This window comes from Flavobacterium sp. ACN2 (assembly GCF_002303885.1).
Lineage (GTDB): Bacteria > Bacteroidota > Bacteroidia > Flavobacteriales > Flavobacteriaceae > Flavobacterium.
Genome location: NZ_MRCM01000005.1, coordinates 173,015 through 288,357, shown reverse-complemented (window position 1 = coordinate 288,357; position 115,343 = coordinate 173,015). Strand labels below are relative to the sequence as shown.

96 protein-coding genes and 1 riboswitch (1 of these 97 cut by a window edge) are annotated in these 115,343 nt (G+C 34.1%); of the genes, 62 read left to right on the top strand and 34 right to left on the bottom strand.

Going from position 1 to position 115,343, the window contains the following annotated elements; all coding sequences use genetic code 11:
• The 12 genes from BSF41_RS08415 to BSF41_RS08365 all read left to right on the top strand — a co-directional run.
• A protein-coding gene (locus tag BSF41_RS08415) for a DUF2931 family protein (protein ID WP_253251783.1) crosses the window boundary here: on the top strand, positions 1-255 show its 3' end. It extends 765 nt beyond the left edge of the window; only the last 255 of its 1,020 coding nucleotides appear in the window; its start codon lies off the left edge, out of view; its stop codon occupies positions 253-255.
• A 28-nt stretch (positions 256-283) separates the two neighbouring features.
• The gene (locus BSF41_RS08410) at positions 284-1,354 is read left to right on the top strand and encodes a DUF2931 family protein (protein ID WP_095929047.1); all 1,071 of its coding nucleotides are present in this window, start codon (positions 284-286) and stop codon (positions 1,352-1,354) included.
• Positions 1,355-1,415: 61 nt separating this feature from the next.
• Complete coding sequence (locus BSF41_RS08405) at positions 1,416-2,873, top strand: phospholipase effector Tle1 domain-containing protein (protein ID WP_172426869.1); 1,458 nt, start codon at positions 1,416-1,418, stop codon at positions 2,871-2,873.
• A 64-nt stretch (positions 2,874-2,937) separates the two neighbouring features.
• The gene (locus BSF41_RS08400; RefSeq protein ID WP_253251782.1) at positions 2,938-3,750 is read left to right on the top strand and encodes a DUF2931 family protein; all 813 of its coding nucleotides are present in this window, start codon (positions 2,938-2,940) and stop codon (positions 3,748-3,750) included.
• A gap of 297 nt (positions 3,751-4,047) precedes the next feature.
• The gene (locus BSF41_RS08395) at positions 4,048-5,046 is read left to right on the top strand and encodes a DUF2931 family protein (protein ID WP_172426868.1); all 999 of its coding nucleotides are present in this window, start codon (positions 4,048-4,050) and stop codon (positions 5,044-5,046) included.
• Between the two features lie 96 nt (positions 5,047-5,142).
• Positions 5,143-5,385, top strand: coding sequence for a hypothetical protein (locus tag BSF41_RS23600; RefSeq protein ID WP_141248130.1), 243 nt, complete (start codon positions 5,143-5,145; stop codon positions 5,383-5,385).
• Positions 5,386-5,443: 58 nt separating this feature from the next.
• Positions 5,444-6,463, top strand: a complete 1,020-nt coding sequence (locus BSF41_RS08390) for a DUF2931 family protein (protein ID WP_253251781.1) — start codon at positions 5,444-5,446, stop codon at positions 6,461-6,463.
• 212 nt (positions 6,464-6,675) lie between these two features.
• On the top strand, positions 6,676-7,014 hold the full coding sequence (locus tag BSF41_RS08385; RefSeq protein ID WP_095929043.1) for a hypothetical protein: 339 nt from the start codon (positions 6,676-6,678) through the stop codon (positions 7,012-7,014).
• Positions 7,011-7,604, top strand: a complete 594-nt coding sequence (locus tag BSF41_RS08380) for a hypothetical protein (RefSeq protein ID WP_095929042.1) — start codon at positions 7,011-7,013, stop codon at positions 7,602-7,604. Before BSF41_RS08385 ends, BSF41_RS08380 begins: the two co-directional genes overlap by 4 nt.
• A gap of 22 nt (positions 7,605-7,626) precedes the next feature.
• Positions 7,627-8,070, top strand: a complete 444-nt coding sequence (locus BSF41_RS08375; protein ID WP_095929041.1) for a hypothetical protein — start codon at positions 7,627-7,629, stop codon at positions 8,068-8,070.
• A gap of 133 nt (positions 8,071-8,203) precedes the next feature.
• The gene (locus tag BSF41_RS08370) at positions 8,204-8,890 is read left to right on the top strand and encodes a hypothetical protein (RefSeq protein WP_095929040.1); all 687 of its coding nucleotides are present in this window, start codon (positions 8,204-8,206) and stop codon (positions 8,888-8,890) included.
• A 630-nt stretch (positions 8,891-9,520) separates the two neighbouring features.
• Complete coding sequence (locus BSF41_RS08365) at positions 9,521-10,084, top strand: DUF2931 family protein (RefSeq protein WP_095929039.1); 564 nt, start codon at positions 9,521-9,523, stop codon at positions 10,082-10,084.
• A gap of 105 nt (positions 10,085-10,189) precedes the next feature.
• Here BSF41_RS08365 and BSF41_RS08360 read toward each other — a convergent pair whose 3' ends face one another.
• Together BSF41_RS08360 and BSF41_RS08355 are read right to left on the bottom strand one after the other, a co-directional pair.
• Positions 10,190-10,459: a hypothetical protein gene (locus BSF41_RS08360; protein ID WP_095929038.1), complete on the bottom strand. Its 270-nt coding sequence runs from the start codon at positions 10,457-10,459 to the stop codon at positions 10,190-10,192.
• A gap of 403 nt (positions 10,460-10,862) precedes the next feature.
• Positions 10,863-11,612 carry a DeoR/GlpR family DNA-binding transcription regulator gene (locus BSF41_RS08355; RefSeq protein WP_095929037.1) on the bottom strand — a complete coding sequence of 250 codons (750 nt, stop codon included), beginning with the start codon at positions 11,610-11,612 and terminating at the stop codon, positions 10,863-10,865.
• A 100-nt stretch (positions 11,613-11,712) separates the two neighbouring features.
• On the opposite strand from BSF41_RS08355, the gene BSF41_RS08350 reads away from it, so the two are divergent.
• Complete coding sequence (locus BSF41_RS08350; RefSeq protein WP_095929036.1) at positions 11,713-12,246, top strand: 5'(3')-deoxyribonucleotidase; 534 nt, start codon at positions 11,713-11,715, stop codon at positions 12,244-12,246.
• A 72-nt stretch (positions 12,247-12,318) separates the two neighbouring features.
• Here BSF41_RS08350 and BSF41_RS08345 read toward each other — a convergent pair whose 3' ends face one another.
• Together BSF41_RS08345 and BSF41_RS08340 are read right to left on the bottom strand one after the other, a co-directional pair.
• On the bottom strand, positions 12,319-14,040 hold the full coding sequence (locus BSF41_RS08345) for a tetratricopeptide repeat-containing sensor histidine kinase (RefSeq protein ID WP_095929035.1): 1,722 nt from the start codon (positions 14,038-14,040) through the stop codon (positions 12,319-12,321).
• A 55-nt stretch (positions 14,041-14,095) separates the two neighbouring features.
• A complete protein-coding gene (locus BSF41_RS08340) occupies positions 14,096-14,284 on the bottom strand; it encodes a hypothetical protein (protein ID WP_095929034.1) in 189 nt (62 codons plus the stop codon).
• A 569-nt stretch (positions 14,285-14,853) separates the two neighbouring features.
• Here BSF41_RS08340 and BSF41_RS08335 point away from each other — a divergent pair.
• Positions 14,854-15,483 carry a hypothetical protein gene (locus tag BSF41_RS08335; RefSeq protein WP_095929099.1) on the top strand — a complete coding sequence of 210 codons (630 nt, stop codon included), beginning with the start codon at positions 14,854-14,856 and terminating at the stop codon, positions 15,481-15,483.
• Between the two features lie 364 nt (positions 15,484-15,847).
• A complete protein-coding gene (locus BSF41_RS08330; protein WP_141248129.1) occupies positions 15,848-16,210 on the top strand; it encodes a hypothetical protein in 363 nt (120 codons plus the stop codon).
• 127 nt (positions 16,211-16,337) lie between these two features.
• Here the strand turns inward: BSF41_RS08330 and BSF41_RS08325 are convergent, their stop codons facing one another.
• From BSF41_RS08325 to BSF41_RS08290, 8 genes are all read right to left on the bottom strand, one after another.
• Positions 16,338-17,690 (bottom strand): GH1 family beta-glucosidase, encoded by a 1,353-nt coding sequence (locus tag BSF41_RS08325; protein WP_095929032.1) that lies wholly within the window; start codon positions 17,688-17,690, stop codon positions 16,338-16,340.
• 211 nt (positions 17,691-17,901) lie between these two features.
• Positions 17,902-18,111 carry a hypothetical protein gene (locus BSF41_RS08320; RefSeq protein ID WP_095929031.1) on the bottom strand — a complete coding sequence of 70 codons (210 nt, stop codon included), beginning with the start codon at positions 18,109-18,111 and terminating at the stop codon, positions 17,902-17,904.
• Between the two features lie 10 nt (positions 18,112-18,121).
• Complete coding sequence (locus tag BSF41_RS08315) at positions 18,122-18,535, bottom strand: hypothetical protein (RefSeq protein WP_095929030.1); 414 nt, start codon at positions 18,533-18,535, stop codon at positions 18,122-18,124.
• A gap of 50 nt (positions 18,536-18,585) precedes the next feature.
• A complete protein-coding gene (gene yidD, locus BSF41_RS08310) occupies positions 18,586-18,906 on the bottom strand; it encodes a membrane protein insertion efficiency factor YidD (protein ID WP_095929029.1) in 321 nt (106 codons plus the stop codon).
• Positions 18,903-19,136, bottom strand: a complete 234-nt coding sequence (locus BSF41_RS08305; RefSeq protein ID WP_095929028.1) for a hypothetical protein — start codon at positions 19,134-19,136, stop codon at positions 18,903-18,905. The genes yidD and BSF41_RS08305 overlap by 4 nt, the downstream gene beginning before the upstream one ends.
• A 155-nt stretch (positions 19,137-19,291) precedes the next feature.
• The gene (locus BSF41_RS08300; RefSeq protein ID WP_095929027.1) at positions 19,292-19,960 is read right to left on the bottom strand and encodes a response regulator transcription factor; all 669 of its coding nucleotides are present in this window, start codon (positions 19,958-19,960) and stop codon (positions 19,292-19,294) included.
• A gap of 6 nt (positions 19,961-19,966) precedes the next feature.
• Positions 19,967-21,676, bottom strand: coding sequence for an ATP-binding protein (locus BSF41_RS08295; RefSeq protein WP_095929026.1), 1,710 nt, complete (start codon positions 21,674-21,676; stop codon positions 19,967-19,969).
• Positions 21,677-21,729: 53 nt separating this feature from the next.
• Positions 21,730-21,915 carry a hypothetical protein gene (locus BSF41_RS08290; RefSeq protein ID WP_095929025.1) on the bottom strand — a complete coding sequence of 62 codons (186 nt, stop codon included), beginning with the start codon at positions 21,913-21,915 and terminating at the stop codon, positions 21,730-21,732.
• 358 nt (positions 21,916-22,273) lie between these two features.
• On the opposite strand from BSF41_RS08290, the gene BSF41_RS08285 reads away from it, so the two are divergent.
• Both BSF41_RS08285 and BSF41_RS08280 read left to right on the top strand, forming a co-directional pair.
• Complete coding sequence (locus tag BSF41_RS08285) at positions 22,274-23,386, top strand: hypothetical protein (RefSeq protein ID WP_095929024.1); 1,113 nt, start codon at positions 22,274-22,276, stop codon at positions 23,384-23,386.
• A 117-nt stretch (positions 23,387-23,503) separates the two neighbouring features.
• Positions 23,504-23,920, top strand: coding sequence for a lipocalin family protein (locus BSF41_RS08280; protein ID WP_095929023.1), 417 nt, complete (start codon positions 23,504-23,506; stop codon positions 23,918-23,920).
• An 89-nt stretch (positions 23,921-24,009) separates the two neighbouring features.
• Here BSF41_RS08280 and BSF41_RS08275 read toward each other — a convergent pair whose 3' ends face one another.
• Positions 24,010-28,029 carry a PAS domain S-box protein gene (locus tag BSF41_RS08275; protein ID WP_095929022.1) on the bottom strand — a complete coding sequence of 1,340 codons (4,020 nt, stop codon included), beginning with the start codon at positions 28,027-28,029 and terminating at the stop codon, positions 24,010-24,012.
• A 12-nt stretch (positions 28,030-28,041) separates the two neighbouring features.
• Positions 28,042-28,488: a response regulator gene (locus BSF41_RS08270; protein ID WP_095929021.1), complete on the bottom strand. Its 447-nt coding sequence runs from the start codon at positions 28,486-28,488 to the stop codon at positions 28,042-28,044.
• Positions 28,489-28,991: 503 nt separating this feature from the next.
• Between BSF41_RS08270 and BSF41_RS08265 the strand changes: the two genes are divergently transcribed.
• Positions 28,992-30,437: a glycosyltransferase gene (locus tag BSF41_RS08265; protein WP_095929020.1), complete on the top strand. Its 1,446-nt coding sequence runs from the start codon at positions 28,992-28,994 to the stop codon at positions 30,435-30,437.
• A 78-nt stretch (positions 30,438-30,515) separates the two neighbouring features.
• Here BSF41_RS08265 and BSF41_RS08260 read toward each other — a convergent pair whose 3' ends face one another.
• Both BSF41_RS08260 and BSF41_RS08255 read right to left on the bottom strand, forming a co-directional pair.
• Positions 30,516-31,220, bottom strand: a complete 705-nt coding sequence (locus BSF41_RS08260) for an AAA family ATPase (protein WP_095929019.1) — start codon at positions 31,218-31,220, stop codon at positions 30,516-30,518.
• A gap of 29 nt (positions 31,221-31,249) precedes the next feature.
• A complete protein-coding gene (locus BSF41_RS08255) occupies positions 31,250-31,981 on the bottom strand; it encodes a YggS family pyridoxal phosphate-dependent enzyme (protein WP_095929018.1) in 732 nt (243 codons plus the stop codon).
• 162 nt (positions 31,982-32,143) lie between these two features.
• Here BSF41_RS08255 and BSF41_RS08250 point away from each other — a divergent pair, with 162 nt between their 5' ends.
• Positions 32,144-32,407 (top strand): DUF2024 family protein, encoded by a 264-nt coding sequence (locus BSF41_RS08250; RefSeq protein WP_095929017.1) that lies wholly within the window; start codon positions 32,144-32,146, stop codon positions 32,405-32,407.
• Between the two features lie 89 nt (positions 32,408-32,496).
• On the opposite strand, the gene BSF41_RS08245 is transcribed toward BSF41_RS08250, so the two are convergent.
• Positions 32,497-33,906: a PLP-dependent aminotransferase family protein gene (locus BSF41_RS08245; RefSeq protein WP_095929016.1), complete on the bottom strand. Its 1,410-nt coding sequence runs from the start codon at positions 33,904-33,906 to the stop codon at positions 32,497-32,499.
• Between the two features lie 202 nt (positions 33,907-34,108).
• Between BSF41_RS08245 and BSF41_RS08240 the strand changes: the two genes are divergently transcribed.
• Positions 34,109-34,702: a murein L,D-transpeptidase catalytic domain-containing protein gene (locus BSF41_RS08240; protein ID WP_095929015.1), complete on the top strand. Its 594-nt coding sequence runs from the start codon at positions 34,109-34,111 to the stop codon at positions 34,700-34,702.
• Positions 34,703-35,010: 308 nt separating this feature from the next.
• Here BSF41_RS08240 and BSF41_RS08235 read toward each other — a convergent pair whose 3' ends face one another.
• Entirely contained in the window at positions 35,011-35,505 is a 495-nt protein-coding gene (locus tag BSF41_RS08235) for a DUF1810 domain-containing protein (RefSeq protein WP_253251780.1), read from the bottom strand.
• Positions 35,506-35,863: 358 nt separating this feature from the next.
• Here BSF41_RS08235 and BSF41_RS08230 point away from each other — a divergent pair, with 358 nt between their 5' ends.
• The 12 genes from BSF41_RS08230 to BSF41_RS08175 all read left to right on the top strand — a co-directional run bounded on the left by BSF41_RS08230 (position 35,864) and on the right by BSF41_RS08175 (position 49,455).
• Entirely contained in the window at positions 35,864-36,268 is a 405-nt protein-coding gene (locus tag BSF41_RS08230; protein WP_095929014.1) for a hypothetical protein, read from the top strand.
• A 101-nt stretch (positions 36,269-36,369) separates the two neighbouring features.
• Positions 36,370-38,025 (top strand): peptidase domain-containing ABC transporter, encoded by a 1,656-nt coding sequence (locus BSF41_RS08225; RefSeq protein ID WP_095929013.1) that lies wholly within the window; start codon positions 36,370-36,372, stop codon positions 38,023-38,025.
• A gap of 2 nt (positions 38,026-38,027) precedes the next feature.
• Positions 38,028-39,380: an HlyD family secretion protein gene (locus BSF41_RS08220; protein WP_095929012.1), complete on the top strand. Its 1,353-nt coding sequence runs from the start codon at positions 38,028-38,030 to the stop codon at positions 39,378-39,380.
• A 1-nt stretch (position 39,381) separates the two neighbouring features.
• Complete coding sequence (locus BSF41_RS08215) at positions 39,382-40,779, top strand: TolC family protein (RefSeq protein WP_095929011.1); 1,398 nt, start codon at positions 39,382-39,384, stop codon at positions 40,777-40,779.
• Between the two features lie 264 nt (positions 40,780-41,043).
• Complete coding sequence (locus BSF41_RS08210) at positions 41,044-41,847, top strand: DUF2490 domain-containing protein (RefSeq protein ID WP_095929010.1); 804 nt, start codon at positions 41,044-41,046, stop codon at positions 41,845-41,847.
• An 87-nt stretch (positions 41,848-41,934) separates the two neighbouring features.
• The gene (gene nagA, locus BSF41_RS08205; RefSeq protein ID WP_095929009.1) at positions 41,935-43,056 is read left to right on the top strand and encodes an N-acetylglucosamine-6-phosphate deacetylase; all 1,122 of its coding nucleotides are present in this window, start codon (positions 41,935-41,937) and stop codon (positions 43,054-43,056) included.
• A gap of 154 nt (positions 43,057-43,210) precedes the next feature.
• Complete coding sequence (locus BSF41_RS08200) at positions 43,211-44,425, top strand: hypothetical protein (RefSeq protein WP_095929008.1); 1,215 nt, start codon at positions 43,211-43,213, stop codon at positions 44,423-44,425.
• On the top strand, positions 44,416-45,444 hold the full coding sequence (locus BSF41_RS08195; protein ID WP_095929007.1) for a hypothetical protein: 1,029 nt from the start codon (positions 44,416-44,418) through the stop codon (positions 45,442-45,444). Before BSF41_RS08200 ends, BSF41_RS08195 begins: the two co-directional genes overlap by 10 nt.
• Before the next feature lie 424 nt (positions 45,445-45,868).
• Entirely contained in the window at positions 45,869-46,900 is a 1,032-nt protein-coding gene (gene metN, locus BSF41_RS08190) for a methionine ABC transporter ATP-binding protein MetN (protein WP_095929006.1), read from the top strand.
• Complete coding sequence (locus BSF41_RS08185) at positions 46,893-47,546, top strand: methionine ABC transporter permease MetI (protein WP_095929005.1); 654 nt, start codon at positions 46,893-46,895, stop codon at positions 47,544-47,546. Before metN ends, BSF41_RS08185 begins: the two co-directional genes overlap by 8 nt.
• Before the next feature lie 45 nt (positions 47,547-47,591).
• On the top strand, positions 47,592-48,404 hold the full coding sequence (gene metQ / locus BSF41_RS08180) for a methionine ABC transporter substrate-binding lipoprotein MetQ (RefSeq protein WP_095929004.1): 813 nt from the start codon (positions 47,592-47,594) through the stop codon (positions 48,402-48,404).
• Between the two features lie 271 nt (positions 48,405-48,675).
• Positions 48,676-49,455, top strand: a complete 780-nt coding sequence (locus BSF41_RS08175) for a Ku protein (protein ID WP_095929003.1) — start codon at positions 48,676-48,678, stop codon at positions 49,453-49,455.
• Here BSF41_RS08175 and ligD read toward each other — a convergent pair.
• The 10 genes from ligD to BSF41_RS08125 all read right to left on the bottom strand — a co-directional run bounded on the left by ligD (position 49,452) and on the right by BSF41_RS08125 (position 68,694).
• A complete protein-coding gene (gene ligD, locus BSF41_RS08170) occupies positions 49,452-52,040 on the bottom strand; it encodes a DNA ligase D (protein ID WP_095929002.1) in 2,589 nt (862 codons plus the stop codon). The genes BSF41_RS08175 and ligD overlap by 4 nt on opposite strands.
• Positions 52,027-52,506 (bottom strand): hypothetical protein, encoded by a 480-nt coding sequence (locus tag BSF41_RS08165; protein WP_095929001.1) that lies wholly within the window; start codon positions 52,504-52,506, stop codon positions 52,027-52,029. The genes ligD and BSF41_RS08165 overlap by 14 nt, the downstream gene beginning before the upstream one ends.
• Before the next feature lie 476 nt (positions 52,507-52,982).
• On the bottom strand, positions 52,983-54,473 hold the full coding sequence (locus tag BSF41_RS08160) for a PLP-dependent aminotransferase family protein (protein ID WP_095929000.1): 1,491 nt from the start codon (positions 54,471-54,473) through the stop codon (positions 52,983-52,985).
• Between the two features lie 473 nt (positions 54,474-54,946).
• A complete protein-coding gene (locus tag BSF41_RS08155; protein ID WP_095928999.1) occupies positions 54,947-56,218 on the bottom strand; it encodes an acyltransferase family protein in 1,272 nt (423 codons plus the stop codon).
• Positions 56,219-56,320: 102 nt separating this feature from the next.
• Complete coding sequence (locus tag BSF41_RS08150) at positions 56,321-59,317, bottom strand: glycoside hydrolase family 3 N-terminal domain-containing protein (protein ID WP_095928998.1); 2,997 nt, start codon at positions 59,315-59,317, stop codon at positions 56,321-56,323.
• A 75-nt stretch (positions 59,318-59,392) separates the two neighbouring features.
• Positions 59,393-60,901 (bottom strand): sodium:solute symporter, encoded by a 1,509-nt coding sequence (locus tag BSF41_RS08145; protein WP_095928997.1) that lies wholly within the window; start codon positions 60,899-60,901, stop codon positions 59,393-59,395.
• A gap of 167 nt (positions 60,902-61,068) precedes the next feature.
• Positions 61,069-61,896, bottom strand: coding sequence for an N-acetylmuramic acid 6-phosphate etherase (gene murQ / locus BSF41_RS08140; RefSeq protein ID WP_095928996.1), 828 nt, complete (start codon positions 61,894-61,896; stop codon positions 61,069-61,071).
• Positions 61,897-62,189: 293 nt separating this feature from the next.
• Entirely contained in the window at positions 62,190-63,392 is a 1,203-nt protein-coding gene (locus tag BSF41_RS08135; protein ID WP_095928995.1) for an exo-beta-N-acetylmuramidase NamZ domain-containing protein, read from the bottom strand.
• A 255-nt stretch (positions 63,393-63,647) separates the two neighbouring features.
• Positions 63,648-65,381 carry a RagB/SusD family nutrient uptake outer membrane protein gene (locus BSF41_RS08130; protein WP_095928994.1) on the bottom strand — a complete coding sequence of 578 codons (1,734 nt, stop codon included), beginning with the start codon at positions 65,379-65,381 and terminating at the stop codon, positions 63,648-63,650.
• Positions 65,382-65,406: 25 nt separating this feature from the next.
• Positions 65,407-68,694, bottom strand: coding sequence for a TonB-dependent receptor (locus tag BSF41_RS08125; protein WP_095928993.1), 3,288 nt, complete (start codon positions 68,692-68,694; stop codon positions 65,407-65,409).
• Between the two features lie 250 nt (positions 68,695-68,944).
• On the opposite strand from BSF41_RS08125, the gene BSF41_RS08120 reads away from it, so the two are divergent.
• The 9 genes from BSF41_RS08120 (at position 68,945) to BSF41_RS08085 (ending at position 82,807) form a co-directional block, all read left to right on the top strand.
• Positions 68,945-69,694, top strand: coding sequence for a DeoR/GlpR family DNA-binding transcription regulator (locus BSF41_RS08120; RefSeq protein ID WP_095929098.1), 750 nt, complete (start codon positions 68,945-68,947; stop codon positions 69,692-69,694).
• Between the two features lie 329 nt (positions 69,695-70,023).
• A complete protein-coding gene (locus tag BSF41_RS08115) occupies positions 70,024-72,939 on the top strand; it encodes an FAD-binding and (Fe-S)-binding domain-containing protein (RefSeq protein ID WP_095928992.1) in 2,916 nt (971 codons plus the stop codon).
• Positions 72,940-72,994: 55 nt separating this feature from the next.
• On the top strand, positions 72,995-73,822 hold the full coding sequence (locus BSF41_RS08110) for an alpha/beta hydrolase family protein (RefSeq protein WP_095928991.1): 828 nt from the start codon (positions 72,995-72,997) through the stop codon (positions 73,820-73,822).
• A 123-nt stretch (positions 73,823-73,945) separates the two neighbouring features.
• Positions 73,946-74,089: a hypothetical protein gene (locus BSF41_RS23705; protein ID WP_172426867.1), complete on the top strand. Its 144-nt coding sequence runs from the start codon at positions 73,946-73,948 to the stop codon at positions 74,087-74,089.
• A gap of 69 nt (positions 74,090-74,158) precedes the next feature.
• Positions 74,159-75,640, top strand: coding sequence for a glycoside hydrolase family 10 protein (locus BSF41_RS08105; RefSeq protein WP_095928990.1), 1,482 nt, complete (start codon positions 74,159-74,161; stop codon positions 75,638-75,640).
• 13 nt (positions 75,641-75,653) lie between these two features.
• The gene (locus BSF41_RS08100) at positions 75,654-78,155 is read left to right on the top strand and encodes a beta-N-acetylhexosaminidase (RefSeq protein ID WP_095928989.1); all 2,502 of its coding nucleotides are present in this window, start codon (positions 75,654-75,656) and stop codon (positions 78,153-78,155) included.
• Positions 78,156-78,159: 4 nt separating this feature from the next.
• The gene (locus BSF41_RS08095) at positions 78,160-79,464 is read left to right on the top strand and encodes a serine hydrolase (protein WP_095928988.1); all 1,305 of its coding nucleotides are present in this window, start codon (positions 78,160-78,162) and stop codon (positions 79,462-79,464) included.
• Between the two features lie 210 nt (positions 79,465-79,674).
• Positions 79,675-80,814, top strand: a complete 1,140-nt coding sequence (locus BSF41_RS08090; protein ID WP_095928987.1) for an exo-beta-N-acetylmuramidase NamZ domain-containing protein — start codon at positions 79,675-79,677, stop codon at positions 80,812-80,814.
• A gap of 130 nt (positions 80,815-80,944) precedes the next feature.
• Positions 80,945-82,807: a TonB-dependent siderophore receptor gene (locus BSF41_RS08085; protein WP_095928986.1), complete on the top strand. Its 1,863-nt coding sequence runs from the start codon at positions 80,945-80,947 to the stop codon at positions 82,805-82,807.
• 71 nt (positions 82,808-82,878) lie between these two features.
• On the opposite strand, the gene BSF41_RS08080 is transcribed toward BSF41_RS08085, so the two are convergent.
• The 3 genes from BSF41_RS08080 to BSF41_RS08070 all read right to left on the bottom strand — a co-directional run bounded on the left by BSF41_RS08080 (position 82,879) and on the right by BSF41_RS08070 (position 85,436).
• Entirely contained in the window at positions 82,879-83,616 is a 738-nt protein-coding gene (locus tag BSF41_RS08080; protein ID WP_095928985.1) for an alpha/beta hydrolase, read from the bottom strand.
• Positions 83,613-84,503, bottom strand: a complete 891-nt coding sequence (ygiD, locus tag BSF41_RS08075; protein WP_172426866.1) for a 4,5-DOPA dioxygenase extradiol — start codon at positions 84,501-84,503, stop codon at positions 83,613-83,615. The genes BSF41_RS08080 and ygiD overlap by 4 nt, the downstream gene beginning before the upstream one ends.
• Before the next feature lie 102 nt (positions 84,504-84,605).
• A complete protein-coding gene (locus BSF41_RS08070; protein ID WP_095928984.1) occupies positions 84,606-85,436 on the bottom strand; it encodes an AraC family transcriptional regulator in 831 nt (276 codons plus the stop codon).
• A gap of 225 nt (positions 85,437-85,661) precedes the next feature.
• Here BSF41_RS08070 and BSF41_RS08065 point away from each other — a divergent pair, with 225 nt between their 5' ends.
• The 6 genes from BSF41_RS08065 to BSF41_RS08040 all read left to right on the top strand — a co-directional run bounded on the left by BSF41_RS08065 (position 85,662) and on the right by BSF41_RS08040 (position 92,698).
• Positions 85,662-85,922, top strand: a complete 261-nt coding sequence (locus BSF41_RS08065) for a hypothetical protein (protein WP_095928983.1) — start codon at positions 85,662-85,664, stop codon at positions 85,920-85,922.
• 176 nt (positions 85,923-86,098) lie between these two features.
• Positions 86,099-86,302 carry a hypothetical protein gene (locus tag BSF41_RS08060; protein ID WP_095928982.1) on the top strand — a complete coding sequence of 68 codons (204 nt, stop codon included), beginning with the start codon at positions 86,099-86,101 and terminating at the stop codon, positions 86,300-86,302.
• Between the two features lie 190 nt (positions 86,303-86,492).
• On the top strand, positions 86,493-89,165 hold the full coding sequence (locus BSF41_RS08055) for a PAS domain S-box protein (protein WP_095928981.1): 2,673 nt from the start codon (positions 86,493-86,495) through the stop codon (positions 89,163-89,165).
• A gap of 2 nt (positions 89,166-89,167) precedes the next feature.
• Positions 89,168-89,623 (top strand): response regulator, encoded by a 456-nt coding sequence (locus BSF41_RS08050; RefSeq protein ID WP_095928980.1) that lies wholly within the window; start codon positions 89,168-89,170, stop codon positions 89,621-89,623.
• A 187-nt stretch (positions 89,624-89,810) separates the two neighbouring features.
• Positions 89,811-89,911, top strand: a riboswitch (SAM riboswitch).
• A 237-nt stretch (positions 89,912-90,148) separates the two neighbouring features.
• Entirely contained in the window at positions 90,149-91,141 is a 993-nt protein-coding gene (locus BSF41_RS08045; protein ID WP_095928979.1) for a TlpA disulfide reductase family protein, read from the top strand.
• Between the two features lie 84 nt (positions 91,142-91,225).
• Positions 91,226-92,698: an aminotransferase class V-fold PLP-dependent enzyme gene (locus BSF41_RS08040; RefSeq protein ID WP_095928978.1), complete on the top strand. Its 1,473-nt coding sequence runs from the start codon at positions 91,226-91,228 to the stop codon at positions 92,696-92,698.
• Between the two features lie 200 nt (positions 92,699-92,898).
• Here BSF41_RS08040 and BSF41_RS08035 read toward each other — a convergent pair whose 3' ends face one another.
• The gene (locus BSF41_RS08035) at positions 92,899-93,276 is read right to left on the bottom strand and encodes a helix-turn-helix domain-containing protein (protein WP_095928977.1); all 378 of its coding nucleotides are present in this window, start codon (positions 93,274-93,276) and stop codon (positions 92,899-92,901) included.
• Positions 93,277-93,368: 92 nt separating this feature from the next.
• Here BSF41_RS08035 and BSF41_RS08030 point away from each other — a divergent pair, with 92 nt between their 5' ends.
• The 9 genes from BSF41_RS08030 to BSF41_RS07990 all read left to right on the top strand — a co-directional run bounded on the left by BSF41_RS08030 (position 93,369) and on the right by BSF41_RS07990 (position 103,943).
• The gene (locus tag BSF41_RS08030; RefSeq protein WP_095928976.1) at positions 93,369-94,367 is read left to right on the top strand and encodes an NADP-dependent oxidoreductase; all 999 of its coding nucleotides are present in this window, start codon (positions 93,369-93,371) and stop codon (positions 94,365-94,367) included.
• Complete coding sequence (locus tag BSF41_RS08025; RefSeq protein ID WP_095928975.1) at positions 94,364-94,837, top strand: cupin domain-containing protein; 474 nt, start codon at positions 94,364-94,366, stop codon at positions 94,835-94,837. Before BSF41_RS08030 ends, BSF41_RS08025 begins: the two co-directional genes overlap by 4 nt.
• 329 nt (positions 94,838-95,166) lie before the next feature.
• On the top strand, positions 95,167-96,513 hold the full coding sequence (locus BSF41_RS08020; RefSeq protein WP_095928974.1) for a TolC family protein: 1,347 nt from the start codon (positions 95,167-95,169) through the stop codon (positions 96,511-96,513).
• A gap of 11 nt (positions 96,514-96,524) precedes the next feature.
• Positions 96,525-97,589: an HlyD family secretion protein gene (locus BSF41_RS08015; RefSeq protein ID WP_095928973.1), complete on the top strand. Its 1,065-nt coding sequence runs from the start codon at positions 96,525-96,527 to the stop codon at positions 97,587-97,589.
• 3 nt (positions 97,590-97,592) lie between these two features.
• A complete protein-coding gene (locus tag BSF41_RS08010) occupies positions 97,593-99,161 on the top strand; it encodes an MFS transporter (protein WP_095928972.1) in 1,569 nt (522 codons plus the stop codon).
• Positions 99,162-99,386: 225 nt separating this feature from the next.
• The gene (locus tag BSF41_RS08005; RefSeq protein WP_095928971.1) at positions 99,387-100,091 is read left to right on the top strand and encodes an ion channel; all 705 of its coding nucleotides are present in this window, start codon (positions 99,387-99,389) and stop codon (positions 100,089-100,091) included.
• 127 nt (positions 100,092-100,218) lie between these two features.
• Positions 100,219-101,310: an AI-2E family transporter gene (locus BSF41_RS08000; RefSeq protein ID WP_095928970.1), complete on the top strand. Its 1,092-nt coding sequence runs from the start codon at positions 100,219-100,221 to the stop codon at positions 101,308-101,310.
• Positions 101,311-101,494: 184 nt separating this feature from the next.
• Positions 101,495-102,715 carry a DUF763 domain-containing protein gene (locus tag BSF41_RS07995; RefSeq protein WP_095928969.1) on the top strand — a complete coding sequence of 407 codons (1,221 nt, stop codon included), beginning with the start codon at positions 101,495-101,497 and terminating at the stop codon, positions 102,713-102,715.
• 49 nt (positions 102,716-102,764) lie between these two features.
• Positions 102,765-103,943, top strand: coding sequence for an MFS transporter (locus tag BSF41_RS07990; RefSeq protein WP_095928968.1), 1,179 nt, complete (start codon positions 102,765-102,767; stop codon positions 103,941-103,943).
• A 12-nt stretch (positions 103,944-103,955) separates the two neighbouring features.
• Here the strand turns inward: BSF41_RS07990 and BSF41_RS07985 are convergent, their stop codons facing one another.
• Positions 103,956-104,420: a hypothetical protein gene (locus tag BSF41_RS07985; RefSeq protein WP_095928967.1), complete on the bottom strand. Its 465-nt coding sequence runs from the start codon at positions 104,418-104,420 to the stop codon at positions 103,956-103,958.
• An 11-nt stretch (positions 104,421-104,431) separates the two neighbouring features.
• Positions 104,432-104,710: a hypothetical protein gene (locus BSF41_RS07980; RefSeq protein ID WP_095928966.1), complete on the bottom strand. Its 279-nt coding sequence runs from the start codon at positions 104,708-104,710 to the stop codon at positions 104,432-104,434.
• A 337-nt stretch (positions 104,711-105,047) separates the two neighbouring features.
• On the opposite strand from BSF41_RS07980, the gene BSF41_RS07975 reads away from it, so the two are divergent.
• The 6 genes from BSF41_RS07975 (at position 105,048) to BSF41_RS07950 (ending at position 115,111) form a co-directional block, all read left to right on the top strand.
• The gene (locus BSF41_RS07975; protein ID WP_095928965.1) at positions 105,048-105,617 is read left to right on the top strand and encodes an RNA polymerase sigma factor; all 570 of its coding nucleotides are present in this window, start codon (positions 105,048-105,050) and stop codon (positions 105,615-105,617) included.
• Between the two features lie 186 nt (positions 105,618-105,803).
• Positions 105,804-106,952 (top strand): FecR family protein, encoded by a 1,149-nt coding sequence (locus tag BSF41_RS07970; protein ID WP_095928964.1) that lies wholly within the window; start codon positions 105,804-105,806, stop codon positions 106,950-106,952.
• 133 nt (positions 106,953-107,085) lie between these two features.
• A complete protein-coding gene (locus BSF41_RS07965; RefSeq protein ID WP_095928963.1) occupies positions 107,086-110,724 on the top strand; it encodes a SusC/RagA family TonB-linked outer membrane protein in 3,639 nt (1,212 codons plus the stop codon).
• A 3-nt stretch (positions 110,725-110,727) separates the two neighbouring features.
• Positions 110,728-112,152 carry a RagB/SusD family nutrient uptake outer membrane protein gene (locus BSF41_RS07960; RefSeq protein ID WP_095928962.1) on the top strand — a complete coding sequence of 475 codons (1,425 nt, stop codon included), beginning with the start codon at positions 110,728-110,730 and terminating at the stop codon, positions 112,150-112,152.
• A gap of 5 nt (positions 112,153-112,157) precedes the next feature.
• Positions 112,158-114,593: a zinc-dependent metalloprotease gene (locus BSF41_RS07955; RefSeq protein ID WP_095928961.1), complete on the top strand. Its 2,436-nt coding sequence runs from the start codon at positions 112,158-112,160 to the stop codon at positions 114,591-114,593.
• Positions 114,590-115,111, top strand: a complete 522-nt coding sequence (locus BSF41_RS07950) for a DUF3347 domain-containing protein (protein WP_095928960.1) — start codon at positions 114,590-114,592, stop codon at positions 115,109-115,111. The genes BSF41_RS07955 and BSF41_RS07950 overlap by 4 nt, the downstream gene beginning before the upstream one ends.
• Positions 115,112-115,343: the final 232 nt, after the last annotated feature.

Genomic DNA, 115,343 nt, shown 5'->3' with positions numbered 1-115,343 from the left:
GTAAATATCGTTTGGCATGATATAAACGACAGACGTATGGAAAGTGATGTCTACTTTGATGAAAAAAAATCTAAAGCCATTTTTGAGAACTTAAAAGAAGGTGAGGCTATAACTTTTGTAATAGATATTGACAGAAATACTAAACCTAGGGAAACGAAAGGGATTTCGATAAAACTAAAAACGTCATCTAGAGAGATCAGTATGCAGGAAGCAATTGTTTCTCAGGAATCGTTTACAAAGCCAAATCCTTATTAATTAAAAGATAAAAACATATAAAAAAGTAATGATAAAAAAAATAGTTACATTATTGTTATTGGCAATTACGGTAAGTTCATGCGTAGAAAAAAAACAAGAATGGTCTGTTCGTATTTCTGTTCCAAAAGAATACCCTGTTGCAATACAGCGAGGATTTGTAGGCAAATCTTTTTTTGGTCCATCTTGTATAAATTCAAGTTGGGGAATTGGTGTAGAAGTTGCTAAAAAAGAATTTTATACACTTCCTGAAACTTTTGAAATAACTTGGCTTTCTTTAGTTGAACAAAAATTCTATAAAGGTAAATGGCAATTGCCAGAAAATATTATTGAAAGATATCTCAATCAAGAAGAGAAGAATAGTAATGATAAGTTTAATTGTAAAACCATTCAACTTGGTCTTGCTCCAAAAGGAGTGGTTATAGTATGGTTGATAGGAGATGATGATGCACAAATCGAAATTGGCAGATTCCAAGCTTCTGAGACACTATTAAATAAAGATGATGTGTATGACAGTGCAAAATTCATGTTTGAAAAAGGGTTCTCAAAGAAAAAACTATCTGATCCAAAATTTCTCTCAAATGAAACAAGGGAAAACATAAATAAACATGGGTATCCAGCTCCCAATGTTTATAATTTATATAGACAAAAATATATTTGGAATCAAGATATCACTGTTCATGAAGGGGGACAAATAATAAGTGTAAAAGCAAGAATGTGTAATGGTGAATGTCAGCCTCTCGTTGGCAAATCAATTTTTAATCCAAGTGAAAAAAAGGCTATTCCTTATCTTTTTATTGTAAAATGGAAAGACAACAAAAATCAGGATTTTATAACAAAAATCGCTTTTTCAGAAGGTAATGAATATTGGCAAAAAGATAATGCTTTCACAAAAGAAGGATTACCCTTAAACTTTGATAAAGGTTTTATGATAAATCAGTTTAAAAGTAAAAGTGAAATATCTACCACAATAGGAATAAAAATTGACAATGATTCAACTGCTTATATATTTTTAGAGCAAAATGGTATACAATTGAATATTCCTAAATTTAGCCAAGAGACAAAAGAAATAGTAAAAAAAGCTCCTTGCATTTGTAAATAATAACATATACTGTAAAAAACAAAATCCTGACGATTCACTATCTGATGAAAAAATTGTGCGATTGAATCTGTTTTTTGATGGAACGCAAAACAATAAAACCAATACAGAGGCAGGAAAAGAACATGAAAACTCCAATCATCTGGATGACAGCTATACCAATGATTATTCTAATGTAGCGCGTGGTTATGATGCGGTAGACCCAAATAAGGAAAACCAAATTAGGATTTATATAGAAGGGATTGGTACGGAAGATTCAGAAAGCGAAACTATTTTTTTTGGAAATATGCCGGACAACTCAGGAATTCCTCTGGGTGAAGGTGATCGCGGAGTTAAAGCCAAAGTGACCAAGGCCTGTTTTTTAGCTGGCGAAAAATTACAGAAGTATACCACAAAGAAGATGGTCCTTGAGGTAAATGTATATGGTTTTAGCAGAGGAGCAACGGCTGCCAGGCATTTTCTGCATGTGGCCACCACGCCAGCCGTAACGCATACACCAATGTTCAGTAACAAGGAAACAGCTCTGCCTCCTTACGGTCTGAAGGGGGTGACCTATACAAAAACCATCGAAACAGATTTGCTGGTAAAAAAGCATGGTTTTTTTGGAGCCTGTCTGGCAGCTCAGGGATTTAATCCTTGTGAAATTATTTTCAGATTTGTTGGCTTATACGATACTGTTGCTGCTTATGGGGTAGACCATCGAGGCAAAGACGTTTTTGGTATTAGCATTATACATAACGATACCAAACAGTTAGGATTAGATGCTGTAAAAAAAGCCTCTTTTGTATTGCAGTTTGCGGCCGATGATGAACATCGTGATAATTTTGATTTAACCAATATTGACAGTGCTGGAATAAATGGCTTAGAAATCACGCTGCCAGGAGTGCATTCTGATATTGGTGGATGTTATGTAGAGAATGATTCTGAAAGAGTAGATCTTTTTTATGAACCTTATTTTAATCGAGAATGCGAAAAATTTAAACAAATATTGATTGAGGAAGGCTGGTATAGTCCTGATCAATTGCATATTGTTCATTCGTACACTAAAGATTTTACCCAAAAAGTACCAGAAGAGTACAATGATAATCCCGTAGGATATTACGGTTTAGTAGGTATAAAAAAAGCAGTTCACAGAACGTATGATAAAGTTACTCTCAATCGAATGTTTCATTATTCCAAACAGTTTGATGTGTTTTATTTTGAAACTTTAGTTGTTAGACATAAAATACAAGAACCATTTTTAATGGATGTAGACAAACAGTTAGTGCATTATATCAATACCTGTACGTATGTAAGAAATCAATATGTGAAACGGTTTAATGCAGGTGAAAATGTTCAAAAAGAATATTTAGACGAAGTAAAAAAAATACATTATAAGGATTTTATTCACGTAAATGATTTAAAGACACTTAGAAGAGAGTACCTGCACTGGTCTGCCAGTGCTACTAAATTTGGGTTGGGTCCCAGAGTAGGAGGTATAAAAAAAGCAACAGAAAGAACCCGTAACATACAATATGGATAGACTAATTAAAATTGCCGTCAGTATAGTGTTCTTATTATTGTTTATTCAAATAATACAATGCCAGATGAAAAAAAACTTACCCGAGTTTGGTGTAGAAATATCTTCACCAGCAACAAAATATAGAATAGAGCCAATTTATGATACTATAAAGACCCTCGAAGGTGTTCCTGCAGGTCTGCCTTATGGAGGTTCGTCCGGTCAATGGGGAGATTCAGGTTCTACATGGACAGCACAACGCGGCACTCCCATTGGAGCCGATATCACTTATTATTCAGGATACGAAGATGTTTTTTATCGTTTAAATGTCGATTTTCCTATAGATACTATTAAGGATTATATGGAAAGAGCTTACGCCAGAATAGATGATGAAAACGGAGAAACAGAGGAATATAAAAGACTAGGCAGGGGACACAAATCCTCGAGCGGAAAATCTTACGACAGTTTCAGCAATCTTGTTTTTGGTTTTGCTCCAAAGGGCATGGTCGTAGTATGGCTCAATTTTGGCATTACGCGTATCGAGTTGGGAAGATATCAGGCAAAAGTAATTATGGACAATGCTATTCTTCAAAAAATTAATAAAAAACATTTGGCAAAGTATGGAATAACTCCAGAAAGGTTCGAAGAGGAAAAAATAGAACTTAAAATACCTGACGCCAACCCTGAAAAATGGGATAATTACCGCAGTCGTTACCATTGGCGCCCGTTAGTGATTTCAGAGAATCCTAAAACAGAACTCATACAAATTCAAACGTCTTTTTATAATGGCGAAATAGAATGTATGCTTCGCCCATGGGTAATTGATCCTGCTTACAAAGAAAGAGCAGTTCCGTCAGAAATTAATGTAGTCTGGATGACAGGGCAAAAAAGACGAAGATAAAAAACAGGCTTATCTCTATTTTAGTTGGGAAAAAGTAAATGAAGTTTTTAAAAAATCAGGTAGTAAAATTGATCTGCAGATTAAAATCTCGAAAGAAAACAATGTAGAATTGATGTTCAATGGCCAGCCCTTTGAAGCTGAAAGCATAAGAGTATTTGATTGGTCACCCAGCATGTTGAGCGGAATGATGTATAAAAATTTGAAATAAAAATGAAGAAGGCATTGCAAAATAGATTGCTCAAAATTGCAGTCAGTGTAGTATTCTTACTACTTTTTATGCGAATAATACAATGCCAGATGAAAAAAAACTTACCGGAATTTTATGTAGAGATATCTGCTCCAGATAATAAATACAGAATCACTCCTATTTACGATACCATAAAAACTTTAGAAGGAGTTTATGCAGGTCTGCCTTATGGGAGCTCTTCTGGAAGATGGGGTGATTCAGGTTCTACATGGACAGCACAACGCGGCACTCCTATTGGAGCGGATATAACTTATTATTCCCGTTATGAAGATGTTTTTTATCGTTTAAATGTCGATTTTCCTATTGATACGATTAAGGATTATATGGAAAGAGCTTACGCAAGAATAGATGATGAAAACGGAAAAACACAAGAATATAAAAAACTAGGCAGGGGACACGAATCTTCGAGCGGAAACTCGTACGACAGTTTTGCTCCAAAAGGTATGGTGGTGGTATGGTTCAATTTTGGCATTACGCGTATCGAGCTAGGCAGATATCAGGCAGAGATACTATCAGATACAGTAATTATTGAAAAAATAAAGAAAAAATATTTAAAGAAATATGGTTTAACTTCTGAAAGATATGATGAAGCGGCTAAAGAATATTTTCTTACAGATGCAAGCCCTCAAAAATGGGACAATTATTGTAGCCGTCATCATTGGCGCCCGATAATTATTTCAGAAAATCCTAAAACGGAACTTATACAAATTCAAACTTCGTTTTACAATGGCGAAATAGAATGCATGCTTCGACCGTGGGTAATTGATCCTGTTTATAAAGAAAGAGCAGTTCCGTCAGAAATTAATGTAGTCTGGATGACAGGAAAAAAAGACGAAGATAAAAAACAGGCTTATCTCTATTTTAATTGGGAAAAAGTAAACGAAGTTTTTAAAAAATCAGGTGGTAAAATCGATCTGCAGATCAAAATCTCGAAAGAAAACAATGTAGAATTGATGCTCAATGGCCAGCCCTTTGAAGCTGAAAGCATAAGAGTATTTGACTGGTCACCCAGCATGTTGAGCGGAATGATGTATAAAAATATAAAGTAGAGATATAAAAAAGTAATTTGGAATAAATGGGTAAAGATAATATGCACCTGAACTTAATTATGATTTATTTAAATTAAAAATTTTATTGAAGATATTATGAATAGATATATATTAATTGTGTCCATTATTTTCGGTTTTATAAGCTGTAATAATGCACAAAATAATAGATTGCCAGAAGAATATAAAGATTATAAGTCCTTAGATTCGATAAAAATCAAAGATACAATACAGTTTGGAAATCATTATTTGAAATTATTGTTTAAAAGCTTCGATCAGGCACCTGTCAAAGACGGCGCTTATGAAGGCCGATATAGAAAAAGAGAAATACACAATGGCTAAAACCTATATAAAAATAATAGTATGCTTTTTTATAGGCATACAGATAAACAGCTGTCAAATGAAAAATGAAAAAATACCCGAGTGGCATGCCGAAATGTGCCATCCTGCAAATAAGTATAGAATTGACATGGTAAAAGACGAAATTTTTACCCTCGAAGGCATTCGTGCAGGCATGCCTTATGGAGGTTCCTCAGGTACATGGGGCCGATCAGGCAAAATGTGGACGGAACAGCATGGTACACCCGTAGGGGTAGACCTAACCTATTATGCTGGTTATGATAATGTCTTTTACAGGTTAAAAATTGATCTTCCTGTAGAGCGGATGAAAGATTTGGTAAAGCGCAATTATGCTTATTGTGAAGCAAAAAATAAAACAATCGAGGAATATAAATATGAAGGTGATCCTGATTTATTGGGCGATGCTGATGAAACTTACAAATCCTATGATAGAATTTCCAGCCTTATTTTTGGTTTTGCGCCAAAAGGCATGGTAGTGGTTTGGGTAAATTATGGTTTAACGGTGATAGAAATTGGCAGATATCAGGCTAAAGTAATAACTGACACAAAAGAATTGGAATCTGCAAAGAAAAGATATTTAGATATCTGGCGTTTTTCACCTGCCCGCTTTGATGAGTTGGCAAAAGAATTTTCTGTTCCAGATGCCAATTGTAAGATTTGGGATATGTTCCGTCTACGATACAATTGGAAACCCGTATTTACCTCTGAGAATCCTAATTTCAGATTATTCACAATAAATACAGAGTATTACAATGGAGAAAAAGAACAAATGATGCGTCCATGGCTGCTAGAAAATAAAATAAGAGACAGGGCACTGCCAAATGTTTTTCAGTTTTTCTGGGAAACAGGAATAGGACAAAAATTTGAAGGAAGGATTTTCTTCAATCAAAATGAAATTTTCAGTCGTTTTAAAGGGCTTTCAGGAGATAACGAAATTCAGTTAAAAATTGCCAAAGACAACAGAAGTTTGGAAGTTTTATTAAACAATCAAAAACTGGAGGTCGATAGCATTAGAATTTATCCTAATAGCAAATGGGATTTTAATGATTCCTATAAATAACTTTTGAAATGCTTAATTACAAAATGAAATTAACCCGATAGCGCGGATTTGTAATCCGTGCCCGCAAAGATTATTTTTCTATTTTAAATAAAAAACAAAAACTACATGATTCTTTGTAGCTTCTGTTTTGATAATTTATATTATGTCTTATTGTTGCGGGTACGGATTGCAAATCCGCGCTATCGGATTTTGGTGCCTTTATTTTTGAATGGATGGCGCAAGATTTACTTGAAGAAGCGGAGCATAATTTTAATGAACAAATGTGGTTGGAATGGCAAAATACTAAGACTAAAGGTTTGGATGCAGCATTATCTTTCATAAACAATAATAGCTGGGCATCAGATAACTTTTTTAGATCTTATCCTGTGAACACTGAAATTGTGAATGACCTACTGATTGGAAAGATAAAAACACGACAACAAATTAGAGATAGGAGATCTATAACAAAAGAAAAATTAACCCATACATTAATAACATATGGAGTGGAAGATTTAGAGCTTGATACTTATTATGATATTGTTGATTGTATATTTATGAATGAAGAAATATGAAAAAGATAATACTTTTTATTAGCACAGTAAGTTTTGTATTCTGTTTCACTAACTGCAAAGAAAAAACATATTTTAAAGAAGTTATTTCTGGTAAAAATGTAAGTATTGCAATGGCTGAATTTCCTAAAAACAATGAAGATTTTGTATTGACAATACCATTAGAATTGTCCTTATATCTTAACAATTTTCAGAATATACTTCGGGTTGGTATTTATTACGAAAAAGATAATCGCTTATGTTCAGAGATTGATGACTATTTACTATATGAAAGTAAAACTGATAAAGTAATTTTTTCACTTGACAGTTATGAATACCCTAATTATCCAAGTGGAATATATTTAATCGAAAGAAAAATGAAAATATCAAAAGCAAAAGCTAAAAAATTAATCGAGAAATATAACTCAAAAGCTTCTGTCGAGGATATAAAAACCATAAACGATACAATATCACTAGTTTCATATAAAAATTTTAGAGAAGATAATCCTGAATTTGTAAGAGAATTACGCCGAATTCCTGATTCGATAACGTTTGTTATTCAAAATAAAAAGGAAAAAAAGCCTATTCAAATTAAAGCCAGAATAAATTGGTGAAATCAATAAAAATTTTTAAGTAATGATTACAGAAAGAGAACTTGACATACTGAAAAAATCTATTCTACTTATTAATAGTTTTAAAGACAATGTACATAATATAAATTCGGGAAAAGAATTTATTTCTATTCATAATCGAAATATAGAAACAATTGAAAATATAGCAAGTGATCGTAATTCAGAATATCTCGTAGCAAAACTAGCCGAATATCCAAGCATAACCATTTCACAAATAGATGAATATATTAAAATGAAAAAAAACGAAATAAGTTTATTGCATTTTTTGTTGGTTTTTCTGTTTGGCATCGTAATCGGATTGTATTACTTTTTATTCGAAAGATTTTTAAAAACAGGAAAAGTTAGTGGTAAGCAAATCAAAGTCAGAATATTAAAAATTATAGAGATTAATAAATATGTACTTGAAGTCGTAGAAAATCCATATATGGAAAATTTACGTTTAAAATAAAAGAACTTTCCCTTCGGCGCTAGCGTCACGCTCATGAACACAAAGTTTTATCTAACTAAATTAACTCTCAAACACACGAGCGAGATGCTGATATCAATAAATAGATTTATAAAGAAAACTCAAAAAAAATAATATGAAAATTACAATTACAGCACTAATCATGTCATTAATTAGTTACATATTAAATACAAATGAAATTAATCATTATCTGCCTCAAAAAATAACTAGCAATGAATTACTTGAAAATGGTTTTTATAAATACTCGTTTACTGAAGAAGTTAATAATGATGAAGATGAATATAGAAAAATTCCCAGAGTCTTTAAAAAGTATGAAGTATATTCAAACATAAAGCCTGAGATATATAAAGGGAAATTTCGTCCAATGAATGTACCAAGTTTTATTAATCAAGATACAGTCAGCACAAAAAAAAGGCAAGATTATCTTAGAAATGAATTAATGAATAGAACCTTAATGTATGTTTTTAGAAATGACACTTTGTTATATAAAAATATAACAGTTATTCGTCCGCAATCTGAAAATAATATTGCAGATTTTACAACTTCTGAAAATATTAAAAGATATTATAATGATTTAAAAATTTCAATAAAACCAATAATAGATAAAAACCAATTTAGTACAGTAGAACATCCTACAATATACTTAATAAATAATTATCGAACAGAAATTCGGTATAACTATTATGGTTATGATATGATTACTAATTATAGTAAAGAAAAAATGCCAGAATCAAATACTGTTTATCAATGGTATCGTAGAAGTGAGTTTGTTGGAAATAAAAAAAAAGGCAAGGATAATTAAATTTGTTCTTTCATTGAGGAGCTTTACGCAAGTGTAACATTCTGTAGATTGAAAAAAATATAACTAACAGTTTTATAACCCGATAGCGCGGATTTGCAATCCGTGCCCGCAAAGATTGGTTTTCAATTTTAAATAAGGACAAAAACTACATAATTCTTTGTAGCTTTTATCTTGATAATTTGTGTCGTGTCTTATTGTTGCGGGCACGGATTGCAAATCCGCGCTATCGGAATTGGTCTGCAGATAATGGTTCTATTGGGATGGAACCAACAAAAGATCGGAAGCGTAAAACGTTTTAAAATAAAATTGCTCAATCAAATCGGTTATAAATAATAATTTAAACAATAAAAATGAAATTAGTCCTAACAATCTTTTTACTAATATTAATTGCTATATCTGTACAGACCTATTTTTTAAATGGAGAACCCCATTCTGAGGAGGCAGTATGCTTTGGAGCTCTTATAACGACTGATATACTATTAATCTTTGTTTATCTTCGTGAGAGCGAGAATTTACTGTATAGAAGAGTAATAGGGACTCTATTATGTTGTTTTGTAATTATTACAGTCAATTTTTATCTGTTTTTTTTGTACATACAGGAATTGGGTAGAGCTTTTAGAAATTAAATTTATGAAGGAAGAAGTAATGTATAATCGAACGAATAAATTGCTTACATTAATTTTGATAATAACAGTAATTGCAAATGTTATTCAATGTTATAATTATAAACCAAATGAAAGATTTGACTGGACAGGAGGTGTTATAAGTAGTAAAGGAAATATTGTACAGGTTGCAGTCTGTGATTTTAAAGGAAATGATTATCATATTAATAAAGATAAGATACTGGATAATAGTTGGAATGAAATTAATGGTTGCGAAGACTATATGAAGAATGTTTTCTTTCCTGATAGTCTGTCGATAAAATGGTTTTCTTACAAAGAACAAAAAATTTATGGTGGTGATTTTGTTTTGCCAATTGAAATGATCCGAACAAAAGCGGCACAAATGGGAATGCTTCCTAGTGTCAAAAATGATTATGACTCAGATAAGATTCTTCATTTTATTGCTGAAGTTCAGCCCAATGGGAAATTTGCAGTTTGGATGCAAAAGTTTGATAAAAACGACAAGGATACAAAATTTAAAATTGGAACATATCAAGCCAAAGAAATAAAAGCAACTTGGCATACCCGATAGCGCGGATTTGCAATCCGTGCCCGCAAAGATTGGTTTTCAATTTTAAGTAAAAACAAAACCCTGCAAATCTCAATTCGCAGGGTTTTCATTTTTTATTGAAATAATTTACCTATTACTAGCACAAGCCTTATAAATCTGCTTTTCTGAAAATGGAGATAAGGCTTCGGCGAGATTTCTGCTAGTTCTTAAACAGCTCAGTATTTTTTGCCTTAAATTAATATCGTCGCCAAATTCTGTATGCATGAGGAGCTCAAAGATTTCCTGCAAATACATGGGCTGTTCTTTGTAATCTCCCTCAAACAATTCGTCTGAAAGGAAATTAATTACGGATGGCATTACATCACGATGTGTTGGTTTTTGATTTTCTTTTGACATTTTCGAAAATATTTAAACGCACGAAGCCCTCATCTTCGGTTGTGTCAAAACACTACAAGGAGTGGAATTAGGGCTATCACTAGCTCCAGCAACGTGAATGAGGGCTCGTTATGTTAACTTAAAATTTAAGTTTCGGATTTCTCCTTGTATAGTATTTTGACTTTACAAAGATATGTTTTTATTTTAAAAAGAAAGAAAAAACTTACTTTTTGTTTTTTTTCGATTTTGATGCTGAATTTAGGTTTAAAACAAAGATAGAAAATATTATTTGTGGTTGAATTGCGTCCTAATTTTGATATTAGAATCTATGTCTATAGAGACTTGGCGGCGGATGGAAATAATATTGCCAATTAATTTGTAGAGAAAAAGCCTTTTAAGATCACTCTTAAAAGGCTTTTATTATTTATAAAATAGTCAAACTAGTATTTTTATACGGCTTTAAAATTTCCTCATCTGGAGAAACATTGGTTACCAAGACATCAATATCTTTTATTGGACAGACAAAATAAGGTTCGGCGGTTTCTACTTTTTCGATAGAGCTTAAAGCAATAACAAAGTTGGAGTTCTTAATCATATTTTTTTTCAGCATAGAATCGTCGTATAAAATTCCTGTAATTCCTCTTTCATGATGAATACTGCAGATTCCTAAAATGAAGATATCTGCTCTAAAATTCCTAAAGAAGTCAATAGTTTCAATACTGGAAGTGGCAAAAGAAGTTTTACACATTTTACCGCCTGCAAAAATTAAATCAATATTAGGTAAATCTTCAACCAACGAAGCTATGGGAAAACTATTGGTAATAACCGTCAATTTTAAATCGTAAGGAAAGCTTGCTACCAAAGCTAGAGAAGTGGTTCCGCCGTCAATAAAAACAACTTGCCCGTCTTTTAAATACGAAATAGCTTTTTGAGCGATAATTTTTTTGTTTTCGATATCGTGTTTTTCTCTTTTTCTATAATGAAGCGGAATCGGAGAAGGAGCGACCGCCCCACCGCGAACTGCTTTTAAAAGTCCTTGATCTGAAAGCTCTTTCAAATCACGTCTGATCGTATCTTCAGAAACACTCAAATATTCGCTTAATTCTACCGAAGTTACACGATGTTCTTTAGATAAATATTCTAAAATGGTCTGTTGGCGTTCTTCCTTTCTCATTTTGTTTTGCGGTTTTATATTGCAAAAATAAATAAAAAATTACAACTTTTTGCTGTTTATTGCAATTTTTGCATAATTTAGCAGCAGAATAAAATTACAAATGAAAAAGAAATCAATCGCAATCGACATGGATGGCGTGCTTGCTGATGTAGAGGCACACCTAATCGCTTACTTCGAAAGAGATTTCGGAATAACAATTTTAAGAGAAGATATTCAAGGTTTAACAGAAGAGGAAGCTTTTTATGGTCGTGAGAAAGTGATGAGTGTTTTAAACTCTAAAGACTTTTTTAGAACATTGCCCGTAATAGAAGATGCTGTAGAAAGCTTAAAACTATTACAGGAGGAATTTGAGGTTTATATTGTTTCTGCGGCGACCGAATTTCCGCTTTCGTTGAACGAAAAAATAGAATGGCTTGCAGAACATTTTCCTTTTATCAATTGGCAGAACATTGTCTTATGCGGAAGCAAAAGCATTATCAATACTGATTATCTAATCGATGATCATCCAAAGAATTTAGATTTTTGCATGGGTAAGCCTATTATGTTTACAGCATTTCATAATGCCAAAAAAGAGAATTATTTGAGAGTAAATAATTGGAAAGAAGCTGTTGCTGTTTTGAAAGAAGCAGTTTAACGCAAGGTAATTTTAAAAATTACTTGTTTTTTGAAGAAAAAGCCTTTCAGAAATTTTCCGAAAGGCTTTGGTTTATTTAGGGATTGTTATTTTAGCTTTAAATCCGTTTTGGGGTTCTGTTTCAAATTCGATGGTTCCTTTAACGGTCTGAATTCGATGTTCCATGTTTTGAAGCCCATTTTTAGAAATCTTCGTTTTCTCACAGCCAATTCCGTTATCGGTATAGTTTATCAGAATTGATTTCTGATCACTGTCGAATTTTATCACGACCAGACTTGCTTTGCTATGCTTTTTCATGTTAACCATTAATTCCTGTAAAACTCTTCCAATAGTGATTTTCTTTATCTCGTCGACCTCTTCCCAATTTACACTTTCTAAATTAGTGGCAATAATGTTTCTCTCCACCGTATTGTAGGCAGAAAGCATTTCTTTTATGCTTTTGGTAAAGTCTTTGCCCGTTTCAATCTTATTGTTTTCTTTTGAAATTCCTCTCACACGACCATAAATATCATCTAATTTTTGTAGAAGATTCTCTTTGGTGTTTTCTACAGCCAATGGCTGAGATTCGGCAAAAGCAATTACTTGGAACACATCATTGGCCAATTCGTCATGGATTTTTTTAGAAATTCTGGTTTCTGTATCGTACGAACTTTTAAACTCGATAGCCTTGTTTTTGTTTTTATAATAGCGGATTAAAATTGCAATTAGAATGACTAAAAAAACAAATACAATTACGAATACAATTCGAAGATATTTGGCTTTTTGAAGAGATAATTGATTTTCTGCCTTTTCTAAACGCAGTTTTTCATTTTCGTCTTTTTCTTTCTTCGCATCGTATTTAATTTTAGCAGATTTATTTTTAAAATTATTTCTAACCTTAATAATGCTATCATTTAATGTGAAAAACTGCTGTATGTACTTGTTAGTATTAGGACTGTTGTCATTTGAAATTAAAATTTGCAGCGCTTCTAATCTTTCATCTATGCTATTTATGTCTGTTGCTACTTTATAAGCCAAAAGAGCATTCTCATCCGATTTTTTTACGTTTTTTTTAGAATAGTAATCGGCAAGGTGGAGATAGCTTTCGATACTTCCATATGTATCTTGACGATCAATTCGGATATTTAGCCCCTCAGTCATTAGATGAAAACCTTTGTCTTCCATACCATTCTTAAAGTAAGCATAGCCTAAATTATCGATCAATGTAGATTTATCATCTGGTGTCGCTCTTTTCTTCAGGCTTTCACTTGAAAGAGATTGTAAAAGAGAGTCTAATATAGGGATAGCTTTACCGTATTTTTTTTGATGAATGTAAACAGTAGCAATATTCTGTATAGGAGCTTGTTTAAATAGAGGATCTTTATATTGCTCAGCAGCTAGTTTGTAGTAATAGATGGCGTCATCATAAAGAGAAAGTTCTTTGTCAGCAATGCCCAATAAATTATACATGCTACCAGTATTGTCCCCTCCTTCTTCTTTACTAAATAATAACGCTTCTGTTGCAAGTTCCTTACTGCCATAATAATCTCCATTTCTTTGATGAATTTCTGCTATTTTAATAAGTGCATAAGAAATATTGGCACTGTCTTTTAAGATTTCATAAAGTGCCTTTGATTTATTGAATTGGTAAAAAGAGGTGTTAAAGTTTTGTTTGTCAAAGTTCTCTATAGCTTTGCTTCGTCTAAAAAGTGCCTCTTTACGTATAGCTTCTGTCTTAAGATTGACAGTCTTTTTTTCTTCGCATGAAAAAAGAAAAAGAAGTATAATAAAATAAAAAAACGGGGACCGTAACATACAAATTTACTTTCCCCGAAAATAGTAATTAATTAAATACCAAAAAATATATTTATTAAGGTCTTGGAGGGTTCGCTGAACCTCCTTTATCACCAGGTCCGTCTGGATCTTCTCCATCACCACCAATAGATAGATTAGCACTCTTTTCAACTTTCTTTTTTGGTTGAGTCTCATACTCATCTGGAGTACAAGAAAATATCGTGAACAATAGCGCAAAAGCGATAAATAGTATTAGTTTTTTCATTTTAATTTAATTTAGAAATTAGACATAGGTATGGCTGTCCGGAGTTAACCAGATCTTGGAATTGCGATACCAAAATTGTTTTTTGGGGAAGTAGATCGTGTAGACCTGTAAGACGTAATTTATACTTCCCGAATAAACTCGGTCTTACGGTTTTCCACAATGTTAATTAGAACTAGTTTTATATTTTTGTTTTAGTCTGCAGACAAAACTTGAACTAATTTCTGATGCAAAGTAAAGGCGCTTCTAGATCACTGTTGATAAGGGATTCCCGGAATTCCTGCGTTTTCCTGAGATTCCCGAGAATTCCCAATAAAACAAAATCGGAAGGCCTATTTTTTAAATTAATTGTTATTTAATTCTAAACAAATCTCTATTATTATAGATGCAATAAGTCCGTCAAAAGTTGGTTGCGAACAGTAAAAAAAAATATATAAATAATATAGAATTGGAACAAAAATTGAAAGTGTTGGATAGGGTTTAATAGTAGAAGTCGAAAATAAAGGCATAGAAGAAAGTTTTGGTTAAAAATGAAATTAAAGAGTCTAAAGAAGTTTCCTAAAAAAGGCAAGATGAATAATACATTAGAAGCGTATAAAAAGGCAATTAAAATTAAATATGAAATCGAAAAGGAGGGAGAATACTTTGATTTTCTGTACAGCCCTTCGCGCGGGAAACTCCGCGATCTGTGTTGGCTTATTTTTGAAGATAATCCGACCCAAGACGATTTAAATGTTTTTAGAAATTTATTGTGCTTAGATTTTGACCATACTCAAAAGAATAAGTTTAAAGATCAGAAAGACAAGTTTAGGCCTATTGAAACTTTCTTTAAAGGAGAAACAGATCCATCAAATATTGATGCGATAAATCTTGCCGCAGTGATAGTCGATTTTCAGCCGCGCCCTTTTAAAAAGTTCAATGAAAAATGTAGAATTGAAGAAGCGAAACAAATGAAAAGTGTCGTTAAAGAGGTAACGGTTGAAATTGAAAGTAGCGGCATAGAGAAAAAAGTTTTAGTGGAAAATGAACATGAAGATTCGAAAGAAGTTCCTAAAAAGAGAAATTCTTTATTTGATTTAGCAGATGAATTTTCTAAAAAAATAGTTCAGAAAATACAACCAGAAAAAATAATTATGGTTGCAGTTGGTGCAGTCGTACTTGTATCGTCTGCGTGTGTAAACTTGGTGAAGAAAAAAGAATAGAAATAAATTCTAACTGATTTTTGACTGCATTTTGAAAAATAAAATGCGTGAAGCGATAAAAAGAATAATTTTTTGAGGTGTGATTTGGGTAGTTAAAAAGTACGTTTTTCGGCATATATTTACTGTTATTTACACTATAAAGATAAGAAAAAAAAAACTTTAAACCTAATAAAAATCAATGAAATAGCGCTTTTTTTGCCTAAAAAATGTGTTTTTTTTCGATAATTTGAAACCCACTTATTTTCCATTTACAAGACAGAAAAAGTCGCTTTTTCGAGCAGCCGAATTGCAATAAAATTATCTATATTTATAAAATTAAAATAGATTTCGAATCTACCAGTATCAGTTACAAAAACATCATTTTATGAAAAAGCTTCTATTTCTCCTAATCGTTTTATGCACCGTCAGCTGTAAAAAATATGTTGTCTCATTTGAACAGCCAACCAATATGAAATTGGACAATATAAAACTAGAAGTGTATATAGATAAAGAAAAAGTTCAAGACATTAATTTAAAAGCTACAGAAGCATTACCAACTTACGAAACAGTTGGACTGTCAGTTTCTGGTGAAGGAAAACATTTACTTCAAGTTAAAGTAAAAGATACAACCTTTAGTTTTGATGTAAAATATCCCGAGGAGAAATTTATTAGGATTATAACTAATTTAAAACCTAATGGGAAAATCCATGTTGGAATCTTAAAACAGAATTATAAATATAAGTCTTAATACTATTTGGGTCTAGTTTTTTTAAAGCAAAGAGCATATAGATAAACGCAAAGTTCGCAAAGCTCTATCTTTAAATAGCTTTGCGAACTTTGCGTTTATTCTTTGCGTGCTTTGCGGTTAAAAAAAATCAAGATAAAAAATCCTTAAACCACAATCCAGAGTTTTTTATCGTTCTTTTTTGTGTTTTAAAATCAACGTGAATTAATCCGAATCGGGCATTGTAACCTTCGGCCCATTCAAAATTATCGGTTAGAGTCCAGACAAAATAGCCATCGACATTTAAGCCGTCTTGTTTCGCTTTTAAAATCTGTTCTAAATTGTCCTGAATAAAATGAGTTCGTTTTATATCGTGCACTTTTCCGTTTTGAACGGTGTCAGGAAAAGCAGCGCCGTTTTCAGTTACAATGATTTTTCTGATTCCGTCATATTCATTAAACTTTTTGAGAATATGATACATTGCTGGCGGATAAACTTCCCAACCCATATCGGTAGCAATTACATTTCGCTTTTCGGCACTTACTAATTCTGCACCGATATACGGAATCAACATGGACGATTTTACCACTTCACGAGTATAACATTGCAAACCAATGAAATCGAAATCGAAATCGAGATTCTTTAAATCGTCTTCTAAAATGTAATTATTGAGTTTCTTAAGAACCGGAAGATCTTTCTGCGGATAACCTAATCCTAAAATGGGCTCTATAAAAGTTCGGTTTAATAAAGTATCGACACGTTTTGCGGCTTCGACATCTTTTGAGCTTTCTGTAGCAGGTTCAATATGCGTGCACGAAAAAGTGGTTCCGATATTCGCATTCGAAATTCGTTCTCGAATTATTTTGGCTCCAGCAGCAGTTGCTAAAGTAACATGATGCATGGCTTTTAGGTAATTTGTAATTCCTTTTTTACCTGGCGCGTGAATGCCTAAAAAATAACCTGCGCCTGTAAAGACAGAAGGTTCATTGATTACCATCCAATTTTTAACACGATCGCCAAAATACTGTACGCAGACTTCAACATAATCTTTAAACCAAGAAACAGACTCTCGGTTTGTCCAACCTCCTTTTACTTCTAGATCGTGTGGTAAATCCCAGTGATAAAGTGTTATCCAAGGTTCGATTCCAGAAGCTAGCAGCGAATCTATTATTTTGTTGTAATAATCGATTCCTGCTTGATTAATTGGGTGAACGCCTGTAGGCATAATTCTCGGCCAGCTGATAGAAAATCTAAAATTAGGAATATTTAATTCTTTAATGAGACCAATATCGTCCTGATAATTGTTGTAGAAATCGCAAGCAGTTATGGCATGATGACCGTTTTTAATTTTCCCTTTTTGAGAAGTAAAAACATCCCAGATAGAAGAACCTTTTCCGTCAGAATCATGCGCACCTTCAATTTGGAAAGCGGCAGTTGATACACCCCACAAGAAATCTTTACCAAATTGGTTTTTGTTCAGAAATGAGCTTTCAATTTTATTCATTCAATCGTACTTTCCTTTATTTATAAACTATTTATTAATGTAGGAAAGAAGATTGCATAGCTCTTAAGAAAAGCCATTCTTTGAAAGAAACTAGAAAATTTAGATTGAATAATTTCATGACGATTAGTTTTATATCAAATTAAAAAAACTAATGTGAAATTATTGTAAAGGCATTATTATCAAATGATTAAATATTAAAATGGGAAGATCTTTAATCTTCCCATCCGCAAAGTGTCAAGCCTAAACCTTTAGCCTGTTTTAGAGAAGTTTTTACTGTACCGTGACTACAAGAACTTAAGCCACGACAATTTTCATTATAATGATATTTTTTAGCCCCAGTAGGCCCGCAGATAAAGACGTTGTCTTCTACAGGATGAAAAGAAGTGCAAAAAATAAAAAGCAAGAGTAAAGTATATTTCATTAGTTTGTTTTTATTTAACGACTAGATTATATTCGTTTCCTTTTTTGTCAATAGCTTTTAGTTTTCCGTGAGAAACCCATTCGGTATTAATTTCTAATTCTGGAATGCTATCTGTTATTAAAATCCCTGCGCCGTATTTTCCTTCTGTATTAATGTTTCCAAAAACCGAATCACCTAGCATGTTTATTCCCTTTACATGATAATTGTACTTATAATGTCCTGGATGCCCAGTTCTGTACTCGTATTTATATACAGGATTTACATGATATGTTTTGGCTTCTTCTGCTGTAATAGTTTTGCGGTCGTCAGCGCTAATAGCGCTTTTGTAAAATGAATTTACTTGCGGTAATGGAGGTGGAGCGCTAGCTTTTTTGCAGGAATAAAAAGCAAATATTAAAAGTAAGATGAAGTAGTTTTTTTGCATAGGCGATGGGGTTTTGGTTAGAGTTAAAAGCGTATTTGGTAGCGATAAATCTAGTTAGAATTAAGTTTTTGATAATGAGTACTTATACGGGATTTAATTAATCTATCAGCAATTTCCTCTTTGCCAATTACTAGTTGAGAAGGAAGAATCATCTGGATTTCGTTATCAATTGGATTTTGAAAAATTGAAAAATTTCCTCTGCAGTTTTTATATCGAAATTGAAATGCTTTTAAACCTTTTATAAATCCTTCTTTTTGAGTTATTTCAAAAACATAATTTGAGCAGGATTTTTTAAAAATGCATTTTCTTCTTTTAGATTGAGGAATTAAAATCCAATACAATCGAATAATTAATAGGATGAAATATTTCATTTTTTCTGAAAAACAACCATTTGGCTATTTGTCGTATAGCCTGGTTTGGCTCCAATTCCAAAACATCCACTTTCTGGATGAACGAATGTTGATACGCTCTCTAAACGCACATATTCCCAACCTTGATTTGTGAAATTTTTTATTAAGTTTTCAAGTTGTTCAGCAACATGATTTGAAGTTCCTTTTTTAGGATCGATTGAAGCAACGAATGGGACTACTTTATATTCCATAATTTTTGGGTTTAATTAATTATTAAATTGATTAATAATCCAAAAGTAAAACCAATCAAAACCAGTATTTTACGGAAATCCATAATTCATAAATTTTTAGAAGAAAGAATAAAAAAAGCTCTCGAAGGAGCTTTTAAAATGGAGTAAAAAGGAATTTAAATAATTCCCATATCTTTTGTGATTGAAACCAAATGAACGGTATTATTTGCCTTGAAAAAATCTTTTAGTTTTGATAACCTTTTTTCCATCGCACTTTTGCTATTTGGTTTAATGTCGCTGGTTTTAAAAATTTCGATAATGTCATCCTGAGATGTTCCAGCAGACAAATACTTTAAAATTTTAATATCGACATCGTCTATTTCGTAATTGCCTTTTTCCTGTAATGCAGAAGCTATTTCCGGAGAAATAAATTTTTGATCAGAAGTTGAAATGATTGAAAGAGCTTTTCTGAGATCTTCAATACTGTTTCTGCCTTTTAGCACAAAGGCATTAATGTCAGAATCTTCAAAAAGTGATTTTATACGAACATTTTTATCTTCAACCGAATAGGCTATAATTTTAATATTGGGTTGCAATTCGCGAACTTTTTGAATTAATTCGTCGCCACTTCCAATTTTTACTTCACGATGGTCTTTTTTAAACGAAAGATCACTAATCAATAAATCAAACGGTTCATTGTCCTGAATGGCTTTTCTTATTTTTAGAAAGGCATCATCACAATATTTTGCATGCTGAAAATTGGTAATGTTGAGGTCGCTCAAAGTTTGTTTTACGGCTAAATTGAATTCTTCAAAATCTTCGGCAATAATTACTTTTTTAAACATAGGCTCTTATTTAGGCATTGTTATTTTTACTTTGAAACCTTTATTCGGTTCAGTGTCAAAAGTAATAGTTCCTTTTAAGGCCAAAATACGGTTTTCCATATTTTGCAGACCATTTTTTATAATTTTTGATTTTTCGCAGCCTTTGCCAATATCGCTGTAGTCAATGAAGAGCGAATTGGAATTGGAATTAAATTTTATGGATACAACAGAAGCTTCGCTATGCTTTTTCATATTAACCATTAATTCATGCAAAACTCGCTGAATGGCAATCTTTTTTAAATCCTCAACCGAATCCCAATTTATTTTATCGACACCATTTATAATAACGTTTGTTTGAGTGCTGTTATAAGTCGAAAGCATTTCTTTTAAATTCTTCGCATAATTTATGCCTGTATCGATATCATTATTTTCCCTAGAAATTCCTCTAACTCTTGAATAGATCGTATCTAGTTTTTGAACCAAAGTTTCTTTTATGCTTTCATTTTCTAAAGGCTGTGTCTGAGTAAAAGCGATGGCATTGAAAACGTCATTTGCCAGCTCATCATGAATATCTTTCGCAATTCGGGTTTCGGTATTATAAGCCGTTTCTATTTTTTCAATTCGATTTCGGTTCTGGTAATATTTCCTCAAATAAACCAATAAAAGAAAAAGCGATGTAATACCAATTATAAACAATATCTTTTGGTATTGCGCTTTTTGCAACGCAAGTAAATTCTCTGCTTTCTCTAATCGCAGTTTCTGATTTTCGTCTTTTTCTTTTTTAGAATCGTATTTAATTTTAGCAAACTTGTTTTTATAATTATTTCGAATGGTAATGATGCTGTCATTTAAGAAAACGAATTTTTTTGCATATCCCGTGTTTTGGGTTTCAGAATCATTGGAGATCAAAAAAGATAATGCTTTTAAACGTTCATCAATACTGCGAAGTTTTGTAGCGGTTTTGTAAGCTTCAAGTGCATATTGATTCGATTTTTTTGGATTGCTCGAAGAATAGTATTCTGCCAAATGTAAATTACTGCCAATACTGCCGTAAAAATCATCAATTTGGTTTCGTAACGCTAATCCTTTTGTCATAAGCGGAAGTCCTTTTTCTGGCATTCCGTTTTTTGAATAAGCAAATCCCAAATTATCTAAAATTCGAGCTTTTTTTATGATGTATTCGTCTTTCGGGAAAATATCTTTGGCAAGTATAGGTTCTAAAATTTGAATGGCCTTGTCGTATTTTTTCTGCTCAATGTAAATAACAGCAATGTTATTTAAAGGTGATTGTTTTAAAACTTCATTTTCAGAATCTTGTAAAGCTTTATTGTAATAGTAAATGGCATCTTCGTATAAAGAAAGTTCTTTATCGGCGATTCCGAAGAAGTTGTTAATCGAAACGCTATAAATATCTTTCTTTTTAATATAAGGAAGAGCCTCGGTCAAAGTTTCTTTGCTTCCGTAAAAATCGCCGTTTATCTGCTGGATCGCAGCCATCTGAATCAGATTGTAGACAATATTGGTACTGTCTTTAGAGCTTTCTAATATTATTTTCGATTTATTGAAATTGTAAAAAGCATTATTGTAGTTTTTGTTCTGAAGATTTAAAATACCTTCATCTCGATGTTTATAAGCTTCTACCCGAGTAGGATCAGGCTTAGGCGAAACAACTGTTTTCTCTTTACAGGAAAGGAAAAATAGAACAATTAGCAAACAAAAAAAAGGGGATCGTAGCATAAAAGTTACTTTCCCCTAAAATAGTAATTTATTACAAATTACAACTTTTTAAATTATGGTTTTTTTGGTGGCGGCGGAACCGTGATCGGATCATCATCTGGACCAATATTCGCTTGTGACGGAATAGACTCTTTTTGTACTTCAGTTTTATCTTTAGTTGCTTCTAGTTCATCAGCAGAGCAAGAAAATAATGTAATACTCAATAGTGCAAACGCACCCATAACAATTAATTTTTTCATGATTTTAATTTTTAAAAAATTGGACATGGGTATTGCTGCCCGAAATCTTTTTCCAGGTTGGTTTTAAATGGCAATACCAAATTTTGTTTGGGAAGTGAAGTGCGTAGAACAGTAAGATTCTCATCTATACTTCCCGGAATAAAATCCGTCTTACGGTTTTCCGCACTTGGTACATAAACTAGTTTTGTACATTTGCTTTTTGACCTGCAGATCAAAGCGATAACTAATTTTGTTGAGGCAAAGTAACAACCGTTTTGAGCGTGTATTGATACGGATTTCCAGGATTTCCTGATTCTCCGATGATGTCCTATAAAAACTTGAAAAAACCTATAATAAATCCTGAAAATCCTAATAGCTTATGAAAAAAATTACTCAAGATGATATTCAAAGTGACTATAAAGAAGCGATTCGAGAGAAATATAGAGTTGAAAAAAATGAAGGAAAATATTCCGATTACTTAAGCAATCCTTCGCAAGCAGTTTTAAGAGATTTATGCTGGGAAATTTTCAACTCAGAACCTAAAGGCGATGACATTGCGGTATATCGAAACTTTTTTAAGGCTGACTTTATTCCGAAAGAAGTGGATACTTCTCAACAATACACAGATAAGTTTAAAAAGGTAGGTGCTTTTTTTAAAGCGGAAAGAGAAACAGCTAAGATTAGTACGGTCGAATTAGCAGCAATTTTGGTAGATTTTCAGCCTAGACCTTTTAATAAGTTTAGAAAAGAAATTGATCCAGAGAATTTGAAATTAATAGAAGAGCTAAGAAACACCAAACATTATAATCCTGAAATTAATTCTGTTGGTTTTAGTGATGAGGTCGAAATGGAAAAATTTCCTAGTTTAAAAGATGAGGAAGTAGAAAAAGATAAAAAATACGTACCTCTGCCATTTATTACCAACGACAGTTATGCCTCTAATAGAGTAGGACAAGAAAATGCAAAGACTACTAAATCTGAAGCAAATTTTAAGGAGAGTGATTATACTAAAATAGATGAATCTAAACGGAATGATCCTGATTCACAGAAATTTGAAACAAAGAGAAAAAAGTTCGTTAGGAGAATTAGACAGCTCCTATTTGAAAATTTCCTAAAACGATTAGGAAAAACAGCAATGGTTACTGTTTTAATTTTTTTCTCAATTGGAGGAGTGGTCTATTTCGCTTTCTTTAAAAAACACTGCATGCAATGGATGGGCGATCATTATGAAAAAATAGAAAGGTCTGACGATGGTTATTGCGATACTTATTATGATGCCAGATATTTTGATTTAAAGAAGATTGAAGTATGTGATACGACTGAGTTTTTTGACGATAGTGGAAGAGCAAAAGTTTGGTATATAAGAATTGGAAATTCTGTAGAATGCTATAGCCAACATGCCCCTTATCCAGAAAACACACAACGATTCTTAAAACCAATTACGCAGCATATAATTGATAAGTATTTGTCAAACAGGCCAAAATGCAATTAATTTTAAAACATCCTAAAATGCGATTTATGTAAAATATTCCTAAAATCATGGAATTATTTGTAAGTATATCCTTTTAATTTAGCATTATTGAATTAAATAATTAAAAAACAAACAAACATGAAAAAAAGAAGCATATTATTCGTATTAGCCTTAAGCGCAGGAATGTTCGTAACCTCTTGTAGTAGTGACGATAATGAAGGAGAAACAATTGTACCAATTCAAGGTAAATATAATCTAAGCCAAAGAGGAACAATTGTAGATGGAAAAGAAGTATTGGTTGACGCACCAGAAAATGCAGCAGGATGTAATAGAGATTATTTAGATTTAAGATTAAGTAATTCAGCAGTTATTGGTGACTATAATGGATCTGATTGCGCTTTAACAGAAACTACTGGAACTTATGTAAGATCTCATAACGATTTGACTATTACTGTTGGAAATTTAAGTTCAACAAGCGATATTATGAACCTTACTAACAAAGAACTAAAAATTAAAGACAAAACAACTGGTATTATTACTGTTTATACTAGATAATAAAATTGTTTTGAGATAATTTCAATTTGTTTTGAAATGGAAAACGGAAACTCCAATTAAGAAGTTTCCGTTTTTTTTATGGAATAAAATTAATTGACGGGGATATAAATATCAAAAGAAGCTCCTTCGTTGTGAATGCCAGAAGCGGTTATAATTCCGTTGTGGTTTTCTACAATTTTTTTTACAATGGCAAGTCCGATTCCTGTGCCGTTATAACGATCTCTGCCATGAAGACGCTGAAAGACTTCGAATATTTTTTTGTTGTATTGCGCTTCAAAACCAATTCCGTTATCTGAAACTTTAATGTGACAATATTTTTTGGACGCAATCAGTTTTTCTTCTCCTAAATCTTGACCAAAAGCAACTGTACTTGTAATTTTAATTAAAATCGGAATTTCGGGATTTGAGAATTTCAATGAATTACTGATTAAATTATATAGTAATTGCTTGAACTGAAATGGAATAACATCAACTTCAGAGGTTTCTCCGATTTCAATTACGGCGCTTTTCTGTTCTAATTCTTCCGTTAAATCTTCTTTAACCTCCTTAATAATTTGGCTCAGATCTGTTTTTATAAAAATGCGTTCTTGACTATTTGTTCTAGAATAAGCTAATAAATCATTAATTAAAGTCTGCATTCGCTGTGCGGCATTCTGCATTCGTTTAAATTTATCTTTTCCGTTTTCAGATAAATTTTCCGATTCTTTATCGATAATCTGCGAGGCAAAAGTCTGTATTTTTCGAAGTGGTTCCTGTAAATCATGACTGGAGATATAAGCAAAGGACTGAAGTTCTTTGTTCATTTCTTCCAATTCATTGTTTTTTTGCTCTAGCTCGAGTGCATTCATTTTTAATTTATCATCGGCTTTTTTCCTTTCATTTAGATCGTGCGTCACTTTAGAAAAGCCAATAACATCGCCTTTTTTATTATGAACAGCCGTTATCACTACGCTTGCCCAAAACAAGCTGCCGTTTTTACGTATGCGCCATCCTTCATGAATCACTTTCCCTTTTTCTCTTGCAGTTTGCAAAAGTTTTTGAGGCAGATTATTTTTTTGATCTTCTTCGGTATAAAAAATAGCTAAATATTTCCCGACAATTTCCTCTGCTTTATAGCCTTTTATTTTTTCGGCACCAGCGTTCCAATTCTCAATAATACCTTCACGGTTGAGGTATAAAATGGCATATTCCTGAATTTCTTCAACCATTAAATGATAACGTTCTTCACTTTTTCGGAGTGATTCGTTGATCTGAATGAGTTCTTTGGTACGAGCAGTAACCTGCTGTTCTAGTTCGTGTGTAAAAGCTTTTTCGGTATGAATATCGGTAAACGCACCAACCCATTTTAAAATTTTATTATCAGGACCCAAAACAGGTTCCCCAATAACAGTATGCCATCTGTACGAACCGTCTTTTCTATGCATACGTACATCACAGCGATACATTTCTCCGGTTGCAAGAGCGTGCTGCCAGATTTTTACATTTTCGTCAAAATCATCAGGATGAATCATTTTCTGCCAAGAACCTTCGGCTCCAGGTTCTATTCCGGTATATTCAAACCATTTTCCTGAGGTAAAAAGTGCATTTCCTTCTGCATCGGTTTCCCAGATTAACTGCGGAATACTTTCGGTAAGCGAACGGAATCTCTTTTCGCTTTCTTCGATTTTTTTTCTGGCTTCGACTTTTTCAGTCACATCAATCAATGTCATTCTAATTCCAGAAATCGAATTGTCACTTTCGCGCAGCGGGGCAAATTCAAAATCAACATAAAATTGACTGCCGCCATTTTCATTAGCAATAAAAAGTAACGATTCAGATTCTGAATACACTTCTCCAGATTTGTAAACTTTACTTAATAACTTGGCATATTTTTGTTTGTTGAGTTCGGGAAATAATTCTAGTATTTTTTTTCCTTCAACTTCAGATGCTTCTCTTTTCCAAATATTATGCAGTAATACAAAATTGGCCATTTCGATTACAAAATCATCTCCACGTAAAATAGCTTTCGGCACAGGCGACTGCATAATAAGATTGCGCAGTTTCTTTTCGCTTTCTTCTATTTTCTGCTGGTATTTTTTTTCTTCGGTAATGTCGCGAATAGTTCCAATTAATTTTTGAGGCTGATGGTTTTCATCATAAAAAACTTTTCCTTTTCCTTCAATCCAATGTATAGATTGATCCTTCCAGATAACGCGAACCTCATAATTTAAAAATCCAGAACTTAGAGCTTCTTTAAAACCTTTGTTTCTAATATGTAAATCATCAGGATGAAGATGCTCCAATAATTCTTCGTGAGAAAGCATTACATCTTCGGTATAGCCGCCAAGAATTTCAAGATATCTTTTAGAGTAAGTCGGAATTCGTGTTTTAACATTCAATTCCCAAGTTCCCAATTCGCTGGCTTCTACAACAATTTTAAGACGATCTTCGTTAAGTTCGATTTTTTTTCGGGCTTCCACTTTTTCGCTTACTTCGGTAACCGTAACCAAGATTCCCGAGATTGTTCCATTTTCTTCTTTTAACGGATGATAAAGAAAATCAAAATAAGCAGTTTCGATTTTTCCGTATCGGTTTAAAGGAACAGGAACTTCAATGCCATGAAACGGAATTCCAGTTTTTAATACATTGTCTAATAAATCGCTAACGGTTTCTTTTACTTCTGGGAGAGAATCATACAATAGTCTTCCAACAAAAGATTCCTCTTCTCGAGCTACAAGTTTAAGATAAGCTTCATTGGCCATTTCCACAATATATTCTGGACCTCGAAGAATTGTGATGCCAACAGGAGCTTGTTTTACGGTATTACGGAAACGTTTGTCGCTTTCTTCAATTTTTTGCTTGGCCAAGTACAAATCTGTAATTTCTACAGCGGTATTCATTACACCGTAAATTTTACCAGTCAGATCATACAAAGGCGTAAAGCTATAATTGAAATAAAACGATTGTAATTTATTATCGATCACAAGATCAATACGAGAATTTCTCGAATGAAAAGATTGTCCGGTTTCAAACACCGATTCAACTTGTTCAAATACCGACTGATTTTGTAGTTCGGGGAGAATTTCTCTGTAGGTTTTTCCAATTACATCTGGGCCTTTTCCCCAGATTTTTATAATAGATTCATTTGCGAGTTCAATACGCATTTCTTTTCCAACATAAACACCAATCGGGAAAGGGGCGTTTTCAACTAGCTGTCTTATTTTTTGTTCGCTTTCTTCCACTTTAGCACGAGCCAAAACTTGAGCGGTAACTTCTGTAGCAATTGCTGCAACGCCAGAAATAGTTCCGTCTTTTTCGCGTAAAGCTTCGTAAACAAAATTGATATAAGTATTTTCGGTTTGGCCGTTTCGATTTAAAGGAATAAAAAGTTCTTCTGTAATTACTTTTTTACCAGAAATAAAAACGTTTTGCAGAATTTCATCAAGTCCTTGTTTTTTTAATTCGGGAAGAACTTCAAAAATAGGTTTATTAATAATGTTTTCTGCTTTTGCATCCCAAAGCCTCAGCATTTGGTCGTTGGCGATTTCAACAATATGATTTTCACCTCTAAAAATGCACATTGCTACTGGAGCCTGCATGATATTATCGATGAATCGTGTATTGCTTTCATGCAAAGCGTCTGCAACGATTTTCTTTTCTGTGGTTTCGATAACGGTAACCAAAATACCACCAACAGATCCATCTTCTATTTTTATGGGACTGTACGAAAAATCAAAAAAGCAATCTTCTGTATAGCCATTTCTATTAAGCGGCACTTTAAAATCAGGAAAACTTACCGCATGTCCTTTTATAACATCAGCAAACATAGGGCCTATGGTATCCCAGATTTCAGCAAATGTATCTTTAGAACTTCTGCCTAGAGCTTGTGGATGTTTGGAAGCACCCAAAATAGGACGAAAGGCATCATTATAGAGTTGAGTATAATTTTTTCCCCATGCGATGTACATTCCAAACGGATTGCCGAGCATCATTGCGGTCATTGTTTTTAAACTTTGAGACCACTTTTCAGGATTTCCCAAAGGGGTTTTACTCCAATCTGCGGAACGAATTAATTCTCCCATTTCTCCACCTTCGGAAAGAAAATAATGTTCCTTTTGTTTGCGGTTCATTTTCAGAGAGGATTAAGGTTGCAAAATGAAATTAGCTCTTTCGGGCTGTTTGAAACTATTTTCGGGTGCAATGGTTAGGGCTTTTTCTATTACATTTTTGAGTTTAGAAAATTCTCCAGGCTTTCGAATATAAAATGAAGCGCCTTTTAGATATAACTTATCAACGATTTCGCTGTCTAGCGAAGTAGAAAATATAATAATTGGCAGATTTTTTAAGTTTTCATTGTCTTTTATTTCAGCCAGACATTCCAAACCATTTTTTAGCGGCATGTTTAAGTCTAAAAAAAGAACATCAGGAAGATTTGCGATATTAGTTTTTAAATAATTCATCAATTGCACGCCGTCGTGTACCACTGATAGAGTAGTGCTAATTGTTATTTCGTCGAGAGCTTCTTTAAAGAAAAGGCAGTCATCTTCGTCATCATCAGCCAATAAAAGATAATAATGCTCTTTGGTCATTTTTAGTCTCCTTAAATTTAGTGTTTGAATTTTGCTTGGATAAATTTAACTTTTTTAAGTAAAACTTCTCGTTTTTTTATGAAGAATGTTTTTTTAAAGACGTAAAAAAATAGAAAATTGGATTGTTTTTCTTTCTTTTATGCAATTATAATATAGTAATTGCGTTTTATTAATTCTTGTAGTTTTATGTTTTTGAAACGTGCTTTTTGAGATTCGCATTTCTTTACTAAAAAGAAGAGAGAAAATACTGTAAACCCTTTTAGAATCTCACTTCTTTCATTCAAAAAATCACCATTTTAGTGTATACCGTATCCAAAAAGTGTAAAATAATTACACACTCTTTTTTGTGCTTGTTTTTCTAAATAGCTCTATACCAGTTTAAAACCGTATTGGCATGCCGCTTGCAAATTGTGTTAATGTCAAAATCTCTAATGTGTCCGTTTTTGAAAGGAAGAAGATTTTGCTAAAAGCCCAATTAAGGAAATTAAAAAAGGAGTATAAGCATGAAAAGCGAAACAATTATCTCAGAACAATTTTATGCGAACAGCAGTTCAGCTATCAGCGAAAAAACATTAAACGGTTCTTTTTTTAGAACCAACGAAAAATCACAAAAAGTACACGTAGAAAGGCCAACAAGTCCTTTTGGATTAGCGGTTCTTATTGCAACGTTCTTATTATTACTTGCAGGTGTATTTATGGTAATTCAATTGCAAGACGATTTCGAACAATTTCATTTTGAAAGAATTGCTTCGACTTGGGGATTGCCATTTTTAATAATCACAACAATATTGTTTTTCTACCAAACAGGAGTTTTCTTGTATAGCTCTTATTTGTACTTAAGATACAAAGCAATTCCATCGGTTTCAGACGATTTATTGCCAACGTGTACGATTATCGTTCCAGCATACAATGAAGGAAAACTAGTTTGGGACACTTTATTGAGCCTTGCAGAAAGCGATTATCCAGCAGAAAAATTACAGCTTTTGGCTATTGACGATGGAAGTAAAGATGATACTTGGTATTGGATGCAAGAAGCAAAAGCAAAATTGGGAGATCGTGTAACGATTTTTCAGCAACCTAAAAACCAAGGAAAACGCCAAGCGTTGTACAGAGGATTTAAATTAGGAACAGGAGAAATTTTTGTAACTGTAGATAGTGATTCTATTGTAAAAAAAGACACTCTTAGAAACTTAGTTAGCCCATTTGTGGTAAACAAAAAATGTGGTGCAGTTGCAGGAAACGTTCAGGTTTTGAACAACAAAAAAGCAATTTTACCAAAAATGCTTAATGTAAGTTTCGTAATGAGTTTCGAATTCCAACGTTCTGCAGAAAGTGAATTAGGTTCTGTATTATGTACACCAGGTGCTTTGGCAGCGTACAAAAGAGATGCCGTTTTCAATTGTCTTCCAGAATGGATCAACCAAACTTTTATGGGACAGCCATCAGATATTGGAGAAGATCGCGCTCTTACCAATATGATTTTGAAACAAGGTTTTGAAGTGAAATTTCAAAGAAATGCAGTGGTATTAACCAATGTTCCAGAAGAATATAAAGGATTATACAAAATGTTCATTAGATGGGCGAGAAGTAACGTTCGTGAAAATCTTATGATGGCAAAATTTGTTTTCAAAGATTTTAGAAAAGATTCAAAATTTGGACCAAGAATGCTGTTTTTAAATCAGTTTTTTAAAATTGCAATGACGTATCCATTTCTATTGTTTATGTTTTACTTTATCGCGGTTCACCCCGTGTTATTTTTAAGTTCAACATTAATGGCAATCTTAATATTTTCAAGTTTTTCAATGTTGTTTTACGCAAAAAGATACACGCTTTCAGAATCTTTCTGGGCTTATTCTTACAGTGTTTTTTACACTTTCAGTTTATTCTGGATTGCGCCTTATGCCATTGCAACAGCCAACAAAAAAGGCTGGTTGACAAGAGGACTATAAATTTAGTACACTATTCATTCTATTATATAAAACTCCGCCCAATGAAAACCCGCTGTAGTGTCAGCGGGTTTTCTATTTTTATTTAGAATCTAGTACAGCAATAATCTGCCTTTTCATTGTGGTATTGGTATAGTCCAGAGCTTCGGCATAAGAAACAGAATATTTTCTGTCTATGTTTTGAAAATGTTCTGGAAACGAGCTTAAAATTTTATCGTAATAAATATCCAACTGTTTTTCTGAAGGCATTTCATATTTCAAACGAAGTTGAAATCTTCGCAGTAAAGCGCTATCTATTATTTCGTAATGATTGGTGGCACAGATCAATAAACTATCAGAAGGGAAATAATCAAAAAGCTGGATTATAGTGTTGACCAAACGCCTCATTTCACCAACATCTTTGTCATCGCTGTCACGGCTTTTTCCAATTTGGTCAAATTCATCTAAGAATAAAACCGCTCTTTCGCGAATAGCTTTATCAAAAATAGCTTTTAAGTTTTTAGAAGTTTCGCCTATCCTAGAATCGACAACAGTGCTGAGGTTGACTATGATAATCTTTTTGTTTAAAGTATGGGCAATCGCTTTTGCGGTTGTAGTTTTACCGCAGCCAGAACTACCGTGCAGTAAAATCTTGTTGTCAACTTTAAGATTATATTGCTTTAATTCTTCGATATATTGATGTTCTTTGATAATCTGAAGCAAAGCAGCTTTATTTTCTTCGCTAAAAAACAAATCGTCTAAAGCAATTTTTTCAGTATCAATTACGGTAAGATCATTCAGGTTCATCTGCTTTTAATTTGCTGCAAAATTAAGTTTTATTCTGCAATGTTTTCGTTCCAGATTTCTTTTCCTAAAAAACGGTTTCCAAAAATTGACGTGCCAATTCTCACCATATTAGAGCCTTCTGCAATGGCGAGTTCCAAATCTTGAGACATTCCCATAGAAAGTTTTAAATCGTGTAAGTCTTCAATTCCTTCTGAATAAATCTCATCTCGTATGGTTCTTAGAAGTCGTAACGACGGAATCATTTTTTCTTTTTCAACATCCAAAAGCCCAATGCTCATTAAACCTTTAATATTCAAGGTTTCGTACGTTTTTATTTTTTTAATGAAAGATAAAACGTCTTCTGGCGGCAATCCGAATTTGCTTTCTTCGTAGGAAGTATTGACTTGAACAAAAACATCCAATTTTCTGTTTTGATTTTGAAGCTGTTTGTGCAATTCATCAGCCAAATTGATTCTGTCCAAAGATTGAATGCAAGTAACATATTTCAAAACATCTTTGACTTTGTTTGTTTGGAGATGACCAATAAAATGCCTTTCAATAGGTAGGTTTTTCAAAACATCATTTTTATCTCGCAATTCCTGCATTTTGTTTTCGCCCATTAAAGTTTCGCCAGCTTCTATCGCGATTCGTATTTTTTCGGCAGGAACAGTTTTGGTTGCCAATAAAAGCTGTACATCTTCAGGATTTCTTCCAGCAATCTTGCAAGCATTTTCAATGCGTTGATGCACTTTAATTAAATTAAAAATAATATCGTTTTTCATATTGCAAAATTAAATGGAAACCACAAAATTCTACTGGACCAGAACCTTTCAAAAAATGAAAAAACTGGATGATTCACGACTTTCATATCCACCGTAAATTTGTGTCATAAAATAATAAAACTTAGAACCTTAGTAACTTAGAATCTTAGCACCTTAAAAAACATGAAAATAGCAGTTTGGGATACCTATGTAACCCGCAAAGACGGAAAAATTATGCACTTTGATATTTTGGTAGACGAAAATGTTAACGATGCAGAGCAAGTTTACGAATATGGGAAAAAGTACCTGAAAAGTGTTGCGCAAGAAGGACAGACTTTGTCTTCTAAAGAATGTCGTTTTTGCCATATTGATAAAGCGCCGATTGAAGTAGAAAATCAGATTCGGGAAAATGGGTTTTCTATTATTGAAATGGAAAACTGTAATTAGTTTTTAAAAGAAACTGATGACTAGAAAGTCTTCGACTCCGCTCAGCCAGACAGCGATTTATGTTACCCTGAGCGAAGTTGAAAGGCTTTTTATAACAATTTAGAAAGCGCTATAATTCCCTCTTCCATTTGTTTTTCAGAAAGAGAAGCATAGCCCAGACGAAAACCTTTAATGGTTTCATCAAAACTAAATCGGTTTGGACTCATGATTTGAATGCCTTGCGATTTTAGCTTCTCAAAAATTTCTAAAACATTACAATCTGCTTTTGGAACAATCCAAAATGCAAGTCCGCCTTCGGGTTTTGTGAAAGTAATTTTATTTTGAAGATATCGATTTAACAAGCTTTCAAAAAAATCTCGTTTGTTTTTATAAACCAAATTGGCTTTTTTAAGATGGCGCTTTATTTTGCCTTCATTAATAAGGCTTAAAATTGCTTCTTCCATAATATTATCACCCTGGACATCGATGATTTTTCTATGATTTCCAATCTTTAGAACATTCTCATGCGAACTGACTAAATATCCAATACGAAGTGCAGGAGCAACAATTTTGCTAAAAGTGCCAATGTAAATATAGTTTTTCAGACCCGAATAACTGGAAATAGGAAGTATTGGTCTTAGTCCGAAATGAAATTCGTTATCGTAATCGTCTTCAATAATCGTAAAATGATATTGATTGGAAAGTTCGATCAATTTTAATCTCTTTTTTAGAGACAAGGTAACAGTAGTTGGAAATTGATGATGGGGTGTAACATAAATTGCCTTTATATTTTTATGCTGTACATATTTTTCGACTTGATCGATATCCAATCCGTCCGATTCTATATTTACAGGAAGTAGAGTTGCACCTGCATTTTCAAAAGCTTCCCAAGCGGGTTTGTACCCAGGATTTTCAACCAAAACAAAATCGCCTGATTTTAATATACAATGAGAAGCAAGATACATCGCCATTTGGCTTCCGCGGGTAATACAGATTTGATCGTGCGAAATACTCATGCCACGTTTAAAATTGAGCATTTGAGCAATTGATTTTCTGAATTCTAAATTTCCCAATTCGCTGCTGTAACCCATAATCTGCCAACGTGATTTTCGGCTAAATAATTCGCGATACGCTCTAGCCAAATCATTCATTGGTGCCAATCGGCTATCAGGGAGTCCGTCGTCAAAAACTAAAAAATTTTTAGGATCTTCAACTTCAACTTTTTGCTCTTTTTCATTTTCTGACGAATGACTGATTTTTGGCAACGATTCTGTTACAAAAGTTCCCTTTCGGTCAATGGTTATCAGCCAGCCTTCAGCAGTTAAAACATCTAAAGCTTCTACAACAGTATTTCGGTTTACTTTCAGTAATTCAGCCAGTTGTCTGCTTCCTGGCAATGCATTTCCTTTGACCAGTTTTCCTGTCTTGATAGCGTCAATTACAGCATCGGCAATCTGCAGGTAAATCGCTTTATCTGATTTTTTATCTAAATGAATTTGTAATGGCCAAGGTCGAAGCATCTGGACTGTTTGTTGTTGCTAAATTAAGTTTATTCAGTAGTCCAAAATTAACTTTTTTTGATGGAATAATAGTGATATTTATGCTAAAAGAAATACCTTATTTTGTTGTTTTTTAGACTTTTAGGAAACATTTTTTCGGAACTCTCATTTTAATTTTACATCGTCAAATAATTGATTTTTAATGTTTTAAAATGAAAGGTTTATGAAAATAGTAAATATAATAATCCTAATAACAGCATGTGTTTTTGGCAACCCAAAACCAAAAGAAGAAAATACGATAAAGGATTCTGATGCAGAACGTTTTAATCAACAGATTGAAAATGTAAAAAAAATGAGCGCTTCTGGAGTTTATAATTCTAAAATCGCATTTTTTATTGATATGAGAATTAAATCGGGTAAAAATAGATTCTTTGTTTATGATCTTGAAAACGACAAACTAATTGATGAAGGTTTAGTAGCAAATGGCGCAGGTTCTGAAACGGGTGTTAAAGGAGAATTGAAATTTAGCAACGAACCGAATTCTAAATGCACTTCGCTTGGATGTTATGCAATAGGAAAATCGTATAGAGGAATGTTTGGAAAAGCTTATGTTTTAAAAGGGCTGGACCAAACGAATAATAATGCCGTTAAAAGAATGATTGTATTGCATTCATATTCGGCAGTTCCAGAAGGAGAACAGGATCATTATATTGCTCTTAGCCAAGGGTGTCCCATGGTTAGTGAAGTGTTTTTTAAAAGACTTGAAAAAATTATCGATAATTCGAAGTCGAATATTATCCTGAATATTTATTATTAATTCGAAAGAATTGTTTTCCTATTTTTTATATAGAAGAAAAGATGTAAAATTTATCTAATATAAAAGAAAGGAATCATGAACGATCTGCTTCGAAAATTCTGGAACAATTCAACAGATTCAAACCTGCAGACATTGATTTAATTATAGAAAATACTACAATTGAAACTTTTAAAAAAGGTGATTTTGAACTTAAGATAAGAAAATGGACAAGTGGAAAATTATTTGCAAAAAAAAGGAATAGTTTACGAGCTATTCCCTTTTTTGTCCTAAGAATTAAGAAAGTACCGTGTCTGGCAGAAAACTGGCATTTACTGATGAAACATTCCTACAGAATGATTGTTTAATATATTTCCTTGTTCCGCTAGGAACATTTTATCGGTAGTGGTAAAATTTAAAGTCAGCTGATCCAGATGTCCAAAGAAAAAAGTATCTAGAATTTCCTGAAAAACAGGATGCGCATTTTCTACCTGAACAAATAAGCTCATAGAAGAATGCAGTTTTCTTGCGCCAAGTTCTCCTAAAATTCCTTCGGCAGACTTCTTTTTTAAGGTCAACAGCAATTTAGAGATCTCAATTAAATGTTTCGATAAAATCGGATGCTTTAAAAATTCAGTAGCTTCTTTAAGATCTGCAACGGCATAATATTCAGAAAGAGCACTTTTGCCAAGTCCTTTGATCTGCGGAAAAATGAACCACATCCAATGGGTTTCTTTTTTACCTTTTTTTATTTCAGATAATGCTGTCAGATAAAGTTTATTTTGCGCATCTAAAAATCGGGTCAAATCATTTTTTGCGTAAGTCATCTCTTGATTCTGTATTAAATGGTTAGTGAATCTAATTTGTTTAATCGGTAACACTTGTAATATATTTTTTTAAAGAATTGTATTAAATTTTTCGAATATCAAAAGTAGAATGCTGATAGCCTTTTGAGTTATAGAATTGTAGTCGGTCTTTACATAATTCCGATAGGCCTGTAAGAATGCCTTGTTAATATAATTTTAAAGTTTTGAATGATTCTAAATTCTAATGTTATTTTAATGTTCTACAAAAAAATTGGCTCTAAATTGCGCGCTCAGAAAAATTATAATAAACGCCTTAAATCACTGGGGTTTTGAATCAAAACGATGTGATTGCAATTAAACTTTTAGCCTTCTTTAGAGTATGTTGAACAAAATTAAAAATAGCTTTTTATGTAAATGCCTTCAGGCATTGCTTGTCGGCTATTTTCTAATTAGCAGTTTAAATATTTCTAATAGCGTTGGAAGGATCTTAAGCGATAACGCCGAAACCTACACGGTAAAAGGCATTACCTGCAACTTTCTGAAAAAAATCTTCAAGTGTGATGGAATCCCAGAGGAACTGGATGACTACAAAACAAAAGAAACTAAAACTGCCAAATTAGCAAAAGGCATTCCTTTAATGGAATATTTGATTTCATCTGAATCTTTGATGCCTCATTTTGGTTTTCTAATAGAATCAGAGGGGAAAAAATATATTGATAATACTATCTTTTCATTTGGTTTTCATGGTAAAATAGATATACCGCCTCCTAGGGTGAATTCATAAATACTTGTTTTTTAAGGATTAGGATAAAAATCTTAATCCAAAAATGCGGTTTTTGCCGTATATTTATTCTATGTAATAATCTTGTATTTATACTTAAATTCATGACACCATTTAAACGTTTTTATAACTTATTGCAGCTCGATAAGCGCGATGTGTATCAAATTATCTTCTATGCTGCATTTGCAGGGTTAGTTAATCTTTCTCTGCCTTTGGGAATCCAAGCTATTATTAATTTTATTCAAAGCGGACAGCTGAGCGTCTCGTGGATCGTTCTCGTGATTCTAGTTACGGTTGGAGTTGGCTTTGGCGGAGTTCTAACGATTTTGCAGTTGCGAATTGTGGAGAATTTGCAACAGCGAATTTTTGTGCGCTCTTCTTTTGAGTTTGCGTACAGAATGCCTTTAATAAAATTTAAAGAAATGTACTCGGAATATGCTCCCGAAAAAGCCAATCGTTTTTTTGATACTTTAATGGTACAGAAAGGCACTGCAAAACTATTGCTTGATTTCTGCACCGCATTCCTTCAGGTTGGTCTGGGGATTATTCTATTGGTTCTTTATCATTCTTTCTTTATGGTAATTGGACTTTTATTTATTGTCATTTTATATGTCATTTTTAAATTTTCGTATAAAGATGGTCTGGAAACCAGTTTAAACGAATCGAAATTTAAATATAAAGTTGCAGCATGGCTTCAGGAAATTGCTAGAAATAGAGAAAGTTTCCGTAGAAAAGGAGCTTTTGAATATGCTTTGGAAAGAAATGACCAATATGCAACCAACTATGTAAATTACCGCGAAAAGCACTTTCAGGTAATGAAGAAACAATATATTCAGCTGACTATTTTTAAAGTAATTGTTACTGCTGCCTTATTATCGATCGGTGGTTTTCTGGTAATTCACCACCAAATGAACATAGGGCAGTTCGTAGCAGCTGAAATCGTAATTGTATTATTAATCAACTCGGTAGAAAAAATCATCTTCGGATTAGAGTCTTTCTACGACGTATTGACTTCTGTTGAAAAAATTGGTCAGGTTACTGATATGGAAATTTCATGCATTCCTCAAACTTCAGATAAAACTGAAAAAGGAATCAATATTGAGACCGAAAGCATCAATTACCATTATCCAGAACACAACAAAAAATCACTGAAGAATATTAATTTAAAAATCTCTCAAGGAGAAAAAATCATTCTTACTGGAACAAATGGTGCAGGAAAAAGTACTTTGCTAAGATTGCTTTCGGGTGTTTTAGAACCAGAAAGCGGAGCGATGTACGTAACTGACAATTATATGAATCGTCTTAACGAAGATACATATAGAGCGCAGGCAGGGACATTCTTGCAAGGCGATACACTTTTTGCAGGAACAATTCGTGAGAATATTGTTTTTGGAAATGAAGAATTAAACAGCGATGATTTAAAATGGGCTTTAGATAATGTTGGCCTTACTCCATATATTAAAACTTTTGAAAACGGGTTGGAAAATCAAATTCATCCTGGAGGTCGTGAACTATCTGCTTCTGATGTTCAAAAAATTCTTTTGGCAAGAAGTATTGTGGGTAAACCGAATATCTTATTCTTAGAAGATCCAGTTGACAAAATGGACGATTTGACTTCGAGTAAAATTGTAGACTTTTTACTTTCGGAAGAAAATGACTGGACTGTTATTGTGACTTCTAAAAATGATATTTGGAAAAGCAAATGCAGTCGTATGATTACGATTGATGACGGAAAAATTATTAACGACATAAAGCTTTAATCATGCTCAACCTATCTAAAGATAACAACGTACTTATAACGCCGGGGCAATACAAATCGATTACAAGTGTTGCTCGTAGACCACATTACGCAATTTTAAATAAAGTCATAATCGGATTTTTGATTTTTGCTGTCTTATGCCTTTTCTTGCCTTGGACACAGAACATTTCAGGAACAGGTTCTGTAACGACTTTAAAACCAGATCAAAGACCACAGACTGTTCATAATGCGATTGCAGGACGTATAGAAAAATGGTTTGTAAAAGAAGGAGATTACGTAAAAAAAGGAGATACAATTCTTTTTATTTCGGAGATCAAAGAAGATTATTTAGATCCTAATTTGGTTAATAATACCAAACAGCAAGTAGATGCCAAAAAAATGGCTGTAGAATCGTATGGAGATAAAGTAAACTCTCTTGACGTGCAGGCGCAGTCGCTTAACACGGAAAGACAGTTGAAATTGCAGCAAGCGCAAAACAAAATTCGTCAGTCACAATTGAAAATAAAAAGCGACAGTATGGATCTTGTAGCAGTAAAAACTCAGCTTCGAATTGCAAAAACACAATTTGACCGTTCGACTGCTTTAAACAAAGAAGGTCTTAAACCGCTGACAGATGTCGAGCAGAAAAGATTAAAACTGCAAGAGTCAGAAGCTTATGTGATTACGCAGGAAAATAAATTGTTGAGCAGCAAAAATGAATTGATAAATGCAAAAGTAGAAATCAATAGAATTACTGCTGAATATGCTGAAAAAATATCAAAATCAAGAAGCGATAAATTTACTGCTTTAAGCACACAATACGATACAGAAGCTCAGGTAAATAAGCTAGAAAACCAATATACTAATTACAGACTTAGAAACGGTTTATATTATATTACAGCGCCACAGAGCGGTTACGTAAACCGAGCTTTACTGGCTGGTCTTGGAGAAACGATTAAAGAAGGAACTCCTGTTGTGAGCATTATGCCTTCTAAATATGATATTGCGGTAGAAACTTACGTAGATCCAATCGATTTACCGCTTGTGCATCGTGGTGCAAAAGTTCGTGTTTGGTTTGATGGATGGCCTAGAATCGTATTTTCTGGATGGCCTGGATTGTCTTATGGAACTTATGGAGGTAAAGTTGTAGCGATAGAAAACTTTATAAGTCCGAACGGGAAATACAGAATTTTGGTTTCACCAGATGGAGAAGATCGCCACTGGCCAAAAGAATTGAGTATTGGTGCAGGTGCGCAAAGTATTGCATTGCTAGAAACCGTTTCGGTATGGTACGAGATTTGGCGAAACTTAAATGGTTTTCCGCCAAACTATTATAATTCAGGAGAAAAAGAAGATAAAGGAAAGGAGAAAAAGTAAAATGAGAAATCTTGTAAAATTGTTTTCTTTCTTAATACTATTTTGTTTTTCTACACTTCATAGCCAGAATTTTAATCAAGAGGAACTTACTTTTATCGAGTACTTGGGATATGTAAAAAAATATCATCCGTTGGTAAAACAAGCCAATCTTGAAGTGACAAATGCTCAAGCAAAATTGATGATGGCTCGAGGCGGATTTGATCCAAAACTGGAAGTAGATTACAATAAGAAAGAATTTAAAGGCACAGAATATTATTCGTTATTAAACAGCAGTTTCAAAATTCCGACTTGGTATGGAATTGAAGTAAAAGCAGGTTTTGACGATACAAGTGGAGACTATTACAATCCGCAGAACAAAACTCCAGAAGCAGGTTTAACTTCGCTCGGAATTAATGTTGCTCTAGGTCAGGGAATGTTTATTAACCAAAGAATGGCCGATGTTCGCGAAGGAAAACTTCAAGTAAAACTGAGCGATGCACAGCGAAAATTGAGAGCAATTGAAGTTTTATATCAAGCAAGTGAAGCTTATTTTGAATGGAGAAGAAGTTATAACGAAGCAGAATTGTATAAAAACTATTTAGGTTTTGCGAGCACTCGTTTTGAGGGGGTTAAAAAACTAATTGCAGCGGGAGATTCGCCAGCAATTGACAGCGTTGAAGCTAAAATTACCGTGCGAAATAGAGAACTGAATGTTGAAAACGGAAATTTGAAATTAGCGAAAGCAAAATTGAAACTGGCCAATTTTTTATGGATTGAAAATGTTCCGGTTGAATTGGGAGATTTGGTAAAACCAGAACAAAATCTAATTCAGACCATTGAGGAAACTTTGAAAACAGATGCCATGATGGTCGATGTTGAATCATTAGACTCTCACCCAAAGATTCAATCTTTAGAAACTAAAATGGATATTTTGGAAGTCAACCGCCAGCTGAAAGCCAATTCATTGCTTCCGAAAATAAATGTGGGCTACAATTACATTTCAGAACCCAATTACTGGAATAATTTCAACGCCGATGATTATAAGTTTAACATCGATTTCAGTTTCCCGATTTTCTTAAGAAAAGAACGTGGAAGTTTAAAAATGGCTAAACTGAAAATTCAGGATATGCAATATGATATTGGACAGCAGCGATTGGAACTTAAAAATAAAATCAAAGCGCAGCAGACAGAAATTGCTTCCTTAAGAAAACAGAAAATCGTAATCGACAATCTTGTACAAGATTATATGACGATGCTGAACTCAGAAGAAAAATTATTCTCATTTGGCGAGAGTTCGATTTTCTTAATCAATTCGAGAGAAAATAATCTCGTAAGCGCAAAATTGTCGCAAATAAGTTTAGAGAATCAGTTTTATCTGTCGAATGCCGAATTGTACAAAATATTGGCGAATCCAGATTAAAGTCCTAACGATATAAAATGTATTAGGTATACACAAAAATAACAGTCAGCTTTGTACCTGTCTGCATTATATTAATTTTTTCAGAATTTGAGTTAAAAAAGCTTTAGATATTTTCTAAAGCTTTTTTTTATTTGGTAGAAATGTTTTCAAAAAGCGGTTTCAAATTATAACATGAAACCGCTTTTTGAAAAAGTTAAAAACTTCTTTCTTTAAATTTGATAGACTTTCCTATTTCACAGCCTTGTAATTTAACATTGATCGATTATGAGTTTATTAAACAAGACTTTTCTTTTATTCTGTTGCATTATTTTGTCTCAAGTTTCAAAAGTGCAGGATGCTCCTTATACAATGGGATTTATTCCGGCATCTATAAGCGAAGTTGATGTTGCGTTTCCTTTAATAGAAAAATGGCATTTGAGCGGTCAGGCCGATTTGCAGCTCGTGACGCAAGGTGCTTACACAAACGGAAATCCTTTTGAATATACACAGCGAAAAGTAATAAGACCTTGGATTATTTATTCGGGTTTTAAAAATATGAAGCTTTGGTTAGGATACGCACACAACCAGAAGTATGCAATAGAAGAAGCGGGGAATTACAAAACTTTGGAAAACCGACTTATTGTTATGGGAACCTATACTCAAGAAATGCCAAAAGGATCTATTTTCGAACAAGTGCGATTTGAAACCAAATTTTTTGATGATAGAAATGGCAATCATCAGACAATACCAAGATTAAGAGCCCTTTTTGGAGTCAATCATTATTTGAGACAAAGTAAGGAAAAACCAATTTTTTTAGCGCCAAATATTGGGTATTATACAGAACTAATGCTAAAGTTTGCTTCTAAAGATTATGCCGACGAACATTTTGATATTTTCAGACTTTCGGTTTATTATACTGCTGGAATTACGCCGAATATTCATTTTTTGGCAGGCGTAATAGGACAGATGCAGTTGCGTACAAACGGAACTCAGTTTGACGTTTACTACGGACCAATGGTTTCATTAAAATACAGCGTAAAACCAAAAGAACGTGAAACATTTGATAGTGTTGATGGTGGTGCAGATTGATCAAATTATTTCTGGCGATTTTAAAAGAGTTTATTTTGCTTAAAACTTATTATATTTAACTTTGGAACGTTATAAGAAATAAACAAAATGAAACAAGCGATCATAAATGCTGTCGTACACACGGGAGAAGAAATAATAGAAAACGGAGTTGTAGTTGTAGAAAACGGAACTATTATTTCAGTACAAAAAGAAATTCCGAACGATATCAAGACAATTGATTTAAAAGGAAATCATCTTGCGGCAGGATTTATAGATATTCAGATCAATGGCGGAGAAAAGTATTATTTCAGCCAGACACCCAACGAAGAAACCATTCAGGATATTTACGATGCCAGTATGAAATATGGCACAACGCATGTTTTACCTTGTTTAATATCTTCATCAAAAGAAACCATTTTAGAAGGAATTGAAGCGGTTCGCAATTACATGAAAAAGCATCAAAATGGTGTAATCGGAATGCACTTAGAAGGACCATTTTTAAATCCGCAAAGACGCGGGGCACATAGTATTGATCAGGTTCGAAAACCAACTGACGAAGAACTTCAAGAAATTATCAGCAAAGGAAAAGACGTTATAAAAGTCATTACCATAGCTCCAGAATGTTTTACAGAAAAACAGCTTACTATGCTGATCGAAAGCGGTATTACAATTTCGATCGGACATTCTACTATTACGCATAAAGAAGCACAGCCTTATTTTGCAAAAGGAATAAATCTGGTTACACACTTGTTTAATGCCATGACACAATTCGGACATCGCGAACCAGGTTTGGTTGGAGCTGTTTTTGAAAACGAAGAAGTCTACGCTCCTGTTATCCTAGATGGAGTGCATTGCGATTATGCAGCTGCAAAAATAGCGTACAAACTAAAACAGGATAAATTCTTCTTAATCAGCGACGCTACCTTTTTAGGGCGTAAAGTAGCCAATTTTAAATGGGATAATTTTGATGCTCATTTGGTTGATGGTTTCTATAGAAATGAGGATGGCAATCTTGCAGGCGCTTCCATCTCAATGACAGAAGCAGTGCAAAATGCTTTTAATCATTTAAATGTTTCGGCAGATGAAGCTATAAAAATGGCAACTACAAGAGTGGCTGCTGCAATTGGCATGCAAAATAAAATAGGAAAAATACGTGCAGATTTTCCCGCAAGCTTTGTTGAGTTCAATTCTGATTTAACTGTAATCAAGACTTTAGATTTTAGGGAATAGAAACTTTAAAACCTGACCTTTAAGTATAGTAGGTGTTTATAAAAACTTACTTTTAGTATATTTTATATTCATATTTTTCTTGCATTTAACTTGCTTATACGAAGTATATTGATAGTTTTGCACCATATTTAACCCCAAACCTACTTACTTACTGATGAGAAAAAACACTCACTTTTTTGTATTTGCCCTATTGGCAAGTATTATTTTTGGATGTAGTGACGATGGCGAAAACTACAAGCCAAATTACCTAGCAAGCATAGATGCTTCGGCTTTACCAGCAGAAAATAAACCAATGACCATGTTTGAAGATGACGAAAGTCCTTCAAAAATGTATGACAAAACAGATCGTTGGTTTAGAGTAAACGAACCGTTTCAAATTATTCAAAAAGGAAAAGATTCTGTACAAATTTCGCTTTATTCTCCAGTTGGATTAACAGACGTAAAAGTGTATGCAAAATTGCCTAATTACGATAAAAAGTTTTTGCTTTATAGTTTTTCAAAAGTTCCTGCTTTTCACCGTTCTTTTCATAAAATTCCTTTGACAGAGCAAAAAAACGATTATCTGTTAGAAACAGGAAACACAGTAACGATCGATAAAATTGAAGGATTTTCATCTGGAGCGATCGAATTTTCTGTAGAATCAGATGATCCTTTGTTTAAAAAATTCAAAAAAATAAAATCAAATCATTTAGTTCAGTTTCATGACGGATACCATATTAATGAACTGGGTAAATTTCTTCCGATGAATCCTGCATTGGCAAAAGAAGCAATTACCATGATTATTAATTATTCTTATGCCTTAAGCCATCCTATGTATTATGACACTTTTACCAATTTTGACAAATACAAACAAGAACAGGCAGCGACAGCAGGAACAGCTATAAACGGCGCTTTAAACTGGCACGGAAATGCTGATGATGTAGAGGGTGTTTACGATTATTATTCTAAAGAAGAAATCGAAAAAATATACTGGAATTATCTAGATAAAAGAACCGTGTGGCTGGCAATGGTTGGAGGAGATTCTGCTTGGGGCGGAGGAAATCTGGCATCGCAATGGGAATCGGGTTATGTAACCGGACATTGGGTTGGAGAAATGTCGGTTTGGTCTCACGAATATTCGCATCATATTGGTTTTAACCACAGCAGTAATTTGGCGAATAGCGGCGAAGGCGGAGGCCAGCAGGAAATGCTTACTCATTTTTATAAATACTTAATTTATTTAAATGATCTTCCGTTTACAGATCCAGACGTTTTAAAAACGTATTCAAAAACAGCTTACGTAAAAGGAACTTACAAGAAACCAGTATTTACTGTTAATCCTAAAAATCCATTTTTGCTAAAATATAAAGGCGAAGGAAAATGGAACTAAAACATAAACTACACATGAAACATATTCTGCCCCTAATTTTAGCAATTTGTTTGTTTACAAGTTGCAGTAAAGACGATCCAGCATCTAAAGATTATACCTATTATTATCCGACTGATGAAGCTTCTATTACAAACGAAAATATTCCAGGAAGCACAGAAGCATTTGATCCAAAAGGAATTACTATTGCAAATGAAAAATTGTATGTGATTAACGGAAATGTATTAGAGATTTTTAATGCTCTGACTTTAGAACATATTAAAACAATAAAAGAATATAAAAAAGGAAACACAACTATTGCGCTAACAAGTTTAACATCGGTTTCTGTTGATGCTGGCCGTATTTACGTTGGTAGTACAGAATCGAGATTATTTGTTTTTGATGAGATTACAAATGCTGGAATTAGTACTGTTGGAAATGGCCAGTGGTGGCAGACTTTTGTGCACGTTTTTGGCGTTGTAGCAAAAGACGGATTGGTGTTTGTAAAAGAAAAAGAAAAGAGCATAAAAGTTCTTGACGCTACTCAAATTACAGAAACAAGCGATTGGAATTTAAAGCCTATTGCCAAATTGAATACTTTAAACGGATATACAGAAATATATTCATTGGATGTTTATGATGGAAATTTGGTTGTAGGAGGAAGAGATGCCAAAAGCTATTTATATTATAATATTGCCAATATTAAAGCCAACGCTGCAGCTTCGTTAACAACTCCTATCGAGCCAGAAAAAGTGCAATTTGTAGACGTTAAGCCAATTGCAGTATCTTTTAGCAAAGATTGGGCAGTTACTTCAGAAAATGTTGGAAGTGCATCTTATTTAAAATTATATCCAAAAGAAGAGTTCATTAAAAAGAATTATAAAGCAGCTTTAAGCGTTTCTGATATTTTAGGGCAAAATGCTTTTGGAACTATTGTTGGAACAGCACAACTTGACGATCGTATTTTCTTATCTGATAATACCAATAAAAAAATCAGAATAATAAAGTTGAATAAGTCAGTAATTGCGGAACAAAACAACTAGTTTTTTTTAAATTCCAATATTTGAAATTTGAAATTCCAAAGAATAAAAATTCCAAATTCCAATTCCGAAGTCTCGGGCAAATTGGAATTTGGATTTTTTTTGAATTGAAATAAAATTTCGATTCTCAAGATTGGAATTTGGAATTTCAAATATTGGAATTTCAAAAAAATAACCTACTAAATTGATAGGTTAATAAAAGTTTTAACAATTTATAGCTTAAAATTGAAAATAACTATTTAAATTTGCACTCGCTATGAAGAAACAGAACCAGAAAATGAATAATTATTATCGTCGCAGTATGATGTGCTGTGGTGCTGTTATGGTGTTTATTGATCTGGCTTAATATATAAAATGATAAAATTTATTTCGAAAACGCCTTTCAACTAATTAATGGAAGGCTTTTTTGTTTTTTAAACTGTAAAGAATGATTGAATTAAAAAATGTAACCAAAACTTTTCATCAGAAAGACAGAATTGTAGCTGCTTTGTCTGATGTCTCTCTAAGGGTTCCTCAGGGGAAAATTTTTGGTGTAATTGGAACTTCCGGAGCAGGAAAAAGTACTTTGATTCGCTGCGTGAATTTGTTGGAAAGACCAACTTCTGGCGAAATTATCGTTGACGGAAAAGCTTTGATGCAGTTGTCAAATGCTGAATTGGCGATTGAAAGAAGACAAATCGGAATGATTTTTCAACATTTCAATTTACTTTCTTCGAGAACGGTTTTCGAAAATGTGGCTTTTCCGCTAGAATTGGCTGGAACGCCAAAAACCGAAATCAAAACTCGCGTTTTAGAATTATTGCAATTAGTCGGATTGGCCGAAAAAGCCAATGATTATCCAGCAAGTCTTTCGGGAGGACAAAAACAAAGAGTTGCCATTGCAAGAACTTTGGCCAATAATCCGAAAGTTTTACTGTGCGATGAAGCGACAAGTGCATTGGATCCTGCAACAACGAGATCGATTTTAAATTTACTGAAAGACATTAACAAACGTCTTAACATTACGGTCCTGCTGATCACACACCAAATGGAAGTGGTGAAATCAATTTGCGATGAAGTAGCGGTAATCAGTCACGGAAAATTAATTGAGCAGGGAAGTGTGGGCGAAATCTTTGCAGACCCAAAACATGAACTAACAAGAGAATTTATTTCTTCTTCGCTTCATATCGAAGTTCCGTCTGTTTATCAGGAAAAATTGCAGAAAGAAGACAACGGAAATCTGAATCCGTTATTGAAACTGGAAATGACAGGAAAATCAGTTAACGAACCTGTTATCTCAGAAGTTTCAAGACTTTTTGATACCGATTTTAAAATCGTTAGCGCGCAAATGGATCAGGCTGGCGAAGTGAATTTTGGTGTAATGCTGATTGAACTTTCAGGGAAACGCGAAAATTACAACGCTGCAATTCAATATTTTAATTCAAAACATATTAAAACAGAAATTATAGGTTATGTCTGATTCTCTTATAGATTTATTGTTAAAAGGAACATGGGAAACCATTGTTATGACTTTTGTATCGGGCTTTTTCGGGTTTTTGTTAGGACTTCCAACAGGAATTTTATTATTCTTAACTCGTAAAAACCAGATTCTGGAACAGCCGGTTTTAAACAGAACATTATCAGTTGTGGTAAACGTTTTTCGTTCTATTCCATTCATTATTTTAATCGTTTGGATGATTCCGTTTACACGCGCTATTGTTGGGACTTCTATTGGTGTGAGTGCCGCTTTGGTTCCATTAAGTATTGGTGCAGCACCGTTTATTGCCCGTTTGGTAGAAAATAGTTTGCTAGGCTTACCGTCGGGATTAATCGAAGCAGCGAGAGCATTGGGTGCAACTCCTTTACAAATTGTGTACAAAGTATTATTGCCAGAAGCTTTGCCTTCTTTAATCAATGCAGCATCAATAACTTTAATTACTCTTGTTGGATATTCTGCAATGGGAGGAGCTGTTGGAGCAGGTGGTTTAGGACAAGTTGGGTATCAATACGGATATATTGGTTATGATGCCGTAACAATGAACTCGGTTTTGGCTTTATTGGTTATTCTGGTATTCGTAATTCAGTTTGCTGGAGACAGATTATCAAAACGATTCGATCATAGATAATCCTCAATTAATAATTTATAATTAACAATTTACAATTAGAAATATATGAAACTTAATATTTTAAAAACGGCTGGAGTTTTGGCTTTGGCGCTTGTTTTATCCAATTGCGGAAACAAAAAAAATAACGATCCTCATTTTATAAAAGTAGGTGTGGCTTCTGGTCCAGAACTAAAAGTGGCGGAAGCGGCTAAAAAAGTAGCTAAAGAAAAATATGGATTGGAAGTAGAACTAGTTTCTTTCAACGATTACGTGATTCCAAACGAAGCTTTGAGCCAGGGTGATATCGATGCGAATGCATTTCAGCACAAACCGTATTTAGATGAGCAATCGAAACAAAGAGGTTACAAATTAGCCATTATCGGGAATACATTCGTGTATCCGATTGCTGGGTATTCTAAAAAAATAAAAAGCCTTTCTGAATTGAAAAACGAAAGCACAATTATTATCCCAAATGATCCAACAAACGGAGGACGTTCGTTATTGCTTCTACAAAAAAACGGATTATTGAAGTTGAAAGATGGTGTTGGTTTATTGCCAAAAGTAACAGACATTGTTGGCAATCCTAAAAACTTAAAAATCTTAGAATTAGAAGCACCTCAATTGCCTCGTGCTTTAGACGACCAGAATGTGTCTATTGCGATCATCAACAATACTTTTGCTTCTGCAGCAGGATTGGTTCCATCTCGTGATGCTTTGTTTGTTGAAGACAAAGATTCTCCTTATGTAAATTTGGTGGTAAGCCGCGAAGACAATAAAAACGAAGAAAAAGTAAAACAGTTTTTACAGGCTTTTCAATCTCCAGAAGTAGAAAAAGCTGCTGAACAAGAATTTAAAGGAGGAGCAGTTAAAGGCTGGTAATTTTTTTAAGTTAAAAGTTAAAAGTTATGAGTTATAAGTTAGGAGTGTTGCCTAACTTATAATTCATAACTCATTTTTTTTTTGTTATATACGCACATATATTCAAACATAGCCCGTGGTTTCAACCACGGGAACCACGATGGTATTTCACAATTCACAATTCACAATTCACCATTTACCATTAACAATTATATAAAACAATCTGTTGATTTTGTAATGCTTACGTTTTTTTATTGAATTAAATTAGAGTTCAATTTTTAAAGCAAAAGCCATGAGATCGATTTGGACAGGTTCGGTAAGTTTTGGGTTAATTAATATTCCAATAAAAATGTTTTCGGCGGTGCAGGAAAGCAGTCTGGATATGGATATGCTTGACGCAAAAGATCACGCTAATATCAAGTTTAAACGTGTTAACGAAAATACGGGTAAAGAAGTAGATTTTGCCAATATTGTAAAGGGATATAATCTGGAAGGTAAATATATTGTTTTGGAAGATTCTGATTTTGAAGCTGCAGACGCTATTAAAACCAAAACAATCGATATTGAAAGTTTTGCTTTCGAAAAAGAAATCCAAAGTATTTATTACGAACAGCCCTATTATCTCGAACCCGATAAAGGCGCCATGAATGCCTACGGGTTACTTCGCGATGCGCTCGAAGCTTCAGGAAAAGTAGGTGTTACAAGATTTGTACTGCGAAATAAAGAAAGTCTAGCGATTTTAAAACCGTATAAAAATGTCATTGTTTTAAACAGAATTCGATTTGAACAAGAGATTCGAAGTACAGCAGAATTAAAATTGCCTCCAATGTCTAAAAAAGCGACAAAAGAAATGGACATGGCCGAAAAACTAATCGATCAGCTAACGGAGAAATTTGATATTTCTGGCTTTAAAGATGAATATACCGCTAAGCTTTTGGATATCATTAAAAAGAAAGCCAAAGGAAAACCACAGAAAGCGGCTCCAAAACTAAAAGTCGTGCACAAACAAAGCGACGATTTAATGGAAATGCTGAAAGCCAGTCTCGAAAACAAAAAGAAAAAATCTTCTTAAGCCTTTTGGCTATTTTCTAGTTTGTGAATAATCTTTTTAATGTTGGCGCCTTTCGATAAAACAGGTTTCCATAAATCGCCTTTTTTCTCAAAACGACTTAATACATTTTTGATGGTAAATTGCGACGGATGCAGTTTATCATTTACCTCACTCCATTCTAAAGGCGTAGAAACTGTTGCGCCAGGTTTTGGACGAACAGAATACGGCGCTGCCAAAGTTTGTCCGCGTCGGTTTTGTAAAAAATCGATGTACAGTTTATTTTTCCTTTTTTTTATGCTTCTGTCAATCGAGGTAATATCAGGCAGTCTGGAATGTACCTCTTTGGCAATTAATTCGGCTAGAATTTTAATCGAATCATAATCGTATTGCGCGCCAAGCGGAATGTAAATATGAAGCCCAGAAGCGCCCGAAGTTTTGCACAAACATTCGGTTTCCAATTCGTCTAAAACTTCTTTTACAACCAAAGCAGTTTGAACCACTAGTTTAAAGTCGTCTTTTGCGGGATCTAAATCAATTACGAGCCAATCTGGATTCTGAATATGTTTTATGGTCGAATTCCAGGGATTCATTTCGATACAGCCTAAATTGGCCATATAAAGTAGTGTTTCTTTATTATTGCAAATAAGATAATCAATGTTGGCATTGTTGGATTCTGAGAAGATCTTCTTGGTTTTAAGCCATTTCGGAATTTTATCGACATCGACATCTTTCTGATAAAAACTAGGAGAATCAATTCCGTTCGGGAAACGGTTCATCGATTCTGGACGATCTTTTAAATACGGTAAAATCAGTTCTGAAACTTCATTATAATATTGCACAATATCACCTTTTGTAATTCCATCTTTTGGAAAATAAATTTTATTCTGATTGGTAAGATGTAAGGTAGTTTTACCAATTTTTAAATCGTAATCATTCTCAGTTTTGTGTTTATTTGATTTTTCCATTTCAATTAAATTAGAACTCCCATTAACATCGTTTTCCAAATTGATTTTGCCATTGTCATTGCCATTTTCATTACCATTAAAATTCACTTCCTCAGCTTTTTTATCAACCCTTAATCCAAGATAAACAGGATGTCGCAAATGCTGATCCTGCGTCCATTCGGAAAATTTTACCTGACATACCACTTTTGGTTTCAACCATTGAATGGGATCGCGCAAAGAGATTTTTTCGTCAAGCGGAGATTTTTCTAAAAAGTAAGGCTCGAGTTGAGTGTATAAATCTTTCAGCACAGCTTCTGTAAAACCCGTTCCGCATTTGCCAATATATTGCAGTTTTTTACCATGATATTGACCTAGAAGAAGCGCGCCAAAATACTTTCTCGAATTTTTAGGTTCGGTGATTCCAATAATTATGGCTTCTTCTTCATTTGCTGTTTTTATTTTGAGCCAGTTTGTACTTCTTCTGTTTGCAGCATAAGTGCTATCGGCTCTTTTGGCAAGTATACCTTCCGTTTTATTTTTAACTGCTTTCTCAAATTGTTTTATTCCTTCGCCAACGGTATGTTCAGAATAAAAAACATTCGAAAAAGGATATTTATTGAAGAGAATTTTCAGCAGTTCTTTTCGTTCCAAAAGCGATAATTCGGTAATCAGATTTCCATCCAAATTCAATAAATCAAAGACGTAATATTTGAGATTCCCAATTCCGGTTTTCATGTAATTTTGAAGCAGTTGGAAATCGGCTTTTCCTGCATCATTTTCCACCACAACTTCGCCATCCAAAACTACGTTATGATCTATTTGTTGTAATTCTTCGGCGATTGGTTTGAAATTATCAGTAAATGAAAGCTGATTTCTGCTGAATAAATCTACCTGCTGATCATTAATAACGGCAATCGTCCTGTAGCCATCGTATTTATTTTCGAAAACCCATTCGTCATCATCAAATGGCTTTTCGCTCACACTGGCAAGCATGGGTTTTATAAACTCAGCTATTTTAACTTTCGGATTAGACTTTTTTTTTGCTGTTTTTTTCTCAACTGTTTTTTCTTCTGTTTTTGAAGCCAGTTTTTCAGATTTTTCTATCAGCTGTTCCAAACTTCTTTTAGAAATAACCGATTTATTTTTTTCTAAAATATCTTCAGTAGAAGCATATTTATCATTTTTCTTGATTAAAAGCCAAGCATTTTCTTGTTTGCCATGAAGTTTAACCAACGAAAATTCGCCTTTGAGTTTTTTTCCTTTTAAAACAAAACTCAAACGTCCTTTTTCTAAATCGCTTAATAATTGTTTTTCGTCCGAAGCTGTTTTTTCATCTGAAGTATACGTTCCATTATCCCAAACAATCACATTTCCGGCACCATAGTTTCCTTCTGGAATTGTACCTTCAAAATCCTTGTAACTATACGGATGATCTTCTACCATCATTGCGAGACGTTTTACTTCAGGATCCATTGACGGACCTTTTGGCACTGCCCAGCTTTTTAAAACGCCATCCATTTCTAACCTAAAATCGTAATGAAGATGCGATGCGGCATGTTTCTGTACCACAAAAATTAATTCGTTAGCCGATTTTTCTACTTTTCCTTTTGGTTCACGAGTTTGTTTAAAATCTCTTTTTTGATGGTATTTAGACAGTGACATAATCTTTCAAAAGAATTAAAGTGGTTAATGAAATAGAGTAAAGCGCCGTTGCCGTGACAGCAAAAATAATATGGGCAAAGAACAGCTGAATATAATAACCTTTAAAATCAATTGGGGGTTGATGATTGGTCATTTTAAATATAATAATCCAGCTGAATATGCCAATTACACCACTGATAACTCCTAATATAAGAGCATTTAGTGGAGAAATTGGTAAAATATTCTTTACCCATACTATATGATATCCCATAACAAATAGAAAACCAATAATGTAATGTATTAGCCATCCCCAAGTTTTCTGAGATTCTTCGGAAAGGCTTGTATTTGTTTTTTTTAGAGCAAAACTCAATAAAACAGGTTCTTTATACAATTCTTTAAAATTTTCCGACATAGCATAACTAAACCATGTCATAGCCGATGTTGCCACAATAGAAATTAAAATTACTTGTATAATGGTGTAAATCATATTGACCTTGTTTTTGAATTAAAAACTCTTTATCAAAGTTACTTTTAAAAAGGCTGTTTTATGTTATAGGATTAAAAAAAGCACTTATATAATTATCAGTAAAATATTGGTTTTCAAATATTTTAAGATTCGAATGTTATAACCGTTAAGTATAAAATTTAACTTGAAAACTAATCTAACTTTGGTTGTCTATTGTTTTGAAAAACCAAAACAATTTTGATATAATTATAAATTTATTTTGACAAGTGAAAAGAGCGAAGACAATTATCACCATTTTGTTTATAAAAATATTAGGAAGACATCGTTTCTGGGAAATAGAAATAATACTGTAATAAATTGCAAAAATGGCTTTAGCAAAAGACATCCAATTTTTGTTTTATACGCATTTATATTCAAAAATAGCCCGTGGCTGAAACCACGGGTTATGTTTGAAATAGATATTCATTTTGTATCCTAATGGATGAAAAGATTAGAAACTATTTCTCTAAAATTATTTCAAGACATTCCCTCAAAATAGAAACTGCTTTTTCCATTTCATCTTTCTCTAAATGTCCAAATCCTAAACGGGTCGCGGTAAGATTTTTGGTCTGATATAAAATGGTCTTTGGCAGAAATAAACCCTGTTTGGAACATTCTTTTTGAAACTGAACCAGATTAAAATGATCCAGCCATTCGACCCAGATTGCCAGTCCTCTTGGCGGGATTTTAAACTTAATTCTATCTTTTAGTTTATCGTTAAGAATCGAAACAAAATGATCGCGTCGTTCTTTGTAGATTTTTTTATTTTTCTTAGAAAGACGATGCACTTCCCCCTCGGTAATCCATTCAGTAAGAACCTGTTCTTTTATGACATCTATTCTCGGTTCAAGAATATTTTGATGCTTTTCGAGTTCTTTGATAAATTCCGCAGGCGCGGCCACAAAACCATAACTGAATCCTGATGGCAATGATTTTCCGAAAGAACCGATATAAACCACTTTCTGATTGGAATCAAAAGCGGCTAAAGGCAAAACAGGATTATTATCGTAATGAAACTCAAAATCATAATCGTCTTCCAAAATCACAAATCCGTATTGGTTGGCCAATTCCAAAACTTCGATTCTTTTTTTAGCACTAAGCGAAATCGTGGTTGGATAATGATAATTGGATGTCAAGTATAAAACCCTAATTTTGGTTGTTTCGCAAATTTCTTTTAAACGTTTGGTGTCAATTCCGTCTTCATTTACCGGAATAGAAATTATCTGCGCTCCCGTATTGGTCAGCGTCATGTTTGACATATAATATCCCGGCGAAGCTACAACGACTTTATCGCCTGGAGCAATAAGCACTTTTGTTACCAAATACAAAGCAATTTCGTGACTGCTTGTCGTAAGAAGATTTGAAGTTGAAATACGAATTCCGCGAGTAAGATTCAGATAATTAGAAAAATGAGTTTTAAAATTCGAATGCGAACGCAATTCTATCTGCTCGTAGGTTTTAGAAGTTTTTCTTCTCTTTAATTTCGAAACATATAATCTGGCCAAAACATCGGTTTGAACTAATCTTAAATCAGGCATTCCGTCATTAAATTGATACGGCAGATTACTGATTTCTATTGGGCTTTCAAGAATAGTAGAACGCTGAAAACTAAAGCCAATATTATCTTGAGATACATTTTGTTCTTTCGAAAGAATAAATTCAGCCTTGTTTTTTTGTTTTTGCTGTGATAAGATAAAAGTTCCTTTATTCGGAAGTGTTTCAATCCAGCCTTGCGATTCTAAATCCTGAAAGGCTTTGATTAAAGTGTTTCGGTTAACAGAAAGCACTTTACATAAAATTCTGGTACCGGGAAGTTTGGTGCCTTCGGGAAGAAAACCCGTTTGTATGGCTTTGATAAACTCAAAAACAAGCTGCAGATAAATAGCAGTGCTCTCTTCTGGTTTAAGCTGAATAAAGCTTTTAAAAGGAATTTCAACCGGACTATCCATAATTTATAAACTGACACTTTTTATTGGTACGGCAAGATACTGCTTTTCTTAAAATTTTTAGAAAAAAAGAAAAGTGATCTTACCTAAATAAGTGCTAGAACGATGACCAAATCAAACTATTAAGTCCGGCTGAAATATTTTTTATTTAATGAATAAGATGCAATTAATCCGTTGGCTGAAATTGAACAAGCATTTAACTGCGTCATTTTTTTCTGCGAAGTTTATGCTAAATATTGTGATTATATATTCTCAAAAACAATTCATTCCGTAGGAATGTTTCATCGGTAGAATTTAATTTGGATTGCGGTTATACGTTCCGTAGGAACGTTTGATTGGTAAAACGGAACGCTGTTATATAAAATCAGGTGTTCCTCTGGAACACAATGCAAAATGATATATTCTTTTTCTACCGACCAGATATTCCTACGGAATATTAAATTGTAACTCGTTGTGGTAATTCATTATAATATTAATTACACTTTAAAAATCAGTTTCTTTTTGTAGAAAATCCATAAGATAAACGACCAGAAAAGAGCATAAGATAAAGCATAAGCGAGTGATGCATTTAATGGGTTTTCAAAACAAGGAACAATACCATGATTATAAATATAGGCTTGAAGTCCAATTTCTTCACCTGCTTTTTCGGGATCGGCTACTTTTATAGCACTTAAAACTCTCGGAATTATTCCAGAAAAGAAAAACACAATCATCGGGTTAACTCCCCAGATCAGGAATAATTTCGTCCATTTTTTATGTCCTTTAATATCGATTATATAATACAAAAGCGTTAAACATAAAGTTGCAATTCCGGCTGTATATAAAACATAAGAACTTGTCCAAAGCGATTTGTTGATCGGGAAGAAGATGTTCCAAATTAAACCTCCAATTACTAAAGCAGTTCCAGCAATGGCGGTCTTTTTTACGATTTCCATTTTATCAACAGATAAATTTAACAGCTGACCAATGTACATTCCTAAAATTCCGGTTCCAATGGCTGGCAAAGTGCTCAAAATTCCTTCTGGATCCCAAGTTTTAGAAGATGCCCATAAATGTCCGTTCAAAAGCGTATCGTCTATCCAAGCGGCAAGATTGGTTCCTTTATCAAAATTGGCAGGACCAAATCCGGGAACGGGAACAAAAGCCATTACAAGCCAATATCCAACTAAAAGCCCTGCTAAAACCAAAAGCTGTGTCTTTAAATTAGTCTTTAAATACAAAATAGAAGTAAAGAAATACACAATGGCAATTCGCTGTAAAACACCTGGAATTCTCGTGTCTTCAAAATGTTCAAGTCCGCTAAATGATAATGAAATAAGGATTAGAAACACACCAATGGCAAGAATGGTTTTGACTTTCATTGAAAAGTTTCCTAAAAGGGTATACGCAACCGCAAAAGCAATTATTAATCGCAATCCTAATAACGGAATTCCTTCTAAACCAAATAAATGAATTCTGCTGAAAACACTTAAAAACAATCCTAAACAGAAAATACGAAGCGATCGAACTAAAATTTTATTGAAAACACTTCCGTCAAAATGTTTTACAGGCATTGCAAACGGAATAGCCGTTCCCATAATAAAAACAAAAAACGGGAAAACTAGATCAGTAGGCGTGCAACCATGCCATTCAGCATGTTCTAAAGGCGGGTAAATAGATGACCAGCTTCCCGGATTATTGACAATCGTCATTAAGAGAATGGTAAATCCTCTAAAGACATCGAGTGAGGTTAAACGTTCTTTTGTCATTGGGTTGATATTTTAGATAGGGTTAGAATTTTAGATTTTAGAATATAGAATATAGATTTGAGATTTTTTGGTTTTGGAATTGGGATTTAAATTTTGGAATTTTTATCTTATTATCGCGTCTTGAATGATCTGTTGAATTTCTTCTCTGATTTTTCCTTTGGCTAATTTATTTTCGTCATTCACTACTTCTGGATAGGTTCTGTTGGATAGAAAAACATATACAATTTCGGTTTCTGGATCTGCCCAAGCCATGTTTCCTGTAAAACCGGTGTGGCCGAAACTTGCCTCAGAAACACAGTCGCAGGTTGGTCCGCCTTTGTGCACTCTTTTATCAAATCCTAAACCTCTTAGAACGCCTTGATCTTTGTAATAACACGTATTAAAAGCATCAAAAGTCTGTGGAGAAAAATATTGAATACCGCCATAATTTCCTTTCTGCAGATAAAGCTGCATCATTTTGGCAACATCCATCGCATTAGAAAAAATTCCTGCGTGACCTGCAACTCCGCCTTCCATTGCCGCGGCCATGTCGTGTACATAACCTTGAATGACTTGATGTCTGAAATAGTTATCAATTTCAGTTGGAGCAATATTACTTTTGTTAAATTTATCTAGCGGATTATAAAGCGTATTAGTCATTCCTAGAGTGCTGTAGAAATTTTCTTGACTCAGCTCTTCTAATTTTTTATGTGTTTTTCTTTCTAAATATTCTTTTAAAATGATAAAAGTAAAATCGCTGTATTTGTATTCTTTTTTCAGAGCTACAGGACTTTCAGCAATGATTTTCATAATCGTATCATGATAATCGTTTCGAATATAAAGATTGTCGGCAACTTTTGTTGTAAAACCGTTTTCGGCTGCTTTTCGATAGTATTTTTCAGAAGGCTGATTGTTGCTGTCTAACGTCGCTTTGTAAAACGGAATCCAAGCTTGAAGTCCTGCATAATGATTTAGGAGATCTTTGAAAGTGATGTTTTCTTTGTTTGTTTTAGCAAAAAAAGGCAACATATCTTTCAGTTTGGTATCCAGCTCTACTTTATTTTTATCATACAATTGCATCACATTTGGTAGTGTCGAAATCATTTTTGAAATCGAAGCCACGTCGTATAAATCTGAATCGGTTACTTTCTTGCCATTATCATAAGTTTGGGCTCCGTACGATTTCTGAAAAATTACATTTCCTTTTCTAGCCACCAAAACCTGCATTCCAGGCGCCATTTTTCCATCAATTGCTTTTTGTGCCACAGCATCAATTTTGGATAAAATTGCCGGATTCATATTTACATTTTCTGGAGCTGTAAAAGCAAGACGATTTAGTTTTTCGGTGGTCAAACCATCATTTACATGAAAAGCATCATTGATTGAAACAGGCAATTTTCCTTTGGCTTCAATAGCACCAAAAAGCAATCCTGCCGAAACAACCTGACTAATATCTGAGTTTTGATACGAAACCACCAATCCTTCAATATCATCAAAATTGTTGATTGATAATAACGAATATGGTTTTGCAAATATGTCCAAAATCACTTTGTTGTGTTTTGCAATTTCTTTCAGCCAAAGCATTTCTTGTAATGTGAATTCTTGTTTTTCCCAAGCTTTATTTACTTTATGATAGCTGATAATTACCTTGTCAAATTTTCTCAATTCTTTATTTAGACTGTCAAGATTCGTGTCTTTCACTTCTGTAATTTCAGTATATTTTTTTAGCGTAGAAATAAAAGCGCTGTTCGTGTCTTCGCCTAGTTTTACGTAAGCAATTTTTTCACTTAAATCTTTTATCGGAAGAATTTCTTTTTCGTTTTTTAAAACCGTAATCGCATTTTCATACAACTTATAATGCAAAGCATCATTTTGCGACGGATTCAAATCATTGTATAAATTGTTTAAATCGATTGGTTTGTATTTGTTCAGTCCTGCTTTGTATTTAAAATGAAGAATTTTTTTAACCGAATGCGCCAATCGTTCTTCTGTAATTACTTTTTCATTGTAAGCAACTTCCAGTTTCTGAAAAGCAACAGGTACATTTTCTGGACAAAGCAAAATATCGTTTCCTGCTAAAATAACAGCGATTTCTAGATCTCCAGGACCTTTAAAATTGGCAGCGCCTTTCATCGCCAAACCATCTGTAAAAATTAATCCGTTGAAACCTAATTCTTTTTGAAGCAGATTGGTAACCACATTATAAGAAGCCGAAGAAGGACAATTTGGCTGCGATTCTAAACTCGGAATATTAAGGTGCGCCACCATAACAGAAGCCAGGCCTTCGTCAAACAGTTTCTTGTACGGATATAGTTCGACCAATTCCATACGTTCTTTAGAAAAATTAACGGTAGGCAAGGCGTGGTGCGAATCGGTTGAAGTATCGCCATGTCCAGGAAAGTGTTTTCCGGTGCAGAAAACGCCATTTCCTTGTATGCCTTTCATTAAAGCAAGAGCTTTTTCGGTTACATTGACTTTATCTTCGCCAAAAGAACGGTTTCCGATAATTGGATTTTTCGGATTGGTGTTAATATCTAAAACTGGTGCAAAGTTAAAATGAACACCGATTCGTTTGTTTTCGGCTGCCATATTTCTTCCCACATTTTCAATTAAGTTTAAATCCTGAATAGCGCCCAAAGTCATATTCCAAGGATAACGATAAGTTGAATCTAATCGCATGGCTAATCCCCATTCGGCATCGATTCCGATCATCAAAGGAACTTTAGCTTTCGATTGATATAAGTTGGTCAATTTCGCCTGACGAACTGGCCCGCCTTGAAAGAAAATAACGTTTCCTATTTTATAATCTTCAATCAGTTTACTGATTTGGTTCACGTGTACAGAATCTTTGTTGGAATAGGCAGAAACCATAAACAATTGCCCGATTTTTTCCTGTACGGTCATTTTACTGTAAATGCTGTCAACCCAAGCGGTTTCTTTATCAGAATCTTTAAAGAAGTTTTTTTTCTCTGAAGTGTTTTTTGGTACATAAACAACAGTGTCTTGTAAAGGAATATCCTTTTTATCATCTGTTGCGCCATTATTTTTTTTGGATGCGCAATTGGTAATTAAAAATATAAAAGCGGCGTATAAACTAATTTTTATGAATGAATTTTTCATATAATTTTTTTTTAAAATCTATTTGAGTTTAATACACTTAGACTCAAATAGATTCATCAATATTGATATGCTGAATTAGAAACTTATTTCTTTCTCACTGCGAGAACTAGTAACAAATAAACCGAAATAAGTAATTAATCCGTTTAGTGTAATTAATTCATTATCAAAAACATATCCTGCAAATAAAACTTTAGAATATTCATTGATAAAATAGGTAAATAATGGGGATAGTAAACAGATAAACGGAACTAGTTTGTCATTTACATGTCTTGATTTTTGGAACAAACCAAAAGCATACAATCCTAATAATGGACCGTAAGTGTAAGAGGCAACTTTAAAGATCATTCCTACGACTGAACTATCATTGATTGAGTTAAAAATCAGGATGATAAAAAAGATTAAAATAGAGAAACTGATATGTACTAAATGTCTAATTTTTACGGTGTTTTTCTTATGGCTATTTTCCGCTTTGTCCATTCCTAGAAAGTCAACGCAAAAAGAAGTTGTTAGAGCTGTTAGGGCAGAATCTGTTGTTGCAAAAGTGGCAGCAATAATTCCTAATAAAAATACAATTGCAGGAATAAGTGCTAAGTGATTTAAAGCAATTTCAGGGAAAAGCAAATCGGTTCTTGGTTTTCCTGTAACTAAATCTGTAGGAACAGCAATTCCGTTTTTGTTTGCATAGATGTATAAAAGTGCTCCGACGCTCAAAAAGAAAATATTGATTACAACAAAGATTCCTGTAAAAGTGAACATATTTTTTTGTGCTTCGCCAATGTTTTTACAGCTCAAGTTTTTTTGCATTAAATCTTGATCCAAACCAGTCATGGCAATGGTTACGAACATTCCGCCCAGAATTTGTTTTACAAAATGAAATTTACTTCCAAAGAAATCATCAAAGAAAAAGATCTTAGAATAGTTACTGTTTTTTACTTCTTCAAATGCGCTAATGGCACTCAAATCCATACGATCGCAAATGAAATAAATAGTAAGGAAAACAGAAGTTACAAGGAAAAACGTTTGTAAAGTATCGGTAATAATAATTGTTTTTAATCCGCCTTTATAGGTATAAGAAAAGATAAGCAACAGCGAAATTAAAACCGTAAACGCAAAAGGAACATGATAAAAATCGAATACAAAACGCTGTAAAACGATTACTACCAAATACAATCTAAAAGCAGAACTTATTGTACGGCTAATTAAGAAAATAGAAGCGGCTGTTTTATAGCTGAAAAAGCCCATTCTTTGCTCAATATACCCATAAATCGAAGTCAGATTCATTCTATAATACAAAGGCAGCAATAATTTTGTAATGACAATAAATCCAAGCGCATTTCCTAAAACAAACTGAAAATATTTAAATTGTTCACCGCTTGGTGCGCCAACTTCTCCAGGAACAGAAATAAAGGTTACTCCTGAAAGAGCCGTTCCGATCATTCCGAAAGCAACTAAATACCATTTTGAATTTTTATTGGCAGTAAAAAAGGCTTCATTTCCACTGTCTTTTCTGCTGACTCTGTGCGATATATAAAATAATGTTCCGAAATAAACGATAATAAGGAGAAGGATGGTACTTGGTGTCATTTTATAGTTTTGGTGTTTTTTTTGGTTTTTATAAATAATTCAAATCAAAAATTTTTTTAATTGACCTAACAGATTTTACTCTGTTAGGTCGGTGTTAAAAACTCCAAAAAATGAATTTATTCAGCTTTTGAATTTGTATAAATCTATAAAAAGATTTTGATAGGTTTTTAGTTTTCGTGATTTTTGTTGTGAGCTGAAAGTACAGCTCTAACGCTTTTATGTGTGTGCAGTAATTCTTCGGCAACATCGTATTCAATGCCAAGTTCTTCCATAATCATCTTGATACCGCGTTTAACCAATTTTTCGTTAGACAGCTGCATGTCAACCATTTTGTTGCCTTTTACTTTTCCTAATTTGATCATTACCGAAGTAGAAATCATATTTAAAGTAAGTTTTTGAGCCGTTCCAGCTTTCATTCTCGTACTTCCTGTTAAGAATTCAGGCCCTACAATTAACTCAATCGGATAATCAGCTTCTTGAGCAATAAGTCCGTTGCTGATACAAGAAATACTTCCTGTTTTGATGTTGTGTTCTTTAGCTTTTTTAAGGGCTCCTAAAACGTAAGGTGTATTACCAGAAGCTGCAATTCCGATAATCATATCTAAGCTTGAAATTTCGAATTTTGCTAAATCCTTCCATGCTTGTTCGGTGTCGTCTTCAGCATTTTCTACCGCTTTTCTAATGGCAGTGTCCCCACCAGCAATGATTCCGATAATCATATCATGCGGAACACCAAAAGTAGGCGGACATTCAGATGCGTCTAAAATTCCGATTCTCCCAGAAGTTCCAGCTCCAATATAAAATAATCTTCCGCCCAGCTGCATTTTTTTTACAATGGCCTTAACCAGTTTTTCTATTTTAGGAATCTGTTCTTCAATAATATGCGGAACTTTTTTGTCTTCTGTATTAATGTTTGTAAGAAGTTCTTTCACGCTCATTTGATCCAAGTCTTTGTACAAAGATTCTTGTTCAGTTTCAGGGTTTTTATTTTTCATTTTTCTTTTTTTTGATTTTTGAAACCGAGATTTTTCCAATATCAGGCTTCTCTATTTTGCATTAATAGTTTGATATTTTTATCTAGAATTTAATTTTAAAAACATAGAAACACAGGTTTTGATTTTTGTTTAAAAAGGTAACCAATCTTTAAAAAGCAAACCAAAGAGAACTACATTTCTGCATAGCAATATATATGTGTGTGTATGCTAATGAAACGCTTTTGTGTAAGTCTATCAAAGTCTATGTTTCTATTGTTTAAAAAATTAAGTCTAAGGGAACTGAATTAGAAATATTATTTATAAATCAGGTATTTTGTTCGCATTTTTTTGAAAGCTTCAAGATCTTTCTGCCAAGTTTTTCTTATCTCTTTTTCAGAAACACCGCTTTCAATTTGCTGCTGTAGTTTTTTTGTTCCAGCCAGTTTGGTAAAAAATGCGTTGAAGAATTTTGTTTTGTCGCTGGTATTCTGGTACGCTTTAATAAGCCATTTCAATTCTAATTGTTTCAATTTTGGGTAAGCCGTTAAATCTTCTCCAAAGCATTCTTTACCATCATATAAAGGGTCTTTTGCTCCAAAATTGGGTTTCGGAGTAAAACTGAAATTGGTTTTGGTTAAGAATGGAGAGCCATAGATTTGAAATTGTTTCTCAGTTCCGCGTCCCATACTCACATTTGTTCCTTCAAAAAGACATAAACTTGCGTATAAATTTATAGACTGGTCATTTGGTAAATTCGGAGATGGTTTTACCAATAAACTGTAAGGCATTGTTCTGCTGTAATCGACACAAGGAATAACGGTTAGTTTACATTGAGCGCCATCTTTTAGCCATTTTTCACCATTTACCATTTGCGCATATTCACCAATTGTCATTCCGTGAAGGAGCGGAATAGGGTGCATGCCGACAAAACTGGTAAATTCTTTTTCTAAAAGCGGTCCGTCAACAATAGAACCATTTGGATTTGGACGATCAAAAACAATAAGCTGAATATTGTTTTCTGCACAAGCTTCCATTACATAATGCAAAGAAGAAATGTAGGTATAGAATCGTGCTCCTACGTCTTGTAAATCAAAAATCATGACATCAATTCCAGATAACTGCGCTCGTTTTGGTTTTTTGTTGTCGCCATAAAGTGAAATAATCGGAAGACCTGTTTTCGGATCTTTTCCATCAACGATATGTTCACCGGCATCGGCTATTCCTCTAAATCCGTGCTCGGGAGCAAAAATAGTTTGAACAGCAATTTTTTTCTCCAATAGAAAATCAACCACATGCGTTTTATCAGATAAAATTCCGGTCTGGTTGGTTACAATTCCAACTTTTTTATCTTTTAAAAGCGGTAAGTATTTTTCGTAGTTGTCTGCACCTGTTTTTATAACAGCGTTATTAATTTCTGCTGAAATAACATTTTTATCTGGTTGAATGGTTGCAGAATATGACGGGCTATAAAACAGAAATGCTGTAACAAAAGCACTTTTTGCTATAAATTTTATCATTTTAATACAGTTATTAGTTAGAGACAAAATGGACTAATAAAATTAAGATTTTATCGGAGTATATGAATGTTTTAGGCAGATTTGGGGAATCTAAATACTAACAAGATATAACCTGCATGAATCAGGATTAATTTTTTTATTTGGCCTTTTTATTGGTCAAAATGTGTTTAAAAAGAGTATTTTAAAATACTGCCTCCGAAAAGTCTCACGTCGGAGGCAGTGGTATTATAGATATGGTTTTTCAGTTTTACCGAATTACCAGCCTGGATTTTGTTTTAAATCGACACCTTGAGCTTTGTACAAATCAATGTCATTTGTTGGAATGTTCATTAAATAATGCTTAGGTTCGAAAGTTCTTGTGCTTGCTGGGTATATTTTCACATATCCATTTCCGTCCACAACAGTTTGCGATCCAATTGGAGTTCCAATTCTAGCTCCTAGGTTCACGTCAGGGTTTTTGCTAGTGTCTAGGTAATCTCCTTTTTTCCAACGGTAAATATCAGCTTGTCTTAAAGTAGTCCAGCTCATGAATTCGATTTGACGTTCACGACGAACTTCCCAAATTAACGGATTAACTACTCCAGTTAATTGCTCTAAAGAAGAAGTTCTTCTTGGGTCGTTAATCTGAACACCATTTGCGGAAGCATTTACTCCGTCAGTAGTTAATGGAGCGATTCCTGCACGTGCACGAACTTTGTTGATCGATAAATCAAGATCGCTGTTGGTTGCTGTTCCTAATTCAGCGCAAGCTTCAGCATAATTTAAATAAACTTCACTTAAAGTAAATAATGGAGCATCTGTGTAGTTACGTCCTCCAGTAGTTACATCTGGACCTGTTGTAGCAGGGTTGTTGTACAATTCAAATACATATCCTGACATAGAAACCAAAGCTGCAGTACCAAAAGGTTTTCCTTTATAACCATAATTTGCTGGGTTTACTGTTTTTGCAAAGCGAGGATCTCTGTTAGCAAATGTTTTAGCAGCCGTATCGTCACCAGTATATTGGCTGTTTCCAGTTTGCTGAATTGGCAATCCGTTTGTCGTTACATAACTGTCAGCCGCCCATTTTGTTAAACCATACTGAATCGTTGAAGTATTCGTGTAGTTTTGAAGTGAGTGCATTAATACGTTTGTTAAATAACGTTTTGCCAATATCACCTCTGTATTTCCAAGCAATTCAACTGAGTTGTAAAGTCCTTTCCAATCTGCATTCAATTTGTAGCTTGGATTGTTCATGATCATCAATGAAGCTGCTTTTGCTTTGTTTAAGTAAGCGCTTCCATCTTGTCCTAAATGGTATTTTCTGTACGTACCTTCGTAAAGACAAGCATTACTTAAAGCAGCGTAAGCAGTGTATTTATTTGCTGTAACGTTTTTATCATCGCTAACCAACATTAAATCTGCAGCTTCTTGTAATTCTGCAATTACTTTGTCCATAATTTCGGCTCTTGGTTTTGCAGGAGCGTATACTTCTGCATCAGCTTGAGCTAAATACTGATCAGTATACGGTACATCACCAAATTTTTGCACTAAACGGAAATAAGTGTAAGCTCTAAAAAATTTGGCAACTCCAATATAGTGGTTCTTTTTCTCCGTAGACATACTTACTGTTGGTACTTTTTCCAGCATCAAGTTGCAACGACGGATAAGCGTGTAATATTCATTCCAAGAATAAAGATTCGTAGTTGCAGCTGTAACTGGCATTTGATAGAAAGTAAAGGCAGACAAGTTATCATCTACTCTATAATCACTTCCATGGTAGTAGAAGAAAGAAAGTCCGATTGTCGTTCCGTTTCCATAACCATAAAAAGTATCATAATTAAGCCATGAAAAGGTTTTTACGTTATCTTCTGACTGCCAAAAGTTATCGTTTGTAAATTTATCTGCAGGATCATCAGTAAGATAATCTGAACAGCTAACTGCGCTTCCTGCAAGTAAAGCAGTTGCAAACATTAGCAGAAACTTAGATTTTATATTATATTTTTTCATTGTAAGAGTTTTGAATAGTTAGAGATTAGAAAGAGATATCAACACCAACTGACCATGTTTTTGTGTAAGGATAAGCTCTTCCCCAGAAAACTTCTGTTTCGTCGATTTCAGGATCTACAGGAAGACGTTTGTCTGCCCAAGTCGCAATATTTTCACCAGAAGTATATAATCTTACTTTTTCTAATCCTGCTTTTTTTACAAGAGCTACTGGCAAATTATATCCGATAGTAAAGTTTTTTAGACGGAAATAAGACATGTCTAACAAATATCTTGTAGAAGTAACAAAGTTGTTCTGACCTTGAGTACCTGACCCAAAAGTATTTGCTTCGTTACCATAGTATGGATTTGGAAAATAAGCATCTGTGTTTTCTGGAGTCCAGTAATCTGCTTGGTTGGCGTACATTTGCTGAGGCGCACGGAAGAAAGGCAATACAGCATCTGAAGCAGCCCAGTAATCACGTTTTCCAACTCCTTGGAAGAAAGTAGAAATATCAAATCCGCGGAATTTACCACCTAATGTGATACCGTATCTGTAACGAGGAGTTGAGTTACCAATTTTTTTCAAATCTCCATGATCATCTGCAGTTCCAGCTCCACGAGTAATCGCTCCATCACCATCTACGTCTACATAATGAACGTCTCCAGCTCCGTACTTAAAGTTTCCACCCATTGTTTTAGAGTAGTCAACACCATTTACCGTTTTTCCGTTATTAGTAATTACGTCATCAGCCTGTAAAAGTCTATCACTAGTTAATCCCCAGATTTGACCAATTTCATAACCATCATAGTAAGGTTTCGTATCTGGAGTAACTAAAGCTAATAATTTAGAAGAGTTGTTCCATTTTGTAATAACCGATTTAGAATCAGATAAAGCAAGATCAACAAAAACAGAAGCCGTTTCGCTTAAATTTTTATTAAAGTTCAAAGAAAGCTCCCAACCTTGAGTTCTCATGTTTCCTGAGTTAGTTTGTGCAGAAGTCTGTCCAAATGAACCTGGAAGTGTTATACCAGGAGCAAGCATTCCTTTTGTATCACGCTGATACCAATCAAAAGAAGCACCCAGCATATCAAATATTTTAACATCGATACCCACATCTTTTGTCATTACTTTTTCCCAAGTTAATGCAGGGTCTACGTTTGTTGGTAAGTTTGTAGAAGGAGGAAGAGTAGCACCGCTATTTACCCAAGAAGGATTTTTAGCTGTCATGATCGATAAGAAAGCATTGTTTCCAACATTTTGGTTACCGATTGATCCGATAGAACCACGCAATTTAAGATCATTTAACCATCCGCGAGTTCCTTCCATAAATTTCTCGTTCACAATTTTGTATCCTACAGAAGCAGAAGGGAAGAATCCCCATTGTTCGTTAGTTGGGAATCTTGAAGAACCATCGTAACGAGCATTTAATTCAACTAAATAAATTCCGTTATAATCATAATTCACACGTCCAAAGAAACCTGCAATTGAGTATTCTGTTACCGTTGGATTTAAATCTGTGTTTGCAGCTCCAGAAACAAATTGTTCTCCTACCGCAAGGTTAAATTCTGGTTTTGATTTGTCTAAAAGCGTATTTCTTCTTGCATAGTTGCGAGATAAATTTTGCCATTCTGAGTTGAAACCAGCTAAGAATTTGAAATTATGCTTGTCAAATTGTTTTTTATAGTTACCATAAATGTTTACCACATTTGTAGTTGACTCTTGTTTTGATTGTCCAACAAAATCATTTCCTGTTTCAAGAGTTGCAGGAGTTGCAGTTTGAATTGTAGTTGCATCGTATGGCATTGCAGACCAGCTGTCCCATGCTAAGAATTTACCACCATTTTGTTTTCTGTTGTAATAATCGTTTACACTGCTAATTTCAGTGATAAGGTTTAAATCTTTTGTAATATCTGCTGTAAATCTAGCGCTTAACCTTGTATTGCGTTTATTGTTTTCGTTTCTAGAAGCATTAGATAAATATCCTCCAGCTGTACGGAAATTGTATCCTCTGTAAGTTCCAAAATTCGGGAAATATTGCCCCCAACGAAGCGCATAACCAAAGTAACCTCCGTAACCTGTGTCATCGGTTCCAGAACCTCCATAATAGTTAAACGGCTGATCGTAAGAACTATTGATTGTCATTACTTTGAAATCTCCAGTAAGCCAATCTGCTAATTTTGTTGTAAAACCTAAGTTGATGTTGATTCTTTGTCTTTTTTCCTGATTTACTCTTAACATACCATCTTGGTTGGTCAATCCGAACGAAGCAAAGAATGAACTTTTATCACCTAAATTTCCTTGTGCAGAAACATTATGCGTTGTTTGTAACGCATTACTAGCATACAATTCTTTATTTGCATCCCAAACTCTGTAAAAATAAGGAACACCATTTTTTATTTCCCAATCTTCTCCATAAACCATTTCATTACTGGTACGATTGTTTGCGTATTTTGCTTTCCAATTTTTAATTCCGTCTAATAAAATGCTGTAGTTCTGACCAAAAATCTCTGGAGTAGAACCATCCGTTCTTGTTCCTGCAGCGATCAATCCTGGAATTTCTTCTGTTGGATCTAAGAATTTAAGTGTAGAAATCGGATTTACAAAAGCAGTATTTGCTGAATACGAAAATCTCACTTTTCCTTCACCCGTTTTTCCGCTTTTTGTAGTAATAAGAACAACACCAAACGCAGCACGAGCACCATAAATAGATGCAGAAGCAGCATCTTTAAGTACAGACATCGTTGCGATATCATTTGGGTTAATCAATGATAAGTCGGTAGGAACACCGTCTACTAATATTAAAGGATCGTCTGAACCATTAATTGTACCCGCTCCACGAATGTTGATTTTTGCGGCACGGTTAATATTTCCTGAGTTAAAATTAATGTTTACACCCGGAGTAGTACCTTGTAAAGCTTTACTAACATCAGTTAAAGGTCTGCTTCCAATTGTTTTAGCAACATCAATATTGGCAACAGCTCCTGTTAAGTTCGTTTTTTTCTGAGAAGCAAAACCTACAACAACAACTTCGTCTAGTTTCGAAGTGCTTTCTATAAGACCAACATTTATTTTCTGTTGGCTTTCCACTTTAATTGATTGAGTTTCATAACCCATATAACTAAAGCTTAGAGTTCGTCCCGGCGCTACAGAAATGCTGTAGTTTCCATCAAAGTCAGTGGTTGTGCCATTATTTGTTCCTTGAATAACGACGCTGACTCCTGGAATTGGAATTCCGTCTGCTTTGCTTTTTACTGTTCCAGTAACTGTTTTTGCTTGTCCAAATGCTGCTTGAATGCACAAAAACAACACTGAAATAAAGAGTAACTTTTTCATGATTAATCTGGTTTTTTATGGTTGTTGTTGAAGCAAATATATTTATTTATTGCATATAAATGCGTTATTTTGGATTTTTTTTCTAAAAATAATTTAAAAAACGCAAAATAACGCAAGTTTTGATAAAAAATAATTATTGATTTTGTTTTTAAAATCTTACTAATGCATGATTTTGCAGTTTTTGGGCTCTTTTCTGATATAGAATGAAATATTTGATATATTTGTGATGAATTTTAACTTTTATAAAAAAATGCTGAAAGCCGAGAGACATAAATACATAATGACTAAACTTATTGAAGACCAAAAAGTTGTTACAACAGATTTAGCTTTGGCTCTCGATTTGTCTGAAGATACCATAAGAAGAGATTTAAATGAATTGGATAGCAGAAAGCAGTTAGAGAAAGTATACGGCGGTGCTGTTCAAGTTAAAGAAAAACCTGCAAATGTATTTGATATTGCCATAACGGCAGAAGAACAGAAAAAGCAAATCGTAACAAAAGCATTGTCTCTTCTTCATGATGATCAGGTTATTATAATGAGTGGAGGAAGCACTAATTTGGTTTTTGCAAAGTTAATTCCGGCCGATTTGAAAGCTACAATATATACTTATAGTTTACCAATCGCCATGCAGTTGTCTCAGCATCCTAATATTGATTTGATTTTTATTGGCGGCAAAATGCAGAAAAACGCAATGGTAACAATAGGTATGGATGTAATTCAGGTGGTTTCTAAAATTAAAGCCGATATTTGTTTCATTGGTGCCAGCAGTATTAATATCAAACAAGGACTTACAGAAGTAGGTTACGAAATCTCAATTGTCAAAAAAGCAATGATAGAAGCTTCTGATAGAGTGGTTTCGATGTTTGCTTCAAATAAATTAAATACCAAAATGCCTCATGGTGTTTGCGATCTTACCCAGCTGGATACTATTGTAACAGAATTAGATCCAGAAGATGAAAAACTAGATGAATATAGAAAATCGGGAGTCTTTATCTTATAACTTTAAACTTATTTAGTGTAGTTTTTGCGTTTTGTTGCGTTATTTGAATTTTATTATGTTAAAAAACGCAAAATAATGTATTTGTATGCTTTTTGTATCTATATTTGTTAAAACTAATTTTATTAGTCAGATATATTTATCAAAATCATTTCTTCGTCTGCATACCATTTTTGTGCTGCATTTGAAAAAGTTCAAAGCTTTTAAAAGAAACTTTAATAAATATTGAATTCTAATAAAATTTAGAATGTATTGTTTTTGCTGAATAGCTTTTTAGCGAAGTGCAGAAGTAAAACATTTATTAAAGAACCAAAAGCAACAGAACCAATTAAATGTCCGATTCTCTCCAATTACAAGAATTAGAAACTTCTTTAGAAGGAACTCTTTTTTATGATGACCTTCATAAAAAAATATACGCCACAGATGCCTCTGCTTATAGAATTATGCCTCTTGCCGTGGCCATTCCAAAATCAGAAAATGATATTGTAAATATTATTCGGTTTGCTTCCAAAAATAAAATTTCCATAACGCCCAGAACAGCAGGAACATCTTTGGCGGGACAGACTATTGGAAGCGGAATCATTGTAGACGTCTCAAAACATTTTAATAAAATTGTTTCTTTTGATCCTAAAAAGAAAACCATAACCGTTCAGCCTGGAGTAATTCGCGATGAACTGAATTTATATCTAAAACCACACGGACTCTTTTTTGCTCCAACTACATCGACAACCAATAGATGCATGATTGGCGGAATGGTCGGAAACAATTCGTCGGGAACAACTTCAATTCGTTATGGTGTTACCCGAGATAAAATTGTAGAAATAAAAGCCGTTTTAAGTGACGGAACTACTGCAGTATTTAGAGATTTAACTTCGGATGAATTTATCGAGAAAACAAAAGGGGATTCTTTAGAAAATAAAATTTATAAAACGATTTACGACGAACTTTCGAACAAAGAAAATCAGGAAGAAATCTTAAAAGAATTTCCAAAACCAGAAATTCACAGACGAAATACCGGTTATGCAATTGATATTTTACTGAAATCGAAACTTTTTTCGGGAACAGAAGATACCATCAATTTAGGAAAACTCCTTTGCGGAAGTGAAGGAACTTTGGCCTTTACGACAGAAATCACTTTGAAAGTAGACGATCTGCCACCAGTAAACAATATTATGGTTGTGGCACATTTTCATACCATTCAAGAAAGCTTGGAAGCCGTTGTCACTGCCATGAAACATCATTTGTACACTTGCGAAATGATGGATGACACGATTTTAGATTGTACAAAAACCAATAGAGAACAGGCTAAAAACCGATTTTTTATTGTAGGCGAACCAAAAGCAGTGATTATGCTCGAAGTTGGATCGCACATTAGTATGGAAGATGCCGAATTGCAAGCCGATGCTTTAATTAAAGATCTTCAAATTAATGGTTTTGGATATGCCTTGCCAAAAATTTACGGAACTGATATTGACAAAGTAAACGAGGTAAGAAAAGCAGGTCTTGGACTTTTAGGAAGTATTGTGGGCGATGATAAAGCAGCCGATTCTATTGAAGATACAGCAGTAGAATTAAGTGATCTTCCCAATTACATTGCCGATTTTGCAGCGATGATGGAAAGACACGGACAAAGTGCCATTTATTATGCGCATGCTGGAGCGGGAGAGCTGCATTTGCGTCCGAAGATAAATTTGAAGACAAAAGAAGGATTGCATCAATTCAGAAATTTATCTACTGAAGTAGCACATTTGGTAAAAAAATATAGGGGTTCGTTAAGTGGCGAACATGGTGACGGAATTCTGCGTGGAGAGTTTTTGCCGTTTATGATTGGCGATAAAAACTACGAACTATTAAAAAGAGTAAAAAAAGCATTTGATCCTGATACTATTTTGAATGTTGGGAAAATTGTAAATGCTTCTAAAATGGATGAAAACCTTCGTTTTGAAGGGGGACGAGTAGAACCTGAAATAAAAACGATTCAGGATTTCTCAGATAGTTTAGGGGTTTTACGCGCTGCAGAAAAATGCAACGGTTCGGGTGATTGCCGAAAAATGCCTTCGGCGGGTGGAACTTTATGTCCGAGTTATCGTGCTACAAGAAATGAAAAAGATACTACACGTGCACGCGCCAACGCTTTAAGAGAATATCTAACGAATTCTGAAAAAGAAAATAAATTTGATCACGAAGAATTATACAAGGTTTTTGAATTGTGTGTAAGCTGTAAAGCCTGTGCCAGCGAATGCCCGAGTAACGTAGACGTAGCGACATTAAAAGCTGAATTTTTATACCAATACCAAAAAGCAAATGGTTTTTCTTTCCGAAATAAAATTTTTGCTTTCAATTCAAAATTGAATGAATTGGGAAGTATTGCGCCATCCGTTACCAATTGGGCATCCAACCTTTCTTTCGTTAAAAAACGAATGGGAATTGCGCCTGAAAGACAAGTGCCGTTACTGGCTCCAAAGACATTTAGAAAATGGTACGAAAAGAACAAGAAACGTAATATAAACAGCTCTTTTGAGAATGGCAATGTTTATCTTTTTTGTGATGAATTTACCAATTATTACGATGTTTCAGTCGGAATCGATGCCTATGAATTATTAACCAAATTAGGTTATAACGTCATTATAATCGATCATGAAGAAAGCGGAAGAGCTTTTATATCAAAAGGTTTTCTGGAAGAAGCGCAGGAAATCGCCAATAAAAACATCAATACCTTTAAAAATATAATTTCTGAAAATACGCCTTTAATCGGAATTGAACCTTCGGCGATATTGACTTTCAGAGACGAATATCTCCGATTGGCTGCAGATAAGGAAAATGCTGAAAAATTAGCCAAAAATACTTTTACAGTCGAAGAGTTTTTCAAAAGAGAAATTGGAAACGGAAAAATTCACGCGGGACAATTTTCTGAAAAAGAGAAAAATATCAAAATTCATGGGCATTGCCATCAAAAATCATTGAGTAGTGTAGAAGCTTCTTTTGCGATGCTGAATATTCCAAAAAATAATACGGTTACGATTTATAATTCTGGCTGTTGCGGAATGGCAGGTTCATTTGGATATGAAAAAGAACATTACGAAATCAGTATGAAGATGGGTGAAGATACGCTGTTTCCGAAAATCAGGGCAACAGAGCCATCAACAGAAATTGCAGCCGCAGGAACCAGTTGCCGCCATCAGATTTTTGACGGAACTAGCAGAAAAGCCATGCATCCCGTAACTATTTTAAAAGATTGTTTGAAATAATTTTTTGTATTTTCCCAGTGCTTTTCAAAAATATTATTTTATAAAAACATCAATTATGAAAAAAACAATTTACACCTTTTTGTTCGCATTTCTAATTTTTACGGCAAGAGCAGCAAAGGTTGACACTTTGCAAGTTTTTAGTCCTTCGATGCAGAAGAACATTAAAACTTGTGTAGTAGTTCCGGACAATTATAAAAAGAGTAAGAAAGCATTTCCAGTTGTTTATCTGCTTCACGGCTATAGCGGAAATTATGCTTCATGGGCCAAAGATTTTAAAGAACTAGGAAAACAAGTAGATCAATACGGATTTATAGTGGTTGGAGTAGACGGAAATTACTCAAGCTGGTATTTTGACAGTCCGATTGATCCGAGTTTTAAATATGAAACTTATGTGGTAAAAGAATTGGTTCCATTTATTGATAAACAGTATAGAACAATTGCAGACCGTAAAGCAAGAGCCATTTCAGGTTTAAGCATGGGCGGGCATGGTGCTTTGTATCTGTCATTTAAACATCAAGATGTATTTGGTGCAGCAGGAAGTATGAGCGGAGGGGTAGATTTTCGTCCGTTTCCTGAAAATTGGGATATCAAAAAACGATTAGGTCCAATTACCGAATTCCCAGAAAACTGGAATCAGAATACCGTGACCAATATGTTAGACTTGGTAAAAGACAATAAACTAAAACTGATTATTGACTGCGGAGTTGATGATTTCTTTATGAAAGTAAACAGAGAACTGCATGCAAAAATGCTGGATCTAAAAATAAATCACGATTATATCGAACGTCCAGGCGAACATAATCTTAAATACTGGGAGAATTCTTTAAAATATCAGCTTTTATTTTTTCATGATTTCTTCAACGAAAACATAAAAACAAAGTAATGTTAAGTGCATTGCGAACTACCGATAATTCGTAATGCATAAATTTTGGTTGGTTATCCTAACAGGTTTTCAAAACCTGTTAGGTATTTTTTGCCACAGATTAAAAGATTAAAAAAGATTTTTTTGTCAAAAATTAAATCTATTAAATCTGCTAAATCTGCGAGAGAAAATAACCGACAAAGAATAAAAAAAGAAAAAACTTTGCGCCTCTGCGCCTTTGCGAGATTAAAAAAAAAAGAAAATAAAACTTTTGCGAACATAGCGTAAACCACTGCGCTCTTTGCGGTTAAAATTTTCTGCCAAAAATATTATACTAACTACCTAAAATAATAATTTATGAAAAGCCTAAAAATTATGATTTTGGTATTGCTGATTCAGACCAAAATTTTCAGTCAGCAGTCTCCAAAAAGAGAAATGCGAGCCGCTTGGATTTCTACCGTAGAAAACATTGACTGGCCTTCTAAACCAGGATTATCAGACAAAGAAATGAAGAACGAAATGATTGCCATTCTGGATAATCTACGTTCTTATAATATGAATACTGTAATTTTTCAGATTCGCCCAACTGCCGATGCGTATTACAAATCGACCAAAGAACCTGCATCGCATTGGATAACCGGAACTCAAGGCGTTGCTCCAGGTTTCGATCCGTTGCAGATGATGATTGACGAAGCAGGAAAACGCGGAATGAACGTTCATGTGTGGCTTAATCCGTATCGTGTTCAGAAAGATACGGTAAGAGATGCGCTTTCAAAAAATCACCTATATTTTAAAAGACCAGACCTTTTCCTGACGTACGGAAAAACCAGATATTTTAATCCAGGTTTGCAAGAAACCAGAAATTTTGTTGCTTCTGTTGTAGGCGAGATTGTTCGTAAATACGATATTCAGGCCGTGCATATGGATGATTATTTTTATCCCTATAAAATTGAAGGGCAGGAATTTCCAGATGAAAAAGCATTCGCTAAAGAACCGCGCCAGTTTAAAGACAAAGACGATTGGAGAAGAGACAATGTCGATTTAATCATCAAACAAATCAGAGATACTATTATTGCCAATAAACCTGCAGTCGAATTCGGAATTTCGCCATTTGGAGTTTGGAGAAATATTGCCAAAGATTCGCAAGGTTCTAATACAAAAGCAGGAGCAACCAATTATGATGACTTGTATGCGAATATCTTAAAATGGCAAAAAGAGAATTGGATCGATTATGTAACGCCTCAAATCTATTGGCACATTGGTTTTGACAGAGCTAATTTTGAAGTTCTAGCAAAATGGTGGGCAGAACACAAATATGGAGCAAATGTTTACGTGGGTCATGGCGATTACAAAATTTCAACTACTGCTAAAGAACCGGAATGGAGAAGTCCTGATCAAATTGTAAAGCAGATTGAAATGATTCGCAAAATGCCTCAAATTGATGGTTCAATGCATTTTACTGCTTCGACTTTCCTAAAAAAAGGAGATACGCTTAGAAATCCTCTTCTTCAAAAAGAATACAAATACATCGCTTTAACTCCAGAAGCAAACAGAATTACGAGATTAAAACCAGAACCGCCAACAAATGCAGTAATAGTTAAAAAAGGCGATAAAGCAGTTTTAACTTGGAAAGCGGCTTTCAATGACAAAAAATATGTGATTTACAGATTTCCAAAAGGAAAAATTACCGATTTCTCAAATCCTCAGAATATTTATTATGTGACAACGGCTCTAAAACTAGAAGTGCCAAACCCAGATTTGGAAAACTATGTTTATGCGCTCACCGCTTTGAGTCAGACTCAGACAGAAAGCAGTCCGATTGAATTTTCAACAAAATAAAATATAAAAAGAAATGAGAAAAAGTATTCTTCTATTAGCCGTATTTCTAAGTTCGCTTAGTTTTGTACAAGCCCAAAAATTAGACCTAATTCCGAAACCTGTATCCGTTCAGCAAAGTGCGGGAGAGTTTGTTTTGCCTTCGCCATTAAAAATTGTTGTAGACAAAAAACTTAAAAATAGCGCCGATTATATCACAGCTGGTTTTTCAAAAAATACTGGAATTACCCCAATTATTTCCATTGAAAAAAAACACGGAAAAAATACTATTTCATTTCTAGTAGATAAGAAATTGGATCTGCCAGATGAAGGTTATCAATTAGAAATAAATGAAAAAGGAATTTTCGTAAAAGGAAAAACGGATAAAGGCGTTTTAAACGGATTCCAAACTTTACTGCAAATCTGTTCTGCAAAAGAAGTCAAAAAAGGAACTGTTCCGTTTGTAAAAATAGAAGATTATCCTCGTTTTGATTGGCGCGGAATGATGCTCGATTGTTCAAGACAATTTTTCGATAAACAAACCGTAAAAAATTATATCGACTGGTTGGCCGCTCATAAAATGAATGTTTTTCATTGGCATTTAACAGATGATAACGGTTGGAGAATCGAAATCAAATCATTGCCAGATTTAACTTTAAAAGGTGCTTGGAGAGGACCAGGAGAAGTTCTATTGCCGTCTTATGGTTCGGGAGATAAACGTTATGGCGGTTTTTATACACAAGAAGATATTAGAGAAGTCGTAGCTTATGCTGCAGATCGTGGTATTTCGGTTATGCCAGAGATTGAAATTCCGGGACATTCGCGTGCGGTAACGGCTTCATATCCAGAAGTGGGTTGTGCGATAACGCAGGAACTTAAAAGTGTTCAGGGAGAAGTAAAAAATGTTTGGTGTGTAGGGCGTGAAGAAAATTATGATCTTTTGGATTCAATAATCAAAGAAGTTTCTGGACTATTTCCTTTTGAATATATTCATATTGCAGGAGACGAAGTGAATCGTGCCAATTGGGAACATTGTCCAAAATGTCAAGCTTTAATGGCAAAAGAAGGATTTACAGATAGTTTTCAGCTTCAGAATTATTTCTTTAGAAGGGTTCAAACAATTGTCGATAAATACCATAAAAAAACAGATGGATGGAATGAAATTCTGAAAGGCGGAGAAATCAATCCAAATACTCTTATTTCTGCTTGGCAGGGAATTAGTTACGGAATTGAATCGGCTAAAAAAGGATATAAAACCATCATGATGCCAGGACAGTTTACGTATTATGATATGGCGCAATCAGAAACAGAACGCGGTCACCGCTGGGCAGCAATTACCGATACAAAAAGAGCGTATTCTTTTGAACCAATTCCTGATGCCGATTTAACTCCAGAAGAACAGAAAAATATAATTGGAGTTCAAGGCGCTTTATGGAGCGAATATCTGGATCGCCCGACAAGAATCATGGAATACCAGAGTTATCCGAGAATCAGTGCTTTGTCTGAAATTGGCTGGTCTAAAAAAGAAGATAAAAACTGGGATGATTTTTATGGAAGATTAACACACAGCCATTTGCAAAGATTAGCCAATATGGGAATTGCATTTAGAGATTTCCCTCCAACAGCTATTTATAAAAACGGAACAATTAGCGTAACGCCTCCTTATGAAGGTGCCGTTGTACGATTTGATAAAGATGGAAATGAGCCAACAAGACAATCGCCTTTGTATACTGGACCAATTCAGACGAAAGATTACGAGCAGTATATGTTTAGAGTTTTTTTCAATGAAACGTCGGCAAGTCCAGCTGTAAAAGTGGAGAAATTGCCTGTTGCTACTTGGAATACTTCAAAAGCGGAAGTTCTGACTATTTCTGAAAACATCTCAGATCATGTAGACAAAAAGGGCATTTGGTATATGACTTTTAATCCAACAGACGATGGAGCAAACGGAACAATCAAAAATGTTTCGCTTTTTGAAAATGATAAATTGGTTCAGACTTACGCTGATGAAAAAGCTTTAAAATCAAAACCTCGCTTGAGATTTCTAATTGAAAATTACAACGCAAAAAATACCTATAGATTAGATTTTACGGTCGAAAATAAAGAAGAGAAAAAGTCTGCAGCAAATGTAAAATTCAATTGTTCGCCTTATCAAGAACCAGAAGTAAAAGTGACTTCGTCGATGGCAGAAAATCCGAAGTTCCCAATTGCGAATCTGCAAGATTATAATGAAGAAACGTACTTGCGTACCGATGTTGCGTGTAAAGACGGCGATTGGATTTTGTATACTTTTACTAATCCTGTAACATCTTCTAAAATTGATGTTTTAACTGGAATTCCGCATCATCCGAGATTTATAATAAACAACGGTTTTGTTGAGTTTTCATATAATGGAACTGATTTTATAAAAGGCGATAATTTCGATTACGGAAATGCATCCATTTATCCGAAACAGCCTGTAAAAGCAGTTAGAATTCAAATTACAGGAACCAATAATGAGCCTTTGATGGCGGGGCAGGACTTAAAAATTAATCCGTAGTACTATGAAAAATATTGGTGTCAAAATTATAATGGTTTCCTTGATTTTCTTGGGAATAAATGGTTATTCACAGAAAAAGGCAAAGCAATCTTTTGATGTAAAAAGAAATGAAGTTTACATCGATTCGATGATGACAAATGCTCTTGAAAAAGGTTTTTTTCCAGGAGCACAAATTATCGTAGGAACAGGAGATTTTAACTTGATTTACAAAAATTACGGTTATCACGATTATTCCAAAAAGCAGTTAGTAAAATCAGATGACGTTTTTGATCTAGCTTCAATGTCTAAAGTTTTAGGCGCAACGCTAGTTACAATGCGTTTGGTTGGAGATGGAAAAATTAAATTGACAGACCAAGTTGGTCAAATTGTTCCGATGTACAAAAATACAGCAATTTCGGATTTGACGCTTTTTGAACTCTTAACGCATACTTCAGGATTAACGCCAAGTATTACTTTTTATCAAGCATTGCTTTCCACGCCAGATAATTCGCCTTTGCTGAGCAATCAAAAATCAGAGCAATATCCTGAGCAGTTTGACAATATGTACGTAAACAAAAACATTGTTTACGATTCTAAATATTTGGTTTTTGAACCAAAAGAAAATTGGGTTCAGATTTATAAAAATATGTGGCTGAATCCAGAATTTTATCCATCAGTTTATGAAAGGATTGCGAAGGCGAATACAAATCCGAGAGGGAAATATTTGTACAGCGATTTAAACTTGCTTTTGGTAAAGCAAATGATTGAAACCAAAACAGGCAAAAAACTTGATCAGTTCACAAATGAAATTTATACTGAATTGGGAATTTCAAAAATTGGATACAATCCGTTAAAATGGACTTCGATAGATAATGTCATGCCAACTGAAGTGGATAATTTTTTCAGAAAAGATACTATTAAAGGTTATGTGCACGATGAAGCAGCGGCAATTTTTGGCGGTGTTTCTGGAAATGCAGGTTTGTTCGCCAACGCAGAATCGATTGCCGTAATCTGCAAAATGCTCATGAACAACGGAAATTATAAAGGCAAACAGATTTTAAAAGCAAATGTTGTCAAAGAGTTTACCGATTCTCCGCTTGCGAAAGAAGGAATTTATAGAGGTTTAGGTTTTGATAAAAGAAAACCAGACGAGTTTTTTACAAAAGACGATTTTGGACATACGGGTTTTACAGGAACTTTTTTCTTTATGAATAGAAATACCAATAGATTTTTAATTATTCTTACGAATCGAGTTAATCCAACAAGAACAAACCGATTAATGTACAAAGACGATTTTAGTGCTAAAATCTGGAGGCAAATTAATAATTAAAATTTAGCCCCAGATTAAAAAAATTAAAAAGATTTCTTGTTTCACGCAGATTTTACAGATTTAAACAGATCAAGACAGATTATAAGATTTAAACAAATCTGCTAGAATCTGCAAAATCTGCGTGAAAAACTAAGCACAGCCAAATAAAAAAATCCTTTTTAATTCTTTTATCCCGATAGCTATCGGGAGTGGCAAAAAAACATAAACATTATGAAAAATATAATAATCTGCATACTAATTTCAGCAGTTTCTTTTGCGCAGCAAATAAAAACCGGCGCTGAGAATTCTGAAAAATACTTGCCTTTATTGAAAGGCAAAACCGTAGGAATCGTTACCAATCAAACGGGAATTATCACTAAAGAAAAACACTTAGTCGATTTTTTAGTAGAACAAAAAGTAAAAATCAAAACCATTTTTGCACCAGAACACGGTTTTAGAGGAACGGCGGATGCGGGCGAACATGTATCTGACGAAATCGATTCTAAAACAGGGTTATCCATTACTTCATTATACGGAAAAAACAATAAGCCAACACCAGAGCAATTAAAAGGAATTGATATTATGATTTTTGATTTGCAGGATGTTGGAACGCGATTATACACGTATGTTTCTACAATGCACCGCATTATGGAAGCTTGCGCTGAGAACAATGTTCCACTGATTGTACTGGATCGTCCCAATCCGAATATCGCGATTGTTGACGGTCCGGTTTTGGACATTGCTTTTAAAAGTGGTATAGGAATGCATCCAACGCCTTTATTGCACGGAATGACTTTGGGCGAAGAAGCAAAAATGATCAACGGACAGAAATGGCTGAAAGATGGAATTCAATGTAAATTGACCGTAATTCCGTGTTTAAATTATACTAGAAAAAGCACCTATAGTCTTCCCGTTAGGCCTTCGCCAAATTTACCAAACGATCAATCGATTAATTTATATGTGAGTTTATGTCTTTTTGAAGGAACCAATGTGAGCATGGGACGCGGAACCGAAAAGCAATTTCAGATTTATGGTTCACCTTATCTTCCTAAAAGTGATTTTGCTTTTACTCCAAAACCTAATTTTGGCGATAAAGATCCTTTGTATAAAGGCGTGGAATGTAACGGAGAAGATTTATCTGCAATTCCAAAAATAAACAGATTAGAAATAAAATGGTTAATTAAAGCCTATCAGACCACTTCTGATAAATCGAAGTTTTTTGATAAAAGAAAATTTGCCATTCGTGCTGGCAACGAAAAACTGCAACAGCAAATTGAAGCCGGAATTTCGGAAGAAGAAATTAGAAACAGCTGGAAAGAAGGTGTGGCAACATTTAAAAAAATGCGTGCTAAATATTTGATTTATAAGTAATATCTCTCAGATTTGCTTAGATTGTAGCAAAATAGATCATTTATTCATCCGGACTAGTTATAATTATAAAACTGGTATGCTTTATTGGTACGGTAAGAAACTACTTTTGCAAAAAAAATAGTAAACCAAAATGAAAAAGATCTATTTTGCTGTCTTTACAGTAATTTGTACCAATTTTTACGCACAGACAAAGAACGATTCCATCAACCAAATGGATGAAGTTATTATTAATGAAGGCCGTTTTAATACACCAATTTCTAAACAAAACAGAAATGTATATGTTATCTCGAGCGAAACCATTAAAAAACTGCCAGGAAGAACGTTGCAAGAAGTATTGCAATATGCAAACGGTGTAGACATCAGACAAAGAGGACCATTTGGAACTCAAGCCGACATTAGTGTTGACGGTGGAAGTTTTGAGCAAACCGTTGTTTTGCTAAACGGAGCAAAAGTAATCGACTCGCAAACTGCCCATAATATGTTGAATCTGCCTCTTCCGGTTGAAGCAATTGAAAGAATAGAAGTAGTTCGTGGTCCAGCTGCGAGAATTTACGGAATTAACAGTTTAACTGGAGCAATTAATATTATTACTAAAAAACCAACAGATTCTGGTTTTATGGTAAGCACTTATGCAGGTTCTAATTTCGAAAAAGATACGCAAGATACAGGCGATACTTTTTACGGAACAGGAATTCAAGCAGGAGCTGTTTTAGGTAAAGAAAAACAGCAGCATTTACTTTTTGCTTCGCATGATAAAAGCAATGGTTACCGCTACAATACTGCATTCGAAAACAACAAAATTTTCTATCAAGGAAATGTTCAGATCAATGATAAAAACGAAATTCTAGGTTCTGCTGGTTATATCAATAACGGATTTGGTGCAAACGGATTTTACGCAGCGCCTGGAGATAAAAACTCAACCGAAATTGTTCAGACTACATTTGCCAACATTCAGTCCAATCATCAAATTACGGACAGTTGGAAAATTATGCCGAGAGTAACGTACAGATACAATTATGATGATTACCGTTATTTAGGAAACTCAAATTTGGCTGTTGGAAGAAGTCAGCACTATACGAATTCAATTGCGGGAGAATTGAACTCTACCGTTAAATTATCTAAAGGAGAAATTGGTTTTGGAGCTGAATTTAGAAACGAAAACATTCACTCTTCAAATATTGGAGATCACGATCGCGAAAATGTTGGATTGTATGCTGAATACAGAACGAGTTTTACTGAAAAACTAGATGTAAATATCGGAACATATTTAAACTATAATTCAGATTACAAATGGCAGATTTATCCAGGGATTGATGCTAGTTATGCCATTACAGATGCATTTAAAATTATTGGAAATGTGGGAACAAGTCAAAGAATTCCATCGTTTACCGATTTATACTTGAAACAGACGGGAAATATCGGAAATCCAGAATTAGATTCAGAAAATGCGTTTCAGAGCGAAATCGGGTTTAAGTACAACAAAAGAGCTTTGAGCTTTAATGCGAATTATTTCTACAGAAAAATAGACAACTATATCGACTGGATGCGTAATCTTACAACGCAGCCGTGGCAAAGTCAAAACACTGGAGATTTGAACACCAACGGTATCAATTTGCGTGGAACTTATAGATTCGATTTCTCTAAAGATTCTAGACTGAACATCCTTTTAGGATACACCTATTTAGATTCTGAATTTAAAACTGCGCGTACAGAAACGTATTCGAAGTATTCCATTTCTTCATTAAAGCATCAAATTACCAACACGATAGATTATCAGTTTAAAAACTTATCTGTAATGTTTGCAACTCGTTTTAACGAAAGAATTACAGGACCTTCTTACTGGGTAAATGATTTTAGAGTAAGTCAGTCAATTAATAAATTCACCATTTTCTTAGATGGACAAAATATCTTTAATGCAACGTATTATGAAGTAGGAGCAGTGCCGCTGCCTTCTAGATGGTTTACATTGGGAGTGAAATTAGTTACTTTTTAAATTACTTGATTTAGGAAATTAGTTTTTTGTAAAAAAGCCTGTAAATATTACGTTTACAGGCTTTTTTTTTATTAAAGGTTATTCTTCTTTAGCCAAAGATTGACATCATCAAACATCTGTTTATTTACGGTATGGCCTTCTTCGTAAGAATGAAAATTTGGATTTAAGTTTTTTGTTTTTAGAAAATCAGAAGCATCTAAGGCATATTGATAATTTAAAACGGCATCTTGTTTTCCGTGCGAAATGAAGATTTTAAGATTTTCAAGACGTTTTTCATCTGCCATAAACGGTTGTATTTCTGGTAAAAGTCTTCCGCTCATTACAGCAATTCCCTTTACTTTTTCTGGAGCAGTAAGCGCAACACTGTAACTCATAATTCCGCCTTGGCTAAATCCCATTAAATAAACTTCATCTGGATTAAAGTTGATTTCAGATTTTAAATCAGTAACAAAATCAATCAGCATTACTCTTGATTTTTCTGCTTGTTCAGCATTTATTTGAGGTTTTCCAGTAGAAAAATCTACCTGAAACCAAGCAAAACTATTTGGGCCGAAAGTTAGCGGGCCGCGCGCAGAAACTACGACAAAGTTATCTGGCAATTCGGGAGCAAACGAAAAGAGATTTTGTTCGTTTCCGCCAACGCCATGAAGCAAAATCACCAAAGGCGGATTTGCCGTTTTTATTTTTGGTTCTCTAATTAAATAATGCAGTTTAGTTTTTTCTTTGGTTGAATTCATAATCGTAAAACTGAAAATTGATAAGGTAATAAGGACAGCAAATGCTATCCAAAAAGGCTTTTTTATACTCATGCTTTGTCTATTTTTACAGACATCATATTGAGTGATCCGGCAACAAGTTCGTCATTAAAAACAGTCGCTTTTTCGTCTTTTTCTTGAAGCGATAAAATGTACAATAATGGAAGATAATGTTCTGGTGTTGGAACCGCCAATTCAAATTCTCGTCCTTGTTTATCAAACTGAATAAGCGATTTATGGTCATTGTCCAAAATCATGCTTTTCATTTTTTCATTTGCAATATGCGCCCATTCGAAGGCATAACCAGGAACCATCATTTTGTCCCATGCCGCTAGACGTAAGTTGTGAACCGTATTTCCGCTTCCGACAATAAGAACACCTTTTCGGCGTAAAGCAGCCAATTCTTTTCCTAATTCATAATGATAAGAAGCAGGTTGCGTATAATCAATGCTCATTTCGATAATTGGAATATCGGCGTTTGGATAAAGAAATTTTACAACCGTCCAGCATCCATGGTCCAACCCCCAGCTATTGTCTAAACCAACCGAAGTTGAAGTAATCAGTTTTTGTGTTTCCAAAGCCAATTCGGGACTTCCAGGCGCAGGATATTGCACATCAAAAAGTGCCTGCGGAAAACCTCCAAAATCATGAATAGTGGGTGGTTTTTGCATTGCGGTTACAAAAGTTCCTTTGGTTTCCCAATGCGCCGAAATACAAAGTATGGCTCTTGGCTTTGGCAATGTTTTGGCTACTTGCTGAAAACCTTGCGTAAAATTATTATCTGCCAATGCATTCATGGGATTTCCGTGTCCAAGAAAAAGTACTGGCATTCGTTCTGTTGGGCCAAAAGTATCTACGGCCGTTTTGAGTGAGCTGAGTTTCATTGCTGCAGCTCCGATAGGTAAAATTGCCATGGTTTTTAGAAAATCTTTACGATTCATTTTTTATAATTAATTGCTTAAAAAGTATCTTTTATTTGTGATACAAAATTGCATTTAATTATAACCAAAGAGGTAACGATTTTCGGAAGAAAGGTTGTGTTTTTAAGAAAGAAGCTTCTTCATTTCTTCTCTAAATTCGGTTGGAGTCATTCCTGCTTTTCGTTTGAAAGCGTGTGTAAAATAGGTTTTTTCATTAAAACCGAGTTCATAACCTATTTCGGCAATGTTTTTATCGGTGGTCATTAATAAGTTTTTGGCTTCAGTCAATTTTCGGGTTTCAATAATTTCCGAAACGCTTTGCTGTAGAATATTCTGGCAGATAATATTTAAATTGCGCGAAGTCATAAAGAGTTTTTCTGCATAGAAATTAACGTCTTTAGATTCTTTATAATGCTCTTCTAACAATCTCAGAAAGTTTTTAAACGTAGAACTTTGAATTTTTTTCGATTCATCATTATTCAAATTCAATTTGCGTCTTTCCGATTCAATAATCGTAAAAAGCGCGCTTAATAATTGTTTGATAACGGCAAGATCAGGAGCTTCTTGTTGGTATTCATCAAAAATAATTTTGCAGATCGTATCTAGTTTTTCAAAACACTGATTGCTCTGCAAACTAATATTTGCTTTGTCATGAAAGGAAGCATAAAGGCTAAAAGTAGTTTCGGCAATAAATTCACTTTTAAATCGTAAAACCCACATATCACAATTACCATCTTTTACAAGAGGTTTTGCGCGATGAATTTTTCCTTGAGTGACAAAACTGATAAAAGGCGCTTCGATTAATTTGGATTGAAAATCTATAAAATGTTCCAGCTGACCTTTATTTCCAATAATAAGTTCTTCAAAATCATGTGCATGAGGTTCGTTTACCGATTGCATAATTTTTTCAGATTCGGCAGTTGTAATTTTAAACATTTTGAAAATCTCAGTCATAGATCAATTTTATAGAATTTTAAAGGTAATTATTATTCTTAGAACATTCTGCTGAAGATAAAAAACAAAGAGGGAAAAAATAATTAAAGCCTTGAAATAGAATCATATAAATTTTATACAAAATCATGTAACAAATTTTCGAGCTATTTTTTTCAATTTTACGAGTCTATGAAAACAAAGTAATAATCATACTTTCAGTTTTTGATGGTATAAAAAGAATTAGAAATGGATACACGAGATGAAAAAAACGATTTATTCCAAGATGGAATTGATCGTACGCAAGAAACCAATTGGGATCCTATTTTAGGATATCAGATGTATTTTCCGAATGATGAAAATAAGCACGAACACCTAAACGAAACAGATGATCCTGTGCACCAGCAAAATACGGGAGATTGGGGAGATGATGCCGATTACGAAGAACTTAGGCATAAAAACACTCTCAATAGAGATATTGCTGAAAATGAAGCAACAAAAACAGACTAAAAAGAGAAATAAAGAGCGGAAATTTTCCGCTCTTTTTATTGTTAGTTATCACAATTATAATAAAATTAAAAACTTGTTATATAATAAGTTACTGAAATTATGTAAGGTGAGCAAGGGCGAAATTCAGTATTTTTACAGTATTAAAGAAGGAAATATTTATTTAAAAATATAGGATTATGAAAAGGCAAATAAAAATGAAACTTGCTTTCGTAATTCTTCTTACGGGACTAGCATTTTCTTGTAAAAAGAACGAAAGCACTACAATAGACTCATCCGAAAATGATTCTATTCAAAACACTATTGATACCGTTGGACCAGAAGTGGATACGATTAATATGGATACAACTGTAACAGTTAAAGCCGATACAATTACGAAATAATTATTCGGCAAAAAAATAGTAGAAAGCTGAATCTTAATGATTCAGCTTTTTTGATTTTAGAATCAGATAAAAGAATTGAACGAATGTTAAAAATAAAAACGTTTTTCTCTATATTTGAGAAACAGTTTAACCGTTTCAATGCCTTTTTTTTATTAAACAACTTTAGAAATTACCTTTATTTAGTACGATAATGGAGCTAATAAATAATTTAGACCTTTTTCAAACCGTCTTTAATTCTGCGCCAAATGGAATAGCAGTTTTAAAGTCTTTGTACGATAATAAAGGCAAAATAGAAGATTTTTCAATATTATTGTTTAATACTTATATCATCAACTGGATTGATGATAAAGAATACAAAGAAAAACCATTCAGTAAAGTTTTCTCTAAAATAAATAAAACCAATATTTTAGAACAGTTTATTGAGACTGCAGAAACTGGAGTTACAGCCAATTTTGAGCAATGGTGTGGAGAGGAAACCAATAAACAATGTTTCAGATTTACTGCTGTAAAACAAGATGATGTTTTGGTGGTGACCATGGAAGATATCACAGAAAAGAAACATGCCGAAACCGCTCTTCATAATGCATTGCTTGATGCAGAAAAACAAAAAAGGCTATACAATTCTATATTAAATGGAACTCCTGATCTGGCTTATGTCTTTAGTCTCGATTATAAATTTACTTACGCAAACAAAGCTTTATTGACGATGTGGGGCAAGTCTGAAGAAGACGCAATTGGACGCGGATTAATTGAAAATGGTTATGAAGATTGGCATGCCGAAATGCATGAACAAGAAATAGATACTGTAGTAGCTACGAAAAAACCAGTTCGAGGAACAGTTTCTTTTCCACACGCAGAATTGGGAAGAAGAATTTACGATTATATTTTTGTTCCCGTTTTTAATGAAAATGGTGAAGTAGAGCTTGTTGCTGGAACAACTCGAGATATTACAGAAAGTAAACAAGCCGAAGAAAAATTACAGCAAAGTGAGAATCGTTTTCGCAAAATGATTCACCAAACTCCCGCTCCGACTTTAGTGCTTAAAGGCGATGATCTTATTATTGAGCAGATCAATAAGCATATGTTGCAAATGATTGGACGAGGAGAAGAAATTATTGGCATGCGACTGATTGATGTTTTGCCAGAACTCGAAGGACAATATGTGTGGGAGCAAGTTTTAAAGGTTTACAATGAAGGAATTCCCTTTGATCAAAGTGAAGTTTTGGTACCGCACAATCGTACAGGTGAATTAAAAAACTATTATTATAATTTGGCTTATCGCCCATTAATTGAAGATGGAGAGATAACAGGAATGATACAAGTGGCGGTTGAGGTTACGCAACAAGTTGTAGCACGCCAAAAAATGGAGGAGAGTGAAAGCCGTTTTCGAGCTTTAATCAACGCATCATCTGATTTGGTTTATAGAATGGATGCCGATTGGATGATTATGCAAGATTTAGAAGGAGATGGAAGTTCGACTAATCAAAGAGAACGTGGTGTCAATTGGTTGGATAAATTTATTCATTCAAGCGATTTGCAGATGGCTGTACATCTTATTTCTAAATCGATAGTAGAAAAATCCATTTTTGAAATGGAGCACAGGGTTATAAATAAAGACGATTCTGTTAGCTGGGTTTTCTCTAGAGTAGTACCGATATTAGACGATCAAGAAAAAATTATTGAATGGTTTGGTGCATCGAGTGATATTACTTCGCAGAAAGAACTTCAAAATGTTATTGCAGAAAGTGGGGAACGATTTAGACAGCTTGCAGATTTGGTTCCTCAAATTATTTGGACAGCCAATTCAGAAGGTTTTGTTGATTATTACAATAGCCGCTGGTACGAATATACGGGTTACATAGAAGATGAATTTGGAGATCCAAGCTGGATTTCAAAATTACATGCAGATGATGTTTATTTAGTGTCAAAAATGTGGTACGAAAGTGTTCATGCCGGAGTTCCTTATCAGACGGAATTTCGTTTAAAAAATGCCAATACAGGAGAATACCGCTGGTTTTTAAGTAAAGCGCTTCCTATTAGAGATAAAGAAGGCATCATTACCAATTGGTTTGGTACCTGTACAGATATTCATGAACAAAAATCGATTACTGAAAAACTTGAAATTTTGGTAAAAGATCGTACTAAAGAACTGCAAAGATCTAACGACGATTTACAGCAGTTTGCGCATGTTGCTTCGCATGATTTAAAAGAACCGGTTCGAAAGATTAAAACTTTTTTAAGCCGTCTAGAAGATCATATGGCAGGACAGTTTGACGAATCTTCATCAAAATATATTGAACGAATTCATGTCGCGGCAGATCGAATGTTTAATATGATTGATGGTGTATTAGCGTATTCGAAAATGAATGCCGATTCGCAAAAAACGACAATAGTCGATTTAAATGAAGTTATTAAAAATATAGAAACAGATCTTGAAATTGCGCTTCAAAATACAAATGGGACCATTTATTTTGAAGAACTTCCTATTATAGAAGGTGCTTCAGTATTGTTGTATCAGCTGTTTTATAATCTTATTAATAATTCTATTAAATTTGCTAAAGAAGATACTCCGCCAGAAATAAGTATTACAGCAACAGAACAAATTGAAGAAGGGAACAGAATTGCGATAATTACAGTAGAAGATAACGGAATTGGTTTTGATCTTGATCAAACAGGACGAATTTTTGAAACCTTTACACGCTTAAATTCTAAGGATCGTTATGAAGGAACGGGGTTAGGGTTATCGCTTTGCAAAAAAATAGCCGAACGTCACGGCGGAAGTATTACAGCCACAGGAATTGCTAATAAAGGAGCCATTTTTATTATAACATTGCCATTTGAGCAAAAAGTAAAAGACATTTAAGTATGCAAGAAAAGATGATTTTATTGGCAGATGACGATCAGGATGATGCAGAAATGTTTTGCGAAGCATTGGCAGAAATAGATGAAAGTATTGTTTGTCATTGTTTAGAAAATGGTAGCGGTGTGCTAAATACGCTGAAAAATCAGGAGAAGATTCCAGAAATTGTTTTTCTAGATTTAAATATGCCAGTTATGAACGGCTGGGAATGTCTGAAGCAATTAAAATCAGAAGAACGATATAGAGATATTCCTGTAATTATGATTTCTACTTCTTCATACATAAATGATATGGATACGGCTGCCAATCTTGGAGCGCTCTGCTATTTTGTGAAACCAAATAATTTTGACGACTTAAAACAGGTCTTGAGATTAATTACTTCAAACCTTGAAAATGGAGTAAAAGAAACTTTTTCAAATCTTGAAAAGAATAAATATTTGCATGTTTTTCTTGCAGAATAAAACGATGTTTTCTTTTATAAAAAAAGGGCTTGCTAAAAAGTGTTTTTTATTTTAAGATGTTGATTTTTAAAATCTTGAATTGTATTGAAAGGTTATTTTAATAAAAAAAAATAAAAAAAATGATTTTAAACTTGACTAATTCGGTAGAATTAATATATATTTGTATCACAGAAAATTTATATAATGATACTTATCCAGAAAGACTGAGGGAATAGGCCCATTGAAGTCTTAGCAACCTGTTGCCGAATAAGGTGCTAAATCCTTCCGCTGTGTGCGGGCAGATAAGAAAGATTTCTCCGTAAATCTGTTTAAGATCATCCAATTAAAATCTTTATTATGAAAGCAGAATCCATTTTGTACACCAGTTATGAACTCTTGAATTCCATTTTTGAAGAAAACAGTTTTGCTTTTTTCTGAAGGCTAAAAGACTAGTTTCTCTCCAATTTCTTTTATAAACAACAATATCGCTAATGACTTTTTCATTGGCCTAAAATTCTTTTGTCTAATCTTAAAACTAAAAATAAAATGAAAAAAATACTATTCGGTTTTGCTTTGCTTTTTGGAGCTTTTCAAACTCAAGCGCAGGAAAATAATTTACAATTAAAAGGGACTGTTGTCGATACCGTAGCACAATATGTTTACCTGCAAAAGTTTCACAATAAAATGTTTACTACAATTGATTCGGTAAAAGTAAAAGATGGAAATTTTAGTTTTAAAACAAAAGTAAAAACACCAGAATTATACGGATTAAGTGTCAATACAGAAAGTTCGCCTTTGTATGTTTTTCTTGAAAAAGACCCGATTACAGTAAAACTGAGTCCGAAGAAATATTATACTGCTTCTGTAGTTGAAGGTTCGGCTTCTCAAGATTTGTTCGAAATCTATAAAAAGAGCAAAGATGTAGAAATCAGTAAATTCATAACCGAACATCTAAAATCTATTGTTTCGGCTTATGTATTGTACAGAAACTGGTCTTATAGATTAACGCCGGAGCAGATTACACAAAATATTGCTTTGCTGGATAAAAGTCTTCAAAATACCACTTACGTGAAAGAATTAAAAGAACTGGCTATTGTTTTAGACGGATTAGCAGTTGGTAAAAAAGCCCCTGATTTTACAGCCAATGATCCTGACGGAAAGCCAGTTCGACTTTATGACAATTTAAAGGGAGGTTATACTCTAGTTGATTTTTGGGCTTCATGGTGCGGGCCATGCCGAAGAGAGAATCCGAATATTGTAGCCGCTTACAAAGAATTTCATGATAAAGGATTCAACATTGTAGGGATTTCTCTAGATAAAAAGAAAGAAAACTGGATTAAAGGAATCCAAGATGATAATTTAACCTGGACACATGTTTCAGATTTACTTTTCTGGAACAGTGCTGTTGCTAAATTATACGGTGTAAGAGCTATTCCAGGAAATTATTTAGTGGATTCTAAAGGAATAATCGTCGCTAAAAATCTGCATGGAGAAGAATTACAAGCTACACTAAAAACGCTTTTAGAAAATAAAATTTAATAAAGAAATACGCAATCTTGTCGTTCCTCGAAATGACAAAAATTGAGAAGGAATACATATTAGTTAATTTAAAATGATAAGGAAATGAATGCGATTGAGCCAACAACAAAACCAACAGAGCCTGAATGTTACTTTTCTAAGTTTAGAGAAAATACAGTAGGAATTGACCATACTTTCGAATCGGTTTACGGAGAACAAAATCTGGTTTACGCAGACTGGGTTGCCAGCGGAAGATTATACCATCCGATCGAAGATATAATGCTCAATAAAATTGGTCCAATGATTGCCAATACGCATTCACTTTCAAGTCAGACAGGAAAAACGTCTACTTATACTTATCAGCATGCGAGAGATATTATTAAAAAATTGGTTAATGCCAATGATTCGGATGTTTTGGTAACAACTGGAAGCGGTATGACGGCAGCTTTATCAAAACTGCAGCGTATTATGGCGCTTCGAACAAAATCGGAAGAAGACAGACCTGTGGTTTTTATTACGCACATGGAACATCATTCTAATCAGGTTTCGTGGTATGAGACCAATGCAGAGGTAATTATTCTTCCGCCTGATGAGAACAATTTAGTCGACCCAAATGTTCTTGCTGAAACGATTAAAAAATATGCAAACAGAAGCTTAAAAATAGGTTCGTTTACGGCTTGTTCGAACGTTACAGGAATTATTACGCCTTATCACGAATTAGCCAAAATCATGCACCAAAACGGCGGACTTTGTTTTGTAGATTTTGCAGCTTCGGCGCCGTATGTCAAAATCGATATGCATCCAAAAGATCCAGAAGAACAATTGGACGCTATTTTCTTTTCTCCGCATAAATTTTTAGGAGGACCTGGAACTTGTGGTATTTTGGTTTTCAATGAAAAATTATACCAATCTGATTTTCCGGATAATCCGGGCGGAGGAAATGTAAAATGGACCAATCCGCTAGGAAAATATTGTTACAGCGATGTAATAGAAGTGAGAGAAGATGGTGGTACGCCTGGATTTCTTCAAGTTATTAGAACAGCATTGGCTTTAGAATTAAAAGAGCAAATGGGCGTGGAGAAAATCAAAGAAAGAGAAAAAGAACTGCTTGATCTTTGTTTTTCAAGACTTCAAAAAATAGAAGGTTTATCGATTTTAGGAGATCTAACTACAGAACGAATTGGCTGTGTTTCTTTTGTTATTGAAGATATTCATTATAATTTGATCGTAAGGCTTTTAAATGACCGTTTCGGAATTCAGGTTCGCGGAGGCTGGTCGTGTGCGAGTACTTATGCGCATTATCTGTTTAATATCAACGAAAAGAAATCGGCTGAAATTACCAATGAATTATTGCAGCGAAATCAAACCAATAAACCAGGTTGGGTGCGTTTGTCACTGCATCCGATTATGAGCAATGAAGAGCTTTTTTATATCTGCGATGCAATTGAAAAAGTAGCTCTGAATTATAAAAAATGGAAAAAAGATTATGAATATAATCCGGTTTCAAATGAATTTGAAAATCCGGAAATTAAAGATACCATCGCAAGAGAAGTAAACGAATGGTTTAAGTTAGATTAGTTAGTAGTCAACCTAACAGGTTTTCAAAACCTGTTAGGTTTTTAAATGGTAGTTTTTAAACACATAGAAACATAGATTTTTTTACATTGAATAAGGATTTGGAAAGAAAATAGTTTCTAACACATAGCTATGTTTTTTATAACAAGTGAAACGCCTCTGTAGATAAAGAAAAACTATGTTTCTATGTGTTTAAAATTTATTTATTTAAGCGATTCGATAATTTTTTCTCGATGCGCCAATCCCCAATTGACTAAAGTTTCGGTCACGGGAAGCACCGATTTTCCATATTCGCTAATGGCATAAACGACAGTTGCGGGTTTGGTATTTTGTTCGGCTCTGGTAATAAGTAAATTAGTTTCCAATTCTTTGAGTTCTTTGCTGAGCATTTTAGCCGAAATACCATCAATTTCACGCTGCATTTTTTTAAAATGAATCACCTGATGCGTTCTATTGGTTAAAAACCTTAGAATCATCAATTTCCATTTACCGCCCAAAACATCAAGACTGTCACGCATTGCCATCAGTTCTTCAGAACAATTGGCCTCGCGAAGTACTCCGTTATCGTTAATTTTTGCCATACTAGTTTCTCTTTGGTAACCGGTTACCTTGGGTTAACCCATAACAAAAATAAGGCATTACGGCGATACTTTTGTAAACTAAAATGATAAAAATGAAAGCAATTGTATTACAGGAAAACCGCGAATTTAAACTGGAAACAGTGGTAATTCCACAACCAGAATCACATCAGATTCAGGTAAAGATTGTGGCTTCAGGATTTAATCCGATAGATTATCAAATGACCGAAAACGGTTCTGAAAGGAAGCTGATACATTCGCCAATTTTAGGAAGAGAATTTTCTGGAATTATAACAGCAATTGGTGATGAGGTAACGGAGCTTAAAATTGGAGACGCTGTTTTCTGCGGCTCTGGAAGTATGGGATCAAACGGTACTTATGCCGAATATATTTGTGTCCCAGCAGGAATTGCAGTAAAGAAACCACAGAATATTTCTTTTGAAGAAGCGGCAGGAATTCCATCAGCTGGACTCACGGCTTTGCAATCTTTTAAGCGAATGAACGCTTCTTTAACCGATTCGATATTAATTACGGGCGGTGCTGGTGGAGTAGGGAATGTTTTTATGAAACTGCTTATTGCTAAAGGTTTTACCAATTTTGTGGTTACAGCTGGAAACGAAGAAAGTATCGCTTCTTTGATAAATCTTGGCGTTAAACAAGAACAAATCATTAATTATCGAAAAGAAGAAATTTACGAAGCCGCTTTTTCTTTAAACGGAAATAAAAAATTTGATATCGCCGTTGATTTAGTTGGAAATCATGTTGCAGAAATTGCTGCAAAACTTTTAAAAATAAACGGAAAGTATATTGATGTCACAAATTTTTCTACCCCAGAATCGCGTGGAATTCTCTTTTCGAGAGGTGCTACAATTCATAATATTTCAAATTATGCGTATGGAGTTGAAAAACAATACGATTACTATAAAAACGGATTAACAGAGTTGAGTGATTTATTAGAAAATGAAATAATTACACCGCCAAATATTAATGTAATTGGAGGGTTGAGCCAAGAAACAGTAGATAAAGCACTTACTATTTTGAGAGAAAACAAAACCAGTGGCAGAAAATTAATAATGCAGATTAATCAAGAATGAGAACAATACCAAGAAGAATCGTAACAGGTTTACGAGACGGAAAATCGATTATAGAACAAGATGAAATCGTTTCGAATGTGTCGGAACATTTTCCAGGATTAATCATTTCAGATATCTGGTCGACAGATACGACGCCAGCAAGATTTGAGGAGAAAATTATTGAAAATACCGCTTTTCCAAATACGCCTAAAAACGGAAGTTATTTTCGTTATGTCCAGATTCCGCCCGACAAAGATTTAGGAATTGTTGCTCTCGAAGGAGAGCCACATCCGTTAATGCATCAGACTGATACTTTAGATTACATTATCATTATTTCGGGTGAAATTTATTTGATTGTAGACGAAGAAGAGACTTTACTGCAAGCTGGAGATATTGTAATTCAGCGCGGAACCAATCACGCTTGGAGCAATCGATCGGATTCGCCTTGTATTCAATTGGCGATCTTATTGGATGCCACAAAAGCAAAATAATATAAATTACACGCCGATAACTACATTTTGATTTATTTGTAAAATTGCAATGATCTCATTTGATTGTTGCAATTTTTTTTTGGTTTAAAATAGGCATAGAAACCTTTGAAGTTGTTCCATTTTATAAAATGAAACAATTTTGAGTGTTTATACTATAAAGTATTGAATAAGAATTGTTTAAATTTATACGAAAATCATAATGTTGGAATAGCAGAATCCAAATTAACCATCGTAATTTTTCCGCCTAGCTAAAATTTAATTCTCTCGAAAGTTCTGCTAATGTTGATTGCAAATTTCCCAAAAGTGCAAAATTAAATCAATATCATCTCATGAGCTATTGGCGGTTTAAAGTTTTTCGTTTAAAGCATTTAGCTCTTTTTTTATTGAGCTGCAGCCTCAATGTAAGTTTTGCGCAGCAGGATACGATCAGTCTGGCGTCTGCTAAAAAAATAAGATTGGATGAAGCCATTTTATTGGGCATTAAAAACAACCGGCAATTAAAATTGGCCAATGCAGATTTGGCTATTGCAAATGAAAATGTCAGTCAGGCCAAAATTGCCAAAGCGCCAAGAATAAGTTTAAACGGTGGATACAATTATATTGGTGATCCTAAAATCTATGAAGGATTTTATGCCAGAAATGTTACCGTAGATTATTACGATCATCAAGGTTTTGCCAATATTGTTTCTTCACTCCCAATTTACGCTGGAAATGCCATAAACACTAGAATTAATCAGCAGGAATTAATCAGTGAAATGCAGGAATCTGCTGTAAAAATGACAGAAGCCGATGTCAAGAATGCGATTACAGAACAATATTTTACACTTGAGAAATTATATCGTCAGATTGAGGTTACCAAACAGAATATTATTAATACCGATATTCGAATAAATCAGCTAAAATCACGTGTAAAAAATGGTCAGAACCTTACGAGTGATCTCTTGAGAACCGAGTTGCAGCAATCTAATTTTAAGGTTTCGGTTTTTAGAAGCACCAATACGATTGAGCTGATTAGCAATTATCTGGATATTTTAATCGGTTTTCCAACCAATACGATTCTGAAGCCAGAAGTAACGGAAAGCATGATTCCGACAGAAAATATGAACCTGCAGCAAAGTTTGGAAGAAGCTTTTCTGAACAGGGAAGAGATGAAACGGGCAGATATAAGAATCAAGTTGTCTGAATCGTCACTAAGTCTCACCAAAAGCGGATTTAAGCCAAGCTTAAATGCAAATGTTATTCTGAATACCGAATATCCAGCGCAGTGGCCCAATTATGTAAACATTCTCAATTATTGGGCGGCGGGACTTTCTTTGAATTGGGATATTTCGAGTTTCTATAATCTGAAACATCGCATTAGCGGCGATAAACTGGAAATCGATAAAAGTAATATAGCCCTAGAAGTTACCAAAGACCAGATTACGACCGAAGTTAAAAATGCTTATGTGAGATATGCAGAAAGCAAAGAAAATATCAAAACCTACAAAAAAGATGTGGAGTTGTCGATGAGCAATTATAAAATTGTAAAAAGCCGTTACGACAACGATTTTGCTTTAATCAGCGAGATTGTTGATGCAGAATTACAGCTGAACAACTCTCGAATTTCACTTGTAAACGCCAATTTAGATTTAATCATTCAATATTACTCACTTCAATATGCAATGGGTAAACTTTAATACATCTTGTTATGAGCGAAACAGATACACAAAACGGAGCAGTTCAGAAAAATGAAAAAAGAAGAAACACAATTCTAACGGTATTGTCATTTGTTTTTTTGATTGCGGGCGGATTGTGGATTTTAAGTTTATTCTTTGATTTTAGTTCTTATGAAACCACCAATAATGCTCAGGTTGAAGCTTACATCAATAATGTTGTGGCAAGAGCGACTGGACATATAAAAGAAATACGATTTGAAGCCAATCAGAAGGTGCAGAAAGGAGATACATTGGTTGTTTTAGACGATTCCGAATATATCATTAAGGTCAAACAAGCAGAAGCGGATCTGGCTATAGCCGAAGGAAATCTGCATTCGCTACAGCAGAATATAACGACTTCTATTTCTAATCAGGCTTCGGGAAAAGAGAAATTGGCTGGGGATTTGGCGAGTTTAGACAAAGCGCAAAAAGATTATCAGCGTTTCAAAAATATGTACGCCGATTCGGCCGTAACGCTGAATCAGTACGATCAGGTTATTTCTAAATTAAAATCAGAAGAAGCTTATGTCAAGGCAGGAAAAAAAGGTTTGGATGCCAGCAGTTCTATTACCAAACAAAGTTCGATTAATCTTGAAGCAGCCACAGCCACAGTTGCCAGAAAGAAAGCAGATCTTGATGCGGCAAAACTTCAGTTATCATATACTATTATTACCGCTCCTACGAGTGGTTTTGTTGGCGAACGAAATTTGTCTATTGGAGAATTAATCAATGCCAATCAAACCATTGCGACAATTGTACTGAATGAAAAATTATGGATTTCGGCCAATTTTAAAGAAACTCAAATAGAGAAAATAAAACAGGGGCAAGAAGTAACCATTACGATTGATGCCTTGGATGGAAAAGAGTTTAAAGGAAAAGTAGCTGGATTTTCTCCCGCGACAGGAGCTAAATTTTCTATGGTTGAACCTGATAATTCAACTGGAAATTTTGTAAAAATCACGCAGCGTATTCCAGTTAAAATTGAATTTGAAACTCCCACAAAAGAGCTTCAGGAAGTTAGACCCGGAATGAATGTAACAGTTGATGTAAAAAAATAAGAGATGTTTGCAGGAAAAAAAGGAAGCGTTTTTACACTGACAGGATTGTATATCCTGACGATTCCTTTTTTTAACGGACTCAATGTTACGACTTATGATAATTCGCAGATATTAGGACATTTTGGATCTTCTACGACTGCTTTTAGTTATACGGTTTACGTTCCGATTTTTGTCATGCTGGCTTTTCTGCCTTTAGGTTTGAAATTAGGAAAACAAATCAAGGTTAGAACCATGATTTTATCGGTTTCATTTTTATCGTTAATCTTCAATACCGCTTCATTGTTTGCACCAACAATTGCTTGGTTTGTTGTATGTCGTTCTCTTTTGGCAATGGTTTCAGTCATTGGAATATTTGCTTCGATGGTGCCTATTTTATTAAAATACAATCCCGCTTTAAATATGGCTTTGCTGTACGGAATTTTCCAGTTTATACAGAAAGGAAGCCAGCATTTGTATCAATATTTAGGAGCGCATTTTGTAAGTTTTCATAATTGGACGTTTGGAATTTATTTCCTGAATGTCAATTTTTTGATTTGCATTCTTTTGGCTTGGTATTTTTACAAAGCCGATGTGGCGCCCATGAAAACCAAATTCCAATTTGATTGGCGAGGTTGGATCATCCTGATTTTGTTTTTTGCGATTATTCTTTTTTTATGTGCCGAAGGGCAGATCAGAAATTGGTTCAGTGATCCTAAAATAACTTTGGCTTTTGCAGTTTTATTTATTGTGGCAGGTATTTATCTGCTTCACGTTCGTTTTACGGCGGAACCTCTGATAAATCCAGATGTTTATAAATTTAAAAATGTCATCGCAGGTGCCTTTTTGATGTTTTATATCGGATTAATAAATGGAACCGGAAGTGTTGTAACAGGATATATGACCAATATTCTAGGCTTTGATTCTGTTTTGGGAGCAGTAACACATCTTTCACTTTTGATTGGGTTGTGCATTTCGATTCCGCTTTCGACTTATCTTTTATACAAACGCATTTATCTGGCTACGATTTGGGTAATTGGTTTTGCCTGCTACGGAATGTATCATATTATACTTTTTTTCAGATTCTATCCCGGAATAGATGCATCGGATTTTTATTTGCCCTTAATTTTTAAAGGATTAGGAATGGGGTTTCTTTTCCCTGTTTCGCTATTATACATTTCAGAAGGAATTCCTCCTTTTTTAAGCACATCGCGCATGATGACTGGAATCATCGCTCAGGCTGTTTTTGCCTCTTTACTTGGAGGCGCTGTTCTCGGGACTTTTATTTCGAATATGAATGTACAGCATAAAACAGGTTTAAGTCAGCAGTTGAGTCCGCTAAATAAACAAGCCGAACAACAGTTGGAAAACTCAAAAAGGCAATTTTTATTTATGGGATTATCAGATGCTGAAGCGCAGAAAAAAGCCGAGAAAAGTCTTTCGAATCAAACCTCTCAAACTTCTATGTTATTGGCATACAAAGATATTTATCTGGTAATGTCGGCAGTTTGTTTTCTGCCCATTTTTATTATTCTGCTTTTCAAACTTTGGCGAAGACCAATTGGAAGGGTAGAAGTAGAGCCGATACCGATTTGAGGGTGGAGAGGAAAGAAGCAAGCAAGAGTAAAGAATATAGAATATAGAATATAGAATTTGTCCTTAGGCTTGATATTGGAATTTGGAATTTAGAATTTAGTTTTTGGAATTTGCCCTTAGGCTTAGGCTTCAGGATTGGAATTTGGAATTTAGTTTTTGGAATTTATCCTTAGGCTTCGGGATTGGAATTTGGAATTTGGAATTTAATATTTAGAATTTTGTATTATGATAGTTAAAAAAAGCCGTTTTTTATATCGCTTTTGGACACAAGAAAGCGGACTGAGTGGTATGCTGATACTTCTGTTTATGATGCATTTTATTGTCATTCCGTTTTTTGGCAGTTATTCGCGTTTTATGGTAGCAGTCAATATATTTTGGATGCTATTTCTCTTTGCCGGAATTATTGCGTTATCCAAGCATAAAAAGCAAGCTGTTCTGATCTCGATAATTCCCTTTTTATTTATTATAACACAATGGATTAATTACTTTGAACATAATATTTTTATCCTATTTGCCGATCTCATTCTTTCGGTTGCGATTATGCTACTTTTGATCACTTTGGTTTTAATGAAAGTTTTAGAACCTGGACCAGTAACTACTTATCGAATTGTGGGTTCAATTGTGGTATATATGATTCTAGTTCACTTTTGGTCTACACTTTATTTATTTCTTTTCCAACATATAGAAGGGGCTTTTCAAATAACCGAATCTAAATTTTCAAGTAATAGCGATCTGGCTAGTTTTATGTATTTCAGTTATGTCTGTATCACATCGACGGGTTTTGGCGAAATCGTACCTCTACATCCTTTGGCTCGTTCGCTAGTTCAGATTGAAGTGCTTACAGGCGTTCTGTATCCTGTAATCTTAATAGGAAGACTGGTTTCTGATGCCAATTTTGCTGTTAATAAGACGGGGAAGAATAAAGAGTAAAGAATATAGAATATAGAGTAAAGACACAAGAGTCAAGATTTATAGAGGAGAATTGATTTATCATTTACAATTTACAACTCATAATTTACCATTAACAATTGACCATTCACCATTAAAAACAATAACCATGAAAACAACCAATTCGAATAAAAAGAAAGAACTCTTCGATACTATTTTGCAGTTATTTTTCATTTTTCTCCTTGTGGGATTTTGTCTTAAATTGTTGCTGCCTTTTTTTATGCCTATTCTTTGGGCGGTAATACTTTCGGTTGTGTTTTATCCTTTGTTTAATTCGCTGCAGCGAATATTAAAAGGGCGCAAAGCACTGGCATCGGTTGTTATTACTATTTTGCTTATTGCCATAATGGTGGTGCCTCTAATTTATTTCTTGAAAGCGGCAACGGGTAATTTTTTAGAACTGAAAAATAGTTTTGAAGCAGGAACACTTAAAATTACTCCGCCTGGTGCTTCTATAAAAGAGTGGCCAATAATTGGTAAACCGCTCTACGAGTTTTTACTTTCGTTATCGACAGATTTGGAACAGAGCGTTGTGAAGTATCAAGATCAGATACGAGAATTGTCGTCTAAAATCATGGCCAGTATTTTGAGTTCTGGTGCGGCATTTCTTCAGTTTATTTTATCGGTTATTATTGCGGGAGTTTTATTAGTATCCCCAGGTGGTAAAACTTTCTTTATGAAGTTCCTTAGAAAAATTGCCGGAAGTGAAGCCGAAGAAATTATGACCATTTCGGTTTCAACTATTTACCAAGTGGTTAAAGGTATTTTGGGCGTTGCCGTTATTCAGACCATTATTCAGGCAATTGGATTGTTTTGGGCCGATATTCCGTATGCTGGAATTCTGACGTTGATCTGTCTGATATTTTCTATTCTACAGATCGGACCAATTATAATTAATATTGGCGTTATTATTTATCTTTTTTCAACAGGAGATTCTGGTTATGCTATTTTTTGGACGGTGTTTTTCATTATCAGCGGATTATCAGATAATGTTCTAAAACCATTATTACTAGGAAAAGGCGCTCTTGTGCCTATGCTTGTTATTTTTCTAGGTGTAATTGGCGGATTTATCATGTCGGGTTTTATCGGATTGTTTGTTGGACCCATTGTGTTTTCAATAGGTTACAAACTCTTTGTTGCTTGGCTGGATGATAATTCAGAACCCATTGAAGAACCTGTAGAAGATATTGAAATTAGTTAATTGTAAGATGTGAAATGTGAAATGTTAGATGTGAAAGGGTAAAAGTAAAAAGTAAAAAATACTTAGATAGCACCTTTCACAATTAACATTTCACATCTCAAAACTTTTTACATTTGAATTAACAATTCACAATTTATAATTCACAATTAAATAAAGTATTTTTGCAGGATTATAATTTTAGCAAATGAAACGTTCCGGTACAGCAGATCTTCCTTTACATTATGGGCATGTTCCATTATGGCTTGCTGAGCGAATGTCTAAACTTGGTTTTGCGATTGTAGAAACCATTGCAATGGAATTTTCGACTGCCGAAGTGATAAGTAAACTGAGTAATCCGTTTTGGTTTCAGAGTTTTGGAGCCGTAATGGGAATGGACTGGCATTCGTCTGGAATTACAACTTCGGTGCTTGGAGCACTGAAAAAATCGGTTAATCCGCACTCCAAAGAACTCGGAATTTATATCTGCGGAGGCAAAGGAAAACATTCGATGGCAACGCCGCAGGAACTTTTATTTGTAGGCGAAAAAACAGGTCTCGACGGGGTTAATCTGGCCAACTGTAGCCGACTTACTGCCAAAGTAGACAATACCGCCATTCAGGACGGATTTCAATTGTACCAGCATAATTTTATTGTCGATAATAAAGGGCAATGGGCTGTAATTCAGCAGGGAATGAATCCTGATTCTAGAACTGCCAGAAGATACCATTGGCATTCGCAAGATTTAAAGTCTTTTATAAATGAACCCCATACTTTCATTTATGGCGAAAATCAAGGTGCAATTTTAAATCTTACAGCCAATGCGGCCACAAAATCTCGTGAAGGTATTTTAGAATTGGTAAAAGAATCACCCGTTAAAATTATAAAAGAAATGCAGCATCTTTCTATGCCCGCACATCATGATGTGAGGATGGAAGATGTAAACATGAAAAGACTGGGCGCTATGCTTTGGGCTACTCATGAAAATAAACCTGAAGATTTTGAAGAGTTATTGCTTTTAAAAGGAATGGGACCAAGAGCTTTGCAGTCTTTGGCTTTGGTAAGCGAAATCATTTACGGAACTCCAACACGATTTGATGATCCAGCCCGTTTTTCATTTGCACATGGCGGAAAAGACGGACATCCGTTTCCTGTTCCCGTTAAAATCTACGATGAAACAATCGATACGCTGCAAAGAGCTATTAATCGTGCCAAAATCGGGAATAGCGATAAATTGAGCGCTATTCAGAAACTATCTGAAATTTCAAGAAAAGCAGAAGAAAGTTTTACGCCAAATTCCAATTTTGATGCTCTTGTTCAAAGAGAAAGAGCCGAATCGCATAAATATGGAGGAAGAACCGTTTTTGGCGATGCGAAACCTCCAAAAAAGAAGCCTATAAACCCAAGCAATCAGCTGGAATTATTTTAAAGAATCATAATTATCTATCTGCCTTTTTAGTTATACAAAAAAATCAATAATGTCACAAAACGAAAAATCAATTTATACCTTACAATTCATTTTGCTTTGTTTGAGTTCTCTATTATTTTCATCAAGTTTTAATATGATGATACCCGAACTTCCCAATTATTTAAGCAGTTTGGGAGGAGCAGAGTATAAAGGACTTATTATTTCATTATTTACCTTGACGGCCGCAATTTCTCGTCCGTTTAGCGGTAAACTTACCGATAAATGGGGACGTGTTCCGGTTATGGCAATAGGCTCTTCAGTATGTGTAATCTGCGGATTTCTCTATCCAATTTTGAGTTCGGTTTCAGGATTTTTGCTTTTGCGTTTAGTTCATGGATTTTCGACAGGATTTAAACCTACGTCAACTTCGGCTTATGTGGCAGATATTATTCCGCAACATAGATGGGGAGAAGCACTCGGAATGCACGGATTATGTTTTAGTATTGGTGGGGCGCTAGGACCAGCGCTGGGCAGTATGATTGTGAATTTGTACGGAATCAATGTCATGTTTTATACTTCGTCTTTTTTGGCTTTCTTTTCCATTATTATTGTTTTGAACATGAAAGAAACTTTGGCGACAAAAGAAAAATTGAACCGATCAATGTTCATTATAGGCAAAAATGATATTGTAGATAGGAATGTATTTCCAGCAGGAATTATCACTTTTCTTTCGTACACCGCTTTCGGACTTATTTTAACCTTAATTCCAGATTGGAGTGAGCATTTGGGAGCAACAAATAAGGGGATATTTTTTACTGCTTTTACGGTAGCTTCTGTTATGGTTCGTTTTGGCGCGGGAAAAGTTTCCGACAGACATGGCCGTCCAAAAGTGATCATGGCTGGATTAATCATCACTTCGATTGCTCTTTTTGTAATAAGTGCAGGAAGAGATATCAATATGTTATTAATCGGAGCCGGAATTTACGGAGTCGGTACCGGTATTTTGTCGCCAGCCATTAGCGCATGGACTATTGATATGAGTAATCCTGAACATAGAGGAAAGGCGGTCGCAACGATGTATATTTCGATGGAACTCGGAATCGGTTTGGGAGCTCTTTTAGGAGGAACTTACTATAACGATCAAATCAACCGTATACCGCAAATCATTAGATTTGATATCTTGGTGCTAATTCTAGGAATTGTATATCTTACTTATTGGGCGAGAAATAAAAGGAAAATCAAAGCATAATTTTATAGCGCCTTATTCTTTTTGAATCTTTAACTGCACTTTAAAATTACCATAATACGGATTGTCGGCCATTAAAGAATGTCCGATGACAAAAATATGCGTTCCTTTTTGTTTAAGCGGCATTTTCATGTCCATTCCGAAAGGGCCGTCTGAGGTTTTATCCGGAAAAATAATTTGATTAAAACGAATGTTTCCTTTTCCTGTATCTGGAATTATTTGAGCGTTTAATTTGCCCAAATCTTCATTTTTGAATTTGACATATATTTTTGAATTTAGAGAATCTAAATGTCCTTCGGCTGAAAACACATTTTCTTCATTCTTAAAATTCATGGAAATAGTGTCGCCAACTTGTTTATTCTCCTGCTTTTTTTCTTCTTGAACAACTGGCATCGGGGAGTCCGCAGAAGTTTTTTTGTTTTCCTTTTGCTGACATGAAAATAAGAAGACTGAGATTAGAAATAGAAACCAATTTTTCATAGCAGTATTTTTTAGCCTAACATTTCAAAACTTCCAGGTTTTTCCTCATTCTTATCGTATTCTCCTTCAATATCATTTAGCTCTTCTTCTTCCCAATCATTTTCATCATATTCTGAATCGAAATCATATTCAAGATTATCTTCCAATTCTCCAAGCTCTAGATTATAATGATTAGAAGCTGTCAGTCTATTGGTGTAGTCACCGTCTAAAAAGTCGTCATAATTTAGTAGTAGTTGTTCCTCGTAAGAATTCATTTCAAATTCTTCAGATGCGTAATTTTCATATGTCATAATAATCGGTTTTAAAGGATGAATAATAATTATCTCTATCTTTTAGATTATTCTAAAATTACTGTCTTAAACTGCTAACTGTTTTATATAATTTTTTTATAGTATTGTCAAATTTTCATTTACCCTTAAATTTAGCCATAAAAAAGCAAAAGTTTGAAAATGCGACTACTTTTTTCACTATAATACTGCTGTTCAATATTATTAAGATTAATCATATTGAATTTTATTCAAAAATGTTTACGAAATCCTTTGCGCTTTTTTAAACTTAATAATCTTTTGGCTTTTAACATTAAAATTGTTTAATATTGCGTTTTTGATCCTCACTTTTTATTAATTCATGTCTGTTTATAGCAAATATGCTGATCATATCTTATTAAATCTCCTTAAGGATGATGATCAATTGGCCTATACAGAAATTTTCGAAAGATATTCTAGACTTTTAGTAAATCATGCCTACAAAATGACAGGAAATCATGATGAAGCCAATGATGTTGTTCAGGAAGTTTTCTTGTTTATCTGGAACAAGCGTCGGGAGTTGGAAATCACAGGATCGTTATCTTCTTATTTATACAAAGCAACCAAAAACAGAATCTTGAATCATATTGCTCACGAGAAAGTAGTTTCTCGTTACGCAGATTCTTTTTCGAACTTTATTGAAAATGATTATGTTTTTGCAGATTCTAAACTCAGAGAAAAAGAATTGGAAGCTATTATTGAAAGCGAAATTGCTTTACTTCCTGAAAAAATGCGTGAAGTTTTTCTTTTAAGAAAAGTAGAAGAACTTTCATACGACGAAATTGCACTTCAATTAAACATAACAGACAAAACGGCTAAACAGCAAGTTTATAATTCGCTAAAAATTCTTCGCGGAAAGCTAAAATCGGCGCTGAATGTTTTTGTCTGGTAAATTTTTCTTGTTCTTTTTGTTAAATTTTAAAATAAAATCTACTCATAAAAGCCTCATTAATAAAGAGAAACTAACGTTTCGATGAATTTATTAATGATAAATTAATATTTTTTTGATTTTCATCTATGACAAAACCCCTTTCTAACTGTCTTATTATAAAACAAGACAAAATTTCGTGTTGTAATTATGAATGAAACTGAATTTTTAGAACTGCTTAAAAAACATCAAAATGGCACTTTATCTGATGAAGATAAAGACAAACTTGATGCGTGGTATTTGCATAAAGCGGTAAATAGCAATAAACAGCTTAGCGAATACGAACTAGCAGATAGTTACGAACATTTGAAATCGAGACTTCCTTTGGCGCAGCAAACAAAAGTGATTTCTCTTTGGCCGCGTATTGCCGCCGCTGCATCTATCGTGTTATTATTTGGTGCTGGAATATTCTATTTTACAAAATCGGAAGTACGACTAGAACAAGAAAATATTCAGGTTGTCGAAAAACCAAAAGAAATTGCCCCAGGCGGAAATAGAGGAATTTTAACGCTTTCGAACGGAAAGCAGATTGTTCTTTCTGATATTTCTTCCAAAGATATTATTGCTAAAGAAGATCAGGATGAGGTAACCATTAAAATGGATGCCAATGGAGTGATTACTTATGTAATAAACCCAAATGCTGATACTTCAGAAGAAGATGCAGATTCATTTAATACCCTTTCGACACCAACAGGCGGACAATATAATATTGTTTTGGCAGATGGAACAAAAGTATTTTTGAATGCTGTTTCGTCTATCAAATATCCAACTCAATTTAATGGAGATCAAAGAATTGTTGAGCTAGAAGGAGAAGCTTATTTTGAAGTTGCTAAAAATAAAAGCAAGCCTTTCTTAGTAAAATCAGCTAACCAAACAATCGAAGTTTTAGGAACACATTTTAATGTCCATGCGTACAATAATGAATCTGTAGTAAAAACTACATTATTAGAAGGAAGTGTTGCCGTTTCTTCTAAAAATCAGAAAGCGATTTTAAAGCCAGGCCAGCAATCCAATATATCTGAAAGTTCTAGTAAGATTGCCGTTAAAGAGGTCGATACCGAAGCTGCAATCGCTTGGAAAAACGGCCGATTCAAATTTGATAATGCCGATTTAAAATCTGTAATGAAACAGTTGGAGCGCTGGTACGGAATTAAAGTCGAGTACCGTGGTGATGTCTCAGATGTGAGATTTAACGGAGGTACATTTAGAAATAAAAATTTGTCTGAGGTATTAAAAGTACTTGAGCTTAGTAATATAAAATTTAAGGTTGAAGGGAAAACGATTATTGTCTATCCGTAAAATCTTATTTAACCGATTATATTGAGTCTATAAACTAAAAAACCAGAGGCAGTTGCGATGCTTCTGGTTGTTTAAAAAGTTTATAGCCAATATAAGTTGTCCACTATTGTTTAACTATAACCAATGTAAATGTATGAAATTAAATTTACAACCAAAAAAACCTTACAAAAAACTTAAAAAAAAGATCCCTAAAGTTCATTTTTCGGCTCATTTATGGGCGCTATGCGCTGTTTTTATGGTGTTGTGCAGTTTTACTGGACAGGCGCAGAATATTAGCATAAATTTTAAAGAGGCTCCTTTAGAAAAAGTTCTGAAAGAAGTGGCAAAACAAGCCAATTACGAAGTTTTTTATACTCAGAAACTGCTTAAAGATTCAAAACCCGTTAGTATTAATGTTAAGAATGCTAATGTAAAAGAAGCTTTAAATCAGATCTTTAAAAATCAGAATTTAAAATATACCATTACCAACCAAACTATTGTGGTAACTGCTTCAAAAGAAGAGGATCAGGGAAACGGATTAATAAATATACGAGGAAAGGTAGTAAATAATAGAAACGAACCTTTTCCTGGTGTATCTGTAACGATTTGGGGAACAAATAGGGTAAGCGTAACCGATTTTGACGGAAGTTTTGCTTTTGATGGCGTACCGTCAAATGGTGTTTTGGATTGTACAGGATTAACTATCGAAAAAAAATCTTTTGCCATTTCAGGACGTAAAGAATTAACTCTTGTGGTAGAAGACAAAGTTGCTGCGATGAAAGAAGTGGTGGTAACTGGTTTTCAAACCATTGCAAGAAGTAATTTTACTGGTGCAATTACTAAAGTGGATGAAAAGGTATTAAATGAAAATATCAATGCTGATTTAGCAAGTGCATTAGAGGGGCGTGTTGCGGGTTTAATGTTTCAGAAAAATCCAAGTGGTGCCGCAGCAGATAAACCTATTTTAAGAGGTATTGGTACTTTTTCTGTTGATCAAGTGGGTTACAGTCCGCTTTTGGTTATAGATGGTTTGCCAACCCAATTGACTTTAAATGATATTAATCCGTATGATATCGAAAGCGTTGACGTTCTTAAAGATGCGGCGGCGGCTTCTATTTATGGTTCGAGAGCAGCAAATGGAATTATCGTTTTGACTACCAAAAAAGGAAACGGTAAACTGAAAGTTAGCATAAATTCAGATTTCTTTATCTCAAGCAAACCTAATTTGAGAGATATGAATTATGCTTCTACTAGCGATTTAATCGATTATGAACAGGCGGTTTATAATAGAGAAAGAGCACGATATGCTGATACATCAACGATGTTTAACAGTTATGGTGATATTGGGAACTCGAGTATGAAATACTACAGTCCGCTTTATCAGTTAAACAGAAATTTGGAAGAAGGAAAAATTACCAATGCTGATTTTGATAGTACGATTGCCCAATGGAGAAAGAATGATTATATAAAAGACTATCATGACAATGTGTGGCAGAACGAATTTAGACAGCGTTACAATATTGCATTCTCTGGAAGTACATCCAAACAAAATACTTACGTTTCTCTTAATTATGATGAATCAAAAGAGAGAATTGTAAACAATAAAAGCCGATCATTTAACTTGTATGCCAAAAGCAGTTTTCAAATTAACAACTGGTTAAACGCAACATTTGGAGTAAACGGAACTTACAGCAATGATGAGAATACGGATGGTAGTTATAGCAATTACGATATTCAAAAAAGATATGAGCGTATTACAGACGATAACGGAAACCTTGTAATAGCTCCGTTTGTAGGCGTTGCAGATGGATTTACTTCTGGAGGGGTTATAAATCCAGCTGTAGCAGCAAAATTGTCAGGTTTGAGTGGTTTTAAATCGACAGAATTTAATGTTTTGAATTCGCTTAAAGAAGGTATCGAAGAACAAAATTCGTTAAGCTTAAGAACTTTTGCCAACATAAAAGCGAAATTATATAAAGGATTAAGCTTTAATACACAATTTCAGTACGAAGTAAGAAGAAACGACAACGAACAGTATTACGATGTTAACTCTTATAAAATGCGTTCTGCGATTAATTCCTTAACAGGATATAACCCAACTACAAATGCTTATACGTATGTTGAAGGTTTCTCTACAGGAGGGCGATACAAACAATTGAGCAGTCAGGCAAGTAACTATTCTTTTAGAAATCAGTTAGATTTTAATCAAGAATTTGGCGACGGCAAACATTCGGTAAATGCTTTGGCAGGTTTTGAAATGCGTGAAACTTTTCTTCCTAGAACCATCGAACAATTGCGTTATGGCTACGATCCTGTAACACTTTCTTCTGCAGTTATGAATAATCTTGCTTTGAGCCAAACGGGAGTGGCAAGCTACATTTATGGAAACAACAGAACTTTGGCAACTGTACCAAGAACACAGACAGAAATTTTGCATCGCTATTTTTCGGTTTTCAGTACAGCTAGTTATACTTATTTATCTAAATACAACATTACAGGAAGTTACCGTGTAGATAGAGCCGATTTGTTTGGAGTTGATCCGAAATATAAAAACCGTCCGTTATGGTCAGCAGGTTTAGGTTGGAATATTAGCAATGAGGATTTTATGAAAGAGGTAAAATGGGTTAATATGCTGAAGTTAAGAACGACTTACGGTATTAATGGTAATATTGACCAAAGTACAACACCTTATATTACAGCGACTAGAAGAAACGATAATCTATATCAGTCATTACAATATACCAATATTACGGCACAGCCTAACCCAATGTTAAGATGGGAAAAAACGCAAACGACGAATGTTGGAGTAGATTACAGCTTATTTAGAGGAAAGTTAAACGGTACTATTGATGTATACCGCAAATACAGTAGCGACTTATTGGCGACAACAGATTTAGATCCTACAGTTGGCGCTTTGTCAAGAAGAATTAATGCGGGTGGATTATTAAATAAAGGAATCGAATTTAGCGCAGGTTCTGAATGGTACAAAACAAATGATTTTCGTATCGCTTCTAATTTAATTTTTGCTTTCAATAAAACGACTGTAAAAGAAATTACAAGAGCAATGTCTACGGCTTCTGTTTACGTTAGTTCACCCGGAGATTATTTCTTGAAAGATGATACTTATAATAGTTTGTATGCTTACAAATATGGAGGAACTGTAAATGGGTATCCTTATGTATTAGATGAAAACGGAAATCCGTCAATCACTTTTGATGCAAATGGAAATCCAATATCAACCAGTATTAAAACAATTAATAGTCCAGAGGCTTTAGTAAATATGGGAAGCCTTGTTCCAACTTATACAGGTTCATTCTCACAGCGTTTTTCATATAAACAATTTGATTTGAATTTCTTGTTTGTTTTTTCTGGCGGAAACGTAATGCGTAAAGAAACGCTTGATATGGGATCAGATTTAGTAACGCTTTCAGGAATTGCAGATCGTTATACCGATACCAACCAAAATGGAAATACCCGTCTATATGTAGATTTTGACGAAAGTGTGAGAAATTATGCAAACACGATCAGCAGTCAGTGGAGAAATTCTGATGCCAATGTGGTAGATGGAGATTATATTAAACTTAGAAATATTTCTTTAAGTTATAATCTGCCAAAAGATTTTGCAAACAAAATTAAAATGACATCGGCAAAATTTACTTTCCAGATGAATAATATCTGGTACTGTAGTGCAGCTGGAAATCATATTGATCCAGAAGTTTATAGCGCAAATTCTGCAACACGTAATTTACCATTGCCAAAAACATATTTGTTTGGCTTTAATCTTACTCTTTAAAAAATGAAAAATTTATATATAACACTGCTGTCGTTCATGATGTTGACTGTATCATCATGCGAAGAATATACAGACATTACGCCAAAAGGTGCTTTGGTGGTAGAAACACCAGAACAATTTCTTGAATTGGTGTCGCTTCCTGGAAGAGGTTATCCGATTAATAATTTTCAATATTTATCTGACGATCAATGGATGAGAGAAGCCAACGTAATCGGAAGAACGCCAAACATCGATATTCTTAATTTTACTTTTGACGAAAGTGTCGACCGCGTTTCTTTAATGACAGGTTCTAGCTTTTATAACCAAGCGTACACTTATATCAACAGATGGAACACTATTATTTCTTTGGTTGATAACAGTAAAGGAGATGAGAATGTAAAAAGATTGGCTAAAGCTGAAGCTAAAATTTACAGAGCTTACGATCATTTTTTATTGCTAAATACTTACGCAAAAGGATATGATCCGCAAACGGCAGCAACTGACGGTGGAATCTGCATTATGGATAAATTTGATTTGGAAGCACAACCTTCTAAATCTACTGTTGCTCAGGTTTATGATTTTATTCAGCGTGATATAGAAGATGCATTACCTTACCTTCAGGAAAAACCAACCGATGTTTATCATCCTTCTTTAGCATTTGCTTATGCTTTTAAAGCAAAAGTACATTTGTTTAAACGCGAAATTGCAGCAGCAGAAGCAGCAGCGCAAAAATCGTTGAGCTACAATAATCAGCTATTTGATATGGTTGCCTACAATGCAAAAGGCGGACCAACATCTCTTGCTGTTCCAGCAGCAGACAATACAGAGGTGTTAAGTTATATGTACATGACAGGGTATAACGAAATGAATTTTGGACAACTTTATATTATAAGTCCAGAATTGAGAACTTTATTCGGAACTAACGATGTGCGTTTTAATTTGTTCTTTAATTCTACAAGTGCAACCAATTTAGATCAAGGTTCCAATACAGCATATTGGGGAACTCAATATACAAGGTTCTTTTATCCAACTGTTGGCATGAAAACACCCGAAGTATATTTAATTCTTGCAGAATGTTATGCTAGAGAAAATAGATTTAGCGAATCGGTAACTGTTTTAAATACATTGAGGGCAAAACGTATTTTATCAGGAGCAGTAAACTTAGAAGTTCCAGCTACAAGAAAAGAAACAATGGATCTTGTTATTAATGAAAGAAGAAAAGAATTGCTTTTTGGTTTCAATAGATTTTTTGATTTAAAAAGATTAAATACAGAAACCGAGTATGCAAAAACAATTACGAGAGTTTTTCCTCTTGTAAACAAAACAGTTCCACAGAAAACATACACCTTACAGCCTAATTCAAGATTGTATATCGTTCCGTTTCCTTTATCGGCGTTGACAAAAAATCCAAAACTTACTTTAAATACAGACGAAAAAGTTCCGTTTTAATCCCAATGAAAAAGTTAATTATATTTCTAATCATGCTGTCGGCTTGGCAGCATGGTTTTGCTCAGACCTCCGAAAAGAAAGCCGATAGTACCAGTACACAGCCAAAAGGCATGCAGGCTTACAATAAGGTAATTACAGATAAAGCTAAAAATAAATCTGGCCTTTTTACGGTTAGCCAAGTTGATACTAAATATTACTTTCAAATTCCAGATAGTTTATTTAATCGATACATGCTTGTTGTAACGAGATATCTTTCAACGCCTGAAGGTTTTGGAACTTTTGGTGGAGAAAAAGCGAACGAGCAGACTATTTATTTTGAAAAAGGTTCCAATAATACAGTTTATTTAAGATCGCTGCAATACAGACAAGATGTTCGTTCTTCAGATTCTATGCTGGCAAAAGCATTAGAAGGAAGCAATGAAAATCCGATTGTGGCTGCATTTGCAATAAAAACAACCAATCCAGACACCAAAGATGTGGTTATTGAAGTGACAGATGTTTTCAAGAAAGATAATGCCATGTTCTCTATCGGAAGTCAGGACAAAACAGAGAAAAAATTAACGTCTCTTGCCGATGACAAATCTTTTGTTGAAAGTATTGATGCATATCCAATTAATATTGAGACTAAAACAACAAAAACGTATACAAGTTCTACTTCAAGCAGCGGAAGCATAACATTACGATTGAATACTTCGATTGTATTGCTTCCGAAAACGCCAATGCGCAAACGTTTCTTCGATGAAAGAGTAGGCTATTTTGCCAATAAATATGTTTTGTTTGATGATGATGAACAGCGGGCTCAAAAGAAATTTATTGTGCAGCGCTATCGTTTAGAACCAAATGACAAGGATATTAAAAAATACTTGAGAGGCGAATTGGTAGAACCAAAGAAACAGATTGTTTATTATATCGATCCTGCAACGCCAAAAAAATGGAGACCTTATTTAATTGCAGGTATCAATGATTGGCAGAAAGCTTTTGAAGCAGCAGGTTTCAAGAATGCTATTGTGGGTAAAGAGTGGCCCGAAGACGATAAAACCATGAGTTTGGAAGACGCAAGATATTCTGTAGTACGATATTTAGCATCAGAAACGCCAAATGCGTACGGGCCAAGAATTAGTGATCCAAGAAGTGGTGAAATTATGGAAAGCCATGTTGGCTGGTATCATAATGTAATGAAATTGGTGCAGAGATGGTACATGATTCAGGCTGGACCTTTAGATCCAAGAGCAAGAAAAATGCATTTAGATGATGAATTAATGGGGCAATTAATCCGTTTTGTCTCTTCTCACGAAATCGGACATACCATTGGTTTACGTCATAATATGGGAGCGAGTAGTGCAACTCCGGTAGAAAAACTTCGCGATAAAAAATGGGTAGAAGAAAATGGACACACGGTTTCTATTATGGATTATGCCCGTTTTAACTACGTAGCACAGCCAGAAGATAATATTAGTCCAATAGGTCTTTATCCGCGTATTGGGAGTTATGATAAATGGGCTGTTGAATGGGGATATAAATATTACCCAAACACGAAAGATGAGTTTGAAGAAGAGAAATTATTGGCCAAATTAACAACTGATAGTTTAACGGCGAATCCGAAATTATGGTTTGGTGGAGAAGGAAAAGATGAAGATCCGCGTAGTCAATCAGAAGATCTGGGAGACGATGCGGTACTTGCCAGCGATTACGGAATTAAAAACCTGAAGCGCGTTGTGCCTCATCTAATCGAATGGACTTATCAGCCAAACGATCCGTATGATAATTTAGCAGACATGCATAAAGCAGTAGTAAGACAATACGGTTTGTATTTGTATCACGTTCTGAAAAATATTGGAAACAACTACATTACAAAACGAACAGTCGATGAAAAAGGAGTAGTTTATAAACCAGTTCCTAAAGCAAAAGTAAAAGCAGCGATAGACTATTTAGGTAGACAATTGTTTGTTTCTCCGCTTTGGATGTATCCGCAGGAAATTGATGATTTGATTGCTTTAAAGAGAGAAGATCAAATCTCAGATCAGCAGAATCAGGTATTGAATATGTTATTGAGCTCTGGAATGCTTTATAATATCAGTTTAAAATCGATGCAATCTGAGGGAGCATATACCGTTCCTGAGTTTTTAAACGATGTTCAGCAAATCGTTTGGGTGAAATTTAGCGGAGACGAAAAACAAGATTATTATAGAAGAAGTTTCCAGCGTGGTTATGTTGAAAAGTTGGGAATGCTCTTATTGCCAAAAGAATTAGAACCTGGAAAAGCTTCCAATACAGCGCAACGAAGTGATGTAAGATTGTATGGAAAACAGCATCTTTTAAAATTAAAAACAGATGTTACAAAATTGATGAGTGGTTCAACAGGAATCAATAGAGATCACTACGAAAACATTTTATTAGAAATAGATAAAATCATTACAAAACTAGATAAACCTACATCATGAAAAATTTATTAGTTATAACATTTATTTTCTGTAGCTTTTTAGCTCAGGCACAGCTTACGTCAAAAGAAGAAGTAACTCCTGAATTGGTTGCAAAGCGTGAAGCAGAGAAAAAAGAAATCACAAAAAGTTATTTGGCTTTAAAAAATAGTTTTTTAACATCAGACAGTTTAGCGGTTGTTAAAAATGCAGAAGCTTTAAAAAGTGCCTTAAAAAACTTCAAGTTTAAAAAGTTAAATTTAGAAAACATGAATGCAGCTACAACTTCGAGAAAAGAAATTATCGAATTGGCAACGGCATTAACAGCAACAAAAAACATCAACAAACAGCGTAAGATTTTTGAAACACTCTCGGTAAAATATTGGGATCAAGCTTCAAAATTCAAACCTGCTGATGAGATATTGTATTTACAAATTTGCCCCATGACAGGTGCAGTTTGGACAAGTGATAGTAAGGAAATCAAAAATCCGTACTACCCAAAAAACATGCTGACTTGTGGTGAAGTAAAAGCAAGTTTATAATTTTTTTAATTTTGAATTAGTTTGATGAATGCGGTATTCTTTGTAGGGAAGCCGTATTTGTCGTTTATGAGAATAAGACTTAGACTAAGTTTGAAGTGAAATAAAAAAAGCCTGTAAACAAAGAGTTTACAGGCTTTTTTGTGGAGTCGCCGGCTATTGCGTTAATTATATCAGAGTTGGTTGTTAATAACTGATTATCAATAAGAAACGCTTGTTTTGTAGTAATTCTTAT

Coding starts and splice junctions, on each gene's coding strand:
- BSF41_RS08410 (WP_095929047.1), top strand. CDS start 284: ATGATAAAAAAAATAGTTACATTATTGTTATTGGCAATTACGGTAAGT.
- BSF41_RS08400 (WP_253251782.1), top strand. CDS start 2,938: ATGAAAAAAAACTTACCCGAGTTTGGTGTAGAAATATCTTCACCAGCA.
- BSF41_RS08395 (WP_172426868.1), top strand. CDS start 4,048: ATGAAAAAAAACTTACCGGAATTTTATGTAGAGATATCTGCTCCAGAT.
- BSF41_RS23600 (WP_141248130.1), top strand. CDS start 5,143: ATGAATAGATATATATTAATTGTGTCCATTATTTTCGGTTTTATAAGC.
- BSF41_RS08390 (WP_253251781.1), top strand. CDS start 5,444: ATGAAAAATGAAAAAATACCCGAGTGGCATGCCGAAATGTGCCATCCT.
- BSF41_RS08385 (WP_095929043.1), top strand. CDS start 6,676: ATGGCGCAAGATTTACTTGAAGAAGCGGAGCATAATTTTAATGAACAA.
- BSF41_RS08380 (WP_095929042.1), top strand. CDS start 7,011: ATGAAAAAGATAATACTTTTTATTAGCACAGTAAGTTTTGTATTCTGT.
- BSF41_RS08375 (WP_095929041.1), top strand. CDS start 7,627: ATGATTACAGAAAGAGAACTTGACATACTGAAAAAATCTATTCTACTT.
- BSF41_RS08370 (WP_095929040.1), top strand. CDS start 8,204: ATGAAAATTACAATTACAGCACTAATCATGTCATTAATTAGTTACATA.
- BSF41_RS08365 (WP_095929039.1), top strand. CDS start 9,521: ATGAAGGAAGAAGTAATGTATAATCGAACGAATAAATTGCTTACATTA.
- BSF41_RS08360 (WP_095929038.1), bottom strand. CDS start 10,459: ATGTCAAAAGAAAATCAAAAACCAACACATCGTGATGTAATGCCATCC.
- BSF41_RS08355 (WP_095929037.1), bottom strand. CDS start 11,612: ATGAGAAAGGAAGAACGCCAACAGACCATTTTAGAATATTTATCTAAA.
- BSF41_RS08350 (WP_095929036.1), top strand. CDS start 11,713: ATGAAAAAGAAATCAATCGCAATCGACATGGATGGCGTGCTTGCTGAT.
- BSF41_RS08345 (WP_095929035.1), bottom strand. CDS start 14,040: ATGTTACGGTCCCCGTTTTTTTATTTTATTATACTTCTTTTTCTTTTT.
- BSF41_RS08340 (WP_095929034.1), bottom strand. CDS start 14,284: ATGAAAAAACTAATACTATTTATCGCTTTTGCGCTATTGTTCACGATA.
- BSF41_RS08335 (WP_095929099.1), top strand. CDS start 14,854: ATGAATAATACATTAGAAGCGTATAAAAAGGCAATTAAAATTAAATAT.
- BSF41_RS08330 (WP_141248129.1), top strand. CDS start 15,848: ATGAAAAAGCTTCTATTTCTCCTAATCGTTTTATGCACCGTCAGCTGT.
- BSF41_RS08325 (WP_095929032.1), bottom strand. CDS start 17,690: ATGAATAAAATTGAAAGCTCATTTCTGAACAAAAACCAATTTGGTAAA.
- BSF41_RS08320 (WP_095929031.1), bottom strand. CDS start 18,111: ATGAAATATACTTTACTCTTGCTTTTTATTTTTTGCACTTCTTTTCAT.
- BSF41_RS08315 (WP_095929030.1), bottom strand. CDS start 18,535: ATGCAAAAAAACTACTTCATCTTACTTTTAATATTTGCTTTTTATTCC.
- yidD (WP_095929029.1), bottom strand. CDS start 18,906: ATGAAATATTTCATCCTATTAATTATTCGATTGTATTGGATTTTAATT.
- BSF41_RS08305 (WP_095929028.1), bottom strand. CDS start 19,136: ATGGAATATAAAGTAGTCCCATTCGTTGCTTCAATCGATCCTAAAAAA.
- BSF41_RS08300 (WP_095929027.1), bottom strand. CDS start 19,960: ATGTTTAAAAAAGTAATTATTGCCGAAGATTTTGAAGAATTCAATTTA.
- BSF41_RS08295 (WP_095929026.1), bottom strand. CDS start 21,676: ATGCTACGATCCCCTTTTTTTTGTTTGCTAATTGTTCTATTTTTCCTT.
- BSF41_RS08290 (WP_095929025.1), bottom strand. CDS start 21,915: ATGAAAAAATTAATTGTTATGGGTGCGTTTGCACTATTGAGTATTACA.
- BSF41_RS08285 (WP_095929024.1), top strand. CDS start 22,274: ATGAAAAAAATTACTCAAGATGATATTCAAAGTGACTATAAAGAAGCG.
- BSF41_RS08280 (WP_095929023.1), top strand. CDS start 23,504: ATGAAAAAAAGAAGCATATTATTCGTATTAGCCTTAAGCGCAGGAATG.
- BSF41_RS08275 (WP_095929022.1), bottom strand. CDS start 28,029: ATGAACCGCAAACAAAAGGAACATTATTTTCTTTCCGAAGGTGGAGAA.
- BSF41_RS08270 (WP_095929021.1), bottom strand. CDS start 28,488: ATGACCAAAGAGCATTATTATCTTTTATTGGCTGATGATGACGAAGAT.
- BSF41_RS08265 (WP_095929020.1), top strand. CDS start 28,992: ATGAAAAGCGAAACAATTATCTCAGAACAATTTTATGCGAACAGCAGT.
- BSF41_RS08260 (WP_095929019.1), bottom strand. CDS start 31,220: ATGAACCTGAATGATCTTACCGTAATTGATACTGAAAAAATTGCTTTA.
- BSF41_RS08255 (WP_095929018.1), bottom strand. CDS start 31,981: ATGAAAAACGATATTATTTTTAATTTAATTAAAGTGCATCAACGCATT.
- BSF41_RS08250 (WP_095929017.1), top strand. CDS start 32,144: ATGAAAATAGCAGTTTGGGATACCTATGTAACCCGCAAAGACGGAAAA.
- BSF41_RS08245 (WP_095929016.1), bottom strand. CDS start 33,906: ATGCTTCGACCTTGGCCATTACAAATTCATTTAGATAAAAAATCAGAT.
- BSF41_RS08240 (WP_095929015.1), top strand. CDS start 34,109: ATGAAAATAGTAAATATAATAATCCTAATAACAGCATGTGTTTTTGGC.
- BSF41_RS08235 (WP_253251780.1), bottom strand. CDS start 35,505: ATGACTTACGCAAAAAATGATTTGACCCGATTTTTAGATGCGCAAAAT.
- BSF41_RS08230 (WP_095929014.1), top strand. CDS start 35,864: ATGTTGAACAAAATTAAAAATAGCTTTTTATGTAAATGCCTTCAGGCA.
- BSF41_RS08225 (WP_095929013.1), top strand. CDS start 36,370: ATGACACCATTTAAACGTTTTTATAACTTATTGCAGCTCGATAAGCGC.
- BSF41_RS08220 (WP_095929012.1), top strand. CDS start 38,028: ATGCTCAACCTATCTAAAGATAACAACGTACTTATAACGCCGGGGCAA.
- BSF41_RS08215 (WP_095929011.1), top strand. CDS start 39,382: ATGAGAAATCTTGTAAAATTGTTTTCTTTCTTAATACTATTTTGTTTT.
- BSF41_RS08210 (WP_095929010.1), top strand. CDS start 41,044: ATGAGTTTATTAAACAAGACTTTTCTTTTATTCTGTTGCATTATTTTG.
- nagA (WP_095929009.1), top strand. CDS start 41,935: ATGAAACAAGCGATCATAAATGCTGTCGTACACACGGGAGAAGAAATA.
- BSF41_RS08200 (WP_095929008.1), top strand. CDS start 43,211: ATGAGAAAAAACACTCACTTTTTTGTATTTGCCCTATTGGCAAGTATT.
- BSF41_RS08195 (WP_095929007.1), top strand. CDS start 44,416: ATGGAACTAAAACATAAACTACACATGAAACATATTCTGCCCCTAATT.
- metN (WP_095929006.1), top strand. CDS start 45,869: ATGATTGAATTAAAAAATGTAACCAAAACTTTTCATCAGAAAGACAGA.
- BSF41_RS08185 (WP_095929005.1), top strand. CDS start 46,893: ATGTCTGATTCTCTTATAGATTTATTGTTAAAAGGAACATGGGAAACC.
- metQ (WP_095929004.1), top strand. CDS start 47,592: ATGAAACTTAATATTTTAAAAACGGCTGGAGTTTTGGCTTTGGCGCTT.
- BSF41_RS08175 (WP_095929003.1), top strand. CDS start 48,676: ATGAGATCGATTTGGACAGGTTCGGTAAGTTTTGGGTTAATTAATATT.
- ligD (WP_095929002.1), bottom strand. CDS start 52,040: ATGTCACTGTCTAAATACCATCAAAAAAGAGATTTTAAACAAACTCGT.
- BSF41_RS08165 (WP_095929001.1), bottom strand. CDS start 52,506: ATGATTTACACCATTATACAAGTAATTTTAATTTCTATTGTGGCAACA.
- BSF41_RS08160 (WP_095929000.1), bottom strand. CDS start 54,473: ATGGATAGTCCGGTTGAAATTCCTTTTAAAAGCTTTATTCAGCTTAAA.
- BSF41_RS08155 (WP_095928999.1), bottom strand. CDS start 56,218: ATGACAAAAGAACGTTTAACCTCACTCGATGTCTTTAGAGGATTTACC.
- BSF41_RS08150 (WP_095928998.1), bottom strand. CDS start 59,317: ATGAAAAATTCATTCATAAAAATTAGTTTATACGCCGCTTTTATATTT.
- BSF41_RS08145 (WP_095928997.1), bottom strand. CDS start 60,901: ATGACACCAAGTACCATCCTTCTCCTTATTATCGTTTATTTCGGAACA.
- murQ (WP_095928996.1), bottom strand. CDS start 61,896: ATGAAAAATAAAAACCCTGAAACTGAACAAGAATCTTTGTACAAAGAC.
- BSF41_RS08135 (WP_095928995.1), bottom strand. CDS start 63,392: ATGATAAAATTTATAGCAAAAAGTGCTTTTGTTACAGCATTTCTGTTT.
- BSF41_RS08130 (WP_095928994.1), bottom strand. CDS start 65,381: ATGAAAAAATATAATATAAAATCTAAGTTTCTGCTAATGTTTGCAACT.
- BSF41_RS08125 (WP_095928993.1), bottom strand. CDS start 68,694: ATGAAAAAGTTACTCTTTATTTCAGTGTTGTTTTTGTGCATTCAAGCA.
- BSF41_RS08120 (WP_095929098.1), top strand. CDS start 68,945: ATGCTGAAAGCCGAGAGACATAAATACATAATGACTAAACTTATTGAA.
- BSF41_RS08115 (WP_095928992.1), top strand. CDS start 70,024: ATGTCCGATTCTCTCCAATTACAAGAATTAGAAACTTCTTTAGAAGGA.
- BSF41_RS08110 (WP_095928991.1), top strand. CDS start 72,995: ATGAAAAAAACAATTTACACCTTTTTGTTCGCATTTCTAATTTTTACG.
- BSF41_RS08105 (WP_095928990.1), top strand. CDS start 74,159: ATGAAAAGCCTAAAAATTATGATTTTGGTATTGCTGATTCAGACCAAA.
- BSF41_RS08100 (WP_095928989.1), top strand. CDS start 75,654: ATGAGAAAAAGTATTCTTCTATTAGCCGTATTTCTAAGTTCGCTTAGT.
- BSF41_RS08095 (WP_095928988.1), top strand. CDS start 78,160: ATGAAAAATATTGGTGTCAAAATTATAATGGTTTCCTTGATTTTCTTG.
- BSF41_RS08090 (WP_095928987.1), top strand. CDS start 79,675: ATGAAAAATATAATAATCTGCATACTAATTTCAGCAGTTTCTTTTGCG.
- BSF41_RS08085 (WP_095928986.1), top strand. CDS start 80,945: ATGAAAAAGATCTATTTTGCTGTCTTTACAGTAATTTGTACCAATTTT.
- BSF41_RS08080 (WP_095928985.1), bottom strand. CDS start 83,616: ATGAGTATAAAAAAGCCTTTTTGGATAGCATTTGCTGTCCTTATTACC.
- ygiD (WP_172426866.1), bottom strand. CDS start 84,503: ATGAATCGTAAAGATTTTCTAAAAACCATGGCAATTTTACCTATCGGA.
- BSF41_RS08070 (WP_095928984.1), bottom strand. CDS start 85,436: ATGACTGAGATTTTCAAAATGTTTAAAATTACAACTGCCGAATCTGAA.
- BSF41_RS08065 (WP_095928983.1), top strand. CDS start 85,662: ATGGATACACGAGATGAAAAAAACGATTTATTCCAAGATGGAATTGAT.
- BSF41_RS08060 (WP_095928982.1), top strand. CDS start 86,099: ATGAAAAGGCAAATAAAAATGAAACTTGCTTTCGTAATTCTTCTTACG.
- BSF41_RS08055 (WP_095928981.1), top strand. CDS start 86,493: ATGGAGCTAATAAATAATTTAGACCTTTTTCAAACCGTCTTTAATTCT.
- BSF41_RS08050 (WP_095928980.1), top strand. CDS start 89,168: ATGCAAGAAAAGATGATTTTATTGGCAGATGACGATCAGGATGATGCA.
- BSF41_RS08045 (WP_095928979.1), top strand. CDS start 90,149: ATGAAAAAAATACTATTCGGTTTTGCTTTGCTTTTTGGAGCTTTTCAA.
- BSF41_RS08040 (WP_095928978.1), top strand. CDS start 91,226: ATGAATGCGATTGAGCCAACAACAAAACCAACAGAGCCTGAATGTTAC.
- BSF41_RS08035 (WP_095928977.1), bottom strand. CDS start 93,276: ATGGCAAAAATTAACGATAACGGAGTACTTCGCGAGGCCAATTGTTCT.
- BSF41_RS08030 (WP_095928976.1), top strand. CDS start 93,369: ATGAAAGCAATTGTATTACAGGAAAACCGCGAATTTAAACTGGAAACA.
- BSF41_RS08025 (WP_095928975.1), top strand. CDS start 94,364: ATGAGAACAATACCAAGAAGAATCGTAACAGGTTTACGAGACGGAAAA.
- BSF41_RS08020 (WP_095928974.1), top strand. CDS start 95,167: ATGAGCTATTGGCGGTTTAAAGTTTTTCGTTTAAAGCATTTAGCTCTT.
- BSF41_RS08015 (WP_095928973.1), top strand. CDS start 96,525: ATGAGCGAAACAGATACACAAAACGGAGCAGTTCAGAAAAATGAAAAA.
- BSF41_RS08010 (WP_095928972.1), top strand. CDS start 97,593: ATGTTTGCAGGAAAAAAAGGAAGCGTTTTTACACTGACAGGATTGTAT.
- BSF41_RS08005 (WP_095928971.1), top strand. CDS start 99,387: ATGATAGTTAAAAAAAGCCGTTTTTTATATCGCTTTTGGACACAAGAA.
- BSF41_RS08000 (WP_095928970.1), top strand. CDS start 100,219: ATGAAAACAACCAATTCGAATAAAAAGAAAGAACTCTTCGATACTATT.
- BSF41_RS07995 (WP_095928969.1), top strand. CDS start 101,495: ATGAAACGTTCCGGTACAGCAGATCTTCCTTTACATTATGGGCATGTT.
- BSF41_RS07990 (WP_095928968.1), top strand. CDS start 102,765: ATGTCACAAAACGAAAAATCAATTTATACCTTACAATTCATTTTGCTT.
- BSF41_RS07985 (WP_095928967.1), bottom strand. CDS start 104,420: ATGAAAAATTGGTTTCTATTTCTAATCTCAGTCTTCTTATTTTCATGT.
- BSF41_RS07980 (WP_095928966.1), bottom strand. CDS start 104,710: ATGACATATGAAAATTACGCATCTGAAGAATTTGAAATGAATTCTTAC.
- BSF41_RS07975 (WP_095928965.1), top strand. CDS start 105,048: ATGTCTGTTTATAGCAAATATGCTGATCATATCTTATTAAATCTCCTT.
- BSF41_RS07970 (WP_095928964.1), top strand. CDS start 105,804: ATGAATGAAACTGAATTTTTAGAACTGCTTAAAAAACATCAAAATGGC.
- BSF41_RS07965 (WP_095928963.1), top strand. CDS start 107,086: ATGAAATTAAATTTACAACCAAAAAAACCTTACAAAAAACTTAAAAAA.
- BSF41_RS07960 (WP_095928962.1), top strand. CDS start 110,728: ATGAAAAATTTATATATAACACTGCTGTCGTTCATGATGTTGACTGTA.
- BSF41_RS07955 (WP_095928961.1), top strand. CDS start 112,158: ATGAAAAAGTTAATTATATTTCTAATCATGCTGTCGGCTTGGCAGCAT.
- BSF41_RS07950 (WP_095928960.1), top strand. CDS start 114,590: ATGAAAAATTTATTAGTTATAACATTTATTTTCTGTAGCTTTTTAGCT.